The following is a 111,615-nucleotide window of genomic DNA, read 5'->3' as shown; positions in this document are numbered from 1 at the left end:
AGTGATCGTCCGGGATGTGGACGGTTGAATGAGACGGCGCGCGGAACGCGCAGGTCGGCGCGTCCACCTGCCGAGTCGTCGCACGGCGGAACGACGGCCGGCTCGCGGCCTTCGTCGGGTCGGTACCGAACCGCGCCGGGCCGTACCGGAGCCGAACCGAATCGAACCAAGAACCGAGCGGGCCATAGAGGAGCCGGGCCGGGCGGGTCAGGATCCGGACCGGCGCCGAGCCGCCCTCAGGCGCCGACCGTGGCGCGGCGGTGTCTGAGGGACGCGACGTGCTCGACCAGCGCGACGAGGAGGTCCTTGCCGTCCTGCCGCACCCGCGCGTCGCAGAGCAGCACCGGAACGTCCCGGTCGAGGTCGAGCGCCTCGCGGACCTCGTCCGGCGCGAACCGTTCGGTGCCCTCGAAGCAGTTCACCGCGACCAGGAACGGGATGCCGCGCTGCTCGAAGAAGTCCACCGACGGGAAGCAGTCGGCCAGCCGCCGGGTGTCCGCGAGCACCAGGGCGCCGAGCGCGCCGCGGGCCAACTCGTCCCAGACGAACCAGAACCGGTCCTGCCCGGGCGTGCCGAACAGGTAGAGCGCGAGCCCCGGCCGCAGGTCGATCCGGCCGAAGTCCATCGCCACGGTGGTGGTGCGCTTCGTCTCCACCCCCGAGGTGTCGTCCACCGGGCGGCCCAGCTCGCTGAGCTCCTCCTCGGTGCGCAGCGGCCGGATCTCGCTGACCGAGCCGACCAGGGTCGTCTTGCCGGCGCCGAAGCCGCCCGCGACGAGGATCTTCACCGCGACGGCCGGACCGCCGCGCCAGCGCGGGTCGTTGACGTTCGCCGGATGGGGAGCGGTGTCGTCCCGGTACGGCTCGGTGGCGACCGGCTGGGGGTGGGGGTCAGAGCGCACGGAGTCCATTGATCACGTCTCGCAGCAGGCGCTCGTCCGGCAGCTCGGCGAGCGGAACGGGTCGGGTGACGCTGATCAGTTCGGCGTCGTAGAGGTCGCCGAGCAGTACCCGCACCACACTGACCGGCAGGTCGGTGTAGGAGCCGAGCTCGGCGACGGAGAGCGGCTCGCGGCGGCACAGGGTGAGCAGCGTCTGGTGCTCCGGGTCGAGGACGTGCGCGGGCACGGCCCCCGCGACCGGCCCGGGATCGACGGCGGTGACCAGCGAGATCAGGTCGAACAGCCCCTCCTCGACCGGCCGGGTGCGGCCGCGGGTCATCGAGTAGAGCCGCACCACCGGGCCGGCCTCGTCGTCGAACCAGCGGTCGTCGACCGGGGTTCGCGGCCGGAACAGGTCGACGTCGGGCCCGTCCGGGTCCGCCTGCCCGTCCCCCGCCACGCCCTCCGGACCGCCAGGACCGGCCGGACCCCCCGAACCCCCCGAGCCGCCCGGATCGTCGGCACCGGCAGAACCGCCGACGCCGGACGGCCCGGCCGTGCCCACCGGCACCTGGGGGCCGTCCGGCGTCTCGGGGCCGTCCGGCACATCCGCGTTCGGATCCGCCATCGGACCGCTCATCTCACCGGCGGGGCGGTTTCGGTGCGCGGTTCGGCGGCCATGTGCTCGCCGACCCGCTTGACCAGCAGCGCCATCTCGTACGCGATCTGGCCGATGTCCGCCTCGGCCTCGCTCAGCACGGCCAGGCAGCTGCCGTCGCCGGCGGCCGTGATGAAGAGGAAGGCCTCGTCCAGCTCGATCATGGTCTGCCGGACGCCACCGACCTTGAAGTGCCCCCCGGCGCCCTTCGCCAGGCTGTGGAACCCGGCGGCGACGGCGGCCAGGTGCTCGGCGTCCTCGCGGCCGAGGTCGCGGGAGGCACCGGTGGCCAGGCCGTCGTTGGAGAGGATCACCGCGTGCCGCAGGGCCGCGACGCGCCCCACCAGGTCGTCCAGGAGCCAGTTGAGGTCCCCGGACGACTGCATCGACGTGGTCATGAATCAGTTCCTTCCGCTGGAGCGGGTGGTGCGTGTGGAGCGGGTTGAGCAGGTGGTGCGGGTTGAGCAGGTGGAGCGGGTGGTGCGGGTGGAGCAGGTACGACAGGTGGTTCGGGTACGGCGGGTGGCGCGGGCGCACCGGTGTCCGGGCTCCGGCGGACCGGCTGCCCGGGCGGCACCCGACGCGCGAGCGGCGCCCGGCCGGTGTCCTGGAGCGCGGGCAGCGCCGCCGGGGCGGGCGCCGGGCCGATCGCCCGCCGGGACCGGTCCGGCGGCTGCCGGACCGGAACGGCGGTGGACCGTCCCTCCGTCCGTCCGGGACGATCGTCGGGCGTGCCGGGACGATCCGTCAACGGAGCACCGGGGCGGTCCGTCGGCGCACCGGTGCGGCCCGTGGACGCGCCGGTGGACGCACCCGTGCGGTCCGCCGGAGCCGTCGTGCCCCGCCCCTTGGTGAAGCCGCGCTGGAACGAGGCGAAGGTGGCCCGGGCCTCCTCGGGCGAGCGCTCCCTGGCCTCGCGGGTCTCCCCACCGTCGGTTTCGGCCCCGTTGCGGAACCGTTCCTTCAGCTGTTCCGTGAGCTGGTCCCTGAGCTGCGGCGCCAGGTTCGCCTGCCGGACCCGCCGGGGCAGGCCACCCGCCGTCCGGAGCGGAGCGGCGTCCGCGACGGGAGCGGGAGCGGGAGCGGGAGCGTCGTCGGTCCGCCCGACGGGGCCGGTGGCCCCGTCGCCGTCCGCGTCCACCGCCGGACCGACCCCGGCCGCACCGGCCGCACCGGCAGCCCCGGCCGCACCGGCAGCACCGGCAGCCGCGACGGCCGCCTCGGCCGCGGCCACCACGACGTCCTCCCGCCGGTGACGCCCCGTCCCCGGTGCGTCCTCGGTGTCCGCCGCGAGGGCGGGGACCAGCACCGGCCCGCCCCTGCTCCGGGAGGCCCGGCGCGGCAGCCCGCCCGGCGTACGGCCCGCGTCGGGCGCGGAGGGCCTCGGCCCGCCCGTCGTCCCGCGGTGCTTGCCGGCCAGGCCATCCGCGCCGCCGTCGGCGCCGGCTCCCGTGCGGCCTCCGGCAGCCGTACCGGCCCCGGCACCGCCGGACCCGAGCGTGGCCGCCGACGGGGTGGTTCCCCCCGACCCCGGCACCGCGACCAGGTCCCGCTGCCCGCGCCGGCCGCCCGCCGCGGACCGCTGTCCGGCCGCACCCGGCTCCGGCATCCCGTCCGGAGCCTCCGCGAGCAGCTCGCGCGGGATCAGCACCACCGCCGTCGTCCCGCCGTACGGGGACGGCCGCAGGTGCACCCGGATGCCGTGCCGCCGGGCCAGCCGGCTGACCACGAACAGGCCCAGCCGGTCGGTGTCGGCGAGGTCGAACTCCTGCTCCACGGCGAGGCGTTCGTTGATCTCGGCGAGCAGCTGCTCGCTCAGCCCGAGGCCGCGGTCGTCGATCTCCAGCGCGAAGCCGTGCGCCACCACCTCGCCCTGGACGGTGACCTGGGTGCTCGGCGGGGAGAACACCGCGGCGTTCTCGACGAGTTCGGCGACCAGGTGGGTGACGTCCGCGACGGCGCTGCCGAGCAGGCCGGTGCCGGGGAACGGCCGGACGATCACCCGGGCGTAGTCCTCGACCTCGCCGACCGCCGCCCGGACCACGTCCACCATCCGGACCGGCTTGCGCCAGGCGCGCCCGGGCGAGCCGCCGGCGAGGATGATCAGGCCCTCGGCGTGCCGGCGCATGCGGGTGGTGAGGTGGTCGACCTTGAAGAGGTCCTCCAGCTCCGCCGGGTTCTCGGTGCGACGCTCCATGGTGTCGAGCAGGGTGAGCTGGCGGTGCAGCAGCACCTGGCTGCGCCGGGCCAGGTTGACGAACACCGCCGAGACCCCGCGCCGCAGTTCGGCCTGTTCGACGGCGGCCTCGACGGCGGCCCGCTGCACCGCGTTGAAGGCCTGGCCGACCTGGCCGATCTCGGAGTCCCCGAAGTGCAGCTCGGGGGCTTCGGTGGCCACGTCCACCGGCTCGCCGCGGCGCAGCCGCAGCATGACGGACGGCAGCCGGGTGCCGGCCAGCTCGTCGGCCGCGTTGCGCAGGCCGATCAGCTGCCGGGCCAGGCCCCGGCCGATCCGGAACGAGATCATGATCGACAGCACCACGGCGACCAGGCCGATGGCGCCGGCGATGCCGCCGCGCCACAGCAGTCCGATCGAGGCGGACCGCGCGCGCTCGTCCAGCCCGGCGGAGATCCGGCTGTTGATCGAGGCGAGGTCGCCGAGCGCCCGGTCGGCGGTCTCCCGCCAGGAGTCGCTGTTGAGCGCCTGCGCCACCCGGTCGGGGCCGCCGGCGCCGACGAAGTCCGCCTCGGCGCGGGCGAGCGCGCCCCAGGCCTCGCCGCCGCGCAGCGCGATGTAGTCGGACTGGTCGGCGGGGTCCAGCTCGGCGACGTAGACGGTGAACAGCGCCTGCTGGTTGTGCAGGGCGTCCAGGGCGGCCTGGTACTGCTCGGCGGTGGGCTTGGCGGCTCCGGTGCGCAGGCCCTCCATCGCCGCGTCCTCCTGCGACAGGTACTCGCGGGCGCGCACCAGCTCGATCAGGATGGTGCCCTGGCGGGGGAGCTGGCCGCTCTGCCGGGCGACGTAGGCGGACCGGAAGCCGAACACCGGCTTGACCAGGTCGCTGTACTGGCCCAGCGCGAACTCCCAGTTCAGCGCGGAGCGGCCGACCTGGGCGCGCAGCGGTCCGAGCTGGTCGGCGGCGGCGATGATCTGCACGAAGCGGCCGCGCTGGGGGGCGGAGAGCTTGCCCGCGGAGCCGTCCTTCTTCTGCCGCAGCACCGCCAGGCTGCGGTCGGTGGCGGCCTTGGCCTGTTCGTAGGCCTCCCTGGCGACCGGCGAGCGCGGGTCCGCCAGCCGCTGGACGGCGGCGCGGCGCTCGTTCTGCAGGTCGCCGGTGTACTGGTCGACCGGGCCCTCGAACTCCTTGTACGTACGGCTGATGCCGAGCTGGCTCCAGACGTCCCCGGTGGTGGCGATCGTCGCGTACGCCCACAGGGCGGCGAGCGCGATGATGGGCACCAGGAGCAGCGCGATGATCTTCGCGCGGATCGAGCTGCTGCGCAGACGCATGGAGTCCTCGGTCGGGGATGGCCAGGCGTGGACGGGGAGCGGTGGGGTGGTGTGGGGGCCGGGCCGGACCGCGGCGTGGGGCGGCATGGAGGTGCTGAGGGAAAGGTAGGAGGAGGGTTCCCGGCCACAGGTCTGCGAGACTCTACTACGCCGTCACCACTCCTTCGAGAGGCGGTGACGCCCTCCGGTGCCCGGACGGCGGGGTTGACAGCGGGCCCGTATCCTCCCCGGTTCCTCCCCCGTACCCTCCGCGATTCCTCCCCCGCTCCTCCCCGTGGACGGCACCACCCGGGGCGACCCGTGCCGATCTCGTCGCGTCACCGTCACAACCCTGGGCAGTGCCGGGACGATCCGATAGTTTCGGCCCACCCCGTACCACCGGCACCGAACTGGGGAGGACCGTGCGCGAGTTCACCACTCCCGCCCCGGCCGCGTCCGAGGCCACCGGAGGACTCGCCGACTCCCTCTACGACACCGCCGAGCGCACCCCCGACCTGGTCCAGCTGTCCCGGCGGGCCGAGGACGGCCAGTGGCAGGACGTCACCGCCCGGGAGTTCCGGGCTCAGGTGCTCGCCCTGGCCAAGGGCCTGCTCACCCATGGCGTGCGCTACGGCGACCGGGTCGCCCTGATGTCCCGCACCCGCTACGAGTGGACACTGTTCGACTACGCACTCTGGTCGATCGGCGCGATCACCGTCCCCGTCTACCCCACCGCCGCCGCCGAACAGGTGCGCTGGATCCTCGCCGAGACCCAGGCGGTGGCCTGCCTGGTCGAGGACGAGGACGCCGCGATGACGGTCGGCGCGGTCTGCGACGCGCTGCCCGACCTCACCGGAATCTGGCAGCTGGACCGCGACTGCGTCGCCGCGATCACCGAGGACGGCCGCGGCGTGCCCGACGCCCTGGTGCACCGCCAGCGCCTCGGCGTCGCCGCCGAGAACATCGCCACGGTCGTCTACACCTCGGGCACCACCGGCCGCCCCAAGGGCTGCCTGATCACCCACGCCAACCTGGCCGCCGAGGCCGACGCCCTGCTCGCCGGCTGGGGGGACGTGCTGCGCGACACCGGCGACGGCCGTCCCGCCACCCTGCTGTTCCTGCCGCTCGCGCACGTCTACGGACGGGCCGTGCAGATCGCGGCGATCCGCGGGGGCTTCCGGATCGGGCACGTCCCGGAGGTCTCCACCGACGCGCTGCTGCCCGCGCTGGAGACCTTCCGCCCGACCTTCCTGCACGCCGTCCCGTACGTCTTCGAGAAGATCTTCCGGCAGGCCCGGCGGGCCGCCGAGGACGCCGGACGCGGCGAACTCTTCGAACAGGCGCGGCAGGTGGCCGTCGACTGGGCCTCCGCTCGGGAGCAGAAGGCGTTCGGCCGCGGCCCCGGCCCGGGCGCGGCCCTGCGGCTGCGTCACCTCGCGTACGAGCGGACGGTCTACCCGAAACTGCGGGCGGTGCTCGGCGGCCGGGTGCGCAGCGTGATGTGCGGGGGCTCCACGCTCCGGCGCGAGCTGGGCCTGTTCTTCACCGGCGCCGGCCTCCAGCTGTACGAGGGCTACGGGCTGACCGAGACCACCGCCGCGATCACCGGCAACCCGGTCGACCGGCAGAAGCTCGGCACGGTCGGGCAGCCGGTGCCGGGCGCCTCGGTGGCGATCGCCGACGACGGCGAGGTGTGGGTGCGCGGCGGCTCGGTCTTCGGCGGCTACCTCAACCATCCGCGCTGTACGGCCGAGTCCCTGGTCGACGGCTGGTTCGCGACCGGCGACCTGGGCCGGCTGGACGAGGACGGCTATCTCAGCATCACCGGCCGCAAGAAGGACCTCATCGTCACCAGCAGTGGCAAGAACCTGGCCCCGGCGGCCCTGGAGGAGCGGGTCGAGGCGCACCCGCTGGTCTCCCAGTGCCTGGTGGTGGGCGACGACCGGCCGTACGTGGCGGCGCTGATCACGCTCGACCCGGCGGCGCTGGCGCACTGGCTGAAGAGGCGCGGGCGGGAGCAGCGGGACCCCTGGGCGGTGCTCGCGGACGAGGACCTGCACGGGGAGGTCCAGCGTGCGGTGGCGGCCGCGAACACGGCGGTCTCACGGGCCGAGTCGATCCGCGCGTTCCGGTTGCTGCCACGGGAGTTCAGCGAGGAGCAGGGGCTGCTGACCCCCTCGCTCAAGCTGCGGCGGGCGGCGATCGCCGAGTACTACGCGGCGGACATCGAGGAGCTGTATCTGTCCTGAACCGGCCTGCCCGCCCGAACCTGACGTGTCCGCAGGGTCTCTGACGTACCGTCTTGCCCCTTGTGTTACGGGCGTGGTGGCCGAACGGAGGTCACCGGGTTCATCCGCTGTTCCCTTGACGGCCCCATTGGTCTAGTCCATTGTTGCGACACGTTCCCGAGTTCCACGGTCCGATTCCGCTCACGCCCTCCCCACGGGCGTGCCCCCACCTGCTGGAGTCCCCACGTGTCGATGTCCATGCGCCTGTCCGCGCTGGCCGCCTCGGTCGCGCTGCTCACCGGCCTCACTGTGCCGGCGGCATCCGCCGGCGCTCCCCCGGCCGGCGGTCCGAGCACGCGGACCGCGCCGAGCGCGCAGACCACACAGGCCACACCGGCCACACAGGCCGCGCCGATCACACCGGCCACACAGACCGCACAGACCGCACAGAGCGTCAACCTCGCCACCAACCCCGGATTCGAGGCACCCTCCCCCGACCTCGCCGACTGGGGCAGCATCCCCGGCTGGACCTGTACCGGCGGACCGGCCGAGGCGACCGTCACCGCCACCGCCCCGCACACCGGTGCCTCGGCGCTGACCGTCACCCCGGCGAACGCCGACTCCACCGGCGAGTGCGCGCAGACCGTCGCGGTCCGGCCCGGCACCACGTACACCGCCTCCGCGTGGGTGCGCGGCGACTTCGTCCACCTGGGCGCCACCGGCACCGGCAAGGACGTCGCGCCCGCCTGGGCGGAGACCACCGGCGGCGGCTGGCAGCGGCTGAGCACCCGGTTCACCACCGGCCCGAACGCGCACAGCGTCCGGCTGTACGTGCACGGCTGGTACCAGCAGGGCCCCTTCTCGGTGGACGACGTCCGGGTGGACGGCCCCGCGCCCGCCCCGGCCGTCGCCGCGGGCTCCGTCCCCACCGACGACAAGGTCGTCTTCTTCACCGTGGACGACGGCTGGCAGCGCACGCCCGAGGCGGAGCGGTTCATCGCCGACCACCGGTTGCCGATCACCGCCTTCCCGCTGCCGATGCCGGCCGCCGCCGACCCGGCCTTCTTCCAGCGGGTCACCGCCGTGCCCGGCTCCTCGGTCCAGGACCACAGCGTCTCCCACGCCGACCTCAGCAAGCTCCCGCTGGAACAGCAGCAGGTGGAGATCTGCGACGCCCGGGACGCCATGACCCGCCTCTTCGGCACCGCGCCGACGTTCTTCCGCCCGCCGTTCTTCGCCTGGAACGCCGACACCCTCCAGGCCGCCGCCAACTGCGGCATCCGCACCGTGCTCACCGCCGACGCGGACTTCAGCTGGGGTGCTTCCAACATCTGGCACCCGGGCCTGCTGCAGCCGGGCGACGTCGTCCTGATGCACTGGACCGACACCCTCGCCGCCGACCTCCAGCGCGCCCTCGCCGCCGCCGACGCCGCCGGGCTCAAGCCGGCCGGCCTGGTCGACTACCTGCGCTGAGGGGCACCGCCGTGCCACCGCCTCCGCGGAGGCGGCGGCACGGCGGGTTCGGGGCCCAGCGGATGTACGGCCGCGGCGGATGTACGGCCGCAGCGGATGTACGGCCGCGGCGGCGTCGAGGTCCACGAGGCGTCCCACGGCGGTCCCGGTTTCCCTCTCGGGCGGTGATCGTGCGCTCGTTGACAGCGTGTCCGCGGCCTGGCTCTAATGGGGGCGTGCAGCGCGGCGTCGGCCAAAGAGCAGTGGGCCGGCCGACAGCCGAGCGGGCACCTTTCCCGAAGGGCCGATGCGCGATGAGCACTCTCTCCGCTTCCCTGATCTGACGCCAGGCGGCCACCGCGGTACCCGCGGGCGCGAACCGCATCCGGTGTTCCGCGACGTGTGTTCCGTGTTCCGTGTTCCGAGTCCTGTGCCCCGCGCCCTGGGTCCGATGTCCCACGACGGACGTCGCCGGTGGCGCGGCCGGCCGCGCCACCGGCTCGGGCACCGCACCGACACCGCGTGTGGCCGCACCCCCCTTTCCTCTCTGGAGATCCATCACACACGCATGCCCATGTCCTTCAATCTGAACGTCATCGAGGAGTTCCGCGCCAACGGCGGGCGGGTCGGCGGCCCGTTCGAGGGCGGCGACCTGTTGTTGCTGACCACCACCGGAGCCCGCTCCGGGCGGCCGCACACCGTGCCGCTCGGGTACGTCCGGGCGGAGGGACTGCTCCTGGTCGTCGCCTCGGCCGGCGGTGCTCCGGAACACCCCCAGTGGTACCGCAACCTCCTCGCCCACCCGGTGGTCCGGGTCGAAGTCGGCGCCGAGGCCTTCGACACCGTCGCCGTACCCGCCGAAGGCGACCGCCGGGAGCGGCTGTTCGCCGCCGTCGTCCGGAAGGCCCCGGGCTACGGGGACTACCAGGCGCGCACCGAGCGGGAGTTGCCGGTCGTCGTCCTGGAGCGCCCCGAACCGCCCGCCGACGAACCGACCCCGGCCGCCGCCCCGGCCGTGCGCAGCCTCGCCGACAAGCTGGTGGAAACGCACACCTGGCTGCGCGCGCAGCTGCGCCACGTACGGGAGGAGACGCACGCCCACGTCCCGGGCCGACCGGCCACGCTCGGGCTGCAGCTGCGCCGGCACTGCCTGGCCTTCTGCGACGGACTGACGCACCACCACACCGGCGAGGACGCGGCCGTCTTCCCCGCGCTCGCGCGCAGCCATCCGGAGCTGGGCGACGTCCTGGCGCGGCTCGGCGAACAGCACCGGGCCATCGGCGGGATCAAGGAGGAACTGGTGGCCCTGCTCACCGGGATCGCGGTCACCGAGCCGGAGCAGCTCCGGACGGAACTGGACCGGATCTCCGCCGAGTTGGAGGCCCACCTGGACTTCGAGGAGGCGGAACTGCTACCGGTCCTCTCCGGCATCCCCTTCCCGCCGCCCGCATCCGCGACGCGCGGACCGGCGCCCGGCCCAGTGTCCGGACCGGCGCCCGGCCCAGTACCCGGCCCGGCGCCTTCCGGCAGCTGAAACGGCGTTGCCGCCGCCCCCTCCCGAGTCGTGGGAGGGGACGGCGGCTCCGGTACGGCCCGCGCGCCGGGGCGGTCCGTTGCGGTGGTCCTTACAGCGCCGAGAAGACCGGCAGGTAGCCACCGGAGTGGCCGGACGCCTTCGGGTGGTAGCTCTCGTCGACCGGCAGGGTGGTGCTGTTCAGCCAGGTGGTCTGCGAGCCGCAGATCTCGTGCTCGGTGAAGATGCTGCGGACGTCACCGAACGCGAAGCCGGCGTTGGCGGCCCGCTTGGCGAGGACGCCGTCGAGGGTGTCGGCGGCACCGTTGATCGCGGCGCGCTTGGTGTCGCTGATGCCGAAGATGCAGCTGCCGCCGATCTTGTAGAAGTGCGGGTAGCCCATCACCACGACGTGGGCATTCGGGGACTTGGCCTTGATCGCCGAGTACACCTTGTCCAGCTGGGCGGGCAGGGTGTTGGTGGCGTAGCTCTTGGCCGTGTTGATGGCGCTGATGCAGTCGCTGTCCGAGCCGAGGACACAGGTCTGCATGGTGTCGGCGAAGCCGGCGTCGTTGCCGCCGACCGAGATGCTGACCAGCGTGGTGTTGGCGTCCAGGGCGGAGATCTGGTTGTTCAGGATGTCGCCGGTCTTGGCGCCCGAACAGGCCACGAACTTGAAGGAGGACGGCGCGTGCGCGTTCTTCCAGAGGTACGCGTACGCATTGGTGCTGCGCTTGCAGCTGCCACTCTCGGCCGTGTAGCTGCCGGCGCCGACACCGGAGGAGTACGAGTCGCCGAGGGCCACGTAGTTGGCGCCGGCGGCGTTCGCGGAGGACGCGGCGAACAGCGTCGTCATGGTGAGGCCTGCGGCTATGGCGGCGATGGACAGAGCACGGGCACGGCGGATCATCACGGCTCCAGTGGGGTGGGGTGGTGAGGGTCACAGAAGTGATACCAGGCGGTAGCCGAACCCGGAAGCGGTCATGCCAAGGATATTGACGGGACGTCTGATAGCTCGGAGATGAACTGCCGCCGACAATCCGTGACTTCACGCAGGTCAGCAGGGGTGCGCGGTAACGCGCGTAGCGCTGCGCGCGTAGACCGGCAACTTACGGAAATTTCTTGCACGGTGAGCCGGAGGGTTGCCGCCCGGACACCGCCGAGTCAGATTCGGAGCAGGTGTCAGCGAGCCCAGGGGGGGCTGATCAAACTCCCGAGGCGCGCCGAGAGGTGGGCCAAAGGGGCATCAACGGTACGGCCGGAATTCACCGTTGCGGCCGATCCGAGCCGTGCGACGGATGTTGACATCGGTCATGGCGGGGCGTCAGGGCGGCGAACCACACGTCAGGGCAGTGCACGGCGGCGACATGCCGGGATGCCGCCGCCGGAACGGTGGCGCCGAGACGCTGCCGCCGGGACACCGCTGCCGGGACACCGCCGACGGAACAGTGGTGTCGGGGCAGCACTACCGGGACGTCGTCCGGGAGTACGGCGCCGCGCGGTCAGCCCTGCACGCCGGGGCGGCCACCACCGTGGTGCACGGCCCCGGGGTACACGGTGCCCGGAGAGAGGGTGCAGCCCTCGACCGGCAGCTCCTCGATCGCCTCGTTCGCCACCGCGGGCACGTCGAGCCAGCGGGCGGCGGTGGCGACCGCCGTCCGGGCCTGGCGCAGCCCGGGCCCGCCCCAGCCGAGCAGCTCGACGGCGAGGCCCGGTGCGACCAGCAGCCGCCGGTAGTGCCGGCCCGAGGCCGGGTCGGCCGCGCTCGGGCCGACCGCCCGCAGCACCGCCGCCATCCGGACCCGCGCACACTCGTGCCCGCCGTTCGCCGAGCCGACCCGGTCGTAGAGGTAGCCGAGGTAGTACGGCCGGCCTATCAGGGCCTGTGCCTCCTCGGCCGCCTCCCGGGCCAGGGCGGCCGCCGGATCCCCGCCGTCCTCCGGCTCCAGTGAGCCGCCGGGCAGCGAGCAGATCCCGTCCCTGGGGTTCACCAGTGTCAGCACCCGCCCGTCGGGGGCGAACAGCCACCCCCAGGACTGCTTGACCGGCAGCCCCTCCGGCACCTGCTCGCCCGGTCGCCACGGCCAGCCCGCCGTGGGGCGCCGCCGCACCTTCCCGAGCAGCTCGGCGATCTCCGCGCTGTACTCGATCGGGCTCATGCTCTCGCCCCGCGGCGCTCGGCGGGGGCACCGGCCCGCGCCCACCTCCTGGTACCGAGCGCGCTCCGCTCGCTCATCCGTCCCCCTCTCGCTGTCGGGCTTCGCCGGACCGGCGGTGCACGGGGAGGACCTGCAGGGCACGGTACGGAGCGGAGCGGCCGGAGCGGCGGCGTGGGGCACCGCGCGCTCCTGCTGTTGATCTTCTCCGAATCTTCCCCGAACACGCGGTCGATGAACAGTCCCCAGCGCCGCATGGTGGATGCGGAGGTGGTGAACGCGGTGGACGCGGAGGCGGTGAACGCCCTGGTCACCCCAGCGGCCCACCCCCTTCCCCGGCGCCCCGGAAGACGGGCAGCGGGAACCCGGGCAGCGGATCCACCCCGGGCGGGAAGGGCAGCCCGCGCGCGGCGTCGTCGGCCAGCTCGTCGAACACCTCGTGCGCCGTCATCGTCCGCAGCCGGCCGTCGGTCAGCGCCCAGCCGCGGACCGGCGGCCGGAGCCGGGCGCCCGCCCCCTCTCGCTCCGCCCGGACGCCCGCCGACGGATCGCCGTGCAGCAGCAGCGCGCCCTCCCCGCCCAGGGCGACACCCGCCGCGAGCGTCACGCAGAACGCCTCGGCGTCCCGCCCGGCGGGGTACAACCGGCCCTCCTCCACACAGACGTCCACCGCGGAGGTGAGCCACTCGCCGTCCTCGGGGCCGTGGCAGCGCAGCGTCAGCAGGTGGCACCCCTCCCCCGCGCCCTCGGCCAGCGCCAGGTAGACCGAGGTCACGTACCGCATCACGGCCGCCATCCGGAGCTGCCCGGACGGGTCGTCGCCCACGGCGTCCAGCAGGGCCGCGCAGGCCACGGACATCCGCACCCGCGCCCGGTGGTCGTCCAGCAGCACCGGGAGCAGCTCGGCCAGCCGCTCCCCCGCGTAGACGAACGGCTCCCCGGCCAGCTCCGGATCGCCCGCGTAGGCGACCCGGGCGGCGGGCATCCGGGGATCGAGGCCGAGCGCCTCGCAGTAGTCCTCGAAGTCGCCCGCCTCCAGGACCCGCAGGTGCACCTCCAGCCCCTGCCGGTACAGGGCCGTCAGCTGCTCCTCCGCCTGCCGCAGATAGGCCGCGTGCCCGAGGCCGCCGAACAGCCCGTACCGCGCCAGCCCGGCGAAGTCCCCCGCGTCGACGGCCAGGGCCACCGCCACCGGCTGGGGCGGCGGCGCACCCCGGACCCGCCCGCCGCGCCCGGCCTCCCCCGCACCACGCCCGCCGGCCCGCGCCCCCGGCGGCCGGCCGCCTCCGGGTGGCACCGCCCCGCCGGGCCCACCGGCCGGGGCCCCGCCGGCACCCCCACCGGGCCTCCGCCCGGACAGCACCAGCACCCGCCGACGCCGCGGCGACGGCCGCCCCGCCGCGGCACCGCCCAGCACCTCGCACACCGACTCCCGCACAACAGCCATGGCTCCTCCTTCTCGTTCGCCCGCCCGACACCGGACAGTGCCGACCACCCGACTGGGAGTGGCCGACGCCGAGGAACATACACAGAGCCACTGACAATTCACCCCAGGTAATCGAACAGGCTCGGCGCGGCCCCAGGCCGCCGCCACGGGGCACCGGGGCCGCGCCGCCGGGGCGTCCGAACAGCACACGGCTGACAGATGACAGCGGACAGATTTCGAAATCTGTCCGCTGTCATCTGTCAGCCGTTATCTGTCATCTGTCAGCCGCCGTCCGCCGACTGCCGCCCGCCCCTCGCCCCCGCCGTTCCCCCTGGAGCCGCCGGGGTCCGTGGTTCCACAGGGGCGGGCGGGATTGTCAGTGCTGCGGGTTAGGGTCGGGGACCATGCGACTGCTGCATACCTCCGACTGGCATCTCGGGCGTTCGTTCCACCGGGAGAGCCTGCACGACGCCCAGCGCGCCTTCCTGGACCACCTGGTGGCAGTGGTCCGGTCCGAGGGCGTGGACGCCGTGCTGGTCGCGGGGGACGTGTACGACCGGGCACTGCCCGGGCTGGAAGCGGTCGCGATGTTCGACGACGTGCTGCACCGGCTCGCGGATCTCGGGGTGCCGACGGTCTTCATCAGCGGCAACCACGACTCGGCCCGCCGCCTCGGGGTCGGGGCGGGGCTGATCGGGCGGGCCGGCATCCACCTGCGGACCGACCCGGACGGGTGCGCCGAGCCCGTCCTGCTGGCGGACGAGCACGGCCCGGTCGCGGTGTACGGGCTGCCGTACCTGGAGCCGACGCTGGTGCGCGAGCGGTTCGGGCTCGCGAAGGGCGGGCACGCGGCGGTCCTCGGGGCGGCGATGGAGCGGGTCCGGGCGGACCTCGCGGCACGCCCGGCCGGCACCCGGGCGGTGGTGCTGGCGCACGCCTTCGTCACCGGCGGCGCGCCGAGCGACAGCGAGCGGGACATCGCGGTCGGCGGCGTCGCCTCCGTGCCCGCCTCGGTCTTCGACGGGGTGCACTACGCCGCCCTCGGCCACCTGCACGGCTGCCAGACGCTCGCCCCGCACCTGCGCTACAGCGGCTCCCCGCTCGCTTACTCCTTCTCCGAGGCCGACCAGCGCAAGACCATGTGGCTGGTCGACCTCGCCGCCGACGGCGCGGTGACGGCCGAGCGCGTCCCCTGCCCCGAGCCGCGCCGACTGGCGACCTTGCGCGGCACCCTCGACGAGCTGCTCACCGACGAGCGGTACGCCGAGCACGAGCAGTCCTGGGTGCAGGCCACGCTCACCGACGCGGCCCGGCCGAGCGAGCCGATGGAGCGGTTGCGCCGCCGCTTCCCGCACACCCTCCAGCTGCTGTTCGACCCCGAGCGCGGCGACGCCGAGCCCTCCCTGTCGTACGCGGCGCGGGTCAGCGGCCGCGGGGACCTCGAGGTCGCGGAGGGCTTCCTGCGGCACGTCCGCCCCGGTGCCGAGCCGGCGCCGGACGAGCTCGGCTGGCTGCGCGAGGGCTTCGAGCGCGTCCGGGAGACCACCGACCGGAAGGCGGATCTGCCCCGATGAGGCTGCACCGGCTCACCGTCACCGCCTTCGGCCCGTTCGCGGGCAGCGAGACGGTGGACTTCGACGCGCTCGCCGCCGGCGGGCTGTTCCTGCTGCGCGGCGCGACGGGCGCGGGCAAGACCAGCGTGCTGGACGCGGTCTGCTTCGCCCTGTACGGCGAGACGCCGGGCGCACGCCGGGCCAACCGGCTGCGCAGCGACCACGCCGATCCGAAGCGGCTGACCTCGGTGGAGCTGGAGCTGACCCTCGGCGGTCGGCGGCTGCAGATCACCCGGCTGCCGGAGCAGCGCCGGCCGAAGAAGGTCGGCACCGGCACCACCGTCGAGCGGGCGCAGACGCTGCTGCGCGAGTGGGTCGCCGACACGGGCGACGGCGCGCCCGGCTGGCGGGGGCTCAGCAAGTCGCACCAGGAGGCCGGGGAGGAGATCCACCGGCTGATCGGCATGAACCGGGAGCAGTTCTGCCAGGTGGTGCTGCTGCCGCAGGGCGACTTCGCCCGGTTCCTCAAGGCCGACTCGGAGGAGCGCGGCAAGCTGCTGCGGCGGCTGTTCGACACCGAGCGGTTCCAGCACGTGGAGGCCTGGCTGGCCGAGCAGCGGCGCGGTCAGGAGGCCACCGTCCAGGCCGGCCGGCGGCGGCTGCGGGACCTCGCCAGCAAGGCCGAGCAGGCGGCCGGTCCGGGCGCCGAGCCCGCCGCCGGCTGGGTGCCGGCCGAGGAGGACGACGCCGGTCTGGCCGCCGGGGTACTCGGCTGGGCGGCGGTCCTGCGCAGCGGCGCGGCCGAGCAGTTCGCCGTCGCCGAGGCCGCCCTCGCGGGCGCCGTCGCCGCCCAGCGCGCCGCCCAGGAGCACCGCGGGGCCGCGGAGGAGCTGGCCGGTCGCCAGCGCCGGCACCGGGAGGCGCTGGACCGGGCCGAGCGGCTGGCCGGCCTCGAGGCCGCCGCGGCCGCGGACCGGCGGCGGCTGGCCGCCGCTCAGGAGGCCGTCGGGGTGGAGTCGGCGCTGCGGCTGCGGGAGAGCGCGGCCGAGGCGCTCGGGCGCGCCCGCCTGGCGGAGCGCCGGCACCGCGAGGCGCTGGCCGGCTCCGGCGGCGAGGGCCGGGAGCTCGCCGGGGCGGACGCCGCCGGGCTCGCCGAGGCCGAGCTGCGGCTGCGGGCCGAGGTGGTCCGGCTGGAGGCGGCCCGGGCGGAGGAGCGGCGCTGCGCCGAACTCGCCCACGAGCAGCGCTCCTTGACGGGGGACCGGCGCGCCGCCGAGGAACGGGCCGAGGAGGCCGAGGACTGGCTGGCCGAGTTCGAGGACGAGCTGGGCCGCCTGGAGCAGCAGCACACCGAAGCCCAATCCGCGAGCTCAAGGGTCGAGCAACTGGACGGGCAGCGCACCGAGTTGACGGTCCGCCTGGGAGCGGCCAGGGAACGTGACGGTCTGCGCGCCGAGATCGCCGCCGCCGAGCCCCGGGTGGTCGCGCTGCGCACCGCCGCGCTGGACGCCCGCGAGCACAGTCTGGACCTGCGGGACCGCCGGCTGAGCGGCATGGCCGCCGAGCTGGCCGAGCAGCTGCGCACGGGCGAGGCCTGCCGGGTCTGCGGCTCGCCCGAGCACCCGGCGCCCGCCGAGGCCGCGCCCGGCGGCCGGGTCGGCGCCGAGGACGAGGAGCGGGCGAGCCGGGCACAGGCCGCCGCCGAGCGCGCCTGGTCGGACGCCGACCAGGCGCTCACCGCGCTGCGGGTGCGCGAGGCCACCGCCGCCGGCGCGGCCGGGCCGGACGGCGCGGAGGCGCTCGCGCGGGCCCTCGCCGGGCTGGAGCGCGAGCACCGCGAGGCCCGGCAGGCGGCGGAGACGCTCGGCCGGGTCGAGCAGGACATCGTCCGGCTGTCGCAGGACCGCGCCCGCCGGGTCGACGAACTGCGCGAGGCCAAGGAGCGCGCCGCCGTCCTCTCCGACCGTCTGCTGGCGCTCGGCACCGAGCAGCGGGCGCTGACGGCCCGGGTGGCGGCCGCCCGGGGCGAGGCGGCCTCGGTCGCGGACCGGGCCACGGCCCTGTCCCGGCTCACCGAGGCGGTCGCCGCCACGGCCACCGCCGCCGGAGCGCACGCGCAGGCGGAGGCCAGGCTCGGCGAGGCCGAGGACGAGCTGGGCAAGGCCGCCGCTGCGGCGGGTTTCCCGGACGCCGCGGACGCGCTGGCGGTGCTGCTGCCGCGCGAGGAACGCGAGCGGCTGGAGAAGCGGCTGGAGCGGCACCACGCGGAGACCGCCGCCGTCCGCCGCGAGCTGGCGCTGCCGGAACTGGCCGAGGCCGCGGGCCGCCCCCCGGTGGACCTGACCGCCGTCGCGGCCGCGCTCGGCGCGGCCACCGACCGGCTCGGCCGGGCGCACGCCGCCCACGCGGCGGCCCGCGAGCGCTGCGCGGCGCTGGCCGCGATCGGTCGGCAACTGGACGGGCTCGCCGCCGAGCTGGCTCCGGCGCTGGACCGGTACGGGCGGATCAACCGGCTCGCCGCACTCGCGGCCGGCACCTCGGCCGAGAACCGGCTGCGGATGCGCCTGGAGTCGTACGTCCTGGCGGCCCGGCTGGAGCAGGTCGCGGCGGCGGCCAGCGACCGGCTGGTCCGGATGTCCGGCGGGCGCTACACCCTGGTGCACAGCGACGACCGGGGCACCGGCACCAAGCGCTCGGGCCTGGCCCTGCGGGTGGTCGACGCCTGGACGGGCACCGAGCGGGACACCGCGACCCTCTCCGGCGGCGAGAGCTTCTTCGCCTCGCTCTCCCTCGCCCTGGGCCTGGCCGACGTGGTCACCGACGAGGCGGGCGGCATGCCGCTGGACACCCTCTTCATCGACGAGGGCTTCGGCACCCTCGACGAGCACGCCCTGGAGGAGGTCATGGACGTCCTGGACGGCCTGCGCGAGCGGGACCGCGCGGTCGGCATCGTCAGCCACGTCGCCGACCTGCGCAGCCGCATCCCCGCCCAACTGCTGGTCCGCAAGGGGCGGCACGGCTCGACCCTGGCACTGGCCGGGCGGGAGGACGCTTAGTGCTCCCGTAGTACTCCAGCCGTACACCGTGATCTTCGCGAGTGCCTCGCCCCGCCGATCCGGGGCTGAGGCCTCTGAGGGCCGTCGACCTGACGGGGGCTAGGCTGCCCCGATGACCGTGGCCTTCTCCGACGCCTTCCTGCACGCCGCCGAGTACCACGCGGCCTGGGGCGTGCAACAGCTGGACATGATCGCCCAGGCCTTCCCGACTGGGCCGTGGACGGCGGATCTGGACCAGTGCCGCTACGAGTCCGGCGGCCGAAGCCTTCGGGTGGGACTGCTGGGCACCTACGACCTGGCCGAGCAGACCTGGCTGTGGGGCTGGGCCAATCCGGGGCTGCGCGGCAGTGAAGTGGCCGCCGTCGGCGCGCGAATCCCCGAGTTCGGCCGCCGTCACGGCATCGTGGAGCTGCAGCAGGAGGGCGTGGAGCTGGCCGGTTTCGCCGACCCGCGCCGCGCCGCGGAGGCGCTGGCCTTCCTCGGCATGGCAGCGCTCGGCGCGCCCGGCTACATCGGCCAGGAGGCCGGTCCGGAGACCCGGGTCTACTTCGTGCCGCAAGATCCGCAACTCCGGCCCGCGCCGCTGGACCCGGTCGCCATGCCGCGCCATCTGCTCACTGGCGCACAGCTTTTCGCACGCTCGCCGCGGCTGGTGGTCAACGGCTGGTTCGCCCTGCACGGCATCCCGGTGCGGGAAGCCGCCGACCGGATCACCGCGCCTCTGCCCGGTGGGGGCGCCGTGGTGGTCTCCTTCGACTCCGTCGGCCGTATCTCGGGCATCAACGCAGGACCGGTTTCTGCCCAGTAGTGGACCGAACCCGGCGATCCGCCGTCCGCCCTGGCCGGAGGATCAGCGCCACGATGATGGCCGCGGACCGATAGCGGATCGTCAGTTCGTCGGGCCAGGCGCTCGGGGCTGGTCGCCTTGCTGCTTCGCGGTCGCGGCCCGAGGTCAGCCCGAGCAGGCGATTCGCTGTGCCTGCTGCCAGGCGCACACCGGGCAGAGGGTGCCGCCGGGGTGGTCGGCGGGCAGTTCGGTCGGCTCACCGCACAGGACGCAGTCGGCGCGAGGCCCGGTCGCGTCCGGGTCGTGCCGCAGCGCGGCCTCCGCTCCGTCCTCGGGTACGAGTTCGCAGACGACCGCTTCCTGGTTCGTACGGGTGTCGCTCATGCCGCCTTACTACTCCGCTCCCCGCTCAAGCGCAACAAGCTCGGTCCCGGCGGGCCCGTGGCCCCGGCGGACGGATGTCAGCGGACAGATTTCAGAGAACGTTCGCTGAAATCTGTCCGCTGAATCTCCGGCCAGCCGGCGGGGTTCCGCCCGTCCCCGTCCCGCCGCCCCGGCTTCCGGGGGTTGGGAACCGGGGCGGCGGGGGTCGGTGCTGGAGGCCGGGGGCGACTGTCACCCCCAGCGGTCGTCGCGCGGGCGGCTGGTCACCGTGCCTCCAGGGGGAGTTCGCCGACGCGGTCGACCGCGCCCTTGGTGAGGACGGCGGAGGTTCCGAGCACCGTCCCGGCCGGCCCCGCGTCGCCGGCCTCGCTGAGGACCGTGCGCTCGCCGAGGAAGGCGTACGTGGTCCGGTCGAAGATCCACTGCGTCTGCTGTCCGTGCGCCGTGCGGGCCACGGCGACGCCTTCGCGCCCGGCGGCGTCGCCGGCCGAGGGGACCACGGTGACTCCGGGGATCCGCTCGGCGGCCCGGTAGAGCGCGGCGCCGACCTGCGGCGGCGCCCAGGTCTCGGCCAGCAGGTCGCCGATCGCGGCGAAGGCCCGCTGGTCGGGGTCCTGGCCCGCATCGGCCTGGCCCGCGGTGCGGGTCTGTTCCCGGATCAGCTTCAGCAGGGCGTCCGGGTCGGTGGGCAGCGAGGCGACGTACGCGTGGGTCGGCTCGGCGATGGACGGGCCGGCCGGGCGTGCGGCGCGGGGCCGGGGCGTCGCGCCCGGCCGGTCGAGTTCGAAGACCGGTCCGTCCTCGTGGAGCGGGCTGTCCGGCCCGCCGTCCTCGCGCAGCAGACCGGGGCGACTGCCGTCGGCGGACAGCCAGACCTGCCGGGTGTGCGCCGGCGCCGTCGTCGCGGGACCGCCCGCGGCGCTCTGCCCGGCGAAGGCGACCCTGCTCTCGACGTAGACGAACTGGTCGGCGCGGACCGCCGGTTGCTCCGCCTCGGCGGCGGCGAGCGCGATGCGGCCGAGGAGCCGTCCCGCTTCGGAGGTCCCGGCGGCACTGCTCTCGACGACCGCGCGGTCGGGCTCGGCCGCACCCCCGAGGTCCAGCGCCACGACGCCGACGGCCGCCAGGCCGCAGGCGAGCGCCGGCACGGCGATCCGGAACCGGAGCGAACGCCGGGGCGGACGCCCGGACGGCGCCCGCCCAGCGGACACGGCAGACGCAGCGGACACGGCAGACGCAGCAGACGCAGCAGACGCGGCAGACGCGGTAGACGCGACGGACACGGCAGGCGGAGCAGCCTCGGCGGCGGCCCGGCGCAACACCTCCCGTCTCAGCAGCAGTCGACGCTCCTCGTCCAGACCGGGCACCGCCGGCGGCGGCAGCAGCTCGGCGAGTTCGCGGCGCTCGGTCTGCTCGGACGACGGGCACTGGGTACCGCGCCGTGGGGTGGCATTCATCCGTGGCTCTCCTGGGTCGACGGCCGGAGCACGGGGACACGGCCGGGTACGGGCAGGGTGGTGACGGCGGAGGGGGTCCTGCCCTCCGCCGCGGTGGGCTCTCGGGCGCCGACGGTCCGGTGCCGCCCGCGCACGGAGGCCCCGGCCGAAGCCTTGTCCGAAGCCCTGGCCGAAGCCCTGGCCGAAGCCCTGGCTTCCGCCGCGACTTCGGCCTCGGTGAGTTCGCGCAGCCGGGCACGGGCCCGGGACAGCCGCGAGCGGACGGTCCCGACCGGCGTGCCGAGCGCCTCGGCCGCGCTCGCGTAGTCCAGTCCGGCCCACACCACGAGGGTGAAGACCTCCCGGTCGCGGCGCCGGAGGCGGTCGAGCGCGCGGCGCGCGGCCCGCAGGTGTTCGACGTCGGCGAGGTTCGCGACCAGGTCGTCGGCGAAGTCAGGGACCGAGCCACGTTCCGGGATCCGGGCCAGCGCGATGTCACGGCGCCGACGGGCACGGGCGTTGCGGCGCATGATGTTGGTCGCGATCCCCAGCAGCCACGGGCGCAGCCCGTCGCCGTCGGGGCGCGGCCCGCCGCCGTCGAGGTGCGGTCCATCGCCGTCGAGGTGCGGTCCATCGCCGTCGAGGCGCGGCCCGTCGCCGTCGGGGCGCAGCCGCTCCCGGCCCCGCCACGCCTCCAGGAAGGTCGTCGAGACGACGTCCTCGGCCTCCGCCCAGTCGCCCGTCACGCGCAGGGCGTAGCGGTACAGCACCTGGGCGTGCTCGTCGTACAGCTCGCCCAGGGCATCGGGGTCGCCGCGGCGAAGACGCGTTCTCATGAGTGCTTCCACACCCTGCTCTGCCCGGTCGGCCGCCCGGGTTCCGGTGACGCGCGTCACAGTCACAGTCCTGCCCGGGATGTGACCCTGGTCACGGGAACTCCGGTGCCCGGCCGAGCAGTACAGGGCATGACCACGACTTCCCGTCCCCGCCGCAACGCCCTCCGCGCCCTGGCCGTCGCCGTCGCACTGGTCGGCGCCTCGACTCCCGCCTTCGGCAACGCGGCCTTCGCCGCCGAGCCGGAGACGTACACCCTCACGATCAAGCACCTGGACCGCGCCGGCCAGCCGGCCGGGAAGTACCGCACCCACGTCAGCGGGGTCTTCGAGGCCGGGGTCGAGGAGTTCCTCGAGCAGCAGGACGCCTCCGGTGTCTCGACCGTGCGGCTGCCCAAGGGCCGGTACCTGCTGGACAGCACCCTGCCCGACGGCCGGGGGGCGGGTGGCCCGGTCTGGACGGACTGGGTCGTCCAGCCGCGCCTCGACCTCGACCGGGACACCACCGTCACCGTCGACGCGCGGACCACCGCCCCCGTCGACGTCCGGCCCCCGGACGGCGCCGCGCGCTTCCTGCAGAGTTCGGTGTACGTCGAGGTCACGCACGAGGGTGTCACCAGGAGCGGCAACATCGGCAACCGGTCGACGAACCTGCGCATGGGTCACCTGGGGCCCGAGGCCGAGGCCGGGACGGTCAAGCAGTGGTACGACGCGCACTGGGCGACGGACACCGGCGGCTACCTGCTCGGCCAGACCTTCTCGGGCACCCGCGCCCTGACCGGGCTCACCCGGCAGTACGCCGCGCAGGAGCTGGCCACCCTGAACATCCGTGGCGCCGCCGGACCGGGCAGCAACGGAACCGCCCTGCTGAGCGTCCTGCCGAGCACCGGGACGGTCGTCGGCGCCCCCCGGGTCATGAAGACGCCGGGCACGGCCACCTTCCTCGTCGCGCCCGAGCGCGGCACCTGGGACATCGGTGTCACCGTCCCGGGCGCCGACGACGTGACGCGGAACCACTACGTCGCCGACCGGGTCGCCGTACGGGCCGGGACGACGACCACCCACACCTTCGACGGCCCGGTGTTCGGCCCGGCACTCACCGACCGTCCCGCCGTCTCGCGCGACGGCGACCGGATCACCGCCGACGTCGCGCTGCTCGCGGACGGCGACGGCCACGCGTCGTGGAGCCCGTCGTTCGACACCGCGTACACCGCGCTGTACCGCGACGGCGTGCTGGTCGGTACCGCGTCCGCCGCGCCCGGGCGCGGCGAGTTCACCGTGGCCCCGGGCCAGGGCTCGTACCGCCTGGCCACCACGGTGACCCGCAAGGCCGCGGCCGGCGCGACCACCCGTGTGAACGCGTCCTGGACCTTCGCCTCGGCCACCACGGCCGGGCCGACGGCGCTGCCGGTGAGCGTCGTGCGGTTCTCCCCCGATCTGGGCCTGACCGGCACCGCGACGGCCGGCAGCCCGCTCCGGATCCCCGTCACCGTCCAGGGCGCCGCCGCCGACGGCCGTACCCGTTCGCTGACCGTCTCGGCCTCCACCGACGGTGGCGCCTCGTGGACCCGTCTCCCGCTGGAGGCCGGCGCCGTCACCGTGCAGAACCCGCCGGCCGGTACCGCCGTCTCCCTGCGCGCCGAACTGACCGACACCGACGGCAACACCCTCGAGCAGACCATCGCCGACGCCTACCGCACCCGGTGACGACGGCGAACGTCTGAACCGGCGCCGGCCTCCTCGATCGAGGGGGCCGGCGCCGTCTTCTCTTCCGACGCCGTTCCCGGGTCTCGGCCCCTCGCCGCCGATGCCTCAACAGGGCTTTCACAGATCTGTGTTGACGACCCGTGGGCGGGTGGGCGACCGGCCGGGAGGAGGCTCCGTCAAGGCTGGCAATTACCCTAGGGGGGTATGGTATGTTCGAAGTGAAGCAGCCGCCCGGGCCGTCCGGTCGGCGCCGGGCACCATGACAGGAGCACACCCATGAGCGAGACCACCGTCACCGTCGAGTCCGCCGCCGTCGAGGCCTCCTCCTGCTGCGGTTCGTGCGGCACCAGCGCCGGTGCGGCGCCGGCCGCCGGGTCCGCCCGGACCTCGGTGTTCCAGGTGAAGGGCATGACCTGCGGCCACTGCGTCTCCTCGGTGACCGCCGAGCTGAAGAAGATCGACGGCGTCGAGGACGTCGCCGTGGACCTCGCGACCGGCCGGGTCACCGTCGGCAGCACCCTGCCGCTCGCCGACTCCGCCGTGGCCGCCGCCCTCGACGAGGCCGGATACGACCTGGTCGGCCGCGTCGAGGGCTGACCCGCCCACGTCGGCCCGGACGGGGCACCACCACGCCCGTTCGGGCCGACTCCCCGCCACCGTGCCGCCGGTAGAGTGAGGGCACGCCTCACCGCACAGGAACCGGAGACGGCCATGGCCAGCTACAGCTCCCACAAGGACGACTTCCTCAAGCGGCTGCGCCGCATCGAGGGCCAGATCCGCGGCCTCCAGCGCATGGTCGAGCAGGACACCTACTGCATCGACGTCCTCACCCAGGTCTCCGCCGCCAGCCGCGCCCTCCAGTCCTTCGCCCTCCAACTCCTGGACGAGCACATCGAATGCTGCGTCCGCGACGCCATCGCCGAGGGCGGCCAGGAGGCGGGCACCAAGATCCGCGAGGCCAACCAGGCCATCGCCCGCCTCGTCAGGTCCTGACCCGGCCCCGACCCGGCACCCGAGGCACCCGAGGCCCCCGAGGCCCCTGAGGGTGCGACCCCCGGCTCCCGGCAGCCCCCGCGCCGGGAGCTTGAGCCGTTACCGGGCGGGGGTATGCTCGACGGTCAACCGCCGTACCGGGCGGTCGAATCGGGGGTGATCAGCCGTGGAGTCGATCGAGTTCGTCCGCCGACTGGACGGCCTGGTCTACCGCTTCGACCCGGACGGCACCTTCAACGGCCGCCCGTCCTACCGACGGCGGGACCTGGACCTGTGGTGCCGATGGCTGCCGGACCGGGGCTGGTGCGTGGTCGACGCCGAGGGAGTGCCCAACTCCGGCCCCCTGCCGGCCGGGAGCCGAGATCAGGAGCTGCCGCCCAGCTGCCCGTGGCGCAGCTGGAAGGCGGGCAGGTCGTACCTCTACGACCTGCGCCGCGTCGACGGACAGTCACCGCGCTGACGCCGCCACCACGGCCGACCGCCGGGCCAGCGCCGCTCGGATCCGCTCGGGTCCACTCGGGTCCACTCGGGTCCACTCAGACCCGGTCAGACCCGTTCGAGCGGGCGGTGCGGGCCGTCCGGGAGCGTGACGGTGACGGAGTCGCCGGGGCGGACCGGGCCGCCGGTACGGACGGTGCCCATGATTCCGGCGCGGAGCACGATCGTGCCGTCCTCGGCGCGGCCGACGACCTGCTTGAGCAGCCCGGGGCGGTAGTCGTCGATCTGGGCGCAAGGGTTGCGCAGGCCGGTGATCTCCACCTCGGCCCGCGGGCCGATCCGCAGCACCGCGCCGACCGGCAGGCCGAGCAGGTCGACACCCTCGGTGGTGATGTTCTCGCCGAGCGCGCCCGGCCGCACATCGAAGCCCGACTCGCCGAGTTCGGTGAGCAGTTCACGGTGGATCAGGTGGACCTGGCGCAGGTTGGGCCGGGTCGGGTCCTGCGCCACCCGGGACCGGTGCTTGACCGTCACCCCGGCGTGCACGTCCCCCTCGACGCCCAGCCCGGCGAGCAGCGTGATGCCGTCGCGGTTCGGCTTGGTGAACGAGTACTCGGCATTGCTGCTGACCGCCACCACGGTGCCGCTCATGTTCGGGCCCTCCTTGCGGACGTATGTTCGATCGACCAGGAGCCTACTCCGCCCCGGTCGTCCGGTCAGCCCTCCGAGGGCGCCCGCAGCAGCGGCAGCACGACCTCGTCCAGGATCTCCTCCACGACCCGGTCCGGCGCCACCGTCCCGCCCGTCAGGAAGGCGTCCCGCAGCAGGTCGAGCGGGAGCGAGACGACCCGTGGGGTGATCCGGTCGGGGTTGATCTCGCCCCGGGCGGCGGCCCGGCGCAGCATCGTCTCCAGGGTGTTCACCGGGCCGTCGGAGGTCAGCGCGCCGGTGAAGCGGGCCCGGAGTTCCGGGTCGCGCAGCAGGTCGACCAGGAAGGCGTGCACGGCCTCGCCCGGCAGGTCGTCGAAGCGGTGCAGCAGGCCGCCCATGAAGAGCAACAGGTCGGCGCGCAACTCGCCGGTGTCCGGCGGTTCCTGGAAGTTCGGGGCGTTGCGGCCGAGGGCGGCGATGACCAGGGCGGGGCGGTTCGGCCAGCGGCGGTAGAGCACCGGTTTGCTGGTCCGGGCGCGGGCGGCGACGCCGTCCATGGTGAGCCGGTCGTAGCCGTGCTCGACGAGTTCGCCCCAGACGGCGTCCAGGATCGCGCGTTCCAGTTCGTCGCCGCGTCGGCGCACCGGTCTGCCGTGCTCCACGGGGTTCCGCACCCGCCCCTCGTAGATACGTTGCGTTTCTTGTGGGGGCGAGTCTACAGTCGAACACAGGAAACGCGCCGTATCTTATGGCCGGACGGCCAGGGGGAGATCCGCCATGCGCACTGGTCACAGCACCACTCACAACACCCTGAGCACACAGGGCACTCACACCGCCGGCACGACCGAGGTCCTGGTGGTAGGCGCCGGCCCGGTGGGCCTCGCGCTCGCCCTCGGCCTGGCCCGCGCCGGGGTCGCCTGCCGCGTCGTCGAACGGGAGCCGGGCTTCCGCGACCGCGGCGTCCGGGGCAAGGCGATCACCCCGCGCACCCTGGAGGTCTTCGACGACCTCGGCGTCGTGGACGCGATCCTCGACCGGGGCACGCTCAACCTCAAGGTCCGTACGTACGAGGGCGACCGGGTCGTCGGGGAGGTCGACCCGGCGCCCGCCAACCGCCCGACCCCCGACCGCCCGTACAGCGGCGCGCTGCTGCTCGCCCAGCACCACACCGAGGCCGTGCTGCGCGAGCGGCTCGCCGGGTACGGCGTCACCGTCGAGACCGGCACCGAGCTGGTCGGCCACACCCAGGACGCGGACGGCGTGCTCGCCACCCTCCGCCGCGGCGGGCACGACGGCGGCGACGGGCACGACGGGCACGACGGGCACGACGGGCACGAGGGACGCGACGGCCAGGACGGCCGCACCGAGCAGCTGACCGCCCGCTACCTGGTCGGCTGTGACGGCGGCCGCAGCACCGTCCGCAAGCTGGCCGGCATCCCGTTCCTCGGCGAGACCTGGGACGAGGAGCGGTTCCTGATGGCCACCATGGACGTGGACGGCCTGGAGACCGACCGCATGCACCTGTGGAACCACCCCCGGCTGGGGATCGGCGCCCTGGTGCTGGTCCCGATGCGCGAGGACGGCACCTGGGCGGCGCACGCCTCCGTCGAGCCGGACGGGCACGGCGAGCTGCCGGCCCCGACCCTGGAGACCTTCCGCCGACTGTTCGCCGAACGGGCCGGCCTGCCCGGGGTCCGGCTGCACGAGCCGACCTGGTCCACCGTCTGGCGGCCGACGGTCCGCATGGTCGAGCGCTACCGCGACGGCCGGGTGTTCCTCGCCGGGGACGCCGCGCACTGCCACTCGGCGGCGGGCGGCCAGGGCATGAACACCGGCATCCAGGACGCCCACAACCTGAGCTGGAAGCTGGCCGCCGTGCTGCGCGGCGGGCCCGAGGCGCTGCTGGACAGCTACCAGGCCGAGCGGCTGCCGGTCGCCGCCGCCGTGCTGGCCGCCACCTCCGCCCAGCACCGGAGGCTGTTCAGCGCCGACGGCGCCCGGGCGCTGACCGACCAGTTCGTCTCCATGTCCACCGCGGGCGGGGCCGACTTCACCGGGCTCTCGGTCGATTACCGGGGCGGGCCGCTCGGCCGCGACCTCGACGACACCACCGGCATCCGGGCGGGCGACCGCGCTCCCGACGCGCCCTGCACCACCGCGGACGGCACCCCGACCCGGCTCTTCGACCTGTTCCGCGGCCCGCACTTCACCCTGCTGACGGTCGGCGAGCACCCGGCTCCGGCCGACGTCCGCGACGACGCGGACCGCGCCGTCCCCGGCCTGCGCCGGGCCGCCGTGCTGGACCCCGAGGGCCATGTCGCCCGGGCGTACGGACTGCGCGGCGACGCCGTCGTACTGGTCCGCCCGGACGGCTACGTCGCGCTCACCGGCGCCGCCGCCGACCGGGCCGCCGTCGCCGCGCACCTGGCGGGCTACGCCCCGGTCGACTGAGCCCCGGCCTGCCGAGATCCGGTCGGCTACGCCCCGGTCGACTGAGCCCCGGCCTGCCGAGATCCGGTCGGCTACGCCCCGGTCGACTGAGCCCCGGTGGGCCGGACCCCGACCCGGCTCCCGCCGCGCGCCGCCCGCTCGTCCGCGTCGGCGAGCCACAAGTACACCGGCGCGAGACCGAGTTCGAGCGCCATCAGCACCAGCTGGAACCAGTGCGGCCGGCCGTCCAGCACGATGGACAACACCCGCGCGAGGCCGCCCAGCAGGAACACCGCCGCCAGCCACCGCACCGTCCGGGCGGGTACCGGCGCCTGCCGGGCCGCCTGGATCCAGGCGGCCCCGTACCCGGCGAAGACCGCTCCCATGAAGCGGCCGAAGCTGCCGGCCGTCGGTCCGGCGTCCGCGATGCCGGGCATCGCGGCGTTCCCCAGCAGGATGTGGACGAAACCGATCGCCACGCAGGCGACCCCCATCGTCCACGCGAGCACCCGTAACGCCTTGGCCATGACCCACCCACCCGTTCCAGAGGTCTGGTTGACACGTGTCCACTAAGCTGCGCCGACAAGTAGACACGTGTCAAGTAACCTGGCGCGCATGCCAGTCCACGAACGACGCCGGCGCCTCTCCCCCGCCGAGCGACGCGCCCAACTGATCTCCACCGGCGCCCGACTCTTCGCCGAACGGCCGTACGAGGACGTGCTGATGGAGGAGGTCGCCGAGAAGGCCGGGGTCTCCCGCGCGCTGCTCTACCGGCACTTCGCGAGCAAGCACGACCTCTTCGCCGCGGTCTACCGGGAGGCCGCCGACGGCCTGCTCACCAGGACCCGCTTCGACCCGGCCGACACCCTGGTCGAGCAGCTGGTCGAGGGCATGGACGCCCACCTGGACTACTTCATCGCCAACCGGCACGCCGTACTCGCGGCCAACCGCGTGCTGGCCGGTGACCAGGTGATCCAGACCATCATCGACGAGGAGCTCGACGCCCTGCGCGGCCGACTGCTCGGCGTCCTCCCGCTCGCGGACGAGCGGGCGCGCCGGGCGGTGTCGCAGGTCCTGCGCAGCTGGCTGGTGTTCGTCCGGGTGCTGGTCATCGACTGGCTGACCGAGGAGACCTGCACCCGCACCGAGCTGCGGGACGCCTGCATCGGCGCCGTGCTGGGCGCGCTCCGGCCGCTGCTGCCCACCGATCCTGCACCCGACTGGGGGCACCGAGGGCATACCATCGGGGCGTAACGGGGAGAAGCGCCACAAGCATCCAATTCCCTATGAACATACGACAATTGAATGCTCCAGCTCCCCTCGACCAGCCGGACCTCCGAACCCGCGAAGGGACCCATGGACTCCGTCACAGCCGCCTCCCGGACCACCCTCCCTCCACTCCACCGGCTCCCCACCACCCCCGCCCAGCCGCCCCACCCCACCACCCTCCCGGACGGCACCCCCGCGTGGCTGATCACCCGCTACCACGACGTCCGACAGGTCCTCGGCGACCCCCGGGTCACCCGGGCCGACCTGCATGACGTCGGCACCGCCGGTGCCACCGCCGACGTGGCCGCCAACCCGGCGTCCCTGTTCAACCAGGACGGGCCCGCCCACCGCCGGCTGCGCGGCACCGTCCAACGGGCCTTCACCCCGCGCGCCATCGCCGGCTGGCAACCGTGGGTCGCCGCCGCCGTCCAGCAGTCCGTGGACCGGCTGGTCGCCGCCGGGCCGCCGACCGACCTCGTCCCCGCGTTCGCCCGGCCGGTGCCGTTCGCCGTCACCACCCGGCTGATGGGGCTCGACGGGGACGGGCCGGACCACCTGGACGAGGAACGGCTGCACCGCTGGACCCTCGCCCTGCTCGCCCAGGGCGAGGAGCCGGGCGACGGGCCCGGCGACGGGCCCGGCGCGGGCCCGGGCGAGGGTCCGGAGCGGCAGGCGGGCGCCGACCACGGCGACACCCTCGCCGAATTCGGCGCCTTCATGGCCGAGTTGGTCGCCCGCCGGCGCCGCGAGCCCGGCGACGACCTGGTCAGCCGGCTGGTCCGGGCCGCCGACCAGAACGGCGGCGTCCCCGAGGACTCCCTCGTCTTCCTGGTCGCCGGACTCACCGCCAGCGGCAACGAGAGCGTCGCCGGGGCGCTCGCCAACGCCCTGGTGTACGTGCTCGGCGAACGTCCCGAACACTGGCCGCTCCTCGCCGACCCGGTCGTCGCCGAGCACACCGCCGAACGCCTGCTGCACTACATCCCGCTCGGCGACGACGAGGCCACCATCCGCCGCACCACCGCGCCGATCGAGGTCGGCGACGTCACCATCCCCGCCGACTCGGTCGTCGCCATCAGCCTCGGCAGCGCCAACCGCGACCCGGCCGTCTACCCCGAGGGCCTCGACACCGACCTCGGCCTCCCGCTGCCCGCCCCCACCCTGGCGTTCAGCTCCGGCCCGCACTACTGCATCGGCGCCTGGCGGGTCCGGCTGGAGATGCGCGAGTCCCTGCACCGCCTCGCCACCGCGCTGCCCGGCCTGCGTCTCACCACCCCGGTCGCGGAACTCGCCTGGCAGCTCGGCGGCACCACCCGCAGCCCGGCCCGCCTGCCGGTGGACTGGTGACCCACGACCAACCCACGACCAACCCGCAGCCAACCCCCGACCGACCGACGGCCAACCCGCGGCCAACCCGCGGCCAACCCGCGGCCAGGAGTGCCCTCGGCGCCCCGCTCGGCGTCAGCCGTCGAGCAGGGCGCCCAGCCAGCGCTCCCGGCGCCGCTCGATGTACTCGGCATCGCCGCGCCAGACCTCCCCGTGCCCCTGCGTCCAGAGCCTCGCCCAGGGCTCGACGCGACGGCCCGCCCGATCCCGCAGGAAGTCGTGCATGGCCAGGGCCCGCTGCCCCAACAGGGGTACCAGAGCGCGCCGTTCGGCCTCGTCCAGCCCGTAGGCGTCGACGAACACCCGCAGCCGGGCCGCCGCGTCGGCGTCGGCGAGCCGCCAGTCCGGCTGCGCCGACAGCGGCAGGAACCCGTGCAGCGCGTACGCGAGGTCCCACAGGCGGGTGCCGGGGGCGGCCGTGTCCCAGTCGATGAAGGACCACTGGTGCCCGGCGCCGACCACGAGGTTCCACGGGGCGAGGTCGTTGTGGGCGATGATGTCGGCCCCGTCGGGCGGCATCAGCACCTGCCAGTGGGCGTCCGGCGGGGGCGTGAAGTCCCGGACGGCGTCGTGGAACTCCCGGATCAGGCGGGCCACCCCGGCCAGCCTCTCGGACCGGTCCAGCAGGTGGAAGCGGTCCGGCCAGAGCACCCGGCCCGGCTGGTACGTCAGCACCTCGCGTCCCTGCGCGTCGAGGCCGAGCGGGCGCGGCGCCGCCCGGTACCCCACCGCGTGGAGGTGCTCCAGCAGCGCGTGCACCGCGGGCGTCCACGGCCCGGCCGGGCGCCGCACGGTGTCCCCGACCCGGACCACGCCGGCGCTCATGTTCCCGCCGGACAAAGGCCGTTCCTCACCCGGCGCGGGCGGCTCCTCACCGGGCGCGGGCGGCTCGTCGCCGGGCCACGGCGGCTCCTGGGCCGACGAGGGCGGCGGTCGCTCCCCCGCCCCGCTCATCCGAACAGCACCTCCCCCAGCGTCCCGCCCTCCGGCGCGCCCGGCAGCACGTAGGCCACCGCCGAGGCCGTGTGCTCGACGAAGGCGTTCAGGGCGTCGCGCGCGGCCAGCCGGTTCTGGACGCGGGTGAACTGGGCCGGGTCGCGCATGAAGGCGCAGAACAGCAGGCCGCGGTCACCCGGGCCGTCGTCGTAGTTGTAGCCCCGCCGCAGCATCCGGGCGCCGCCGTCCAGCCGGGGGCTGGAGAGGCGGACGTGCGCGGTGGCCGGGATGAGGTACGAGCCGTCCGGGTTCTTGGCGTAGATGTCCGGCTCGTCGTGTTCCGCCGTGCCGGTGAGCGGGGAGCCGTCGCCGGCCCGGCGGCCCATCACCTGTTCCTGGCGGTCACCGGGGAGGGCCGCGAAGGCCGCGGTGTCCATCCGGATCCGGCGGTAGACCAGCACCGTGCCGTGCTCGTGCGGCCCCGGCGGGCCCCAGACCCACTGTCCGCTCTGCTCGCCGTCCGGGTTCGCCGTGCCGTCCTTGAAGCCGAACAGGTTGCGCGGCGTGGCGCCGCCGGCCGTCCGGGCCAGGAAGCCGGACTGGGTCCACCGCACCGTCGCGCCCGCCGCCCTGGCCACGGCGTCCACCTGCTCGGCGACGACGGACAGCGGCCAGCGGTCCGCCGCGCAGAGCTGGAGCACCAGGTCGCCGCCGCCGCGCGCCGGGTCGAGCCGGTCGCCGGGGAAGGCGGGCAGCTCGGTCAGCAGCACCGGCGGAACGTTCAGCGCCAGCCGGGCGGCGAGCCCGGGCCCGACCCCGACCAGGCCGGTCAGCCGGGCCGGCGGGCCGTCGCGCAGCCGCGCGTCCGCCGGGCCGGCGCCCGACGCCTCGGCCAGCACCCGGGTCAACTCGCCGAGCAGGCCGCGCAGGGCGGCCCGTCCGTCCGAGGTCGCGGCGGGCGCCAGGTCGAGCGCGAGCAGCTGGGTGGCCGGCTGCTGCGCGGCCGTCACCCCGGCCTGCCGTTCGCCGTGGAAGGGCACCGGGGGCTGCTCCGGCGGCGCCTCCCGTCCGGGCCCGCCGCCGTGGAGGTCGCCGCCGTCCAGGGCCAGCGCCGTGACCCCGGCGCCGAGCCCGGCGGCCGCCAGCGCCCCGCCCGTGATCAGTGCCCTTCGCCCCACACCGGTCCCGGCGGTCGGTGGCTGGTCCTGCGCCTTTCCGGCTTCGGCATGCATGGGCGACATTGGAGACGATAGAACACGCCGTATGCAACTTTTGACCACACGTCACCCGGACCCGACCGCAACTCCCCCACGCGGGGCCCGTACCGCCAGGCGGCTGCCCGCCCTGTTCACCGCCGCCGTGCTCGCCCTCCTCCCCGTTCTCTCCGGCTGTTCCTCGGGCGGCTCGTCCTCCTCCGACGCCAAGCACCCGGACGGCACGGTCATCCGCGTCCCGCAGCACTTCCCGACCATCCAGCAGGCCGTGGACGTCGCCCGCGAAGGGGACACCGTGCTGGTCGACCAGGGCACCTACCGGGAGAGCGTCCGCCTCACCAAGCCCAAGATCGTGCTGCGCGGCACCGACCGCAACACCGTCGTCCTGGACGGCGGCCTGCGGCTGGTCAACGGCATCACGGCCTCCGGCCCCGGCTCGGTGGTGGAGAACCTCACCGTCCACGGCTACCTCGCCAACGGCGTGCTGTTCACCGGCGTCACCGACGAGAAGCTCCAGCAGCACGGCGCCGGCGGCTCCGCGTACAACCCGCTGGACACCGTCCGCTTCCCGGTCGTCCAGGGCTTCCGTGCCAGCAACGTCACCGCGTACAACAACGGCCTGTACGGCATCTACGCCTTCGACGCGCGCGGCGGCGTCATCGAGAACTCGTACGCCTCCGGGGGCGCGGACTCCGGCATCTACGTCGGCCAGTGCAAGCCCTGCGACACCCTGGTGCGGGGCAACACCGTCGAGCGCAACGCCGTCGGCATCGAGATCACCAACGCCTCCGACGGGCTCACCGTGGTCGGCAACCGGGTCACCGGCAACCGGGTCGGCGTCACCGTCAACTCCAACGACCTGGAGGCCCTCGCCCCGCAGCACGGCGCGGTGATCGTGGGCAACGTCGTCACCGACAACAACGCCACCGACACCCCCCAGCAGGCCGACGGCGCGTACGGCATCGGGATCGGGATCGGCGGCGGCACGGAGAACCAGGTGCAGCGCAACCTGGTCCAGGGCAACCGCGCGGCCGGCATCGTCGTCACCGACCCACCCGGGCACCCGGCGAGCGGCAACCGGATCGAGGGCAACCGGGCCGCCGGCAACGGCACCGACCTGGTGCTGGCCTCCGCCGACCCGGGCAACTGCTTCACCGGCAACCAGCCGGGCGTCCAGAGCCCGGACGGCCTGGAGGCGCTGGCGGGCTGCGCCGTCCAGGGCCGGACCGCCCCGCCGTTCGGCCGCACCAGCCCGGTCCAGTCACCGCCCGGCATCCCGTTCAGCCAGGTGCCGGCCCCGCCCGCCCAGCCCTCGCTGCCCGACCCGGGCGCGCCCGGCGTGCCGGCGACCGACCTGCCGGGCCCGGTCGACGCCGGCGCCTACCCGCTGCCGGAGTCCGCGGACGCCCTCCCGAAGCACTGACCCCCGCCCCGTCCGGGCTCGCGCTCGCGCGGGCCCGAGGGGGTGGGTGGGCGTGCGGGGGCCTGACGGCCGCGCCGCGCGGGACCGGCGGCGCCCTGGTCGCGGGCGCCGCCGGCGGCTTCGTGAACGCGGCCGCCGGGGTGGGCGGCCCGGCCGTCTCCCGGTACGCCGTCGGCACCGGCTGGACGGCCCGGGAGTTCCTGCCCGACGCCCGGCTCTGCGGGGCGGTGGTGAACGCCTTCTCGCTGGCCGGAAAAGGACTGCCCACGCTGTCCCGGCCGGCCCGGTGGCCGGTGGCCGCGGCACGCGCGGGCGGCACGGTGGTCGGCCGGCTGCTCGCCGCCCTGGTGCCCGAACACCGCGCCCGACGGGTGGTGCCGGGCCCGGCTCCGGCCGGCGGGGTGACGACGCTGGTCAAGGGCGTCTCGGGGCTCGGCCGAACGCCCGGCGGGAGCACCGCCGCCCGGGACCCGGCGGAAGCCGGAACCCACCGGACACTCCGGACACCCCCGGATGAGCCCGACACCCTTGCCGACACGGACAGTTCGGGACACCCCGGGCAGTTCAGAAACCACCCGAACAGTCCTCCGCGGACATGACATACTGCGTCGGTGACCTCAGCTGACCTGGCCGAAAAACCGTCCAAGACCCGCCCCCAACTGGGCCGGAAGTTCAATCTGCTGTGGTCCGCGTCGGCGATATCCTCGGTCGGCGACGGCATGCGGGACTCCGCCCTGCCGCTGCTGGCGGTGGCCGTCTCCGACTCCCCCAGCGCGGTCTCCGTGGTCTCCGTCGCCGCGTCGCTGCCCTTCCTGGTGATGTCGCTGTACGGCGGGGTGCTCGCCGACCGGGCCGACCGGCGGCGGCTGATGTGGACGATCGACGCCGCGCGCGCCGTCGTCGTCCTGGGCTTCGCCGGCTGGGTCTTCCTCGCCGACCCGCCCCTGGTCGCGCTCGCCGCGCTGGCCTTCGTGCTCGGCTGCGGCGAGACGGTCTTCTCCAACGCCGCCACCTCGGCCGTGCCCGAGCTGGTCCGACCCGACCAACTCGACGCCGCCAACGGCCGGATGCAGGCCAACATGCTGGTCGGCGGCAACCTGGTCGGCCCGCTGCTCGGCTCGGCGCTGTTCGCCGTGGCCGTCGCCTCCCCGTTCACGGTGGACGGCGTGTCCTTCGCCCTCGCCGCCGTCCTGGTCGCCGCCACCGGCCGCTCCACCGCCCCGCGCACCCGGGCCGACCGCCGACCGGTGCTCACCGAGATCCGCGAGGGCGTCGACTGGCTGTTCCACCACCGCGACGTGCGGATGCTCGCCGTGCTCTCCACCCTCGGCGCGCTGGCCTGCTTCATGGGCACCACCATGATGGTCCTGATGGTCACCAAGGTCATCCACGCACCGGCCGCCTCCTACGGCATCGTGCTCGCGGCCGGCGCCATCGGCGGCACCGCCGCCAGCACCCTGGCCGGCCGGCTCAGCCGGCTGCTCGGCCGGGGCACCCGGATCGCCCTCGCCTTCCTGCTGATGGGCGTCTCGCTGATCCTGATGGGCCTGAACACCTCGGTGGCCGAAGTGGCCGCGCTGTACGGCGTGATCGGCTTCGGGATCGTCACCTGGAACATCCAGGCGATCTCGCTGCGCCAGCAGGCCGTACCGAAGGAACTGCTCGGCCGGGTCAACAGCTGCTACATGCTGCTGAGCCGCCTCGGCATCATGACCGGCGCCGCCCTCAGCGGCTGGATCGCCTCCGTCGTCAGCATCCGCACCCCGCTCTTCGTCGGCGGCACCCTGCTGCTGGTCCTGCTGGTCGCGGTGCTGCTCCTGCTCCCCCGGATGACGGCGCTGGAGGCCGCTCCGGCCCAGGCCCCGGCCGAGGCTTCCGCCGCCGCGGACTCCGAGGAGTAGGGCGTGTCCGACGGTTCCCGTCGCCCGCCCGGCGCGAATTGTCGGACACGCCCCAGGGCCCACGGCGCCGACGGGGGGAACTTCGCGTCCTCCCGCTCAACACCCCCGGTCGGCCGGTATGGTGGCCAGGGGGTGCACCGGGAAGCCTGGTCGGCGAGCAGCTGCCGCCCGTCCTGAGGAGAGCCGTGAACGCCAACCGCCCCACCGCCGCAGGCCGGTCGACCGCCTCGGACGTGACCGCCACCGAAGCGCCCGCCACCGACGCGCCGGACGCCGAAACGCTCGACGCCGACACGCTCGACGCCGACGCGCCGCCGGTCGGTCTCGGCCCGCTGGTGCGGATCGACGGCGCCTGGTTCATCGGCGACCACGAGAGCAGGGCGTACCTCGCCGTCCTCCCCGAGGGGTTCGAGCACCGCGTCGCCGGACACGAACCGTTCCTGGTGCCGTGGAAGCGCCTGATGAGCCTGCAACTCGCCGTCACCAGCGGCCGGTTCCTCAGCACTCCGGTCGGCGGGCTGCTGGCGGGCGGCCACCGCTCCGCGATCGGCGCCCACGGCTCCTGCCTGCGCGCCATGGTCCGGCACCCCTACGACATGTGGAGCCCCCGGTTCGTCCACCACCGGCGGTGGTACCCGGCGCCCGAGATCACGGTGCTGCACCAACTGCTGGGCGACATCGTCGATCTCGGGCGCGTCGACCGGCTCGGTGACGACGCCTGGCTGTCCTCGGTCGTCGCGGAGCTGGCGGCGGACCCGTTCCTCCGCAGGTGGCGGACCAGCAAGGCCCTCGCGGAGGGCGTGAAGGAGCTGATCACACGCGGGGCGTGACCGGCGGGCGGCTGTCGGACGGGGTGGTGGCCCGGGTCCGGGCGGTGGCGAGGGACGCCAGGGCCGGGGTCGCGGCGAGGACGAGACACAGCGACAGCGGCAGGCGCTCGGCGAGCAGGCCGGCCAGCGCCGTTCCGCCTGAACTCCCCGCGTTGAAGCAGGCGTTGACCCAGGCGCCGGCCCGGGTGCGCCGGCCGGGCTCGGCGAGTTCGTCGGTGAGCAGATAGGCGGTGGTGAGGGTCGGGGCGACGGTCAGGCCCGCCAGGGCGGCTGCCGCCGTAAGGAGCGGGAACGTCGGGGCGACGGCGGTCAGGGCCAGTGCGCCGCCGAAGGCCGCGGAGAGGACGGCGAGCCGGACCCTGGCCGGAGCGCGCCAGTCGAGGGCGCCCAGGGCGAGACCGCCGACCGCGCTCCCGGCCGCCAGCGCGGCCTCCACCCAGGCGGCGTCGGCCGCCTGCCCGTGCCGCTGGGCGAAGACCACCGCCAGCAGACCGAAGGCGCCGAGTCCGGCCCCGGCACCGGCCGCGGCGGCGAGCGGCTGACGGATCCTGGACAGCAGTCGCCAGGGATGCGAACGGCCCGCTGCCGCACGGGAGTTCACGGGTACCTGATGCGGCCCGCCGCGCACCGAGGCGGCCAGGGCGAGGGTGCCGGAGAGGACAAGGACGGCACCCAGCACCAGCCCGAGCCCCGGGCGGGCCGTCCCGGCCGCGATCAGGCCGGCCGACAACGGGCCGGTGACGTACAGGAGTTCCTCGGCGACGGTGTCCAGACTGTAGGCCCGTCGGCGCAGTTCGGGATCGGACAGCAGGGCACTCCAGCACGCCCGGGTGACCGGCCCGAGGGGTGGCGCGAGCACGCCGGCCGCCACCGCGAGGGCGAGCAGGGCCGAGTACGGGACGCCGGGACGCCAGGTGGCGGCGGCCAGGGCGAGCAGCACCAGCGCGTACCCGGCCGCCATCGGCGGCAGCGCCCGGCGCGGGCCGTGGCGGTCGACCAGCCCGGCCCGGACGGGCGAGAGCAGCACGTTGGAGCCGGCGAACAGCGCCGTCAGCCAGCCGGCCCGGGCGTACGAGCCGGTCGCGCCGGTGACGGCCAGCAGGAGGGAGAGCGGGACGATGCCGTAGGAGAGGCGGCCGATCAGGGCCGCGCCGAAGAGCCGGACCGCGCCAGGGGTGCGCAGGACCGTCGCATAGGACGAAGACATGGAGGTGTTCCTCGAAGGATGGCGCGCACCGCGCGCCGGTGTACCGGGACGCCGAATGGCCGCACCACCGGGGTGCGGTCGCTGCCTGGGGCCCTAGTCACGAGAGAGGAACACGGGGCCATGCTAGGGCACTTCCGTGCGGATCTCGCACAGGAGGCCGGCGGGCTGACTCCCACCGACACCCCTTCTTCATGGACAGATCAACAAATCCCCGGTAGCATCTGCTGACAGGTCGACAGATTCGGACGCGCCGTGACGCTGCGTTCCCGGTCGACCCTCGCCGGGTGGCACCGCGAGGCCTCGCCCTCGCCTCCGAGCCGGGCGCCGGATCGCTCCCCCGTCGGTCCGGCGCCTCTCCCCGACGGCCGCGCGCCGGAGCCACACCACCCTCACGCCGCAGCCATGCCGGCCGGGTTCACTGGGCCAGGTCGACGGCCAGGCAGAGGCCAAGACCCGGCTCGACGAGGCCGGACGCGCCCTGCGCGAGGAGCAGCGCCTCTCCCTGGACCTGCCCGACACCCAGGTGCCCGCCGGGCGCGACCTCTTCCTCGGCGGGGGCCTGCAGGTCCGCCACGCCGGCCGGCCGGTGTTCGCCGACGGCGGCGTCGACCTCAGCGTCCGCGGCCCCGAGCGCATCGCGCCGACCGGGCCCAACGGCGCGGGCAAGAGCACCCTACTCAAGCTGGTCACCGGCGAACTCGTCCCGGACGGCGGGGAGATCACGCGCAACGACGGGCGGATCGCCTACCTCTCGCAGCGCCTGGACCTGCTGGACCTCGACCGCACCGTGGCGGAGACCGGCTGAGCCCACGACCCCGGCCACCCCGGCCACCACCGCTACCCCGGCCGCCCCGGCCGCCCGCACGACGAAGGCCGGTGCGAAGGGAGATTCGCACCGGCCTCTGCTCGGCGACCTGCTGGCGGAACTGCTGGGCCGGCACGAGGAGCCGTGCCTGGCGAAGGACCTGCGCGACGAGCTGATGGCGACGTACCCGAAGCGCAACGGGGCGCAGGACCGCGGAGAGCGAGAACTCGTCGTCGTCGCCGTGGGTCAGCGAGATCTCGGCGGTGATGCTGGTGCTGGTGAGTCACCAGGGTCGGCTGTGCAGCGCCATGTGCACGGTGTCGACGACCTGGATCAACGCGGCCCGGGCGGTGCCCGTCGGGCGGCTCGCACCGATCAGCAGGAAGCCGTGGAGTGCCCCCTGGTAACGCGTGGCCACCACCGGGACCCCGGCCGCCCGGAGCCTGGCCGCGTAGGCCTCGCCCTCGTCCCGCAACACATCGGCCTCCGCGGTGACCACCAGCGCCGGCGGCAACCCGGCGAGCTGCTCCAGCGACGCCCGCAACGGCGCGGCCGTCACCTCCATCCGCCGGTCCCGCTCGGGCAGGTAGTCGTCCCAGAACCGGCGCATGTGCTCACGGTGCAGGAAGTAACCGGTGGCGAACCGGCGATAAGAGGGCGTGTCGAAGTCCGTGTCGGTCACCGGACAGAGCAACACCTGATGGACCAGCGGAAGTTCACCACGCTCCCGGGCCAGCAGCGTCAAAGCCGCCACCAGGTTCGCCCCCGCCGAATCCCCGACGACCGCGATCCGCTCCCCCACCAACCCGATCTCATGCCCGTGCTCATGGATCCACCGAGCCGCCGCGTAACACTGCTCCACCGCCACCGGGTACCGCGCCGCCGGGGCCCGGGCGTAGTCCACGTACACGACGGCGGCGTCCGTGCCCAGCGCGAACTCCCGCACCAGCCGGGCGTAGCAGTCGGCATCACCGAGCGACCAGCCCAGGCCGGGCAGGAACAGCACCACCGGACTGGGCCGGGCGGCGCCGACGGGTCTGGTCACCTGGACGCGCACCCGCCCGGCCGCACCGCCGGGCAGGGCGAGCCACTCCGACTCGATGTCGCAAGGATCGTCCGGATCCTCGAACTCGCCGTCGCCCGGAAGATGCTCGGCGGTGAGGAAGGAGAGGTCCGGCAGCTCCGTGGCGGACCGGCCGGCCCGGCCGTCCAGGAACTCCTGGAACGCCCGGTCGAGTACGGGGCGCCGGTCGGGCTGGGGGGTGGGGTCGGACAACTCTTCGCTCCTGGCTTCGGTCGACGGGCACGGCGGTTCCGTGTGTGCCCCGGCCGTGGTGGCCTGTTCGTGCCCTGCGGCGGGCGGGTCGGCGGCGGGCGGGTCGGCGGCGCCTGCCTCAGCCGGCTTCGTCGTGCGGACGCGCCTCGTGCGGGCCTACGTCGTACGTCCGCACGTCGTCAGGGCGTGCCCGCCACTCGCGCGGCGAGACGCCGTACACGGCGTGGAAGCTGCGGCTGAAGTGCGCCGCGTTGACGAAGCCCCACCGCTGGGCGACGGCCGAGACCGTGGGCGCGGTCCGGCCGCGCCGGGCCAGCTCGCGGGCGCAGGCGTCCAGGCGCAGCTGCCGTACGAGGCCGCTCACCGTCACGCCCTCGCCCTCGAAGAGCCGGTGCAGGTGGCGCACGGACATGTGGTGGGCATGGGCGATCCTCTCCGGGGACAGCTGCGGGTCGCCCAGGTGACGGTCGATGTACTCCCGTACCCGCCGGACCGGGTGCGCGGTCCCGGCGCCCGGCTCGTCGGCGGCCCGGGGCGGCGCCAGCCGGGCGACGAGTGCGGTGACCAGGTCGGCGACGCTGCCGGCCAGCCGGTCGCCGACGGCGGCGGGGTAGGAGTGCGCGGAGGCGGCGAGGACGTCCAGGAACGGCAGGATCACCGGCCCGCACCCCTCCGTGGGGCCGACGGCCGTCGCCGAGGCGTGCCGCAGGTCGTGCTCCGGCACTCCCAGCAGCCGGCGCGGCAGGTGGAACAGGTGGGTGCGGAACCGCTCCGGGTAGTCCACCGCGTACGGGCGCGCCGTGTCGTACAGCACCAGCCCGCCCGGCGGCACCTCGGCGCGGCGCCCGTCCTGCTCCAGGACGGCCCGGCCGACCACCTGCACGCCGACCCCGACCTGCGGCTCGCTGCGCGGGGTCCGGGCGATCAGCGCCGCCGTGCGGGAGAGCCGGGCCGCGTCGGCCTCCAGGGTGGAGATCCGCACGTACCCGAGGCGGTGCGACTCCAGGAGCCCCTCGAACGGCCGCCCGGTCAGCGGGTGCACCTCCAGCGGCACCAGTGACCGGGAGAGCGCCCCGCTCCAGAAGGCCGCCTTGTCGCCGTCCGCGACCGAAGCCGTCGTCACTCGCACGCCCATCTGACCGCCCTTCCGCCGGAGTCCCGCGCACTCTCAGCGTGGCCCGCCGGTGCGGCGGGTCGGTAGGTCATCTGACTGACGTGTTCGGACGGCCCTGGGTGGAGTCCGGCGAGGCGGCCCCGCCGGCCCGGCCGGGCGGGCGTGCCCGCAGGTCAGATCCCGTCGAGGGCGTGGGCGAGGGCGGCCCGCGTGGTGATGCCGAGCTTCGGGAAGATCTTGTAGAGGTGGGCCCCGACGGTGCGGGGCGACAGCTGGAGCTGGCGGCCGATCTCCTTGTTGGTCAGCCCGGTCGCGGCCAGCCGGGCGATCCGCAGTTCCTGGCCGGTCAGCTCGGACGCCGCGGTGGCTGGTCCGGTCTGCGGCGGGACCGCCGAGTCCCCGGCGGCGCGGAGCTCCTCCTCGCACTGCGCCGCCCAGGGGGTGGCCCGCAGGCGGCGGAACGCGTGGTGGGCCGCGCGCAGCGCCTCCCTGGCGCCGGGCCGGTGGCGGCGGCGCAGCCACGCGCCGTGGGCGAGTCGCAGCCGGGCGAGGTCGAACACCCACTGTTCGGCGCCCGGGACGGCGAAGGCGGCCTCGTAGGCGGCGTCGGCCTCCTCGTCGTCCGCGGCCAGGGCGGTGGCGGCCGCGCACAGGAAGGCGTGGTGTCCGGAGATCTCGGCGGAGCGCGCCGCGGCTCCGGCCGCGAGGTGGGTCCGGGCCTCGTCGTGCCGTCCGGTGTGCACGGCGGCCGTCACCAGGTCGAGGACCAGCGTGTGGTGCCAGGGCCGGCCGCCGGACAGCCGCCCGGGCGGGGTGAGCTCGGAGAAGTGCCCGTACGCCTCCTCGTAGCGGCGGTGGGCGAGCGCGGCCAGGCCGCGCAGATGGGTCAGCCGGTCGAGGACGTACCGCATCCGGGCGCGGGTGGCGATCGGCCGGACGGTCCGCTCGACCTCCCGCAGGCCGGCCTCGTCGCCCCGGCCGGCGAGGAAGTGGGCGTGGTACTGACGGAACATCAGGGCGTTGGTGTGGTAGCCGAGTTCGTCCGCGATCTCGGCCTCGCGCAGGCAGACGGCCGCGCGGTCCCAGTGTCCGAGCAGGTAGTCCTGGTGGGCCCTGGCCTTGGCGACCGAGCCCTGGGTGGCGTAGCCGTGCAGGCCGGTGAAGCGCTGCCACAGGTCGCCGTCGGGCCAGTCCAGCGCGGAGGAGGTCCACAGCAGGAGCCAGGCCGCGCCGGCCTCCCGCTCCCCGGTCAGGCCCTCGGCCGTCGCCAGCAGGGCGGCGGCCGCGTCCGGGCCCGGGTCGGTCCAGGCGCGCAGGCAGAGCCGGCCCACCTCGGAGACGTTCTCCCGGTGCCGTTCCAGGGCGCGCCAGGCCCAGGGGTCGTCCGTGTAGGTGGCCGCGAGGAGGAGCTTGAAGTAGACCTGTTCGACCAGCCCGCCGAAGGTGTCGGCGCCCGGCGCGGTCAGGGCGTCGAGGGCGGCGGGCAGCAGTGCGGCGGAGGACTCGAAGTCGACGTGGTGGCTCTGGTCGGCGTAGACCACCGCGTAGGAGAACAGCGGGTCGATGTCCTGCGGGACGGTACCGCTCTTCAGTTCCTCGACCAGTGCCGCGGTGTGGCGCAGCTGCCCGCCGCGGGCGGCCATCACCGCGGCCCAGGTGAGCCTGCGGACGCGGTCACACCCGCTGGGGCTGAGGACGGCGGCGCGTTCGAGCAGCAGCGCGCCCTCCGCCTCGCCGCCCCGGGCGGCGAGGTCGCGGCCGGCCTCCTGGAGGCGGTGGGCGAGGTCCTCGTCGGGCAGCAGCGCGGCGGCGGCCTCGTGGACCAGCCGCCGGGGGTCCTCCGGCGCGAGGGCGTCGGACAGGGCGCGGTGCGCCTCCCGGCGCGCGGTGTCGGAGGCGGCGGAGACGACGGCGGTGCGGACCAGGGGGTGCCGGAAGACGAGCTGTCCGGCCGGGTCGAGGCGGGCCAGGCCCTCCTCTTCGATCCGTGCCAGGATCTCCCGCGCGTTCTCGTCGGCGAGGGCGCGCAGCCACTCGGCGCTGCCGGAGTCCGGGCCGGTGGCCAGGGCGCCGAGCAGGAGGAGGCGGCCGACCTCCGGGGTGACCGTCCCCAGGCGTTCGGCGAACATCCGCTCGAGCTTGCGCCCGAGCGGCAGCCGCTCGGGCAGCGGAGCGGCGCCCCGCTGCTGGGCGGCCGCCAGCTGGCGCGGCAGCTCCACCAGCGCCAGCGGGTTCCCGGCCGCCTCGGCGAGGACGCGCTCGCGCGCGGGCGGCGCGAGTTCGGGGTAGCGGGTGCCCAGCAGCAGGGCCGCGTCGGCCGGGGGCAGGGCCGGGACGTCGACGGCCTCGGCCGACCAGATCTGGGCGGCCGCGCTGTCCGGGCGGGTGGCTCCGACGATCGCCACCGGCAGCTCGGCGCACCGCCGGTGCAGGAAGGCGAAGACGGTCCCGCTCGACGAGTCGATCCAGTGCAGGTCGTCCAGGAGCAGCAGCACGGGGGCGGTCCGCACCGCCTCCTGCAGCAGGGCCAGCGCGGCGGCGCCGACGGCGAAGCCGCTCGGGGTTCCGGAGCGGACGCCGAACGCGCTCTCCAGGGCCTCCCGCTGGTGCGCGGACAGCGCGCCGGAACGCTGGAGCGGCGACCAGAAGGCCTGGTGGAGGGCGCCGAAGGCGAGGTCCGTCTCCACCTCCGCGCCGACCGCGCGCAGCACGGTGAACCCGCGCTCGCGCGCCATCCGCTCCACCCAGGCGATCAGCGTGCTCTTGCCGACACCGGCGTCGCCGCGCAGCAGGACGGTGGAGCCGCTCGCGCCGTCCTCGGCCTGGACCAGTGCCGCGGTCAGCAGCTCCGTCTGCCGCTGCCGACCGACCAGGACCGGAAACCGCCTGTCCTCCGTCACTGGTGCCTCTCCCTCGACCCGGCCGATCCGCTCACCGGGGACCCAAGGCTACCGCCCGCCGGAACCGCTCCCGAGGTCGCGGGCCGGGCGGCGGGAACGGCGCGGCGGGGCCGTCCCGCGGCTGCGGTCACTCCCGGTAGAGCAGGACGGTGAGACCGGACAGGACGGCGCTGGCGACCAGGGCCCAGGCGATCTGGCCGTGCAGGACGAGGACCGCGCCGGGGGCGGCGCCGGCGAGCATGGTGACGACGGAGAGGATCTTCCGGCGCTGGCGGGGGGCGGTGCCGCCGGCGAGGCGGGAGTCGGCGGCCAGGCCTGTCAGGGTGAGGGTCAGCACGGTGGTGGTGAGGTCGGGCACGCCGAGGCCGCGGACGGTGCCGTTGCGGATGCCCATCGCCAGGGCGAGCAGGGCGATCACCGGGTACTGCGCGGGCCCCTCGACGCTCCGGGCGAAGGCGACGGCCGCGGCGGCTCCGTACAGCCCGACCTCCAGGACGAAGGCGGTGCGCAGCCGTGCGGCGCGGGGGGATCCGGCGTGCCGGGTGGCGAGGCGGCCGGCCACGCCCGCGCCGAGCAGGAAGGCCGCGAGGGAGGTCAGGGAGCCGGTGACGGAGAAGCCGGGCGCTCCGGCGAGGGCGAAGGCGATGACGACGACGTTGCCGGTCATGTTCGCGGTGAAGACGTGGCCGAGGCCGAGGTAGCTGACGGCGTCGATCAGTCCGCTGACCAGGGTGAGGACGAACAGGGCCAGGGCCAGCGGGTGGCGGTCGTGGATCTGCGGTCCGGACGGCTGCGGCGGCGGGGGCGTGGTCACGACGGCTCCTCGTGGGGGGGGCGTGGGGAAGCGGGGAAGCGGGCGGGGCACCGCCTGGTCCAGGCGGTGCCCCGTGACGGAACCGGCGGGCTCGTCAGAAGAAGCAGGGGTCCATCGGCACCTGGGGCTGCCCGGGCAGGGCGAGGCCGCGCGCCTGGCGCCAGGCGTGCTGTTCGCCGGAGGCCGCCACGGCCTCCAGCACGCCCTCGGCCTGGCGGACGCCGGCGGCCAGGCTGGGGGCGGGGGTGGCGTGGTAGCCGCCGAACTCGGTGACCGGGCTCCAGGACGGCGAGATCTCCGGCAGCTCGGGCGCCAGGCCCTCGTGCTCCTGGGCGGCGTGGACGATGCGCCCGCCGACGACGGTCAGGACGGCCTCGATGTGCGGGATGTCGGCCTCGGGCACCGTGAAGTAGTCGGCGCTGAGCAGCGCGAGGTCCGCGTAACTGCCGACCGTCAGACGGCCCTTGATGTCCTCCTCGCCGGTGAGGCGGGCGCCGCCGAGGGTGTAGAGCTCCAGGGCCTGGGCGCGGTCGAGCCGGTTGTGCTCGGCCGCGAGGCGCCGGCCGGAGACGGCTCGGCCGGAGACCAGCCAGTGCAGGGCGACCCACGGGTTGTAGGAGGAGACCCGGGTGGCGTCGGTGCCCGCCGCGACGGTCAGGCCGCGGTCCAGCATGGCGCGCAGCGGCGGCGCCTCGGCGGCGGCGGGGGCGCCGTAGCGGTTGACGAAGGCCTCGCCCTGGAAGGAGAGGCGGTTCTGGACGGATACGGCGCCGCCGAGGGCGGCGATCCGGTCGAGGCTGTCCTTGCTGACGGTCTCGGCGTGGTCGAAGAGCCAGCGGTTGCCCTGGGGGAAGAGGCCCTCGGCGGCGAGCTTCTCGAAGACGGCGAGGTCGCGGCGGATGGTCTCGTCGTAGGTGGCGTGCAGGCGGAAGCCCCAGCCGTTCTCCATGAGCAGGCGGACGGCCTTCTCGAACTCGGTCTCGTAGGCGCCCAGTTGCGGCCTCGGCTCGGTGAAGTTCTCGAAGTCGGCGGCGGCCCAGGTGAGGTTCTCCCCCGCGCCGTTGAGGCGCAGCCACTCGTCACCCTCGCCGGGGCGGACGGTGTCGACCCAGCGCTTGAGGTCGTCGAGCTCCTGCCCGGCGGTCTGCGGGAAGAGGTGGTAGGCGATGCGCAGGCTCAGCTCGCCTCGGCGGGCGAGCTCCATGACGGTGCCGTAGTTCTCGGGGAAGGCCTGGAAGCCGCCGGCCGCGTCGATCGCGGAGGTGAGGCCGAAGCGGTTGAGCTCGCGCAGGAAGTGCCGGGTCGAGCCGATGCGGTCGGCCTCGTCCAGCATCGGCGCCTTGGCGAGGGTGGAGTAGAGCAGCAGGGCGCCGGGGGCGGCGATCAGCAGGCCGGTGGGCTCGCCGTCGTTGCCGCGCACGATCTGGCCGCCGACCGGGTCGGGGGTGTCGCGGGTGAAGCCGGCGGCGCGCAGGGCGGCCTTGTTGAGCAGGGCCGACTGGTAGAGGTGCAGCACGAAGACGGGGGTGTCGGGGGCCGCGGCGTTGAGTTCGGCCAGGGTGGGCAGGCGCCGTTCGGCGAACTGGTCGGCCGACCAGCCGCCGACCACCCGCACCCACTGGCCGGGCGGAGTGCGCTCGGCCTGCCGGCGGAGCATGGTCAGGGCCTCGCGCAGCGTGGGGACGCCGTCCCAGCGCAGCTCCATCACGTAGTTGAGGCCGCCGCGGATGACGTGCAGGTGCGCGTCGTTGAGGCCGGGGACGGCCCGGCGGCCGAGCGCGTCGACCACCCGGGTGCCGGGGCCGACCAGCGGGACGACGTCCGCGTCGTCGCCCACGGCCTGGATCCGTCCGTCCCGGATGGCCACGGCGGTGGCCTGCGGGCGGCGCGGGTCGTTGGTGAACACCTTGGCGTTGCGCACGACCAGGTCGGCGGGCTCGTCGGGAGTGCCGGGGCGGACGCCGGCGACAGGCATGGTGGACAAGGGGAGCCCCTTCGTTGGGTGGGTGATTCGGCGCGAGGCCACCCGGCGAACGTAGGCAGGCGGCGGTGGGGCGAGGTTCTTCGCAGCGCATGGCCGGTTGCCCGGCAGCGCACTGACGCGGGCCGGCCGGGCGGGTGCGGCCGGTGGTGCGTTGTCGGAACAGTCCCGGGCGCAGAGCGAGCAGAACCTCCCGCCGATCGCGGGCTAGTGTCGTTGACGCGAAGCCCCGCCGATCCGGCCGGGGCCAAGCCTGACGTGGTGTCAATTCCCCGCGTCTTTCCCCTCGTTCACGAGAAAGAGAAGACCCATGGTCGACTTCGCCAACGTCCACGCCGCCCCGAGCCCGGACCTGCTCACCCCGGACAACGCGATGATGCTGTTCGTGGACCACCAGCCGCAGATGTTCTTCGGCACCGGCAGCGGCGACCGCACCGCCATCATCAACGCCACCGAGGGACTGGCCAAGGCCGCGAAGGTCTTCGGCGTGCCGACCGTCCTGTCGACCGTCGCCGCCGAGTCCTTCTCCGGCCCGATCCTGCCGCAGCTGAAGGCCGTCTTCCCCGACCAGGAGATCATCGACCGCACCACGATGAACGCCTGGGAGGACGAGGCCCTGGTCGAGGCCGTCAAGGCCACCGGCCGCAAGAAGATCATCCTCTCCGGCCTGTGGACCGAGGTCTGCCTCGTCCTGCCGGCGCTCTCGGCGCTGGACCAGGGCTACGAGGTCTACGTCGTCGCCGACGCCTCCGGCGGCGTCACCCCGTCCGCCCACGAGCACGCCCTGCAGCGGATGACCGCCGCCGGCGCCGTCCCCGTCACCTGGATCCAGGTCCTCCTGGAGCTCCAGCGCGACTGGGCCCGCACCGAGACCTACGTCGCGGTCACCGAGCTCGTCAAGGAGCACGGCGGCGCCTACGGCATGGGCCTGGTCTACGCCCAGTCCATGATCAACCCGCACGCCGCCGGCTGACGGACCCATCGATCCGACGGAGTCCGACATGAACACGGGTCTACTCCTGCTGCGCCTGGTCGTCGGCCTGCTCATCGCGGGCCACGGCGTCCAGAAGGTCAGCTTCCACCTCGGTGGCGGCGGACTCGACGGCGGTAGCGCCGAGTTCCGGGGCGACGGCTTCCGCGGTGGCAAGCTCACCGCGGTGACCGCCGGCGGCACCCAGATCGGCGCCGGGCTGATGCTCGCCGCCGGTCTGCTCACCCCGCTGGCGGGCGCGGGCGTCATGGGGGTGATGACCGTCGCCCTGACGGTCAAGTGGCCGCACGGCCTGTGGGTCCAGCACGACGGGTACGAGTTCCCGTTCGTCCTGATCACCACCGGCGCGGCACTCACCGCCACCGGCCCCGGACAGTGGTCCGTCGACGGGGCGCTCGGCCTCGCCGACTGGCCCCTGTGGTGCCTGCCCGCCGCCGTCGTCGCCGGCGTGGGCGGCGGACTGGCGACCCGGCTCGCCCTGCACCGCGACTGACCCCGGTCGGCACCGCGGTCAGGCAGCCGACACCGAACGGGCTCGGGCCCCGGGTGGGAAGACCACCCGGAGCCCGAGCCCGTCGGCATACACGCGAAGTACCCGAAGTACCCGAAGTACGCGAAGTACCAAGAGCAGGGAGCGAGATGATGACGACAACGACGGCGGAAGAGACGCGCGTACGCGAGCCGGGCCCGACGGAGGCCGGGAGCGGGGCGCCCACGGGCGCGGAGCGGGCGGCGGGCCCCGGCCACGAGCCGGACCTGCACGCCATGACACGGCTCACCCTGCGGCCCATCGCCTCGCCGATGCCCCTGGGCTTCTTCACGGTGGCCATCTCCTCCACCGTGGCCAGCAGCCTGCAGCTCGGCCTGGTCGACGGCGCGTACCGGCAGGCCGTGGCGCTCACGCTGTTCTCCGCGTTCGTCCTCCAACTGCTGGTCAGCATCCTCGCGTTCGGCGCCCGCGACGTCATCGCGGCGACGCTGATGGGCGGGTTCGCCGGGGCCTGGCTGGCCAACGGCCTGGTCACGGCGTCGGATGCCCCCGGCGGTGCCCGGGTACTGGGCGTGATGAACCTGGTGTTCACCGTCTTCGCGGCCCTGATGGCCTCGGTGGCGAGGCCGAAGAGGGTGCTGTGGGTGCTCCTGATGATCGCCGTGCCGCGCTACCTCGTCGCCGGCCTCTACGGCGTCTCGGGCGAGGCCTGGCTGGGGCACCTCGCCGGCGCGCTCGGCATGCTCCTCGCGGCGGTCGCGATGTACGCGGCCTACGCCCTGATGCTGGAGGAGCTGCGGGGCCGGGAGGTCCTGTGGATCGGGCGCAGCGGCCCCGTGCGGGACGCCATGCACGCGGGGCTGACCGGCCAGCTGAACCGGCTGGAGCAGCAGGCCGGCGTGCGCCGGACCCTGTAGCGGGCGCCCCGCGCGGCTTCCGGGCTCCGGAGTCCGGAGTCCGGTGACGGAACGCGAATCGGCTGTGCCCGTACCGGAAATCCGGTACGGGCACAGCCGATTCGCGCATGTCGGTCGACAGTTCGTGGGAACCGTGCCCGGGGCCGGCTCAGCGGCCACCGGCCAGCCTGCCCAGTTCGGCGTCCCAGTCGATCAGTTCGGCCTCGCCGCCGCGCGGCACGAGGGCGAAGCTCCGCTCGCGGAGCCAGCTGTGCACCGGCTCGACCGGGACGTCGATCGAGGCGGTGCCGTCGTCCCCCCTGAGCGTGATCCGCAGCAGCCGGCGGCCGTGGCAGCGGCACGGCGGGGCGAACCGCACGTCGCCCATCCCGGCCGGCCGGTGCAGGCCCTTCCACAGCAGGTCGCGGGCGAACTCCCACGTCCCGACCGCCGGGTCGGAGCCGGGGAACTCCATGACCACGGAGAACGGCGCCCGCGCGCGGTACACGAAACGCACCGGCAGGTCGATGAACCTCCCGTCCCCGATGTTGAGTTGCGCGTTCAGGACGGGCGTGGCGCAGTCCCCGGCCGCAGCGGGGCCGTGACCGGTGAACGGATGGCGGCCGGGCACGGGTACCTCCGAGGACGATGGGCGGAAACGAGAAAAGTGCCGGGCCCGCCGACGAACGGGCCCGGCACTGAGCGGAGCCGGGCCTGCCGACGAACAGGCCCGGCCCGCGGTCACTCCCCGGTACCGGGAGCGACGACCAGGTGCTCGGCGAGGAACCAGACCTGGGTCTCGCCGGTGCGGATGATCTGGGAGACCAGGAGGTCCTGGGTGCCGTCGTCGCCGAGCTCCGCGGTGCGGGTGGCGGCGTCGCGGACGTCGGCGAGGATGGTCTCGTGGGCGTCGAGCAGGCGGGAGAGCATCGAGTGCACGCCCTCGATGCCGTCCGGCGGGCGCGGCACGCCCGTGATCTCGGCGGCGTGCCGGGGGTCGCCCACGGCGACGCCGCCGAGGCTCTGCACCCGCTCGGCGAGCGCGTCGACCAGCTCCAGCTGCTCCTGGGCGTGCTTGTCGAACAGCAGGTGCAGCTGGTAGGCCGTCGGTCCGCGCATGCCCCAGTGGTACTTCTTGTACAGCCCGTACAGGAACTGGGTGTCCGCGAGGACCCGGTTGAGCCGCTGGCACGAGTACTGCCGGGCGTCGTGGGAGAGCGCGATCGGCAGCTGGGTGACGGTGCCGAACTCCTGGATCTCGGGACCGTGCTGGTGGAGGCGCGGCTGCTGGTTGGTCATGGTGCTCCTGGGTTCTGTGTGTGCGGGGGTGGTCAGTCGGCCACGGACCGGACGGCCTCGCGGATCACGTCGGCGACGCACCCGGGGTGGGAGAGCATCACCAGGTGCGAGGAGTCCACCTCGACGGTGGTCGCGCCGGCCCGCTGGTAGCCGAACCGCTGGACCTCGGGGTTGAGGGTCCGGTCGGCGCCGGCGACGATGCCCCAGGACGGCTTGTCCCGCCACGCGGCGGTGGGCGCCGGCTCGCTGAACGCCGCCGCGGCGAGCGGACGTTGGGTGACGGCGAGGACCCGGCCGAGCGCGGGGTCGACGTCGGCCGCGAAGATCTCCGGAAGACGGTCGACCTCCACCGAGACGTCGGTGCCCTCGTCCCCGTCCGCCAGCGGGAAGGGGGTGTACACCAGGGCGGTGGCGAGCTCGGACTCGGGGAAGCCGCCCTGCAGCCTGCCCAGGCTCTCGCCCTCCTCCAGCGCGTAACCCGCCAGGTACACCAGGCCCTTGACGTTCTCCTCGGCGCCCGCCACGGTGATCACCGCGCCGCCGTAGGAGTGGCCGACCAGCACGACCGGCCCGGGAATCCGCCGGACCACCGACGCGATGTAGGCGGAGTCCCCGATCAGGCTGCGGTTGGGCACCGCCGGCGCCACGACCTTCAGTCCGTCGCCCAGCAGCTCCGGGATCACCCGGGCGAAGCTGGAGGCGTCGGCGAAGGCCCCGTGCACCAGCACGACGGTGGGCATGTCGTTCCTCGTCATGTATGTCCTCACTGAGGCCTCACCGAGGCCCTCGTGTCACGTGTTTTCCGTGCTCCTCAGGCTAGGAACGCGGCTGCCGCGGCCTGTTCCGACGGCGCACTGACTGCGGTCGGTCCGTGCACCGAACGGAAGTCGGGCCGTCTGCCGTCAACTCCCGCCCCGGCTCGGCGCTCTGGGACGACTCGGGGTGCTCTCACAGGCAACCGGGCGGATCCGCCGGCGCCTAGCGTGGTCCCGTTGCAGCCCCCCCGCTGCGTTAGGAAAGGGAAACCCCATGCCGTACATCACCGTTGGCCAGGAGAACTCCACCTCCATCGACGTCTACTACGAGGACCACGGCACCGGCCAGCCGGTCGTGCTGATCCACGGCTTCCCGCTGAACGGTGACTCCTGGGAGCGTCAGAGCGCGGCCCTGCTGGACGCCGGCTACCGGGTCATCACCTACGACCGCCGCGGTTTCGGCCGGTCCTCGCACCCGACCACCGGCTACGACTACGACACCTTCGCCGCGGACCTGAACACCGTGCTGGAGACCCTCGACGTCCGCGACGCCGTCCTGGTCGGCTTCTCCATGGGCACCGGCGAGGTCGCCCGCTACGTGTCCGAGTACGGCTCGGCCCGCGTCGCCAAGGTCGCCTTCCTGGCCTCCCTGGAGCCGTTCCTGCTGAAGACCGACGACAACCCGGACGGCGCCGCCCCGAAGGAGTTCTTCGACGGCATCGTCGCCGCGGTGAAGGCCGACCGCTTCGCCTTCTACACCGACTTCTTCAACGACTTCTACAACCTGGACGACAACCTCGGCACCCGGATCAGCGAGGAGGCCGTCCGCAACAGCTGGAACGTCGCCACCTCGGGCGGCGCCTTCGCCGCCTCGGCCGCGCCGACCACCTGGTACACCGACTTCCGCGCCGACGTCGCCCGCATCGACGTGCCCGCCCTCATCCTGCACGGCACCGGCGACCGCACCCTGCCGATCGACAACACCGCGCGCGTCTTCCACAAGGCCCTGCCGGCCGCCGACTACGTCGAGATCGAGGGCGCCCCGCACGGCCTGCTCTGGACCCACGCCGAAGAGGTCAACGCCGCGCTGCTCGCCTTCCTCGCCAAGTAGCCCGGACGGCCGACCGCCCCGACCGCGGCCGGCCGCACAGACGTCGGTACCGCCGTCGCCGCTCCAGGCCCAGTGGTGACGGCGGTACCGGCCGCCACACACCCGCGCCCGGTGTCCGTTCGAACGGGCACCGGGCGCGCTCCACGACAGGAGGTTTCCCGTGAAGCTTCGTTCGGCCCGCCGCATCGTTCCGCTGGTGGCGGCGCTCGCCGCCGTCACGGCCGCCCCCGCCGTCTCGGCGGCCCAGGGCGCGCCCCAGAGCACGTCCCAGAGCACCGCGGCGAGCGCGTCGGGCGGGCAGCACCGCCAGTTCGCCGTCGGCCCGCAGTACGACACCACCCACGTCTACGTCGAGCCCGGCACCGAGCAGGCCTTCGTGACCAGCTGGACGTCCACCTTCGGCGGCACCACGATCGGACCGGTCTCCACCCAGGTGACCCCGGCGCCGAGCCGGACGCTGTCCGAGCTGGTGGTCTCCCCGGTCGGCACGCTGTCGGTGTTCGACTACACCACGCCCATCCCGTACCCCTTCGGCACGGAGCGCACCGGCTGGCTGGTGACCGACCTCGACCAGGCGGTCAAGGCCGCCCGCGCCGACGGCGCGACCGTCACCGTGGCGCCGTTCGCCGACCCGATCGGCCGGGACGCCGTCGTCCAGTTCCCCGGCGGGATCAGCGCCCAGCTCTACGTGCACACCGGCCCGACGTCGTACCCGCCGCTGGCCAGCGTGCCGGAGAACCGGCTCTACCTGTCGCCGGACGCCGTCGGCGACTTCCTGCACAGCTATCTCGCCTTCACCCAGGGCCGGATCGTCTCCGACGACCGGAAGGCCGACGGCGCCGCCCTCGGTCTGCCCGGCACGACGTACCGGCTCATCCGGCTCACCTCCGGCTTCGGCACCACCACGGTCGCGGTGACCGACGGCCACCTGCCCTACCCGTTCGGCAAGGAGCTGACCGGCTACGGGGTGTCGGACCTCGGCGCCACCCTGGACAAGGCGAGGGCCGCCGGCGCCACGGTGCTGTCCGGACCGGTCCACGCGGGCGGCCGGGACAGCGCGATGGTGCGGTTCCCCGGTGGCTACGTCGCGGAGATCCACACCGAGCGCTGACCGGCAGGACGCGCTCACCGACGGGCGGCCGGGCACCTCGTCGCCCGGCCGCCCGTCGGCACAGGCGCATCGGCGCATCGACGCATCGGCACATCCGGCTCCGCGAACCGCCGCCGCCGCCGCTACCGCTACCGCGGGGAGGCCGCCGCCGGCCGTACGGAAGCCGACCCGGCCGCCTCGTGGATGAACTCCGCGACCGCGCTCGGCCGGGAGACCGCCACGGCGTGGGAGGCGTCGGGCAGTTCGAGGACGGTGGCGCCGGCGCGTTCGGCCGTGAAGCGCTGGACGGCCGGCGCGAGCGCCTGGTCGGCGCCCGTCACCAGGGCCCACGAGGGCTTCGCGCGCCAGGCCGCCACCGTCGGCGCGTCGGTCACCACCCGCTCGGCGACGGGGCGTTGGATCGCGGCCAGCACCTGCGCCACCTCCGCGTCGAGGTCGGCGGCGACCAGCGGCCGGAAGCAGTCCGCGGGCACGGAGAGCTCCGTCGCCCGCTCGGTGCCGCCGCTGGTGAACCCGGTGCGCCGCAGCCGGGGGATCAGCGGCGCGGGGGCGAAGCGGCCGGCGAGCGTTTCGTGGCTCTCCCCCACGTCGGGGAGGTAGGCGGCCACGTAGACCAGCGCGAGGACGTTGGGGGCGGCCCCGGCCTCGGTGATCACGGCGCCCCCGTAGGAGTGGCCGACCAGGACGACGGGACCGTCGATGCCCGCGACGACGTCGGCCAGGTAGGCGGCGTCATGGGCGAGGCCCCGCAGCGGGTTCGCGACGGCGAGCACCGTCAGTGCGCGGCAGTGGAGTTCGGCGACGACGCCGAACCAGGTGGTGGCGTCGGAGCAGCCGCCGTGGACGAGCACGACGGTGGGCCGGGTGGAGGGCATGGCGGCCTTTCGGCGGGTGGCGGAGGAGTCGTGGCGCAGGGGGTCAGGAGGCCGGAGTGCGACTTTCGTTCTGGGCGTAGGCCTGCCACTCACGCGGCGAGACCCCGTAGGCGTCGCGGAACGTCCGGCTGAAGTGGGAGTGGCTGACGAAACCCCACCGGTGCGCCACCGCGGAGACACTGCTCTGCCGGCGCAACGGCCGCTCCAACTCCCGGCGACAGGCGTCCAGTCGACGCTGCCGCACGAACTGGCCCACCGTCGTCCCGTCCTGCTGGAACAGCTTGTGCAGATAGCGCACCGAGATGTGCTGCGAGCGGGCGATCGACTCCGGCGCCAGGTCCGGATCCGCGAGGTTCTCCTCGATGTGGGCCCGGATCCGTGCCAGCAGTTCGGCGGCACCGCCCGGCTGCTCCGGCGCCTCCCGCTCCAGCAGCTCCGCCACCAGGACCGCCACGATGTCACAGACACTGCGCGCCAGGTGGTTGCCCGGCCGGGCCCGGTGCGCCCGGGACTGGACGACCAGCGTCCGCAGCAGCTGCGAGGCGAGCGAGCCGACCCCCTCGCTCCCCCGCGCCACCAGCCCACCCACGCGCCGGACATCGGCCTGCCGCACGCCCAGATAGAAGCACGGGACACGGAAACGCACCATCAGGCTCTGCGCGTCCTGCAGCAGACCCACCGGGTGCACGGCGGTGCCGATCAGCAGGTCCCCGGGCGCGAGCACCGTGCTGACGCCGTGGCGCCGTACGGTGGCCGCGCCCCGCACATGCAGGAGGACGTACAGGCAGTCCTCGGGATCGGCCCCCGGCGGCGGGGACAGGACGTCGACGCAGTCGCCGCCGCTGTCGAGGGCGGCCTGGACGAACTGCTGGGCCCGGCTTTCGGGTGTGGGGCTTTCGGGCGTGGGGCTTTCGCCTGCGGGGGTTTCGGGCATGGGCGAGGGACCCGACGGGATCACGGGAGGCTCCGACCGGTTGCGAGGGTTCAGTACGGGTGCTGGGGCTCGCCGCGCCGCACGGTGAGGGGCACGGCGGCCGGGGAATGAGCGGCAGCTCGTGGTGACGATTCTGGCCGCGCACCGGACCCGTTGACCACCGACCGACGTAGGGATTGCCCGACGAAGCTTCATCGCTCTGTAGCAACGGCCCACCCCGGCCGGCGGCTACCGGCCGGCAGCCTCCGGGGCGGACTGGAGCAGGTCCAGGAGCTGGAGCCCCATGTGCAGCACCAGGCGGTGCGCGCCGTCGTCCAGGTCCAGGCCCGTGATCTCCTGGATCCGGCGCAGCCGGTAGTACAGCGAGGTGCGGTGCAGTTCCAGCACCTCCGCGGTCCTGGGTACGGAGCCGGCGTTCTCCAGGAAGCAGCGCAGGGTCTCCTCCAGCCGGGCGCCGGCGCTGTCGTCCAGCAGACGCCGCAGCGGATTCGGCAGGAGGGACTCGTCGAGCGCGCTGTCGGGCAGCTGGAGGAACACGGCGTACTCCCCGAGCCGCTCCCAGTCGCCGACGCCCTCCAGCCGGGGCAGTCGACGGGCCGCGCGCACCGCGACCCGGGCCTGGTCGTGGGAGATCCAGGCGTCGGCGAGCGCCGTCCGGCGTCCGCCGACACCCACCGCCACAGACGGCCCCGGGCCCAGGAAGGTCGTCAGGGAGCGGACGACGGCACGGCTCTGCTGTTCCAGGTCCTCCTCCGTCGGCTCCCGGTCGAAGACCTGCACCAGGACCGCCCGGTCCTGTTCGACCGCCGGCAGCCCGCGGGCGGCGCGGGTCTGCCGGAACGGCTCCAGGGCGCCGCGCAGCGCCACCGCGACCCGGCCGGAGGGCCCGCGCTGCCCGGTGACGGCCACGCTGGTCACCACGACATGGGGGCCGGCCGGAAGGAGTCCGTCGTCGACCAGGCGCTGGTGCGCCGCGCAGCGCAGCGCCGAGTCCGATCCGACCAGCCCGCCCACCAGCCCGCGGGTGTGCTCCTCGTCGTCGTCCGAGGCGAGGCGCTCGGCGTACATCTCGACCGCCACGGCCCGGGCGACCCGGTCGATGGCCTCGGTCTCGGCCCCGGTGAGGGGCTCCCCCGCCGCCACGATCATCAGGATGCCCAGTAGGTGGCCGCGCTCACGGATCGGGACGCAGTAGCGCGGCCGCAGCCCCAGGTCGTCGCGGCCCGGCAGGACGCCCGGGCGGGTCCACTCGGTGACGCCCTGGGCCAGCACGTAGCGGATGGCCTCCTCGTCCGCGATGCCCTGCAGCAGCGTGCGCACCCGCACCCGGTCCTCGTCCCCGAAGTGCCGGCTGGTGCAGATCATCCGCACCAGCGGGTCGTCGAGGGCGACGGAGCGCCCCAGTTCCTCGGCCAGGCCGTCCACCAGCGCCTGCAGCACTTCGCCTCCCGAGCGTGCGCGCCGGGTCCACGTCGTCATGGTCAGTTGCCTCCCGGCGCATTCATACAAGGAGCGGAACGGGAGGGACAACCATTCGACAAAACGAGGAAACGGCGGCTCCCCGCGGGCCGGACGGCCTCTCCCCCCGGGCCGCTTCCGCGCCTGGAGGAGCCTCCGCGCGCGAGGTCGGAGCACGACCGCCGCCAGTGAACTTGCTTGCCGCACAGCCGAGTTGAGCCGACGCGGGATCGGACGGCGACCGCCGCTGCGGCCACCGGCCGCGCCGTCCCACAACTGTCGTACGGAGTGGGCATGATGGCGGGGAGCCCGCGCCCGGCCCCGTCCACCGCGCGAAAGGTGCGCGGATCGTCACCCCGCGGTGCACGGGCGGAACATCCACGCCCGCCGCCGCCCCCTAACCTGAGGACCGGTACCGCCTCCCCCTGCTCCTCGGCAGCTCCCAGGGCTCGAGGCAGGAGCGTCGCGCCGTCCCCGGCGCCGACGCCCCGATCGTCCGGTGTGCCCCGTCCCGATCGGACACCGCACCCGCCGGCCCCACACCGGCCCCGGACGGCCCCTCTCGGCCTCGCGCCGGCCCCACCCCGACACCGCCCAGGAGACCCTCGTGCCCACGCACCAGCCGCTGCCCAGCCCCCAGCCCGGCCCGGACGCCGCCACCAGCACCGACATCACCCTCGACGCCCGGCTGGCCCTCGGCGAGCACGAGTCCGTCGACGTCCCGGTGCGCCTCGGCTACCGCAGGGACGACCCGCTCGCCGTCGCCCTCGAGTTCCTCGGCCCCGCGGCGGAAGCGGGCACCTGGCGCTTCTCCCGCGACCTCCTCTGGGAGGGCCTGCAGAGACCCGCCGGCCTCGGCGACGTCCGCATCTGGCCGCCCTGCACCTGCCACGGCCGCGCCTCCCTGCGCATCATGCTCCGCGGCTGCGACAACGTCGTCCTCATCGACCTGCCCTCCCGCCAGATCCGCCGCTGGCTCCGCCGGGACTGCTTCACCCTGGTGCCCCAGGGCTCCGAGGCCGGCCTGATCGACTGGGCCGCCGAACTCGACGGCCTCGCCGCCTGACGCCGCGGCGGCGGGCCGGCCGCGTCAGAAGGCCGCCCCCGCTGCCGCGGAATTCCCGACAGTCTTCTCCCCGGGAGGGTGCGTGCTGCTGCTCGACCTCGACACGGTGTCGCCTCGTGAGCGCGTGGACGCGTTCCACCACGCGTTGACCGATTCGCAGGTGCCCAACGACGTCGCCCACGAGGAGCCGGCGACCGGTATCCACGCGCGCATGGAGATGTGGCGCGTCGGCGGACTGGACCTCTTCTCCACCCGGAACTCGGGCTTCCGGGTACGGCGGACGGACCGGCACGTACGCCACCACCGGGAGCACCCCATCGTCTCGGTCTCGATCCAGCCCCTGGGTGTCCACCGGGCCGAGGTCGCGGGCCGGCAGACGCTCCTGGGCTCCGACGACATCTGCGTCTTCCACGAGTTGTCGCCCCGCGTGTACGGCTGGTCCGGCGACGGCGCGTCCCAGGTCGTCATGTTCGACATGAACCGCCTCGGCGTGCCGGTGGACACCGTGGTGAGGGCCTCCCAACGGTTGCGCGCCAGCCCGCTCCACGGCCTGGTGCTGCAGCACCTGCGGGGTGTGTGGAGCGACCCCGGCCGGCTGGAGGCCGACGCCGGCTCGGAGGCCCTGGCGTCCGCCACGACGGAACTCGTCCGCGCCCTGCTCCTGTCGGCGGCGCACGCCGAGGAGGCCGTCGAGGTCAGGTCGACGATGGACGAGACGCTGGTCACCCGGATCACGGCCTACGTGCGCTCCCACCTGGCCGACCGTCACCTGACGCCGGAGCGCATCGCGGCGGAGCACGCCGTCTCCGTCCGCCGTCTCTACGCCCTGCTCAGCGGGGCGGGGATCAGCCTGGAGCAGTGGGTCATCGCGGAGCGGCTCGGGAAGGCGCGACGCATGCTCGCCTCCCCGCGCTACGACCGGCTGACCATCGCCGCGGTCTCCGCCCGGTGCGGGTTCAGCAGCCCCAGCCACTTCAGCCGCCGCTTCCAGGCGGCCTGCGGGGTGTCCCCGAGCGAGTACCGGCGGCTCGGTGGCGCCGTCCCGGTGGGCGGCTTCGAGTGAGTCGGCGGCTTCCGGTGGCCTGACGCGCAGCCCTCACCGCGATCGCTCCGGGGCGGTTCCGCACCGGACGCACGACGGCCCGGCATTCCCCGCAGCCACGGACAAGAGCCGTGCACAGTGGGGCATCGCGGCGGTGTCAGCGTTTCTCCAGGACGTACGGAACCGGCGAAAACCGGGTCCGGAGCCAGGGCGGGAAGACATGTCCCCCGGCCCCGGGCCGGCCGGTCCCTCGTCGCGGAGAGACGAGCACCGATGAGGACTGCCCATGACCGAACAGTGGCGGCGAACCCCCACCGACAGTGCCGCGCTTCAGGACCTGATCGACGAACTCGCGGGGGAGCTCCGTCGGTCCGTGGCCCTGGCCGACTCCTCGATCGGGCGCATCCGCTCCAGCCGGCACTTCGACGACGCGGACCCGGCACGCGTCCACAGCCTCCTGCACGGGCGGGCGAGCGGCGAAGTCGTCCGCCACGTCCTCGACCAGGGCGTCGCCCAGTGGTCCGGGCCGGGTTTCACCGAGGGCCTCGAGGAGTCGGGGCTGCTTCCCCGCTACTGCGTGCCGCTGCGTGAACGCGGCCACTTCCTCGGCCTGTTGACGGTCATCGCGCCGGGCGCTTCGCTGCCGCCGGAGGCGGTCGAGGCCATCGCCCGGGCGACGCCCGCCATCGCCGGCCGGCTGTACGCGGACCGCGTCCTGGCCCGCGCCGAGCGGAGCGGGGAGCAGCGCCTCCTGCTGTCCCTGCTGGACCCGAGCCCCGCCACCCGGGCCGAGTCCCGGATGCGGCTCCTGGACGGCGGGCTGCTCCCGGACGCGCCCCACGCGGTGGTCAGCGTCGTGCAGCTGGGCTGCTCCCGGGTGCCTGCGGGACGGGTGGCGACCGCACTGCGCGGGGCGCTGGAGGGGCTGCGCCGCACCCGGTCGGCGCACGGCGCCTTCGCGGTCACCCCGAACCGGGCCGTCCTGCTCCAGCTCTCCGATCGGCCGTTGGACCAGGAGGTGCTCCGGGAGCAGTCCGCCCGCATCATGGCGGCCCTGGGCACGGATCCCGCCGCCTCGACCGCTCCCGTCATCGGCATCGGCGGCCGGCAGGAGGGCCTCGCCGACGCGCGGGCCTCCTACGAGCAGGCGCTCGTCGCGGTGCGCGCGGCGCGCCGGCTGCCGGAGCTGAAGGGCATCGGCTCCTGGGAGGACCTCGGTGAGTTCGCCGTGATCCTGCAACTGCCGGACCACGCCCTGAACGAGTCACTGCTCCCGAAACCGCTGCGCGCCCTGCTCGAGTCCGGCTGCGGACAGCGGCTGGAGACGACCCTGCGGTGCTTCCTCGACCAGGCCGGATCGGTCCCCAGGACCGCCGAGGCGCTCCGGATCCACCGCACCTCGCTGTACTACCGGCTGCGACAGATCCAGGAGATCACCGGGCTCGACCTGGACAACGGGGCGGACCGCATCACCCTGCACCTGGGCCTGCGCATCCGCGAACTCCTGCTGTCCCTCGGCACGTCGGGCGACGACGCCGGGCGCCGACAGCAGTCCGCCGCAGCGGGCGACGCTCCCGTCGACCGGACGCCAGGCGCCGATCCGCGGGGCCTGCGCGGCACGAAGGCCCGCCCGGGACGGCGGGTCCCGCCGCAGCGGACGTACGCCCGACGCGATCGGGCCGAACGCGTCCGGGGCGAGGCCGCCTAGGACCTGGGACCGGCAGGGCGGGTCACGGCCTCTCCCCCGCCGCTCGGCGGGCACGCTCGTTCGCCAGCCAGTCCGTCGGTGACAGGCCGTAGGCACCGCGGAAGGCGCGGCTCAGCTGCCCGGGGCTCGTGAAACCCCACCTCCGGGCGATGAGCCCGACGCTGAGCGAGTCCGCCGGGGCCGCGAGCAGCGCCCGGCGGCACCCCTCCAGGCGCTGTTCCCGGATCCACTGGCACAGCGTCCGGCCTTCGCCCTCGAAGAGCCGGTGCAGGTGCCGCGCGGAGATGCCCTGGGCCCGGGCGATGCCCTCGGGGCTGAGCCCGGGGTCGGACAGGTGCCGGCGTACGAACTGCCGCACGCGGAACAGCACGGCGTCGTTCACGCCGGGCAGCCCGTCCGCCGGCCGGGCTGTCAGCAGGCGGGCGTACGGTGCCGGGGCCGCGGAGCGACCGCCGTCCTCCGTGTGTGGGGGGATTCGAGCTGCCATGGTGCCAGCATGCCGGTGCCGCGGGGCCGGGCGCATGAGTCAGGTGACTGGTCCGCGCGGGCGGCGCCGGCCCCGCTCAGGCCAGGTGCGCCCGCAGGAAGCCGCCGCCCTGCCGCAGCGCCGCGCGGGAGGGCGGGCTGTCACGCAGCGCGTTCAGCGACACGAAGTCGTGCACGGTGCCGAGGAACCGTACGGCCGACGCCCGGACTCCGGCCGCGCGCAGCCGGGCCGCGTACTCCTCGGCCTCGTCCCGGCTGACGTCCGCCTCGGCGGTGACGACCAGGGCCGGCGGCAGCCCGGCGAGCAGGGCGGGGTCGGCGGACAGCGGGCTGGCGGTCGGCTGTTCCCGGTTCCCGGACGGGCCGAGGTACTCCCGCCAGTACCGCCGCAGGGCCTCCCGGCCGAGCAGGTAGCCGGACCCGAAGCGGTGCTGCGACTCGGTGTCGCAGACGGGGTCGACGAGCGGGTAGTAGAGGAGCTGCGCCCGGATGGAGGGGCCGCCCCGGGTCTTGGCGAGCATGGTGACGCCGATGGCGAGGGTGGCGCCGGCGCAGTCGCCGGCCACCGCGATGCGGTCCGGCGCGACTCCCAGCGACCGCGCGTGCGCGGCGATCCAGCCGAGCAGGGCGTAGCACTCCTCCAGCGCCACGGGGTAGCGGGCCTCGGGTGTCCGGCTGTACTCGGGGACGACGGCCACCGCACCGGCCGCCTTGACGAGGTCGGTGATCAGGCGCGCGTGGGTGTGGGCGTCGCCGAGCATCCAGCGCCCTCCGTGGACGTAGAGCAGGGTGGGCAGCGGGCCCTCGGCACCGATCGGGCGGAAGGTCCAGAATCCGACGAGCCCGCGGGGCCCCACCGGCGCCACCCGGAACCGGGTCTCGACCTCGCAGTCCTCGACCAGGTCGCCCTGGACCTCCCGCAGGGCCTGGCGCCCGGTGTCCGGGCCGAGGTCGTCGAGCCCGGGCGGCGTGGCCGAAGCCGCGACCAGCCGTGCCACGACCGGGTCCAGGGTGACCGGGGAAGGCGGGACCGGGCCCTGCCCGGGCCGGGCGTCATGCTCCACGACGGCTCGTCTCCACGCGATCGGGGTCGACGGTCTACCGGCTCTGCAGCAGGTCGCGGAGCTGGTGCCGGCTGCTGACGCCGAGTTTGGGATAGACGTTGTACAGGTGCGAGCCCACCGTGCGGGGCGACACGAAGAGCTGTTCACCGATCTCACGGTTCGACAGGCCCTGCGCGGCCAGGCGGACGATCTGCTGCTGCTGGGCGGTCAACCCGTCCAGGGAGGCGGCGGATTCGACGGCCGAGTCGGCGTTGTTCGCCACGCCGCTGGCGCGCAGCTCCTGGCGGATCGCGGCGGCGAAGGGCTGGAACCCGAGGACGTCGGCGGTGTCCAGCGCCGCGACGAGTTGCTGCCGGGCCTCGGAGGGGCGCCTGGCGCGGCGCAGCCAGATCGCGTAGCTGAACCGGGCCTGCGCCCGCTCGACCGGCCACTGCTCGCCCTCGGCGTTCACCAGCGCGAGGCGGAAGTGGTGCTCGGGGTCGGGGCCGGGGTCCAGCAGGGCCGTGGCGTGGTGCAGCAGGAGCGTCATCCGGACCGTCGGCCGCTCCCCGTGCACCGACCGCACCCGCGCCAGGACCTCCGCCGCGTCCTCGCTGGTGCCGGCCCGCTGGGCGGCCAGCGCGAGTTCCGCGACGCAGCGCGAGGAGAGGAACGGGTGCACCGGAGTGCCGTCCTCGGCGAACAGCCTCCGGAGCCAGCGGTAGGCGTCGGCCCACTCCGTGTGGGACATCGCGACCAGGGCGACGGCCCGCACCAGCCGGGCCCGGGTGGCGGCGTTCTCGTACCCGTCGAACGGGACCTCCGGCCAGGTGATCAGGTTCGCGGGGGCGGTCCCGCGCAGTGCGCGCAGGGACAGGTCGAAGGCCGCCAGGTCGGCCTGGGGGCGGGTCAGGCGCAGCACCGCCGCCTGGTCCGTCGCCTCCTCCACCCGGGCGGACACCTCCGACCACTGGCCGGTCGCCAGGAGGGTGTCCAGCAGCGGGGCCAGGTGCCAGGCCCGCAGGCCGAAGGCCCGCCGCCCGCGCAGGTAGGTGTCGGCGGCGCGGTAGTGCTCCAGGGTGACGCCCGGCTCGTCGGAGAGGTAGCCGACCGAGGCGATGGCGAGGCGCCTGGTCAGCTGGTCCCGTCCGTCCAGCGGGCCGCTGCCCATGAGGGCGTCGGGGCCTTCGACGGCTCGCGACGCGCTCCTGGGCCGGGTCTCCGTGCCCCGCACGAAGCCCGCGAGCACGCCGGTCGGGCCGGGCCCGGACGCACGGGCACCCTCCGGGCCCGGCCCGGCGTCGCGGAGGCCGGACTCCCGGAGGCTGGCGTCGCGGAGGCCGGCGTCGCGGAGGCCGGCGACCAGCTCCGAGAGCCGGGCGCGGTGCTCCGGCAGGCCGGACTGCTCGGCGATCGCCGACGCCAGCGTCACCGACCTCGCGTCGATGGCGGCACCGGCCGAAGGGTGCCGGTCCGCGCTGTCCAGCAGGAGGGCGAACGCCTCCTTCTGCCGGGAGGAGTGGGACAGGGCGGTCGCCACGGCCAGGTCGGCCTCCCGGGTGAGCCGGGGGTCGCTGTTGACGCTCAGGAAGCGCGCGTGGAGGCTGCGGACCCAGTCCAGGTCCCCGACGGCGACGGCCGCGTCCAGGGCCCCGGCGAGGAACCGGGCCCGCTCGCCCGCGCTGGTGCTGAACCGGGCGGCGTCCTCCAGGGCCCGGGCGAGCGTGAAGTCGTCCGCCGAGTGCCTGGCCGCCGCCCGCAGGTCCTCGGTGAGCGAGGCGTCCGGGACCACCGCGGCGGCCACCAGGTGCCGCGCCCGGTCGAGCGGCCGCCCGCCGGCCCGTTCGGCGAGGTCCCGGTGGGCACGGGTCAGCACCGCGGCGGACTGCCCGGCGGACGCGGCGACCCTGGCCAGCGGGTGCCGGAAGACGATGTGACCGTCGATCAGGGCGACGATCCCGGCCTCCTCGGCGGGGGTCCAGATTCCCAGGTCCGAGGTGTCCAGTGCGGCCATCACGGCAGCCGCGTCGTCGCCGGGCAGAGCCACGGCGGCGTAGAGGAGGGCCGTGCGCGTCCGGGCGGGCAGCGGAGCGATCAGGGTGTCGAACCTGGTCCGGAGGTTCCGCAGGCGAGGGGTGCGCTCACGGGCCAGGGCCGGATCGGCGGAAGCCCGTCGACGGCACAGCTCCAGCAGGGCGGACGGATTGCCCTCGGCCCCCTCCAGCACCTCCAGGCGGGTGCGCCCGACGGGGGCGCCGGGCACCGAGTCCAGCAGGGCGGCGGAGAAGCGCGGCGACAGCGGCGCGACGTGCAGCAGCTCGACGTCGGCGGGCAGGTCCAGCAGGGCCTCGTCGTCGCGCGAGGCGAGCAGGAGCGACACCCGGCTCCCCTCCGCGCGGCGGACGAGCGACCCCAGCAGCTCCAGGGTGGGGCGGTCGCAGGCGTGGGCGTCGTCGACCGCGATGAGGACCAGGCCCGGGGCGCAGCCGTGGCCGGGGCCGCCCGACCGCTCCAGCAGCGCCGCGGTGCCGGCCGCCACGTCCGCCGCGGACGGCGCGAAGGGCGCGGACGGCGCGGACGGCGCGGACTGCGCGGACGGCACGGACGGCGCCGTGGCATCGGGCCCGATGGCGAGCGCGGCGCGCAGGGCCTGTCGATGAGGCCCGCCCAGCGCCGGCACCCGGTCCGTCAACGGGGCGAGCAGGTGGCGGAGCAGCCCGTACGGAACCCCGCTCTCCGGGGCCCAGCCCTGAGCCGTCAGCACCACCGCTCCGGCTCCGGCCGCCTGCTCACAGGCCGTCCGCAGGAGCCGCGACTTCCCGATGCCCTCCGAGCCGACGAGCACCAGAGCCCCCGAGGTCCCGGGCTCCCGCCGGACATGGCGACGCAGTCGCTCCAGTTCGGCGCCACGCCCGAACAGCGTGCCGGTGCCGTGGGCGGAGGCCGGTCGCGCCCCGTGGTCCTCCGGTTCGTCCCGGACCGTGTCCATGATCGTCATCGTCGCACTCCACACTGCCCGCCGCGACCACCGCGGCACCTCTCCACATTGTCGATCTCGCTCGGGGCCGGGCCCGTCCTCGTACCGCACCGGCCCCGCTCTCCGTTTCCCCGGGACAGGCCCTACCGGAGCAGGAGCTGTGCACTGAGGCGCAAGTACCGGCGGTGGCGGCTCCCTAGGGTGACCGTGTCGCGGATCGTGGCCTCCGGGCCTCGGGTTCGAAAACAGGCCCGAGTTCCGCCCCCGCCGCCGTGCCCGAGGGTCCGGTGGCGGGGGTCACCGGTCGACGGGCGCCACCGCGGCGGTGTCGGAGGCGACGGACCACCTGGGGCACGTCGCCCGGCCTCACCAGGCCCGGCGGTGCAGCGCCATGTGCACGGTGTCGACGACCTGGATCAGCGCGGCCCGGGTGGTGCCCGTGGGATGGAGACCGCCGACGAGCAGGAAGCCGTGCATCACCCCCTGGTAGCGCGTGGCCACCACCGGGACCCCGGCCGCCCGGAGCCTGGCCGCGTAGGCCTCCCCCTCGTCCCGCAACACATCGGCCTCCGCGGTGACCACCAGCGCCGGCGGCAACCCGGCGAGCTGCTCCAGCGACGCCCGCAACGGCGCGGCCGTCACCTCCATCCGCCGGTCCCGCTCGGGCAGGTAGTCGTCCCAGAACCGGCGCATGTGCTCACGGTGCAGGAAGTAACCGGTGGCGAACCGGCGATAAGAGGGCGTGTCGAAGTCCGTGTCGGTCACCGGACAGAGCAACACCTGATGGACCAGCGGGAGTTCACCACGCTCCCGGGCCAGCAGCGTCAAAGCCGCCACCAGGTTCGCCCCCGCGGAATCCCCGACGACGGCGATCCGCTCCCCCACCAACCCGATCTCATGCCCATGCTCATGGATCCACCGGGCCACCGCGTAACACTGCTCCACCGCCACCGGGTACCGCGCCTGCGGCACCCTGGCGTAGTCCACATACACCACCGCCGCATCCGTACCCAGCGCGAACTCCCGCACCAGCCGGGCATAGCAGTCGGCATCACCGAGCGACCAGCCGACGCCGGGCAGGAACAGCACCACCGGACTGGGCCGGGCGGTGTCGAGGGGTCTGGTCACCTGGACGCGCACCCGCCCGGCCGGCCCGCAGGGCAGGGCGAGCCACTCCGAGGTGACGCCGCTGGGGTCCTCCTCGTCCTCGTCCTCGTCCTCGTACCCGTCGCCGGCCGGTGCCTCGCCGGATCCGCCGTCCGGTACGCCGTCGGGGGTGAGGAAGGAGAGGTCCGGCAGCCCGGTCGCGGACCGGCCGGCCCGGTCGTCCAGGAACTCCTGGAACGCCCGGTCGAGCACCGGACGGCGGTCGGGCAGCGGGGTGGGATCGGACAACTCATCGCTCCTGGCCTGGTCGGATCGGCGCGGCAACGCGAAGCCCGCCCTGGTGCGGGCCCGGTCCGCGCCCGAAGGCCGGCCTTCCGGCACCTCGCACACGCCACCCGACGGTACTGTCGGGGACCCGGCCCCGGTGGCCTGATCGTGCACGTATTTCCCTTCGAAGGCACGGGCGTCCAGCCGATGCCGGGAGTTCGGTCGGGGCAGGACGGTGGGAGCGGGTTCAGGAGGAATGACGGCCGTCGGCCCGGGCGGCGTAGGCCTGCCACTCACGCGGCGAGAGCCCGTAGGCGTCGCGGAACGTCCGGCTGAAGTGGGAGTGGCTGACGAAACCCCACCGGTGCGCCACCGCGGAGACGCTGCTCTGCCGGCGCGACGGCCGCTCCAACTCCCGGCGGCAGGCGTCCAGTCGACGCTGCCGCACGAACTGGCCCACCGTCGTCCCGTCCTGCTGGAACAGCTTGTGCAGATAGCGCACCGAGATGTGCTGCGAGCGGGCGATCGACTCCGGCGCCAGGTCCGGATCGGCGAGGTTCTCCTCGATGTGGGCCCGGATCCGTGCCAGCAGTTCGGCGGCACCGCCCGGCTGCTCCGGCGCCTCCCGCTCCAGCAGCTCCGCCACCAGGACCGCCACGATGTCGCAGACACTGCGCGCCAGGTGGTTGCCCGGCCGGGCCCGGTGCGCCCGGGACTGGACGACCAGCGTCCGCAGCAGCTGCGAGGCGAGCGAGCCGACCCCCTCGCTCCCCCGCGCCACCAGCCCACCCACGCGCCGGACGTCGGCCTGCCGCACGCCCAGATAGAAGCACGGGATCCGGAACTCGACCATCCGGCACTCGGAGTCCCGCAACAGGACCGCCGGGTGGCGGGTGGCGCCGATCAGCAGGTCCCCGGGCGCCAGCACCGTGCTGACGCCGTGGCGGCGGACCAGGGCGGTGCCGCCGACGTGCAGGAGGACGTACAGGCAGTCCTCGGGGTCGGCCCCCGGCGGTGGGGACAGGACGTCGACGCAGCCGCTGCCGCCGTCACGGACGGCCTGGACGGGCTGCTGGACTCGGCTTTCGCCTGCGGGGGTTTCGGGCATGGGCGAGGGACCCGACGGGATCACGAGAGACTCCTGACCGGTTGCGATGGTTCGGTACGGGTGCTGGTGACGATCGCCGCGCCGCTTCATAACGGGCGCGGCGATCGGGGGGATCAGGGCGATCAGGAGAGGAACTTCTCCACGACGGCGTTGAACGCGCCGGGGTTCTCCAGGAACGGAAAGTGCGAACTCGCCACGCTCTTCGGGAACACGTGGAGGCCGGCGCCGGGGATCCGCTCGGCGATGAAGCGCTGGGACGCCGGGTCCACGTGGCTCCCCTCGCAGCCGATCACCAGGGTGGGCACGTCGATGCAGTCGAGGACGTCGCGCCAGTCCTGGGCGCAGTGGTCGAAGAGCAGCGGGACGCCCGCGTACGCCGGGGTCGAGCGGATCTGCTCGGTCACGAAGGCGAGCAGCTCCGGGTCGGTGTCGCCGCTGAACATGGAGCGGACGAAGTCCTCGCGGACCTTCTCCCCGTCCGGGCCGGCCAGCGCGTCGCCCAGTTCGAGGAGCCCGGCGACGTCGAAGATGGCGCCGCACTCGCGCTGCTCCGTCTCCGTCATCCAGGGCACCGCCGCCACCGCGGCCGGCTGGTCGACCAGGACGAGCCGGCGGATCCGGCCGGTGCCGTACTGGTCGACGAAGCTCCACCACACCGAGGCGCCCATCGACCAGCCCAGCGCGTCGAAGCGGTCCAGGCCCAGGTGGTCGACCAGGTCGAGGACGTCACGCGCCAGGCGCGCGATGCGGTAGCCGTGGCGCGGCTTGCCGGACCGGCCGTGGCCGCGGAAGTCCACCGTCACGACGCGCCGGCCCGGCGCCAGCCCCTCGAGCTGGTGGCGGAACATCTCCTGCGTCTGCCCCCAGCCGTGGAGCAGCACCAGCGGGACGCCGTCGCCGCCGCTGTCGCGGTAGGCCAGGCGCACGCCGTCGTTCGTGATCAGTTCGTGCATGGTGCTCGTTCTCGTCCGTTCTTCTCGGCTCGTGGATTCGGGATGTGGGGTCGGCGGGCCGCCGGGGCGGGGCGGTGGCTGCGGCCCCGGGCCTGTCATGCCGGCGCGGGGCCGCCCGGGGGCCCGCCCGTCCGGGGGGCCGGGAGCAGGTCCAGGAGCTGGAGCCCCATGTGCAGCACCAGGCGGTGCGCTCCGTCGTCCAGGTCCAGGCCCGTGATCTCCTGGATCCGGCGCAGCCGGTAGTACAGCGAGGTGCGGTGCAGTGCCAGGACCTCCGCGGTCCTGGGTACGGAGCCGGCGTTCTCCAGGAAGCAGCGCAGGGTCTCCTCCAGCCGGGCGCCCGCGCTGTCGTCCAGCAGACGCCGCAGCTGTTTGGGGACGAGGGACTCGTTGAGCGCGCCGTCGGGCAGCTGGAGGAACATCGTGTACTCCCCGAGCCGCTCCCAGTCGCCGACGCCCTCCAGCCGGGGCAGCCGCCGGGCCGCGCGCACCGCGACCAGAGCCTGCTCGTGGGAGATCCACGCGTCGGCGAGCACGGCCCGCCGGCCGCCCACACCCACCACGGCGTCCGCTCCGGGGCCCAGGTAGGTCCGCAGGGAGCGGACGATGCCGCGGCCCTGCAGGTCCAGGTCCGCGTCCGACGGCTCCTTCTCGAAGACCTGCACCAGGACCGCCCGGTCCCGCTCGATCATCAGCAGACCGTGGGTCGTGCGGGCGTGCCGGAACGGTTCCAGCGCGCCGCGCAGCGCCACCGCGACCCGGCCGGAGGGCCCGCGCTGCCCGGTGACGGCCACGCTGGTCACCACGACGTGGGGGCCGGCCGGAAGGAGTCCGTCGTCGACCAGGCGCTGGTGCGCCGCGCAGCGCAGCGCGGAGTCCGATCCGACCAGCCAGCCGACGAGTTGACGGGTGCGCTCCTCGTCCACCTCCGAGGCGAGGCGCTCGGCGTACATCTCGGCCGCCACCGTGCCGGCGACCCGCTCGATGGCCTCGGTCTCGGCCCCGGTGAGGGGTTCGTCGGCCGCCACGACCATGAGGATGCCCAGCAGGTGGCCGCGCTCGCGGATCGGGACGCAGTAGCGCGGCCGCAGCCCCAGGTCGTCGCGGCCCGGCAGGACGCCCGGGCGGGTCCACTCGGTGACGCCCTGGGCCAGCACGTAGCGGACGGCCTCGTCGTCCGCCACGCCCTGCAGCAGCGTGCGCACCCGCACCCGGTCCTCGTCCCCGAAGTGCCGGCTGGCGCAGATCATCCGCACCAGCGGGTCGTCGAGGGCGACGGAGCGCCCCAGTTCCTCGGCCAGGCCGTCCACCAGCGCCTGCAGCACTTCGCCGCCCGCACGGGCGCGCCGGATCCACATCGTCATGATCAACTCCTTCCTGGCATGCCATTCATACAAGGAGCGAACCGGAAGGACAACGTTCAACAAATCGAGGATCCGCCGGCTCCACCCGACCGGGACGGACGGTCACCCGGGGCGGCGCCGACCCCCCGGAGGGAGCCGCACGGGGACTCCCCGGGCGAGCCCGAGAAGAGCCAAAAGGCTTTCATGGCCGTGGAGTTCACCCCCGATGGCGGCCCGTCCGGGTGAGCCTCCGGACGGGCCGCCCCCCGGCCGCCGGACCGGGCCGGCAGAACGGGAACGGGGCCGTGGAGCGCCCGCGCACCCCGCGAACGGTGCGCAGAGTGTCGTATCCCGGTGCACCGCCAGCACATCACCGCATGTCCGGACATCGGCCGGCCGGCCCTGGTAACGCGCCCGGGCCGCCACCCCGAGCCGTCGGCCACCGCGCCGCCGCGGGCCGTCAGCCCCGGATCGCGCCCGTCGCCAGGCCCGCGGCGATCCGGCGCTGGACGAGGAGGAAGGCGACGACCACCGGCAGCGCGGTGAGGGTCGCGCCGGCCATCAGGCCGCCGTAGTCCGTGCCGAAGCTGGTCTGGAAGGAGACCAGCCAGATGGGGAGCGTCCGCTTGTCGTTGCTGGAGAGCAGGACGTACGCCAGGACGTACTCGTTCCAGGCCTGCACCAGGGCGAAGATCGAGGTGGCCACCAGGCCGGGGGCGAGCAGGGGCAGGGTGACGTGCCGGAAGGCGCCCAGGCGGCCGCAGCCGTCGACCATGGCGGCCTCCTCCAGCTCCGGGGGGATGGCGACGATGAACCCGCGCAGCATCCACACGGTGAACGGGAGGGCGAAGGCGAGGTAGGTGAGGACCACGCCGGTCAGGGTGTCGGTGAGGGCGAGGTCGTTGAGCAGCAGGTAGACGGGGATGACGAGGGCGATGAGGGGGATGGTCTGGACGCACAGCAGGGCCAGGACCAGCGCCCTGCGTCCGGCGAAGGAGAAGCGGGCGACGGCGAAGGCCGCGAGCGTGCCGATGACCAGGGAGACCAGCACCGTCCCCGCCCCGATCAGGACGCTCGACCGCACGTTGGCCCAGAAGGACTCCGAGCCCACCGCCCGGCGGAAGTTGTCCAGGGTGAACGGCCCGGGCCAGAACGTCGGCGGCAGCCGCAGGATCCGGCTGGCCGGCCGGAACGCGGTCAGGACCATCCAGTACACCGGGAAGGCCATGACGGCGGCGCCGAGCAGTCCGACGGCGTTCGCGATCCGGCGGCTTCGGCGCCGCCGCCTGTCACCGGTCATTCGACCTCTCCCGTCCGCAGCACCTGGCGCAGGTAGACCGCGGACCCGCCGAGCAGCAGGACGACGGTGACCAGCGCGATGGCCGCTCCCGCGCTGTAGCGGTTGACGGCGAACGACTCGATGAAGGAGTAGACCCCGAGCAGGTAGTAGTCCCGCTCCGGCTGTCCGCCGCGCATCAGCCAGATCTGGCTGAACGCCCCGAAGTCCCAGATCGCCGACAACGCCGCGACCACCGTGAACAGCGGCCTGATCACCGGGAACGTCACGTGGCGGAAGAGCACCAGTCCCTTCGCGCCGTCGACCCGCGCGGCCTCCTCCAGTTCGGCGGGGACCTGGGTGAGCGCCGCGTGCAAGGTGATGGCGGCGAACGGGATCGCCCCCCACACCACCACGGCGACGATCACGGCGAAGCCCTGCCACGGGTCGGCGAACCAGTTGTGCCCCCGGAAGTCCGCACCGGTGAGGCCGCCGAGCAGCCAGTTGACCACTCCGTAGTCGGCGTCGGACAGCCAGCGGAAGACCGACGCGGCGACCATGAACGGCATCGCCCACACCGCGACCAGGACCCCGACCATCACCACCCGCACCCAGGGCGAGACCAGGCGCAGCAACAGCGCGAAGGCCAGGCCGAACAGCATGGTCAGCCCGGCGCAGACGACGGCGAACGCCACGGTGCGGGCGACGACGGTCCAGAAGAACCCGTCGGAGAGGACCTCGCGGTACTGGTCCAGCCCGACCCAGGGCGGGGCCGTGCCGGCGAACAGCTGCTTGCGGGTCATGTCCTCGAAGGACAGCAGGACCATGTCGACCAGCGGGTAGCCGAGCACCAGGAGGAGGGTGCCGACCATGGGCGCGATCAGCAGGTACGGGGTGGCGCGGCGTCCCCTGCGCCCTGTGGTCGGCCCGCGCCCGCCGCTGCGGCGGCGCGTGGACGTGGCGTTCTTCACGGCGTGCCCCCGGAGGATCGCCGCGCCTCAGTTCTTGTCGATGACCGCATCGATCCTGCCGTCCGCCGTCTTCGCGGCCTCCTCCACCGTGTGCTTGCCGGTGGCGATGTCCTCGAGCATCTCCTGCAGGATGTTGGCCTTCTCGACCGCCGCCCAGCCGGGGGCCGGCGGGGTGACCCAGCCCCGGGTGGCGGCCTTCGCCGCGGAGCCGTTGACGCCGGCGGGGTCCACCTCGGCGAGCTGAGCGGTGTTGTTGGGCAGGGTGTTGGCCTTGATCAGCCGCTGCTGGGAGGTCCGGTCGGTGAAGAGCCGGATCCAGTCCTGGGCGAGCTGCCCGTTCTTCGACTTCGCCGGGACGGCGAGTTCGGAGCCGCCCAGGAAGGGTGGCAGCGGCCCGCCCGAGGGGCCGGGGAAGGGGAAGGTGGCGAACCGGCCGCGCAGCGCCGGGTCCCCTCCGGACTGCGGGTCGGCGGCGGCCTCCGCCTCCCAGGTGTTGCCGTAGAACACCGCGACCTTGCCCTGGCCGACCACGGCCGGCTCGTCGCCGTTGTCCTTGGACCGGTCCCCCACGTAGTAGGCGTCCAGCAGGCCCTTCCAGGCCTTCAGCCCGGCCACGGACTCGGGGCTGGACAGGGCGCTCCGCCAGTGGCCGTCCGTCTTGACGGCGATCTCGCCGCCGGTGTCCTTCACGAAGGCCATCGCGGCGTACCAGTAGCGGCCGGGCATGTAGAGCGCGGAGAACGCGTGGTCCTGGGCACCGAACTTCGCCTTCAGCGCGTCGAGGTCCGCGATCAGCTCCGGGTAGCTCTCGGGCGCCTTCGTCAGACCTGCCTGCTGGAACAGGTCCGTGCGGTAGATGCCGACCCGGGCACCGACGTAGTAGGGCACGCAGTAGGTACGGCCGTTGGACTCGCAGGGCTCCCGGAGGGCGCCGAGCCACTGGGCCGACTGGTCGAAGGCCGAGGGCTCGACCGCCGTGAAGGCGTCGTTGACGATGTAGTTCACGACCTCGCTGTTGCCCATCTCCACGACGTCCGGCACGTCGCGGCCCGCCAGGGCGGCGTCCAGCTTCAGGTTCTTGGTGGTCCACTGCTGGTACTCGACCGCGACGGACACCCCGGGATGCTGCTGCGCGAACCGGGCATTGGTGGACTCCACCAGGTCCGGCCAGCTCTCCTGCGCGTCGACGGTCAGCCACACGGTGAGGCGCTGTGAGCCCTTCGCCGATCCGCTTCCACCGCTCTCGCAACCCGCCACGCCCGCCAGCACCGCGACGGCCGACGCGATCGCGACCATCCCGCGCAACCCTCTCGCCATGCCCCCTCCTCATCCGCCGATCTGCCGGTCGCCACTACCCAGGAATTTGTCAACTCACGCTACACAAACCGACTTTCGGCCATCGCCGCGCGGCGGGAATCCTGATGGAGCGTCAGATCGAGGGGGCCGGCACGTGGGCGGATCCCCTCGGGGGCACGGACGGCCGACCGCGCCGTCGGCCTCGACGATGGCGCAAAGCGGACGGAGGTCGGCGCGGAGGTCGACGGCGTGCGCCATCGCGGCGAGGTGAAACGGGATATGACGTACCGTCAGTTCTCGGCGGCGTGGACCGCTCCGCCCGCCGGCCCCCGACGCCTCACCCGCGCGTCGCGCCGCTCAGACACCGCTCAGGCACCGCTCAGGCACCGCTCAGGCACCGCTCCCCGGCGCCTCGGGTCCACGGCCGAACGCCTTGAGGAAGGTGTCCACCGCGGCCCGGGCGATGACGTTCAGCTCGGCGTCCGGGACCTGCCGGGTGCCGCAGCGGGAACGGGTCTCCATCGGGCCGGCGAGCAGTGCCATGAACTGTTCGGCGGCGCGGACCGGGTCGGTGGCCTTCAGCCGCCCGGAGAGGGTCAGCCGGGCCAGCCGGTCGGCCATCGCCTCGGTGACCCGGTCGACACCCCGGCCCTGGACGGTGTCCAGCAGGTCGGGGAAGCGGGCGACCTCCGAGTAGAGCAGCCGGCGCAGGGCCCAGGACTGTTCGCTGCGGTAGCAGAGCAGCAGGGCCCCGGCGACGGACACGAGCGCGTCGCGAAGGTCGTCGCAGGACAGGGGCAGGCCCTCGACGGCGGCCAGGTTCCGGGCCGTCGCCTCGTCGGCGGCGATGAGGACGGCCTGGCGGAAGAGGTTCGCCTTGTCGTTCAGGTGGTTGTAGACGGTCGGCTTGGCGACACCGGCCTCGGCCGCGATCTCCTGCACGCACGCGTCGGTGTAGCCCCGGCGGGCGAACACCGTGAACGCGGCGCTCAGGATGGCCTGCCTCTTGTCGATGCGGCCGCGCGGAGCCCCGCGTCCGGCCTCGACTGTCGCACGTGCTTCGGTCACCCGGTCATCGTACTCGCGGCGAACTCGACTTGGACTCACGGGTTCAAAATTGTGGACTTGTTGGTTGCGAACCTGACTGAGTGGCCGTTAGATTCGGCTCGTTGATCCACAAGCTTTGAGTCCGGCGCAACCCCACGCACTCGACCGGAGAAGCAGCCATGTCCCGAGACCGGGCCGATCGGCTCGCACCCCCACACCTGCTCGACGTCATGAGCGCGGCCGTCTCTCCCGGCGTCCGCCGGATCGTCCTGGACGCCGACGGCGCGGCCCTGTCCGCGCTGCTCTGCGAGCCCGAGCACGGCCCCGCCCGGGCCGTGGTCGTCGCCCTGCACGGCGGCGGCACCAGCGCGTCGTACTTCGACGGCCAGGCCGACCCGGACCAGTCGCTGCTGACCCTCGGCGCACGCCTCGGCTACACCGTCCTCGCCGTCGACCGTCCCGGCTACCGCGGGTCCGCCGGGCAGTTCCCGGACGGGCAGCGGCTCGCCGACCAGGCCGGCACCGTCCGCGCGGCCCTGCGGGACTTCACCGCCCGGCACGCCCCCGGCGCGGGCCTGTTCCTGCTGGGGCACTCGCTCGGCGGCAAGCTCGCCCTCGGCCTCGCCGCCGACCCGGACGGGCTCGACCTCGTCGGCCTCGACGTCTCCGGCTGCGGCCACGAGTACGCCGTCGACCCGCGCGACATCGTCGCGCCCGGCGGCAAACTGTGGCGGCACCACTGGGGTCCGGTGCGGCTGTACCCGCCCGACACCTTCCGCACCAGCGGCCAGGTGGTCGCCCCGATGCCCGACCACGAGAAGGCGGACGCCATCGCCTGGGCCGAGGACTTCGCCGCGCTCGCCCCGCGGGTGCGGGTGCCGCTCCGGCTGACCTTCGCCGAGTACGAGGCCTGGTGGCGCCACGACGACCCGGCGCTGAGCGACCTCGCCGCCCGCTTCACCACCGCCCCCCGGGTGCTGGTGGACCGTCAGCCGGACGCCGGTCACAACATCAGCCTCGGCTGGGCCGCCCGCCCCTACCACCTGCGGGCGCTCGCCTTCCTGGCGGACTGCCTGGCCGCACGCGCCGCGGCCGGCCCCGCGCGGACGGCCGCCTGACCCGGTCCGCCGCCGTACGGCAGTGGACCCCCGAAGCTCCGGTGCGCGAGCCGCGCGGACCGGCCGCCGGACTTCCGGCGAACCCACCCACCCACCCCCTGGAGGGGCACCATGAGCACTGTCACCGCCGAGCTCGAGTTCGACCTGGACCTCGACCTGGAGATCGTCGTGGAGGAAGGCGCCGTCGCCGGCGCGAAGTCCTTCACCGGGACCGGCACCTGCCTGTCCTGCCCGATCACCTCCTGGCTCTGCTGACCCGGTGACCGGTGCCGGGCGGTGCGCGCGGAGTGCGCGCACCGCCCGGCACCGAACCGCGCGGCCACGGGCCGCGCGGGACGACGGACGGACGGGACGGACGAGCGGAACGGGGATGGACGGGATGCGGACGGACAGCGGGACCGGCTTCGAATCGGCGGGAGTGGCGCTGCTCCGCGCGGCCGTCCTGCCACTGCCCGCGGACGGCGGCGGGACGCCCTCTCCCGGTTCCGGTGACCCCGACCACCTGCGGGCCGAAGTCGAACACCTGGCCTCCGAGCCGGAGTTCATGGCCGCGGTGGACCTGGCGAGCCCCGCCCTGGCGGCGGAGGCCCGGCGGGTGCTCGCCGGGGAGCCGCTGAAACCCCGCCGCTTGCGCCGCCTCGCCGTCTCGCTCCTCAAGTACCGGCTGCGGATGACCCACCGCGCGACGCCCTTCGGCCTGTTCGCCGGCGTCGCCGTCGCCGGCTTCGGAGCCTCGCCCGCCGCGGACCTGGGCACCGGGCACCGGCCGGTCAGCCGTCCGGACGCCGGATGGCTGGACGAAGTGCTCGGCGCCCTGCTCGCCGACCCCGCGGTGCTCCGCGGCGGCCGGCTCGTCGCCAACGCCCTGCGGGTCGAGCGTGAGGGGCGCCTGGTGCTGCTCGACGTCTACCAGGCCGACGGCGGAAGCCAGTTGCACCACTCGGTCGGGCTGAGCCCGGCCGTGCGGTACCTGCTGGAGTGCGCGGCCGAGCCGGTCGGCTGGTCGGAGCTGCTGGCCCGGACGGCCGAGCGCTTCCCCCAGGCGGAGGGCGCCGCCGTCGACCGCGCCATCACCCAACTCGTCCGCACCCGCTTCCTGTTGAGCGACCTCGTCCCGCCGCCCGAGTGCGCGGACCCGCTCCGGCACGTCCTGGACCGGCTGGACGGGCTCGACCACCCGGCGGCCGCGGCCCTGCGCGGCGTCCGGGCCTGCCTCGCCGCGCTGGACGCCGCCGCCCCGGGCGACCGGGGACGCGCGCTCACCGCGGCGCGCGAGCGGATGGCCGCGCTGCACCCGGCCGAGCACCCGATCCAGACCGACCTCACCCTGGACGCCCGCGTCGTCCTGCCGGAAGAGGTCGCCCGCGAGGCCGAACGGGCGGCGGACACCCTGTGGCGCCTCTCCCTGATCCGGCCCGGCAGTCCGCACCTGCGCGAGTACCACGAGGCCTTCCTGGAACGGTACGGCACCGACCGGGCCGTACCGGTACTCGAACTGCTCGACGAGGGACGTGGGTTGGGACTTCCCGCGACCTACCGTGCGGCAGCCGAACGCCCGTCCCCGCATCCGGGGGCGCAGGCCCGTGACCAGGTGCTCGGTGAACTCCTCCTCGCCGCCGTCCGGCGGGCGGCCGACGGCTCGGTACCGGAAGTCCGGCTCGACGAAGGGGCGTTGGACAGCCTCGCCGGGCCGGAGTCGCGACGACGCCCCGGCTCCCTCGAACTCGGCGCCGAACTCCTCGCCGACAGCTGGGAATCCTTGTGCGCGGGAGACTTCCGGCTCGTCCTGGGCGGCAACCCGGGCTCCCCGCTGGCCGGTGCCACCTTCGGCCGGTTCGCCCACCTCCTGGGCGAACGGGCCGACGACGTCGCCGCGTTCGTACGGCGGGCCGGGGGCGGCGCCGAGCCCGGGGAACGCGCCGCGACCGTCGCCTACCGGCCCCGCGCGATCCGCTCGGGCAACGTCGCCGTCGTCCCGCAGTGGCTCCCGGACCGGATCCCGCTGGGCGTCGGCCCCGCCGCGACGGAGGGCACCCGGGACCTGCCGGTCGGGCAGCTGGCCGTCCACGCCGACCTCGACGGCCTCCGGCTCACCGACACCCGCAGCGGGGAGCCCGTCCGCCCGGTCTCGTACTCGATGCTCAACCCGGCCGGCGGCCACCTCCCGCACGTCGCCCGGTTCCTCCTGGAGCTCGGGCAGGAGGGCCAGGACTGGTGTCTGCCCTGGAACTGGGGCTCGTGGTCGACGGCCCCCGTCCAGCCCCGGGTCAGCCACGGCCGCACCGTCCTCGCCCCCGCGCGCTGGCTGCCCGACCGCGAGCTGACCGCCGGCGTCGCGGGGCCCGACCGGGAAGCGGCGGTGGCGCGCTGGCGCGAGCGCTGGAGCGTGCCCCGGCACGTCCTGCTGACCCGCGCGGACCACCGCATCGCCGTCGACCTCGACCAGCCCCCGCACCGGACGGTCCTCGCCGAGGAACTCGCCCGCCCCGGGCTCGCCGTCGTGGAACGCCTCGGCGCCGACCACCCCGGCACCTGGCTGACCGGCCCGGACGGCCCGCACGCCACCGAGCTCGTCCTCCCCCTGCTCGCCGCCCGCGAGCCGGCGAACCGCACCGCGCCGCGCCGACCCGCCCCCCGCCCCCTGCCGGACCGGGCATCCGCCACCCACCTGCCCGGCGGGGAGTGGCTGTACGCCAAGGTCTACGTCCCGCAGGCACGCCAGGACGGGCTCCTCGCCCGGCACTCGGCGCTGGTCACGGACCCCGCCCTGCTCGCCGAGGCCGGTGTGGACGACTGGTTCTTCCTGCGCTACGCCGATCCGGATCCGCACCTGCGGCTGCGCTTCCACGGCAAGCCCGCCGGCCTCTGGACGGCCCTCCTGCCCCGCCTGCACGGCTGGGCCGAGGAGCTGCGTGCCGCCGGACTGGGCGGGCGACTCGTCCTGGACACCTACGACCCCGAGACCGAACGCTACGGCGGGCCCGCCCCGCACGACTCCGCCACCCGGGTCTTCCATGCCGACAGCCGACTGGTGATCGCCCAACTCGCCGCCGGGAAAGAGGTGTTCGGCCTGTCGGGCACGGCACTCGCGGCCCTCGGCGTGCTCGACCTCGTCACCGCCCTCGGCACCCCCGAGGAGGCCCTCGCCTGGCTGAGCGGCGGGCCCGTCCGCGCCCGCATCGGGGACGTCGACCGGGACGGCAAGAAGACGATGGCCGCACTGCTCGACGAGAACTGCCGGCCCGGGCCCGGGCTGACACCGGAGACGGCCGGGCCGTGGGCCGCACGGGCGGACGCCCTCGCCGGCCTGCGCACCGCCATGACCGCCGCCGCGACCGATCCGATCCGCCGGGCGTCCATCGCGACGAGCCTCGCCCACATGCACTGCAACCGCCTCCTCGGCCCCCGCCCCGACGACGAGGCCCTGGCCCACGCGATCGCCCGCGAGGCCCTGTCCCTGCGCATCGACCGGAAGCGGCACGGCCGATGAGCGCCCACAAGACCCACCGCACCGGGACGGCCCGGCCCGCCGCGCACCAGGAACGACCGAGCGGCGCGGAGCGGACCGCGCGCACGGCCCGGGCCGTCGCCCACCAGGTCGGCGAGCGCCTCCGCGACCCGCAGCACGTCGCCGAGACCGCCGGGCGGGCGTTCGCCACCGCCCCGGCCGACCTGCTGCTGCCCGGCTGGCAACCCGCCTCCGCCCTGCTCGGGCACGCCGGGATCGCCCTGCTGCACGTCGTCCGGGCGCGGCACGAGCCCGACTGGTCGTCCGTCGCGCACGCGCACCTGGCCGCAGCCGTCCGATCCGCCCCCGCGGCCGGCCCGGCCGGGGCGGGCGATCTGATCCTCCCGGCCCTGCTGCACGCCCGCCTGACCGGCGGATACGCCAAACTGCTCGCCCGCAGCACCGAGTTGGCCACCGCCCACACGGCGGCCTTGGTCGCCGCGCTCGACGCCCGGCTGACCGAACAGGGGCCGGGCCTCTCCTACCTGGACTACGACACCGTCGCGGGTCTCGCGGGCCGGGGCCGCGCCCTGCTGGCCGCCGCGGGCTCCGGAGACGAGCGCGTCACGGCGGTCCTGTCCGACCTGCTGCGCCTGCTGGTCCGGCTGACCCGACCCACCCGGGTGCGGGGCCGCGAGGTGCCCGGCTGGTGGTGCGCCCCGGAGCGCTACGTCGTCGACCGCGACCGGCTGGCGTACCCGTCCGGCGACTTCAACCTCGGTGCCGCACACGGGATCTGCGGCCCGCTCTCGCTCCTCGCCCTCGCCCACCGCGCGGGAGTCGTGGTACCCGGCGGGCCGGAGGCGATCCGCTCCGTCACCGACTGGCTCCTGGCCAGGGAACTGACGGACGCGGCGGGCGCCTACTGGCCCGCGCGGATCCCGTACGAGGAGGAGACCGGCCAGGCCGTCGGCACCGGTGCCGCCACCCCCAGGGCGGGCTGGTGCTACGGCGCGTCCGGCATCGCGTGGTCCCTCCACCTCGCCGGTCACGCCCTCGCCGATCCGGCGGTCGGGGCCCGCGCCCGGGACGCCATGCGCGCCGCCGTCGCCCGGCCGCTCCCGAGCACGATGGCGGACGACACCGGCCTGTGCCACGGCCGCGCCGGCGTGCTGCACACCGCCGTGCGGATGGCGGCCGCGACCGGCGACCCGGTGCTGTGGGCGGCCGCGGACCGTGCCGCCGCCGAACTCGCCGCCGCCTTCGACGAGTCCGCGCCGTTCGGATACCGCCAGTACGTCCCCACCGGCACCGGCCCCCGGTACCTGGACAGCCCGGCCCTGATCGACGGCGCCACCGGAGCGGCCCTGGCCCTGGCCGGCTACGCCGACGCGCAGGCCGACCCCGGCGGGGCGGACGGACCCGACTGGGACGCGGCCCTGCTGCTGACCTGAGACCGCCGGCGCCGCCCCGAGGTCACGCGGGAGCGCGGACCGACAGCGCCCCCGTCGGCGCGGCCTCGGCGCGCCTTCACCCGGCTTCTGCGCGGCGTCGCGCGGCGGGGCGCGCGGCGGATCCCGTCGCCGCGCTCCCGCCAGGGTGAGCCCCCGGGTCAGCGCTCGCGCCTCCGGGCCTTCAGCGGGACGGCGGGCAGCTCCGGGGCGGGCAGCCGGTCGCCGGCGCAGCCGTGGACCTCGCCGAAGCGGTCGCCGGCCGTCTCGGCATCAGCCGGGACGGAGATCGACCGCGATCGGCGGCCATCGGTCTCACAACACCGTGTGATGGATCGCGGTGATCGTCGCCGTGGCGTCGAAGCCGAGTACCGGATCGGGCCGGTCGGAGAGCAGGCTGGCGTAGAGCGGGCGGTAGTGGGCGACCTTTCGCCCCGTCCGGCCGTCGGTACCGAAGGAAGCCAGCAACTCGCCTTCCCGGGCGGCGAACCCGGTCATGGCGGTGTGGTCGATCCAGACCTCGACACCGGAACGGCCGAGCACCAGGTTGCTCTCCTTGCTGCTGGAGCCGGTGAGCCAGCTGCTGCGCAGCCGGGCCGAGCCGATCTCACCCCGGGACCGGAATCCCACGGTGCACCACGCGCTCGCGCCGCCGTCCGTCTGCCGGGCGGAGGTGAGTCCGGTGAGCTCCACGAAGCGGGTGAGCATGCTGAGCTGGTTCACCCCGGAGTCCATCCAGCTGGAGACGTACGTGGCGAAGGCTTCCGCTCGTCGCAGGACATAGGGGTCGTAGAAGGCGGAGGTGATGGTCGTGACCGGCCCCCACTCGGGGTGCGCGGCGATCAGCTCCGCCGCCCAGTCGACCTCCGGGGAGAAGGCGAAGTGGTGAGCGGTGAACACGCGGCCGCACACGTCGGCCTTGCCGTCCAGGTCACGCAACGCCGCGAGGGATCCGCGATCATGCACGAGCGGCTTCTCCACCAGGATCCGGCCCGTGGAGCGGAGCAGGGTCAGCTCGGTCAGCTCGGCGTGCGTCTCCGTCGGGGTGGCGATCACCACCAGGTCCGGCCGGTGCTCGTCCAGCGCGCGGGCGAGGTCGCCGTGGTGGGGCGGCCTCCGGCCTCGGAACTCCACGGCCGCCGCGGGTCGGGGATCGACGGTGAACTCCAGCTGCACGTCCGGCCGTTCGGCCAGGACGGCGAGGTGGGTCTCGGCGATGACGCCGACCCCGACGAAGCCGACGCGTACCGGCTCGATGCGTACCGGGTTGGCCATGAGCACTCTTCCCCTCGTCCGGTCCGGCCCTGCGCCTCAGGGCTCCGGCGCCTCGTCGTCGCGCGGCCACCCGCGCCAGCCGGCCCAACGATACGGCCGGGCCGGCGGGGCGGCGCGACCCGGTCGTCGCCGGGGTCCTCGATCACGACGGTGTCCGGATGGGTGGTGACGTCCGGGTTCGGGTACGCCGGATCGCCGGTCTCGTAGCGGAGGTGGGCGGTCACGGTGTCCCGGTTGACCGCGCCGCCGGTGCCGGGGCGCACTGCTGGAATTCACCCGGGACGTACCGGCCCTCGGGAGCCGACCTTCAGCAGCGCTCGGCGGTGAAGCCGTCGGCCACCTGCCGAACGCCCTCCCACAAGCCACGTTTCCGCAGGTCAGCGCACCCGTCCGCGCGACTTCAACGGGATCGACGGCAGCGCCGGGGCGGGCAGCCGCGCACCGTCGTAGCCGTGCACCTCACCGAACCGGGCGCCCTCCTCCCAGTCCCTCCGTGCCTGGAGGATCTCCTCGCCGGTGCGCCCGACGAAGTTCCACCACATGACGATCTTCTCGTCGAAGGGCTCGCCGCCGAGGAGGAGGACGGCCGCGTCGGCGTCGGCCCGAAGAGGGAGGTCGGGGCGGCCGCAGCCGAGGTAGAGCATGGAGCCGGGCTCGACCGGGACGCCGTCGACGTCGACCCGTCCCGACATGGCGAGGACGGCGTACTCGAAGTCGGGGACGAGCGGGAGGCGGAGGTCCGCACCCCCGGCGAGGGCGAGGTCGGCGCCGACCAGCGGGGTGTGGGTGGTGCCCGGTGAGGTGGCGGTGTCGAGGGTGCCGAGGATGACGGTGGCGCGCAGGCCCGGGGCGGTGACCACGGGCAGGTCGGGGTGGTGCTCGAAGGCGGGGGCGACGTGCCGGCCGGTCTCCGGGAGGGCGACCCAGAGCTGGGCGCCGTGCAGGAAGCGGGCGTGCGGGCGGGGGGACTCCTCGGAGTGCGAGATCGCCCGGCCGGAGGTCATCAGGCCCAGTTCGTACGGCCGGACGGTCTGGAGGCTGCCGAGGCTGTCACGGTGCAGCACCTCGCCCTGATGGAGCCAGCTGACCGTCTGGAGGCCCATGTGGGGGTGCGGCGGGACCTGCATGCCGGGCTCGTCGGCGATGTCGTCGGGGCCGTAGTGGTCGACGAAGCACCAGGCCCCGACCATCCGCCGGCCGAGGTTGGGCAGCAGCCGGCGGACCATCGTGCTTCCGCCGAGCGGGACCTGACGGGGCGTCAGCAGATCCTTCACCGGTCCGGCGCCGGCCTCGCGGCCGCAGGCGATCGGGGTGGGCTGGAGGTCGAGGTTGCTCATCGCGGTTCCACCACCGTACGAGGAGGGCCGGGCGGAGAGGAGTGCGTCGTCACCGATCATGCGTCACGGTGCGACGTTCCTCCACCCGTGCCCGGCCATCCGGCGGCTCCCCGCCCGCGAGGGCCGCGGGCCTCAGTGCCCGCAGGCCCACCAGGCGTCGGCCGACGCCTTGTCGGCGCGCTCCCGCAGGTTGCGCACCGCCGCGGCCGGGTCCTCGGCCCCGTACACCGCCGAGCCGGCCACGAACACGTCCGCGCCGGCCTCCGCGCAGCGCTCGATCGTGCTCGCCGCGACGCCGCCGTCCACCTGGAGCCACAGCTCAAGGTCGTGCTTGGCGATCAGCTCCCGGGTGCGGCGGATCTTCGGCAGCATGATGTCCAGGAACGCCTGGCCGCCGAAGCCGGGCTCGACGGTCATGATCAGCACCATGTCGAGCTCGGGCAGCAGGTCCTCGTACGGCTCGATCGGGGTGCCCGGCTTGAGCGCCATCGAGGCGCGGGCGCCCTTGGCGCGGATCTCGCGGGCGAGCCGGACGGGCGCGGCGGCGGCCTCGACGTGGAAGGTGACCGAGCCGGCACCGGCCTCGACGTACTGCGGGGCCCAGCGGTCCGGGTCCTCGATCATCAGGTGGAGGTCGAGCGGGATGTCGGTGGCGCGGGCGAGGGACTCGACCACCGGGACGCCGAGGGTGAGGTTGGGCACGAAGTGGTTGTCCATGACGTCCACGTGCAGCCAGTCGGAACCCCGGACGGCCTCGGCCTCGTCGGCGAGCCGGGCGAAGTCCGCGGACAGGATGCTGGGGTTGATCTGGGCCATGACCGACTACCTTCGTACGAGGGCTTGCGAGGGCTGGGCACCCCCCGGAGCGGGCACCTCGTCCCATCATCCCGCGCCGCACCGCCCCGATCGCACACGGCGACCTCCGCGTGACCGTCATCACACCCCTCGCGGGGTTAACGGGGCCGCCGCCGTGGTCATCAGCCCTGGAACGGGCCACGACCCGCCGCGGCTCCCGCCGGGCCGTCCCGACCAGCCGAGCGCCCCGGCCCACCCGGGGGCTCCGTCCGAGGAAGGTCCCCCGATGACCGATCTCGTCCACCCCGCCCGCGCGCTGTGGTGGCTCTTCGAGCCGGTGCACGCCGTCACCTACTTCCTGCCCGAGGGCCGCACCGCCTTCGAGGAGGCCGGTCTGCACGGCCGCCTGCACGGCTACTTCGGCACCCGCGCGGCCCCGCTCGGCGCGGTGGACGCCCCTCCGGTGACCGCCGCGTTCTTCAACTTCGCCCCGGCGATGGTGGAACGCGCCCTGCCGGAGGTGTGGGAGCACGCGAGCCCGGAGGAGGCGCTCACCGCCCGGCTGAAGGCCTCGGCGGCGATCCTGGACCGACTGCTGGAGCGCGTGGACCGGGAGCAGGTCGAGCTGGTCGCCGAGACCCTGGAGCAGGCCGCCGCCCGGCTGGACTGCGCCGGCCGGGTGCTGGCCGCCGCCAACGCCGCGCTCCCCCGCCCGAGCGGCCTGTACGAGCGGCTCTGGCAGGCCGCCACCGTGATGCGCGAGCACCGCGGCGACGGCCACGTGGCCGCGCTGGTGACGGCCGGACTGGACGGCTGCGAGGCCCTGGTGATCCGCTGCGCGATGGACATGCGGCGCGAGATGATCCAGCCGCTGCGCGGATGGACCGACACCGAGTGGGAGGCGGCCGCCGAGCGCCTGGTCGAGCGCGGCTGGCTGACCGCCGAGGGGGCGGTCACCGAACTCGGCCGGACCCGCCACCAGTCCCTGGAGGCCGCCACCGACCTGGCCGCCGCCCGGGTCTGGAACGACTACCCGCGCGCCGAACTCGACCGGCTGGCAGCGGCGTTGAAGCCGATCTCGGCGCTCTGTCGCGGCGAGCTGCCGATCAACCCGATGGGGCTTCCGGACAACCAGTGACGACCGGTCCGCGCGATCAGGGCGCGGTCGACGCCTGGAGCGGGTTCTGGAGCCGGTCCTGGAGCCGGCCCTGGGGCGAGGCCCCGGGCGGGCCGAGCACGATCCCCCGCCCGGCGTAGAACCGGCCGAACGACCGCCACGGCACGCGCGCGAAGGCCTGCGACTCCCCCGGGAACCCGGAGGGGTTGTGGATCAGCAGCGCCGTGTCCGTGGCGCCCACCGCCAGCACCAGGTGCCCGCCGCGCCGCACCGGCTCGGGCCCGTACGGCTCCCGGATCGACGGGTGCACCGAGACCATCACCAGCCCGCCGCCGGCCACCTCGGCCGACACCTCCCCGGGCGTCAACTCCCTCGCCTGCGCGGCCAGTCCCCAGCGCTGCCGGACGTACGCGGCGAACGGCGCGTGGATCAGCCCGCGCAGACTCTCGCCGTCCCGCAGGTACGCGCCGGCCGCCAGGCACTCGTCCGCGAGCGCCACCGCCGCCGGGGCCATGCCCCACCAGTGCGCCAGCGCCATCCGCAGGCAGGCCACCCCGCACAGCCGCCAGGACCACCACGCGTACTCCGCCGCGGTGGCCGCGCCGGACTGCCCCCAGCGCGGGTCGGCGGACGCGTCCAGCCGCCCGTCGACGATCTCCCGCACCAGCTCCGCCGACTCCCACTGCGCGTGGTACGGCACCTCGTGCACCACCCGCACCGACCGCCCCGGCGCCTGCGGCCGCGCGTCGCCCCGATCCACCATCCCCCGACGCTCTCACGGCCCGGCGGCCGGGCGACCCACGACACTCCCGGGGCGCAGGACTCAGGCCCCGGGCTCAGAACCCGGAACGGGCACCGGCTGCGACTCCGACTCCGGCACCAGCTGCGACTCCGGCTGCGGCTGTGCGTCCGGCTCCGGCTCCGGCACCGGCTCCCGGTAGGCCAGCCGCTGCGCCGCGTGCCGCCCGCGCGCTTCCACCGGCAGCGAGCCGGTGGCGCCGGCCAGGCCGAACAGCGGCATGTCGAGGTAGATCGACTCGTACCCGCCCGGCGGCGCGATGTACGTCTCGTGCCAGATCCCGACGTGCCCGCGCACCTTGCCGTCCCGCAGCTTGCGGTTGGCGACGCCCCACACGGTGTGGTGGAAGCCGTCCGGCGCGTGCGCGTAGCCGTACAGCTTCTCCTTCGACTCCCAGTACTGGACGACGTAGTAGGTGCGCGGCGAGGCGGTCAGCAGGACGCGGCCGCGCAGGCCGCGTTCGGGGGCGCGGCGCAGCTCGTACAGCATCCGGAGCATCGCGAACATCACCGGGCCCCAGTGGTGCACGGCCCAGAACCGGTTGATCCGCATGCCGATCAGCAGCACCACGGTGTCGCCGGTGGCGGCCGCGGTGGTGATGCCCCGCTGTGGTTTGGCGAACAAGGCCAACTGTTCCTCCCCCATCCCCTTGTCCATGTAAGCGGTGACTACATCAGCGCCGGAGGCCCCGGTCAAGGCTCGCCACCCTCACAATTCGGCTACCACGCTGGGCAGTTGACACTCCGCGCCGCCGATGGTGCCGAGCCCGGGCCGGCCCCCGCGGACGCACCGGGGCCCCGGCCCCCGCGAAGGGCCGGGGCCGGGGCCGGGGCCGGGCCTGGTGCGGCGGCCTACCAGGCGTAGTCCTCCGGGGCGGGCTTGTGGCCCGGGAAGAGTTCGTCGAGGCGGTCGAGGGTCTTCCGGTCGAGCTCGAGGTCGAGCGCGCCGATGGCGGCGTCGAGGTGGGCCGGGGTGCGGGGGCCGATGATCGGGGCGGTGACGGCGGGGCGGGAGAGGAGCCAGGCGAGGGCAAGGTCGGCGGGGTCGGTGCCGAGTTCGTCGGCGAAGTCCTCGTAGGCCTGGATGCGGTCGCGGTGCCTGGCGAGGAGTTCGCCGGCGTAGGCCATGGCACTGCGGTTACGGGTGCCCTCGCGCTCCTTGCGCAGGACGCCGCCGAGCAGGCCGCTGCGCAGCGGGGACCACGGGATCAGCCCGAGGCCGTAGTGCTGCAGGGCGGGGATGACCTCGAGCTCGATCGCCCGGTCGAGCAGGTTGTAGAGGGACTGCTCGCTGACCAGGCCGAGGAAGTTCCGGGAGCGGGCGGCCCCCTGGGCCTGGGCGATGTGCCAGCCGGCGAAGTTGCTGGAGCCGACGTAGATGATCTTGCCCTGGGCGACCAGGACCTCCATCGCCTGCCAGATCTCCTCCCAGGGCGTGGCCCGGTCGATGTGGTGCATCTGGTACAGGTCGATGTGGTCGGTCTGGAGGCGGCGCAGGCTGGCCTCGACGGCCTTGCGGATGGCGAGCGCGGAGAGCTTGCCCTCGTTGGGCCAGTCGCTCATGTCGGCGTAGGCCTTGGTGGCGAGGACGGTGCGCTCGCGGCGGCCGCCGCCCCTGGCGAACCAGCGGCCGATGATCTCCTCCGTTCGGCCCTGCAGCCGGCCCTCGCTGTCGCGGCCGTAACTGTTGGCGGTGTCGAAGAAGTTGATGCCGCGCTCGTGGGCGGTGTCCATGAGGCGGTGGGCCTCGGCCTCCTCGGTGTGGGGGCCGAAGTTCATGGTGCCGAGGCAGAGGCGGGAGACGGTCAGGCCGGTGCGGCCGAGGTGGGTGTACTCCATGGCGCCCACCTTCCGTCGCACCGGCCCCGGTGTCCAGCACATTTCACCGGACGCGGCGGATCACCGCCCGTGGGTGGATCACCGCCCGTGGGTGGCGAACTTCCTTACGGCGAGCGGCATGCAGGCCGCGAGCAGCACGGCGCTCCAGAGCAGCGCGGCGAGGACGGCGTGCTGCGTCGGCCAGGCGGTGCCGGCCGCCGAGGGGTTGCCGAACAGCTCGCGGCAGGCCTGGACGACGGAGCTGACCGGGTTCCAGTCGGCGAGGAACCGCAGCCAGTCGGGCATGCCGCCGGTGGGCACGTAGGCGTTGGTGACCATCGCCAGTGGGAAGACCGCGACGGACAGCTGGCCGGCCGCCTCCTCCTTGCCGACGGCCAGTCCGAGCAGTGTGCCGGCCCAGGTCATCACGAAGCGGAAGAGCAGCAGCAGGGCGAACGCCCCCGACGCGTCGGCGAGTCCGTTCCGGGCGCGCCAGCCGGCGGCGAGCCCGACCCCGGCCAGCAGCGCCAGGACGACCACGCTGACCAGCAGGTCGGCGAGGGTCTGCCCGAGCAGCAGTCCGGTGCGGGAGACGGGCATGGAGCGCAGCCGGTCGGTGACCCCGCGCCCGACGTCGCGGGCGGCGCCGACCATGGTGGGCATGATGCCGTTGGTGGCCACCATGGCGAACAGGCCTGGCATCAGGAACTCCCGGTAGTCGCCGCCCCCGGGCACCTGCATGGCGCTGCCGAAGACGTACCCGAAGACCACCACCATCACCACCGGAACACCCAGCGAGGCGGCCAACAGCCCCGGCGAGTGGCGGTAGTTGAGCAGGACGCGGAGCATCGAGGTCCAGGTGCCGGAGGCGAGCCGGCCGAGGGCGGACGGCCGCGCCGCGGCGGCGTACACGGCGGCCATCAGGCGGCCCTCCCGGCGTCCCCGGACTCCCGGGCGTCCGCGGACTCCCGGGCGTCCGCGGACTCCTGGGTGAGCGCGAGGAACACGTCGTCCAGTGAGGGCGTCCGCACCGCGACGTCCTCGGCGACGACCCCGGCGCCGTCCAACTCCCGTACCAGCGAGGGCAGCAGGACGGACACTCCGGGCATCGTCAGCACGGTGACGGTCCGCTCGGCGACGTCCACCCGCGCGTCGCCGCCGGTCATCGAGGACAACACCACGGCGGTGGCGGCGAGTTGCGCCGGGTCGGCCAGGGTGACGGCGACCTGGCTGCCGATCGCGGCCTTGAGCCGGTCCGGCGGGCCGGTGGCGATGGCGGCGCCGTGGTCGACCACCACGATGTCGTCGGCGAGCCGGTCGGCTTCCTCCAGGTACTGGGTGGTGAGCAGCACGGTGGTGCCGCCGTCCGCCAGCTCCTTGACGGTGTCCCAGATCGCCTGCCGGCTGCGCGGGTCGAGTCCGGTGGTGGGCTCGTCCAGGAAGAGCACGGACGGGCTGGTGACCAGGCTGGCGACGAGGTCGAGGCGTCGGCGCATGCCGCCGGAGTAGGTGCGCACGAGCCGGTCGGCGGCGTCGGCGAGGTCGAAGCGGGTGAGCAGTTCGTCGGCGCGCTCCCGGGCCCGGCGGGCGCCGAGGTGGTGCAGCCGGCCGAACAGCCGGAGGTTGTCGCGGCCGGTGACGCCCTCGTCGACGGCGGCGTGCTGCCCGGCGAGGCCGATGACGCGCCGGACCTCCTCGGCGGCGCGGACGACGTCGTGTCCGGCGACCCTGGCGGTGCCGCGGTCGGGGGCGACCAGCGTGGCGAGAACGCGCACGGCGGTGGTCTTGCCGGCGCCGTTGGGGCCGAGCAGACCGCAGACGGTGCCGGCCGGGACGGCGAGGTCGAGGCCGCACAGGGCCTCGGTGGCGCCGAAGCGTTTCGTCACGCCCGTCATCTCGATGGCGGGTCGGGTGGTGTCGGACATGGCTCTGCCCTTCTCTAGGTACAGCGTACGTAGAAGTGCGCGCGAGCGCCATCGTACTACGTACGCCGTACGTATCTAAGATGGGGAACCGAGGTGATCTTCCAGTGCCGTCCAGCGAGTCCACGCCGTCGAGCAGCGCAGCGCGATCGAGCAGGCCCACGCCGTCCAGCAGCCCCGCGCCGTCGAACAGGCCCACGCCCCCCGAGGCCCCCGAGGTGATCTGGCTGCGCCCCGAGCGCACCGGCCGCGGCCCGCGCCCGGCCCACAGCCGGGCCTCGATCGCCGCCGCGGCCATCGGGATCGCCGACGCCGAGGGCCTGGACGCGGTCTCCATGCGACGGGTCGCGGCGGCGCTCGGCGCGGGCACCATGTCGCTCTACAACTACGTGCCGAAGAAGGAGCACCTGCTCGACCTGATGCTCGACGCGGTCGCCGCCGAGTACCGCTTCCCACCGGCGCCGAGCGGCGACGTCCGGGCCGACCTCGCCGACCTCGCCCACCAGCAGCTCGACATCTGCCGCCGCCACCCGTGGCTGCCCGCCCTGGTGCTGGCCCGCCCGGGCATCGGCCCCAACGCCCTGCGCTACACCGACCGCTTCCTCGCCATCACCGCCCCCACCGGCCTCGACGGGGGCTCCCGGCTGGAGGCGATGGCCCTGTTCAACGGCTTCATCGGCCAGTTCGCACAGTACGAGCGGACGGCGGCCGCCGGCGCCAAGTGGCAGGCCGAGCTGGCCGGTTACCTCGGCCAGGCGGCGGCGAGCGGCGAGTACCCGCACCTGGCACAGGCCTTCGCCGCCGCGGGCCCACCGGCCGACCCGGACCGGGCGTTCGAGCGCGCCCTGGCCCGGGTGATCCCCGCCATCCTGACGCCGACGGACGGCAGCTGACGCTCCGTCATCCGGCGGGGCCCCCGGCGATCAGCCGCGCCGTCCCGGCACTCCGTCAGCCCGCGAGGTCCTCCCTGGAGAGCAGCCCCGCCACCCGGCCGTCCACCAGCACCAGCACCGCCGGCCGGCCGGCCGTCAGCGCCGCCCGCGCCTCGGCCGCCGACTGCCCGACGCCGACCGTCGGCAGCGCCGGGCCGAGCAGCGCGCCCAGCGGGTCGCCCGGCTTGGCCGCACCGTCCGCGAGCGCCGCCGTCAGCACCTCCCGGGACACCGAGCCGACCACCTCGGTCGCGCTCACCCCGAACGGGCGCTCCGCCCGCGCCAGCACCGCCGGGGCGACGCCGCCCGGCGCCTCCCGCAGCGCCTCCACCGCCTCGCCGACGGTCGCGTCGGCGTCGACCGTCACCAGCGGGCGGGCGGCCTCCAGCAGCGGCCGCAGCCCGTCCGCGTCCTCCAGGAAGCCCCACTCCCGCATCCAGGCGTCGCTGTGCACCTTGGACAGGTAGGAGCGCCCCGAGTCCGGCAGCAGCACGACCACCAGGTCGTCCGGGCCCAGCTCCCGCGCCACCCGCAGCGCGGCCGCCACCGCCGTCCCGGAGGACGGCCCGGCCAGGAGGCCCTCCTCGCGCGCGAGCCGGCGCGCCGTCAGCAGGGACTCGCGGTCCGGGATCCGCTCGTAGGAGTCGACCACCTCCGACCGGTAGGCCTGCGGCCAGCGGTCCTCGACGGTCTCGGGGTGCAGGTAGTGCCCGATGCTCTCGACGTACCACGGGCTGCCGTCCCCGCCCCCGTACGAGGAGGACTCCGGGTCCGCGCCGACCACCGTCACCGAGCCGCCGGACACCTCCTTCAGGTGGGCGCCCGTACCCGTGATGGTGCCGCCGGTGCCGACGCCCGCGACGAAGTGGGTCACCCGGCCGCCGGTCTGCTCCCAGATCTCGGGACCGGTGGTCCGGACATGGGCGTCAGGGTTGGCCAGGTTGTCGTACTGGTTGGCGAGCCAGGCCCCGGGGATCTCCTCGGTCAGCCGCTCCATCACCTTGAACAGGTGCCTCGGGTCCTCCTGCGGCACCGCCGTCGGGGCGAGCACCACCTCCGCGCCGTACGCCCGAAGGATGTCCGCCTTCTCGGGCGCCGACTTGTCCGCCACCCCGGCGATCACCCGGTACCCGCGCTGCCTGCCGACGATCGCCAGGCCGATGCCGGTGTTCCCGGAGGTCGCCTCGATGATCGTCCCACCCGGCTTCAGCAGACCGTCCCGCTCGGCGGCCAGGATCATGGACAGCGCGGCGCGGTCCTTGACGCTGCCGCCGATGTTGAGGAACTCGGCCTTGGCGTAGATCGGCGCGGCGATCCCGGCGCCGAGCCGGGTGAGGCGGAACAGCGGCGTCCCGCCGATCGCGTCGAGAACGGATTCGTGCACTGCGGTCATCTCTGTCTCCTTCGCAAACACTGCCTCCGCCGAGCCTGCCCAGGCCAGGGGCTCGGTAGACGGCAGTGACACCGCTCCTCATTCGATCGAAACAATGCCCGCTGGTCGCGCATGGACACGGGCCGACACCGGCGGGCGCGGACCGAGGCGGCCGCGCCCGCCGCCCAACCGGGGGCGCGAAGCGGGGCGTGCGGTGACCAGTCCACACCCTCCGGTTCTGCCGCACTCCAGATCGCGCACCAGCGCCGCACACGGCCGCCCCCTCGGGCCGGCCGTGTGCGGAGAGTAACGGATGGTCAGATCAGCGGCCCGAAGCAGCCGCGCTCCCAGTGCCCGAGCCAGGAGGCCGTGGTGGATGGCAGCCGCTCGTCCTCCGTGGACTCGCCGTACGGGAGGAGGGCGGTCGGCGCGAACCAGCCCTCCCCCGGGTCGACACGGAGGCGCAGCACGCTGATCGGGTGGTGCAGGGAGAGGAACTTCCACAGGTCGTTCGTGTGCGGGTGGTGGGTCTCGTAACGGTCGCGCACGGTACGGCAGATGGACAGGATGGTGGAGGTCGCGAGCAGCAGGTGCCGGCTGCCCGGGCCGAGGTTGACGCAGAGCCGGCGCCGCGAATCCTCCCGGGAGGAGTACGGCAGGTTCTCGTGGTTGTCGACGTGCAGGCCTGGGTGCAGGCCGCTCTCGGGCAGGCGGTGGGTGACGGGCTCGCCCGGCGGGTCCTCGGTCAGGCCGAGGGAGACGGGGTGGGGGTCGCCGAGCTCGCCGACGAGGGCGGCCAGGCCGCTCGGGTCGGTGACGGTGGCGGGGAGGCGGAAGAACTCGACCAGACCGCCGTCCCGGGTGAAGACGTTCGGCGCGTACCACGCGGGGCGGTCCACGGGGAGCGGGGACCAGTCCCCGGCGGGCAGGACGGCGCCGTTCACGTAGTCGGCGTCGCCGTGGACGCGCCGGACGCCGCCGATGTCGCAGCGGTCGAGCAGGGCCACCGGGTCGCGGTGGGCGATCGCGGCGGGGTGCATGGTGGTCATGGGGGGTGGTGTCCTTGGGATCAATCGTCGTCGTCGGTGGGTTCGTTGCCGCCGTGGCGGCGAATGCCGGTCATCAGGGCGGCGGCCAGGGTGGTCCACCAGACGACGTCGGCGGCGGCCGGCTCACGCGGGGAGATGAGGTTCGAGGCGAAGCAGGCGAGGGCGATGCTGGCGACGAGGACCGTCGCCGTGCTGGTGAGCTTGATGGGGGTCAACTCCCGGACGAGGGAAGGCTGTCGGCCGGATCGCGGAGAACGCGGACCCAGACCCGCTTGCCCGCGCCGCAGCGGCCGGTGACGCCGAAGTCGAACGCGAGCTGACGGACGAGTTCGACCCCCCGGCCCCCTTCGCCGAAGCGCTGCGGGCGGGGCCGGCGGACGGAGAGGTCGCCGCGCGGGTCCCAGACTTCGAGGCGGCAGTCGCCGTCGAACTCCTGGAGGTAGAGGCGGATTTCGTCGTCACCCCGACAGGCGTGGACGACGGCGTTGGTGACGAGCTCGCTGACGATGAGGGCGAGGTCGTCGACGGGTTCACCGCTCCAGCCCCAGGAGGCGAGCTGCTCGCAGATCAGGCGGCGGGCGGCACGGACCGAGGTCGAGTGCTCGGTGAGGACGGTCTCCCAGGTTCGGAGGACCGGGTTACGCAAGGTGGACATGAGTCACCCCACACCTTCAGTGGCGTGTTCGTGCGGTCACAGTGAGTGTGGAGCAAGCGAAATCGAATTTGCAACCCAAACTGGCACAAGCAAAAAATAAATTAGTTGATCTTGCGGCTGGCTTGAGCCCTCGCGGCACAGCCAGCGAGACTGGGGCGGACCAAGGGAGGAACGTGTTGAGCGAGGACCCGTCAGCGATCAGGCAGATCCGCCTCGGAGACGAGCTCCGGGCGTGGCGGATCGAGAACAACAAGACGCTCGCCGAGGTGACTGCCGGCCTGAAGGGCTGGAACCCCGCCCGGCTCAGCAAGATCGAACGAGCGCGCATGCCAGTGACGGCAGCCGACTTGGCCGTGTACCTGGATCATTGCGGGATCGCAGGTCCCGAGCGAGCCGAGATCGAGGGCTTCGCCACCGACACCCCTTCCAGGCACTGGTGGCAGGACCACGAGTTCGCCGACACGATCAGCTCAGCGTTCGCCGAGTTCCTCAGCCTCGAAGCTGATGCCACGCAGATGCTTGAGTACTACTTGTCAGGCTTCCCTGGCTTGCTACAGACCGAGGACTACGCACGCGAGATAATCGCCGCTGGCCTCGACGGCCTCAGTGAAGATCAGAGCGAGGCTGCTGCCGAGATCCGGGTTCTGCGCCAACGCAGGCTCACCGAGGAACCGCTCCTCAGGCTCGACGCCTACTTCGGCGAAATGGCCCTCCTGGTTGGCGGGGACGAGGAGGTCCTCGCCGGTCAGATCCGCCATGTCCTCATGGTCGCCCGGTACCCAAACGTCACCGTTCGCATGGTCCCGTTCAGCGCTGGACGACCTGGAGTCCTGGCATCTGGACTCACACTCCTCCGCTTCCCCGGGGAACCGGGTGAGGGCTTCTCATTCGTAGAAGCAGTCGGCGGTATGCTCCCGCGTAAGTCGGGGCGCGACGTCCGTCGAGCTGATCGAGCCTTCGCCCGACTGAAGCGATGCGCTCTTTCGCAAGACGCAACCATCGCCGTCCTCGAACGCAAGTTGGAAGAGATCACGTGACCGAGAAGCATGATCCCTACGCTCACAACCCCACCGACGCCGAGTGGGTCAAGTCCCCCTTCTCCGCTGAATCCAATGGCAGCTGCGTGGTCGTCGCCCGGTTCGACAACGGCGATGTCTGGGTCGGTGACGACAAGAACCCCAACCGCCCCCACCTCGCCTTCGACAAGGCCGAGTGGACCGCTTTCGTCCAGGCCATCGAAGCCCGAGACCCCCGCTTCACCGTCTGACCACCGCCGGTCCCGGAGTGGGAAGTCGGCCACGTCGACTTCCCACTCCCCCGCCGGACCGCACCGGGCTCACACGCCCCTTCGCCGCCCCAGCCACGCGGTCAGAGCGGCCCAGAGGCCCCGGCGCTGCGGCGGCTCCGGAGCCGCCTCGGCAGCCGGCTCGGCCGGCGGCCGGAGCGCCGCACCCTGGGGCGCGATGCCCTGGGCCCGAGCTGCCGCGAGCCAGACCGGAACCTCCGCGAGCAGCAGGTCGTACAGGTCCCGGTCGGAGACCTTCCGGGGATCACGCCCCAGGTGGACGAAGCCCGCGTTGTCGATGGGGCGCATCTCCGGAACCGCGAGCCCGGTGAGCTTGCGCAGGAAGTCGAACTGCCGGCTGCCCGGGTCACCGAAGCCGACGAACTGCCAGAAGATCGGCAGCTTCGCCGCCTCGCACAGGCCCACCTCCGCCGCCCTCTTGTTGATCGGCCCGCCGTCCGTCTGGAACAGGACGAGGGCCGGCGCCGTGGAGCCGCTCGCGCGGTAGTGCCGGACCACCGCCTCCATCGCCAGGTGGTAACTGGTCTTGCCCATGTGGCCGAGGCTCGCGACGATCCGGTCGATCCAGCCCTCGTGGTCGGCCAGGGCTATCTCGGCCTGGGCGTCGACCTCGGTGGAGAAGAAGACGACCGGCACGGTCCCGTCGTCGTCCAGGTGGGCGGACAGGCCCAGGACCCGGTCGGCGAGCGCCTGGACGCTGCCGTCCTTGTAGTAGGGCCGCATCGAGCCGGAGTAGTCGATCACCAGGTACACCGCGAGGCTCTGACCGCTCAGCCCGCGCCGTTCCACCGAGGCGCCGGCCGTCTTGTAGAGGCTCACCAACGCGGGCGCGCTCTGCTCGACCTTGCTCAGACTGACGGCCATGGGCTCGCTCCCTCGCTCACTGCGGCAGCCGGACTGCCGGGGCGCGTGATCGTCGACGCGCTCCGGACACCTTAGAGTCCCGGCATGACCCGTTTGAAGATCGAGATCGCCGTCCCGGAGAGCCACCTCGACCAGGTCCTCGACGCCCTCCACACGGCCGGCGCCGGCCGGGTCGGCGAGTACGCCCGGTGCACCAGCGTCTGGCGGACCACCGGCAGTTGGCTGCCCTCACCCGACGCCCAGCCCTACCTGGGCACGGCAGGCACCGTCCAGACCGCCCCGGAGATCCGCGTGGAGTCCGTCTGCGACCAGGACCAAGCCGCCGCCGTGCTGCGGGCCGTTCGCGCCGCCCATCCCTACGAGGAGGCGGTGATCAACTTCCTCCCGCTCTTCGATCCCGTCCTCGACTGAGCCACCGTCGGCCGAGCCCACGGCAGCACCGCGAGCGCCGCTCACCAACCGCCGGGGTGCCGCGAGAGCCAGTCGGCATGCCGCTCCTTCAGCCGGTCACGCTCCTCCGCCGTGGTCAGGTAGACGTCCGCGCCGCCGTCGTACGGGTGGTAGAGCCGCCGCATGCCGGTGTCGGTGACGATCACCCCGGCCTCCCGCTCGTCGGCGACCCGGCGCAGCAGCCGGTCCAGCTCGCCGCGCCGCCACCGGCGTCGCTCCACGAACACGTGGCAGTAGGTGCGGAACTCCGGCGCCGGGTCGTCCGCCTGGAGCCACGTGCGCCAGTGCTTCGCGTCCCGGCGCATCCGGGGCACGCTCGGCCGGCCGCTCCACCGCGGTGTGAGGACGTACACCTCGCAACCGGCGAACAGCTCGTCCAGCACGGTGTTGTGGCGCTCCAGGACGATCGCGTACTCGCGCTCGTCGTCGGGGTACCGCTTGGACTGCGGCAGGCTGTGGAAGCGCACCCAGACGTCCCGCGTCCGGCTGCCGATCTCGTACCCGACGGGCTCCACGCCGGGCCACCGCCGCTCCCAGAGCGCCGTCAGTTCCTCGCGGTCCACCCGGTCCCCGCCCCGTTTCACCGGGCGAGTGTGCCACATCCGCCCCAGCAGTCCCGGCCTGGTGAAATCCCCTCGTCACGGCCGCCCGGCTCCCGTAGCGTGGTTCGGTCGATCTTGAGGGCAGAACGGGGCACCACACCATGCAGCAGCACCAGGGCTGGGCCGACGAGCGCTTCGGCGCCGTCGCGGACGTCTTCGCCGCAAACTTCGCCGAGTTCCCCGAACTGGGCGCCGCCGTCACCGTGTTCGCCGGTGGCCGGAAGGTGGTCGAGCTGTGGGGCGGCACGGCCGACGACCGCACCGGCCGGGCCTGGGCGCAGGACACCGTCGTCCCGGTGTTCTCCTGCGCCAAGGGCCCGGTGAGCATCTGCGCGCACCTGCTCGCCCAGCAGGGCCGGCTCGACCTGGACGCGCCGGTCGCCCGCTACTGGCCGGAGTTCGCGCGCCACGGCAAGGAGGCCGTCACCACCCGGATGCTCCTCGGCCACCGCGCCGGCCTCCCGGCGCTGGACGCGGTGCTCTCCTTCGAGGAGGTCGCCGCCTGGGATCCGGTGATCCGGGCGATCGAGGCGCAGCAGCCGCTCTGGGAGCCGGGCACGACCCACGAGTACCACGGCCACGTGTTCGGCTTCGCGGTCGGCGAGGTGATCCGCCGGATCACCGGGCTGACGCCGGGCGCTTTCCTGCGCAAGGAGATCGCCGAGCCGCTCGGCCTGCCGGTCTGGATCGGCCTGCCGGAGAGCGAACTCCCGCGCCTGGCCCGGCTGGTGGAGGCCGACGGCCGCCGCCCGATGCCCGGCCCGGAGCACCTGCTCACCCGGATCGTCACCATGAACGGCGCGCTGGTCTTCCCCGGCCTGGACGTGCCGCACGGCTGGAACGACCCGGCCCTGCACGCGATCGAGCTGCCCGGCGCGGGCGCCGTCGCCTCCGCCACCGGCCTGGCGGGCCTCTACGCGGCGGCGGCCACCGGCCTGGACGGCTCGCCCCGCCTGCTCTCGCACGACACCGTGACCGACGCGGTGCGCGAAGTCTCCGCCGGTGCCGGCTTCCTGGGCTTCGACATGGGTGCCCGCTGGGGCTCCGGCCTGCTGCTCGACTCCCCCGCCTTCCGCCCTCTGCTCGGCGCGCGCAGCTTCGGCAACGACGGCGCCGGCGGCCAGTTCGCCTTCGGGGACGACGAGTTCGGCGTCGGCTTCGGCTACGTCGCCAACCGGATGATCGGCCACGGCGACGCCCGGGCGAACCGCCTGATCGAGGCGGTGCGCGGGTGCCTGGGCTGACCGGCTTCCTCCCGCTCGTCACCGGCCTGGCCACCACCGGCGGCCTCGGCGAGCTGCGCTACGGCGCCTCGCTGCCCGAACTCGCCGCCCGCTACGGCGATCCGTGGGACGGCGGCGGCATCCACCGCGGCGACCGCTGGCCGCACGCCTTCGGCTGGGGCGACGTCCACGCGGTGTTCTGCCGCTGCCGCCGGCTCCGCTCGCTGTCCCTGCCGATCTGGCACGGCGAGCTCGACCTCCCGCTGCCGGGCGGCGGTTCGGCGACGCTCGACACCCACGTCCGCGAGAGCGACCTGATGACCGCGCTGACCGCCACCGGCCACGGCTGGCGGACGGTGACGTACGAGAACCTCCCGGGCCAGCGGAACCTGGAGTTCTCGCCGGCCGAGGAGGTCCGGGTGGAGCTGGTGCTCACCGACCGCGACGGCTACGACCAGCCGCCGCTTCCGGAGTGGGTGCTGTACAAGGCGGTGCTGTGGGGCTTCGAGCACGTCGACTGCCCCGAGCCGGACCGTTCGCTCCCCGACGACGGCTGGGGCGCCGCCGGACGGTAGGGCCGGTCCTCGAACTGGCGGCGGGCCGCACTTCGGGCTCGCCGCGGCGGGCCGTTCCGCCCCCTGTGCGGAACGGCCCGCCGTCCGGGTGCCCGCTACTTCAGCAGGAAGTCGTACACCGCCTGCCGTCCGGCCGGGTTCGCCGCCCGGTTCTGCACGGAGTGCGCCGCCCCCGGGACGATCACGATCTGCGGGTCGTGCGTCAGCTCCGCCTGCTGGTAGAGCCACTCGTTGGGCGTGGAGAGGTCCCGGTCGCCGCCGAGCAGCAGCACCGGCACGTTCGGCAGCTTGCGGTGCGCCGGCGGGGTCGGCGGTACGGGCTCGCGCGGCCAGTCCAGGCAGACCAGTTGGCTGCCGAGCCCGGTCGCGGTCGCCGGGTCGTACGGCCAGGTCTGCTCGGCCGTCAGCCGCTGCCGGGTGCGCTCCAGCGCGGCCGCCCGCCCCTCGACCGGGGTGTCCGTGGTGCCCCACGGGAAGTGCGAGTCGGCGCAGAGGGTGGCGGCGTGCAGGCCCTGGCTGAGCGCCTCGGCCGGGGCGGCGTCGCCCTGGTGGGCGGCCTCGACGAAGGCCTGGAGCTTGGCCGGCTGCCCGGCGGCGGCCTCGTGCAGCACCTCGGGGACCCCGCCGTAATTCGGGTCGGTGAACTCGTAGCTGGTGAGGGCGTCCAGGATCTGCGCCCCGTCGCCGTACCGCCGCACGACGGTGGCGAGGTCGGCGGCCGGGTCGGTGCCGCAGCCGGTGGCCTGGCAGGCGGCCCGCAGGACCCGGGCGGTGGCGGGCAGCGCGGCCAGGTCGAGGGGGTCGTCCCCCTGCTGCGGCACCACCGAGTCGAGCACCAGCCGGGCCACGTGCGAGGGGTGGGCGAGCGCGTACCGCTCGGCGACGAAGGTGCCGTACGAGACGCCGTCCAGGGTGAGGCGCTGGTCACCGAGGGCGCGGCGCAGCAGGTCGATGTCGGCGACGGTGTCCGCGGTGCTGTAGAACCGGGCGGCGGGACCGAGGGCGGCGGCGCAGTCGGCGATCGACTGCCCGCGCGGCACGGCGAGGTCGGAGGAGCCCATGTCCTCCTGGAGGCCAGGGCACTGGAGCGCGTGGGCGCCGGTGCCGCGCTGGTCGTACATCACCAGGCGGTAGTCCTTGAGGACGGGCTCCAGCTTGCCGGCGATCCGCTTCATCAGCGGGACGCCGGGCTGGCCGGGGCCGCCGGTGAGGAACAGCAGGTCGCCCTTGGGCGCCGCGGTGTTGCCGGCGACGGCCACCGCGAGGTCGAGGCTGCCGGGGGTGGCGCCGCTGTGGTCGAGCGGGACGGTGAGGGTCCCGCAGGTGAACTCGGGGGCGTTCGGGCAGGGGGCCTGTCCGGCGATGCCGCCGCCGGGACGGGCCTGGTCCGCCGTGGCGGCGAGGCCGACCGCGGGGGTGGCCAGGGTGGTGCCGGCGACCACCGCGACGGCGCCCAGCAGGGCGGCGACGCGGGCGCGCGTGCTCGTCATGTTCGTCCTTCCGCTCGCACCGCGTCCGGGCTGACGCGGTCATGGAAGCAGCCTGCGCCCCGGGCGACTTCGAACGCGAGCGGTTATCGGTGGATTCGCCCGGGAGCGGATCCCCGGAGCGGGAACGCACACCGATGGAGGACGGGACGGGGCCTCCTCAGCTCAGCGCCCGCGGCAGCACCACCCGCACCCACTCCTCCGGCTGCGCCAGGTGCGGGGCGTGCCCGGCGCCCTCGTACAGATGGCGTTCCGCCTTGGGCAGGGTGAGGTCGATCAGGTCGAGCACCTCGCCGAACATCGGTGGGCTGTCGTCGCTCTGGGTCAGCAGCGCCGGTTCGCCGAACCGGGAGAGCCCGGTGAGGTCGAGGTCCAGCGCGTCCGGGTCGCGCAGCTCGTCGAGGTAGGTGGGCGCGTTGCGGATGTACGTGTGCCGCACCGGCGCGGGCAGCTGCTCCCAGGCGCCGGGGCCGAAGGCGAGGCTGTCCACGTACAGTTCGGCGGCGGCGGCCGACTCCGCCTGCTCCAGTAGCTCCCGGACGGCGGCGATCCGGCCGGAGTAGTCGGTGCCGATCGGTCGCAGGTCCGGGTCGGCGAGCAGGATGCCGGTGCCCGGCGGCTCGTGCGCGGCGATCCCGCGCAGCAGGTCGGGCCGGGCCGCGGCGAGCCGCAGGGTGACCAGTGCGCCGTAGGAGTCGCCGTAGACGAAGGCCGGCGCGAGGCCCAACCCCTGGATCAGCCCGGCCAGGTCGGCCGCGTCCTCGTGCACCGACCCCTGGGTGAGCAGGTCCTCGCTGCGGCTGTGCCCCCGGCGGTCGTAGGCGACCGCGGTGGTGGACTCGGCCAGGCCCGGCAGCACCCGCGCCCAGGAGTCCGCGTCGCTCCAGGAACCGTGCACCAGGACGACGCCGGGGCCCGCGCCGTGGGCCTCGTAGTGCAGCGCCACCCCGTTCACCCTGATCTCGGCCATCACGAGCCTCCCGGTCTCGGCGGTGCTCCCCCACCAGCCTGACACAACCGTCCGGAAGGCTCCGGTCCTGCGGCCGTCGCGGTCACCCGGCGTCACCGGCCACCCGGTGCGGCTCCGTACGGCCCTGTACGGCCGTACGGCCCTGTACGGCTCCGGGTGCTGCTCCGGTACGGTGACCACCCGTTGCGTGGACCCGTCAGCTCATCGCCCGCACCGGCGGCTCGTCCCGCGTCCCGTCCTCCGCGACCACCGTGAACCGCTCAGGGCCGGACACCGACAGGTCCACCGGGTAGAGCGACGCGGTGTCGTTGACGTCCAGCACGGCGCTCTGCCGCCCGGTCGCCGCCTCCACCCTGGTCATCCGGCCCCGGGTCATCGCCCACACCGAGCCGCCGTCCACCACCAGGCCGGTCACCTGGTCGTCCAGCCCGGCCGTCCACCGCCTGCCGCCGTCCGTGAGCGAGTACGCCAGCAGCCGTCCGGTGGCGGTCCGGCTCGGGTGCGGGCCGCCGCTGATGCCGATGTCGCCGGGCTTCTCACCCGGCACGACGAACAGGTCCCCCACCACCACCCCGCCGAACAGCGGGCGGGCGCTGAACTCGTCGAAGGCGTGCAGTCCGCCCAGCATCACGTCCAGGTCGTACTCGTCCCCGGCGACCGGTATCGCCGCCCGCTGTCGGCCGGTCCGGTCGTAGCCGAGCACCGCGTGGGTTCCGCGCTCGGCCTGGGCGTCCACCCAGACCGCGAGCGGGTCGACCGACACCACGGCGAGGTTCTTCAGCCCGCCCGCCGCGGGCAGCGCGATGCGCTGCTGCTCCCGGCCGTCCGCCGGGGCCAGCGAGCGCAGCACGGGCGCGGCGTCGCCACACCGCGCGACGGTGACGGCGTCCGCGGGACCGCCCGCGACCTGCAGCGGGGTGCAGCCGGGGTCGGCGCTGCCGCGCCAGAGGTCCCGGCCGTCCGCCAGCCGTACGGCGCGCCAGCCGGTCTTCTCCTGGAGGAGGGCCTGCTGCCCGGCCACCGCGAGCACGTCCGGCGCCGCGTCGTCCCCGTCGCGGGCGGGCGCGTCCACGGCGGCGGTCCAGCCCTGCCGGCCGTCGGCGAGGTCGAGGGCGGTGACGGCGGAGCACGGCTTGTCGTGCGTCGCGTGGCCGATCAGGCCGAGGGCGCCGCCGCGGCCGGTCCCGTCGGGCCCGGTGCCCCGGCTCATCGCGCACACCGTGTCCTCCCCGGGCGGGGCCCAGCGCCAGGCGACGGCCCCGGTGGCGCGGCGGTACGCCACCACCAGGTCCGGCCGGACCCGCACCACCAGGTCCCCGCTGGTCCAGCTGCCCACCGCGCGGATCGTGGACGGCCGGTCGAGCGGCGCCTTCCAGGAGTCGTTGAGGCCGTCCCCGGCGAAGCCGACGAAGATCGAGATCCCCAGCAGCGCCCCGACGGCGGCCGAGGGGAACCCGGCCCTGGGGTGGATCAGCGCCCAGACGAAGCCCGCGCCGCAGGGCATCAGCCCGAGGATGCTGATGATCCCCATGTACGCGAGGCTGTCGCCGCCGAACCCGTTCGCCGGGCCGAACAGCACCGCCAGGCCCATGCTCGCGAACATCGCCCCCAGTACCCCGCCGGAGACCACCATCCAGGTCTCCTTGTCCCAGGCGAACCTGGCTCTCCACCTCGCCCGGACGACACTGTCCTCGGGCCGAACGGCCATGCCGGTCTCTCCCCTGCGACGCGCCGCCCACCGCGTCGGGGCGACGATCATCGGATCGTCGCAGAGCGCGCCATGATCCTGAACAAAGAGCAGGGAAAACCCAGGTTATGACCGGCACATACCAGGCCCGATCGCCGGGATCGCGACGAATCCCCGGGGCCGCACCCCACGGAGCGCGGCCCGGAGCCCGCGGCGGGGCGCGGGCCAATATTGGCCCCTCGGCCCCGGCCTCTCAGCCCCGGTCCGGCGGTCCCGGCCCCTCAGCCCCGGTCCGGCGGTCCCGGCCCCTCAGCCCCGGTCCGGCGATCCCGGGCGGCGGAGGACCACCCGGTCCTCCGCCACGCGCCGCGTTCCGGTCGTGGACGTCCACCATCGGGTACCGGGCACGGACCGGCTCGCACCGGTGGCCGGGTACGCCGCACTGAACACCACTCCTGGGCACCCCCGGCCCGGATCGGGGCACCGGCCGCTCGAACATCACGCGGCAGCAGCCGGGTTCGGCGACCGCCCGGTCCCGGCCCGCGCGGCCGAGCCCGGTGAGGTACGCCGACAGGTCACCCCCGAGCGGAACCTGCAACGGGCCGAACGGGCGGACGGGCGCGCCAGCCGTCCGCCACGGCACACCAACCCTTCGCCATGGAGCGACAGTTGGCCCGGGCGGCCGAAGCACCCGAGCTCCGCGCCGGGCTGAGCCGACCGGGTAGACCTCGGCCCCGGACAGTACGCGCACGCCCGGTCGGCTCGTTCTGCTGTACATGCCTCCCTCATTCCCGACGCCATCGCCCTTGCCCGTGTTCGACACCATCCGGAGGTTCCCGTGGCAATGATCGGCCGCGCGACGGCCACCGTGGTCGCGCTGGGCATCCTGCTCGTCCCGGCGGCCGTCACGGCGGGCGCCGACCCGCCACCCGAGCCCGGAACGGGCTGGTGGGAGGTGTCGGCCACCGCCGCCAACGTCCGGGTCGACCACTTCGGCGAGGAGACCGTCGTCGGACTCGCCCGTTCGGGTGACCGGGTCGAGGTGGTGGACACCTGGACCTCGCCGCTCGGCGCCCGCTGGGCGAAGGTCATGGTGGTGCGCAGCCGGATCTCCGGCTGGGTCCTGTGGTCCTTACTGGCGCACAGTGACCCGTCCTCGGAACCGTAGAATCCGCCTGTACACATCAGGAGGGATTTCGCGTGTTCCGAGCGCAGCGTCCGCGCACCGCAGAGCTGACCCCGTGGCAGGGAGAGGGGCCGGTCAACGGCGTCGCCCTGCTGCTGCCCGGCGGATTCATCCGCAGTCGGCGCGCACCACTGAAGGTCGCCGAGCTCGGCCTGCGGGACCTCGCCGCGGAGCTCACCGACCGCGGCCGGGCGCACGGACTCGCGGTGCACCTGCTGCGCTACCGCCACGGCGGCTGGAACGGCGCCGACGCCGACACCGCCGTCGACACCCGCTGGGCGCTCGACGAACTCGCCCGGCTGTACCCGGGCGCACCCGTCGTGCTGATCGGCAACTCGCTGGGCGGGCGGGCCGCGTTCTGGTGCGCCGGGCACCCGTCGGTGGTCGGCGTCGCCGGGATCGCGCCCTGGCTGCCCAGCGGCGACCCGGTCGACCAGCTGGCCGGGCGGCGGGTGCTGATCGTCCACGGCACCGGGGACCACAGCTCCGCCGGCGCCACCCACTCCCTGGAGTACGCCCTGCGCGCCCGGCCGGTCGTGCCGGACCTCGCACGGTACGAGGCCCCGGGCGCCAACCACCTCCTGATCCGCGAGTCCCGCGACATCAGCGCCCTGACCACCGCCTTCACCCTCGCCACCCTGGGCGCCGAGCCCGCCCCCCTGATGGCGGGGGCGGTCTGCACCCGGCTCCCGGCGCGGGTGTAGCCCCTCTCCCCCCACTTCCCGGGCCTCCCCTGCCGATCGGCAGGGGAGGCCCGGCCGTCTTCCGGCAGGATTCAGCCGATCGGCACATGCGCGAACCGGGCCCCGACGATCAGTCTTGGAGGCACCACGACGGCGGCCACCCGGGCCACCGCGCAAGGAGGCCCCTCCGTGTTCCGCGAGCGCACTCTCCACCTCCACGCCGCCGAGGCGCACTTGAACAGCCGTCGACTCCGGTTTCTCCAGCGCGAGCCGGCCCGCCCCACAGCCACCCCGACGGCGCCGAAGGACACCCGCCCCGGCCCCGGCCCGCAACGGCCCTCCGTCCCGATCGCGAAAGGAGCCGACTCCGACAGCACCGAGAGCCCGTTCACCGCCCCGCCTCCGGCTGCGCCCGCCCCGGCACCCGAAATCGCGTTGGCGGTCGGCGGCCCGTGGTGCCTATGGTCGGGGGATGACCACTCGAACCTTCCGCATCATGGTGCGCGGCGTCTTCGACGGCCTCACCGACGAACAGCGCGCCGAACTGCTCGCCGCCGCCCCCGAGCACGACGTGCTGCGGGCCGCCTTCACCCGCGAGGGCCACCTGAGCTACGACCTCTCCGCGCGGGCCGCCTTCACCTTCCGCTTCCTCGACGAGGGCGAGGCCGAGGAGGACATCCTGGAGGCCACCGAGCGGGCCGAGCAGTCGGCGCGGCTCTGGCTCGACGAACGCGGCTACGGCTACAAGAACCTCCGCTCCCAGGCCGAGGACCTCTCCCAGGCGCCGCTCGGCAAGCGTCAGCGCCGCGCCGCCGGCACCGCGCACTGACCTGACCCCCTCCCCTTCCGCCACCTCCTTGACGGCTCCCCCTCGGGATATGCTTGAGCAGTCAAGGAGGTGGCAATGACAGACCACTCGGACCGGACCGAGCAGACCGAGACCGCCCGCACCACACCGGCCCCCGGCCCCGACCCGCTGGACACCGCCCTGCGGCTGGTCCGCGCCCAGACGGCCGTGGTCAAGCGCTTCGACGCGAGCCTCAGCGGCCTGCACGGCGTCAGCCTGGCCGACTTCACCATGCTGCTCCACCTCTCCCAGGCCCCCGGCGGCCGGATGCGCCGGGTCGACCTCGCCGAAGCCCTCGGGCTCACCGCCTCCGGCGTGACCCGTGGCCTCGCGCCGCTGGAGCGGATCGGCCTGGTCAGCCGCGAGGCCGCCGCCCGTGACGCCCGGGTCGCCTACGCCGCGCTCACCCCGACCGGCCGTGAGCGGCTCGCCGAGATGCTGCACACCGCCCGCCAGGTGGCCGCCGACCACTTCGCGGCCGAGCCGTGGAGCGCCGAGGACCTCGGCCTGTTGTCCGCCCTGCTCACCCGCCTCGGCGGCACCGCGCCCGGCCAGCGCCTCGGCTGACCCGCCGATCCGCCGATCCGCCCGCCCCACCGGGGCCCCGACCGCGGGCCCGCACCCCAGGCCCGCACCGGCGACCCCCGCCCCACCCGCCGCGCACCCCCACGTCCTAGGCTGGTCCCGCACCACCCGCGCCAGCGGCACCGGTGGCACCACCCGTACCACCCCACCCCGCGAAGGGCGGCACCATGACCGACACCCCCGGCACCGGGCCCGGCCTGGAGCACGGCCTCGCCGAGGCCCAACGCGCCCACTGGCAGCGGACCTACACCGCCAACCCGGGGATGTACGGCGAGCAGCCCTCCGCCCCCGCCGAGTACGCGGCCGAGGTGTTCACCGCCGCCGGAGCGCGGGACGTGCTGGAACTCGGTGCCGGCCACGGACGCGACGCACTGCACTTCGCCCGGGCCGGCTTCCGCGTCATGGCCGCCGACTTCAGCCCCACCGGCCTGCGGCAACTGCGCTCCGCCGCGGCGGAGCAGGGCCTGGCCGACCGGCTCTCGGTCCTCAACCACGACGTCCGCGACCCGCTGCCCCTCCCCGACGCCTCCGTCGACGGGGTCTTCGCCCACATGCTGCTCTGCATGGCCCTCTCCACCGAGGAGATCGAGGCGCTCGTCGCCGAGGTCCGCCGGGTCCTGCGCCCGGGCGGTACCTTCGTCTACACCGTCCGCCACACCGGCGACGCCCACTACGGCGCCGGCACCGGCCACGGGGACGACATCTGGGAGCACGGCGGCTTCGCCGTCCACTTCTTCCCCCGCGAGCTGGTCGACTCGCTCGCCGCCGAGGGCTGGAGCCTGACCGAGGTCCACCCCTTCGAGGAGGGCGACCTGCCCCGCCGCCTCTGGCGCGTCACCCAGGAGACCTCTCGATGAGCGCACCCGACACCGCCGCCCCCGACCTCACCGTCGACGGCACCGGCCTGCTCTGCGTCCAGCTCCTGCTGCGGCTACGCGACCGGATCGCGCATCTCCCCGCGGGCGCGGTGGTCCACATCCACACCACCGACCCCGCCGCCCCGCTCGACCTCCCCGCCTGGTGCCACCTGACCGGCCACGAGTACCTCGGCCGGATCCCGTACGAGGCCACCGACCGCGAGGTGTACGCGCTGCGCCTCACCTCCGCCCCGGTCCGGACCCGCCCCGACCGCCCCTGGCATCCGGCCCCCGCAGCCGACTGACCGGTCTCCCCGGCGCCAGGCCTCACCGCCCGAGCCCGTCCCCGCCGGCGGGCCTCACCGTTCGACCCCGTCGCCCGGAAAACCCCGAGCGCCCGACGCCGGCACCGGGACAGACTGCGCCCATGCCCGCAGCCGGCCCCGCACCCGTGTCTCCACCCCCACCCCCCTCCGCCAACCACCTCCTCGGCCACCCTCCCGAAGCCCGTCTCCTGCTGCTCAACTGCGACGACCTCGGCCTGGACGAGTCCGTCAACCTCGCCGTGATCGACGCCGTCCGGAACGGCATCGCCGCCTCGTGCAGCCTGATGACGCCCTGCGCCGCCGCGCCGCACGCGCTCGGGCTGCTGCGCCGGCACCCGGAGGTCCCGTTCGGCGTCCACCTCACGCTGGTCTGCGAGTCCCCGGACCGCCGCTGGGGGCCGCTCGCCGCCCGCGACCGGGTGCCCTCCCTCCTCGACGCCTCCGGCGAGTTCTTCGCCCCCACCCCCGCCGGACGCGCCGCACTGCTCGCCCGGGCCCGGATCGACGACGTGGAGCGCGAGTTCCGCGCCCAGGTCGACGCGGTGGCGGCGGCCGGCCTCGCCCCGACCCACCTCGACTTCCACTGCCTGGCCGACGGTGGCCGCGAGGACGTCCTCGACCTCGCCCTCTCCCTCGGCGCCGAGTACGGCCTGGCGGTCCGGGTCTGGCTGCCGCCCGCACTGACCCGGATGCGCGAGCGCGGGCTGCCGGTGGTGGACCACGGTTTCCTCGACAGCTTCACCGTCCCCCTGGACGACAAGCCCGCCCACTACGCCCGCCTGCTCGCCGCCCTCCCACCGGGCCTCACCGAGTGGGCCCTGCACCCCGCCCTGCACCCCGACCTACACCCCGCACCGCACCCCGCACCGCACCCCGCACCGCACCCCGCCCTGCGCCCCGCACCGGACGACGGTCGGCGCGTCCGGCACACCGACCACGCGTTCCTCGTCTCCCCCGAGGCGCGCCGGCTGCTCACCGAACACGGCGTCACCGTCCTCGGCTACCGCACGCTCCAGGATGCCTGGCAGCGAGCCCGGGAACGACTCACGGCCGAGCCCCCCGGGCCGCCCGGTGTGCCACGATGAGGAGGCACGAACACCCCAGCGCCACAGGGAGGTTGACCGCCGTGGACCCGATCATCAGCTGCCACTGGCAGGACCGGAACGGCGAGTGGGCCCTGACCGTCGGCCACAACGGCGACGGCTGGGAACTGCTCGCCTCGGCCCCCTACTGGTCGGAGTCGATCCCCTTCGCGAACCCGGAGGAGGTCCGCCGGCTCGCCCAGGCCCTGCTGGACCTGCCCGCCGAGCCCGAGCCGTACGAGTTCGAGTGGCAGCTCTCCCGCCCCGCTCCGAGCGCCGCCCGGGGCGAGCAGCAGCCCCACTTCGCGACCTTCGCCGTCGGCCTCGACCCCACCGACGACCACCGCCCGTACCTCGCCTACCAGTCCTACTACGACCTGGGCCGGGCCACCGGACTCGGCCTGGAGGTGATCTGCGAGGACCCGCCGATCGACCACCTCCGCGCCCAGGCCCACGCCTTCCTGACCACCTACCCGGGCCCCACCCACCGGTAGGCGGCACCGCCACTGCCGCCCCCCGGCAGCCCCACGGCCGCGCACACCCCCGCGCACCGGCTCACGCCACGGCGCGCACCGCCCAGTCCACCTCAGCCGCCCAACTATCCGGCGCAGCCCAACCGTTGACGATCGCCAGCAGCTCCAGGTACCGCTCCCGCCGAGGATCGGCCATCGCCGTCAGCCGCTCCGCCAACCGGTCGCGCACCGCCCCGGCGTCCCCCGGCACCGCCCCCGCACACCACTGCCCGTACCGCTCCACCAGCGCCGCGACGACCGCCGCCGCCTCTGCCGACCCCGGCTCCACCCCGGCCGCGACCGCCGCTGCGGCCGACTCCCGCACCGCCACCGCCAGCCCCGGCTTCGGCAGCCCCGTAGCGCCCGCCGCCTCCCCGGAAGCCGCATCCGCGAAAGCCGCCTCCGCAGCCTCCGCCTCGGCAAGCCCCCGCAGCAGCGCCCGGAACCCCGCGTCCCCCGCCATCCGGGCCAACTCCACCCAGGCCTCGACCTGTTCGAGCGACGGGTCCTCCGGCAGCTCCGGCGTCAACGAGCGCGCCGCAGCGGCGAACCGCCCACCACGGCCCACCCCTCCACCATCGCCCCGTCCGCCGCCGGCCCGCCCGCCGTCGCCCCCTCCGTCGTCGATCCCGTCGAACACCGCCGCCAGGAACTCCCCGATCAGGCGCCCCCGTTCGTCCTCCGTGAGCCGGGCCAACCGGTGCACGAGCGTCAACTCCTCAGGTGTCGACCCGAGCCTGGCCACCACCCCGAGCACCGCCCGCCGCAGCCGCAGCACCCGGATCTGGAGATCGATCGCCTCCGCCTGCACGGCGGCGGCGTCGGCCGGCGTCAGTTCGCGCTCCACCACCCGCCGGATCGCGGGCAGTCCGAGCCCGAGCTCCCGCAGGGTACGGACCAGTTCCAGGCGCGCGACGGCGTCGGTGCCGTACCGCCGGTGGCCGGCCGGGTTGCGGCCGGTCGGCGACACGATCCCCCGGTCCGAGTAGAAGCGGACGGTCTTGACCGTCAGCCCCGTCCGCCGGGCCAACTCACCGATGGTGTACGCCGTGTCGCCGTTCATGGCCACCACCCTGCTACCTCCCCCTACGGGAGGTGCAAGCCCCGGCCGGAGGCGGCCCCGGCCGGGACGGCAACACCCGAACGACCTCAGGCAGTACGCCGCAGCAGCGCCAGGTACATCGCGTCCGTCCCGTGGAGGTGCGGCCACAGCTGCACGTCCGGCCCCTCGCCGAGCGCCGGGACGCCGGGCAGCAGCGGGCGCGCGTCGATCCACTCGACCCGGCCGCCCTCGCCCCGCAGCACGTCGTCCACGACCGCGCGGGTCTCCGCCAGGTGCGGCGAGCAGGTCGCGTAGCCGACCACGCCGCCGATCCGGGTGGCCTCGATCGCCGAGCGCAGCAGGTCCCGCTGGAGCGGGCCGAAGGCGGCGACGTCGGCCGGCCGGCGCCGCCAGCGCGCCTCCGGGCGGCGGCGCAGCGCACCGAGGCCGGAGCACGGCACGTCGACCAGCACCCGGTCGAAGCCGCCGGACCGCCAGGCCGGGCGCGTCCCGTCCGCCGCGATCACGGTGTACGGGCCGGGGTTGCCGTCCAGGGCCCGCGCCACCAGCCGGGCGCGGTGCGGCTGCTTCTCGCTCGCCACCAGCGCCGCACCCCGCTCGGCGGCCATCGCGCCGAGCAGCGCGGCCTTGCCGCCGGGGCCGGCGCAGCCGTCCAGCCAGAGCCGGTCCGGCCCCTCCAGCGGCGCGGTGGCCAGGGCCAGCGCGACCAGCTGGCTGCCCTCGTCCTGCACGCCCGCCCGGTTCTCCCGCACCGCCGCGACCGCGCCCGGGTCGCCGCCCTCGGCGAGCCGCAGCGCGAACGGGGACCAGCGGCCCGGCTGGGCCTCCGGCAGCGCGTCGGCCAGCTCGCCGACGGTGGCCCGGCCGGGGCGGGCCACCAGGGTGACCTCGGGTCGCTCGTTGTCGGCCCGCAGCAGGTCCTCCATCGCGGCGCGCCCGGAGGCGTCCGGCTGCCAGCGGCCGAGCGAGTCCCAGAGCGCGGAGACCACCCAGCGCGGGTGCGAGTGCACGACCGCCAGGTGGTCCTCGGCGTCCTTGTCGTACGGCGGGGCGACCTGCTCGATCCAGGTGTCCAGGTCGTGGGCGCTGATCCGGCGCAGCACGGCGTTGACGAACTTGGCCTTGCCGTCGCCGAGCACCACCCGGGCCAGCTCGACGGTCGCCGAGACGGCCGCGTGGCTGGGGATGCGGGTGGTGAGCAGCTGGTGCGCGCCGAGCGAGAGCACGTCCAGCACCGGCGGGTCGACCTTGCCGAGCGGCCGGTCGATGCAGGCGGCGATGATCGCGTCGTAGGTGCCCTGCAGACGCAGGGTGCCGTAGACCAGTTCGGTGGCGAGGGCGGCGTCGCGCCGGTCCATGCCCTTCTGCTCGGCCTCGCGGAGCAGCGAGGGCAGGATCAGGTTGGCGTACGCGTCGCGCTCGTCGACGGCGCGCAGCGCGCGGAACGCGACGATCCGGGCCGGGTCCTTCTTCGGACGGCGGTGC

General features: G+C 74.5%; 101 protein-coding genes and 3 pseudogenes (1 of these 104 running past the window's edge). 45 read left to right on the top strand and 59 right to left on the bottom strand.

The genetic code is table 11. The features are described from left to right. Window positions 1-236: 236 nt before the first annotated feature. The 4 genes from ACIQ87_RS16935 to ACIQ87_RS16920 all read right to left on the bottom strand — a co-directional run bounded on the left by ACIQ87_RS16935 (window position 237) and on the right by ACIQ87_RS16920 (window position 5,050). Window positions 237-788, bottom strand: a complete 552-nt coding sequence (locus ACIQ87_RS16935; protein ID WP_402406957.1) for a GTP-binding protein — start codon at window positions 786-788, stop codon at window positions 237-239. Window positions 789-891: 103 nt separating this feature from the next. Next, window positions 892-1,509, bottom strand: a complete 618-nt coding sequence (locus ACIQ87_RS16930) for a DUF742 domain-containing protein (protein ID WP_402406853.1) — start codon at window positions 1,507-1,509, stop codon at window positions 892-894. A gap of 8 nt (window positions 1,510-1,517) precedes the next feature. Next, on the bottom strand, window positions 1,518-1,937 hold the full coding sequence (locus ACIQ87_RS16925) for a roadblock/LC7 domain-containing protein (protein WP_402406851.1): 420 nt from the start codon (window positions 1,935-1,937) through the stop codon (window positions 1,518-1,520). Beyond that, entirely contained in the window at window positions 1,934-5,050 is a 3,117-nt protein-coding gene (locus tag ACIQ87_RS16920) for a nitrate- and nitrite sensing domain-containing protein (RefSeq protein WP_402406849.1), read from the bottom strand. Before ACIQ87_RS16920 ends, ACIQ87_RS16925 begins: the two co-directional genes overlap by 4 nt. A gap of 401 nt (window positions 5,051-5,451) precedes the next feature. Here ACIQ87_RS16920 and ACIQ87_RS16915 point away from each other — a divergent pair, with 401 nt between their 5' ends. The 3 genes from ACIQ87_RS16915 (at window position 5,452) to ACIQ87_RS16905 (ending at window position 10,243) form a co-directional block, all read left to right on the top strand. Further along, window positions 5,452-7,278, top strand: coding sequence for an AMP-dependent synthetase/ligase (locus tag ACIQ87_RS16915; RefSeq protein ID WP_402406846.1), 1,827 nt, complete (start codon window positions 5,452-5,454; stop codon window positions 7,276-7,278). 231 nt (window positions 7,279-7,509) lie between these two features. After that, window positions 7,510-8,730 (top strand): polysaccharide deacetylase family protein, encoded by a 1,221-nt coding sequence (locus ACIQ87_RS16910; protein WP_402406955.1) that lies wholly within the window; start codon window positions 7,510-7,512, stop codon window positions 8,728-8,730. Window positions 8,731-9,277: 547 nt separating this feature from the next. Further along, the gene (locus ACIQ87_RS16905; RefSeq protein WP_402406843.1) at window positions 9,278-10,243 is read left to right on the top strand and encodes a nitroreductase/quinone reductase family protein; all 966 of its coding nucleotides are present in this window, start codon (window positions 9,278-9,280) and stop codon (window positions 10,241-10,243) included. Between the two features lie 91 nt (window positions 10,244-10,334). Here ACIQ87_RS16905 and ACIQ87_RS16900 read toward each other — a convergent pair whose 3' ends face one another. From ACIQ87_RS16900 to ACIQ87_RS16890, 3 genes are all read right to left on the bottom strand, one after another. Then, window positions 10,335-11,132 (bottom strand): SGNH/GDSL hydrolase family protein, encoded by a 798-nt coding sequence (locus ACIQ87_RS16900; RefSeq protein WP_402406840.1) that lies wholly within the window; start codon window positions 11,130-11,132, stop codon window positions 10,335-10,337. Between the two features lie 592 nt (window positions 11,133-11,724). Next, entirely contained in the window at window positions 11,725-12,381 is a 657-nt protein-coding gene (locus ACIQ87_RS16895) for a hypothetical protein (RefSeq protein WP_402406837.1), read from the bottom strand. Between the two features lie 307 nt (window positions 12,382-12,688). Continuing rightward, on the bottom strand, window positions 12,689-13,825 hold the full coding sequence (locus tag ACIQ87_RS16890) for a hypothetical protein (RefSeq protein WP_402406835.1): 1,137 nt from the start codon (window positions 13,823-13,825) through the stop codon (window positions 12,689-12,691). A 383-nt stretch (window positions 13,826-14,208) separates the two neighbouring features. Between ACIQ87_RS16890 and ACIQ87_RS16885 the strand changes: the two genes are divergently transcribed. The 3 genes from ACIQ87_RS16885 (at window position 14,209) to ACIQ87_RS16875 (ending at window position 19,221) form a co-directional block, all read left to right on the top strand. After that, complete coding sequence (locus tag ACIQ87_RS16885) at window positions 14,209-15,378, top strand: exonuclease SbcCD subunit D (RefSeq protein WP_402406832.1); 1,170 nt, start codon at window positions 14,209-14,211, stop codon at window positions 15,376-15,378. Continuing rightward, window positions 15,375-18,413 carry an AAA family ATPase gene (locus tag ACIQ87_RS16880; RefSeq protein WP_402406829.1) on the top strand — a complete coding sequence of 1,013 codons (3,039 nt, stop codon included), beginning with the start codon at window positions 15,375-15,377 and terminating at the stop codon, window positions 18,411-18,413. Before ACIQ87_RS16885 ends, ACIQ87_RS16880 begins: the two co-directional genes overlap by 4 nt. A 112-nt stretch (window positions 18,414-18,525) precedes the next feature. Continuing rightward, window positions 18,526-19,221 carry a DUF6882 domain-containing protein gene (locus ACIQ87_RS16875; RefSeq protein WP_402406828.1) on the top strand — a complete coding sequence of 232 codons (696 nt, stop codon included), beginning with the start codon at window positions 18,526-18,528 and terminating at the stop codon, window positions 19,219-19,221. Between the two features lie 144 nt (window positions 19,222-19,365). On the opposite strand, the gene ACIQ87_RS16870 is transcribed toward ACIQ87_RS16875, so the two are convergent. The 3 genes from ACIQ87_RS16870 to ACIQ87_RS16860 form a co-directional block, all read right to left on the bottom strand. After that, a complete protein-coding gene (locus ACIQ87_RS16870; protein WP_402406825.1) occupies window positions 19,366-19,584 on the bottom strand; it encodes a hypothetical protein in 219 nt (72 codons plus the stop codon). Window positions 19,585-19,847: 263 nt separating this feature from the next. Further along, window positions 19,848-20,732 (bottom strand): CU044_5270 family protein, encoded by an 885-nt coding sequence (locus ACIQ87_RS16865; protein WP_402406823.1) that lies wholly within the window; start codon window positions 20,730-20,732, stop codon window positions 19,848-19,850. Window positions 20,733-21,037: 305 nt separating this feature from the next. After that, on the bottom strand, window positions 21,038-21,856 hold the full coding sequence (locus tag ACIQ87_RS16860) for an RNA polymerase sigma factor (RefSeq protein WP_402406820.1): 819 nt from the start codon (window positions 21,854-21,856) through the stop codon (window positions 21,038-21,040). Between the two features lie 129 nt (window positions 21,857-21,985). On the opposite strand from ACIQ87_RS16860, the gene ACIQ87_RS16855 reads away from it, so the two are divergent. From ACIQ87_RS16855 to ACIQ87_RS16840, 4 genes are all read left to right on the top strand, one after another. Then, on the top strand, window positions 21,986-23,560 hold the full coding sequence (locus ACIQ87_RS16855) for a serine protease (RefSeq protein ID WP_402406818.1): 1,575 nt from the start codon (window positions 21,986-21,988) through the stop codon (window positions 23,558-23,560). A gap of 276 nt (window positions 23,561-23,836) precedes the next feature. Then, on the top strand, window positions 23,837-24,157 hold the full coding sequence (locus tag ACIQ87_RS16850) for a heavy-metal-associated domain-containing protein (RefSeq protein WP_402406815.1): 321 nt from the start codon (window positions 23,837-23,839) through the stop codon (window positions 24,155-24,157). Window positions 24,158-24,271: 114 nt separating this feature from the next. Further along, window positions 24,272-24,553 (top strand): metal-sensitive transcriptional regulator, encoded by a 282-nt coding sequence (locus tag ACIQ87_RS16845; RefSeq protein WP_380355567.1) that lies wholly within the window; start codon window positions 24,272-24,274, stop codon window positions 24,551-24,553. Window positions 24,554-24,719: 166 nt separating this feature from the next. Further along, a complete protein-coding gene (locus ACIQ87_RS16840; protein ID WP_402406812.1) occupies window positions 24,720-25,013 on the top strand; it encodes a hypothetical protein in 294 nt (97 codons plus the stop codon). Window positions 25,014-25,099: 86 nt separating this feature from the next. On the opposite strand, the gene ACIQ87_RS16835 is transcribed toward ACIQ87_RS16840, so the two are convergent. After that, window positions 25,100-25,642 (bottom strand): MOSC domain-containing protein, encoded by a 543-nt coding sequence (locus tag ACIQ87_RS16835; protein WP_402406809.1) that lies wholly within the window; start codon window positions 25,640-25,642, stop codon window positions 25,100-25,102. A 65-nt stretch (window positions 25,643-25,707) separates the two neighbouring features. Beyond that, window positions 25,708-26,316, bottom strand: a complete 609-nt coding sequence (locus ACIQ87_RS16830; protein WP_402406807.1) for a TetR/AcrR family transcriptional regulator — start codon at window positions 26,314-26,316, stop codon at window positions 25,708-25,710. Window positions 26,317-26,419: 103 nt separating this feature from the next. Between ACIQ87_RS16830 and ACIQ87_RS16825 the strand changes: the two genes are divergently transcribed. After that, entirely contained in the window at window positions 26,420-28,093 is a 1,674-nt protein-coding gene (locus ACIQ87_RS16825; RefSeq protein WP_402406804.1) for an FAD-dependent monooxygenase, read from the top strand. A 71-nt stretch (window positions 28,094-28,164) separates the two neighbouring features. Here ACIQ87_RS16825 and ACIQ87_RS16820 read toward each other — a convergent pair whose 3' ends face one another. Continuing rightward, window positions 28,165-28,599 carry a DUF4345 domain-containing protein gene (locus tag ACIQ87_RS16820; protein WP_402406802.1) on the bottom strand — a complete coding sequence of 145 codons (435 nt, stop codon included), beginning with the start codon at window positions 28,597-28,599 and terminating at the stop codon, window positions 28,165-28,167. A gap of 88 nt (window positions 28,600-28,687) precedes the next feature. Between ACIQ87_RS16820 and ACIQ87_RS16815 the strand changes: the two genes are divergently transcribed. Together ACIQ87_RS16815 and ACIQ87_RS16810 are read left to right on the top strand one after the other, a co-directional pair. Further along, window positions 28,688-29,326 carry a TetR/AcrR family transcriptional regulator gene (locus tag ACIQ87_RS16815; protein ID WP_402406799.1) on the top strand — a complete coding sequence of 213 codons (639 nt, stop codon included), beginning with the start codon at window positions 28,688-28,690 and terminating at the stop codon, window positions 29,324-29,326. Window positions 29,327-29,428: 102 nt separating this feature from the next. Further along, window positions 29,429-30,688 carry a cytochrome P450 gene (locus ACIQ87_RS16810; protein WP_402406797.1) on the top strand — a complete coding sequence of 420 codons (1,260 nt, stop codon included), beginning with the start codon at window positions 29,429-29,431 and terminating at the stop codon, window positions 30,686-30,688. Between the two features lie 114 nt (window positions 30,689-30,802). On the opposite strand, the gene ACIQ87_RS16805 is transcribed toward ACIQ87_RS16810, so the two are convergent. After that, window positions 30,803-31,567, bottom strand: coding sequence for a phosphotransferase enzyme family protein (locus tag ACIQ87_RS16805; RefSeq protein ID WP_402406794.1), 765 nt, complete (start codon window positions 31,565-31,567; stop codon window positions 30,803-30,805). 110 nt (window positions 31,568-31,677) lie between these two features. Continuing rightward, window positions 31,678-32,895, bottom strand: coding sequence for a Dyp-type peroxidase (locus ACIQ87_RS16800; protein ID WP_402406791.1), 1,218 nt, complete (start codon window positions 32,893-32,895; stop codon window positions 31,678-31,680). Between the two features lie 40 nt (window positions 32,896-32,935). Between ACIQ87_RS16800 and ACIQ87_RS16795 the strand changes: the two genes are divergently transcribed. From ACIQ87_RS16795 to ACIQ87_RS16780, 4 genes are all read left to right on the top strand, one after another. Continuing rightward, window positions 32,936-34,300, top strand: coding sequence for a right-handed parallel beta-helix repeat-containing protein (locus ACIQ87_RS16795; protein ID WP_402406788.1), 1,365 nt, complete (start codon window positions 32,936-32,938; stop codon window positions 34,298-34,300). Window positions 34,301-34,422: 122 nt separating this feature from the next. Then, window positions 34,423-34,899: a hypothetical protein gene (locus ACIQ87_RS16790; RefSeq protein WP_402406785.1), complete on the top strand. Its 477-nt coding sequence runs from the start codon at window positions 34,423-34,425 to the stop codon at window positions 34,897-34,899. A gap of 12 nt (window positions 34,900-34,911) precedes the next feature. Continuing rightward, window positions 34,912-36,201 (top strand): MFS transporter, encoded by a 1,290-nt coding sequence (locus tag ACIQ87_RS16785; RefSeq protein ID WP_402406783.1) that lies wholly within the window; start codon window positions 34,912-34,914, stop codon window positions 36,199-36,201. A 185-nt stretch (window positions 36,202-36,386) separates the two neighbouring features. Then, window positions 36,387-37,031, top strand: a complete 645-nt coding sequence (locus ACIQ87_RS16780; RefSeq protein WP_402406781.1) for a hypothetical protein — start codon at window positions 36,387-36,389, stop codon at window positions 37,029-37,031. Here the strand turns inward: ACIQ87_RS16780 and ACIQ87_RS16775 are convergent. Further along, complete coding sequence (locus ACIQ87_RS16775) at window positions 37,015-38,238, bottom strand: MFS transporter (RefSeq protein WP_402406778.1); 1,224 nt, start codon at window positions 38,236-38,238, stop codon at window positions 37,015-37,017. The two genes, ACIQ87_RS16780 and ACIQ87_RS16775, sit on opposite strands and share 17 nt — an antisense overlap. 439 nt (window positions 38,239-38,677) lie before the next feature. On the opposite strand from ACIQ87_RS16775, the pseudogene ACIQ87_RS16770 reads away from it, so the two are divergent. Then, window positions 38,678-39,034: pseudogene (locus ACIQ87_RS16770) on the top strand (ATP-binding cassette domain-containing protein); the annotation flags it as partial. A 292-nt stretch (window positions 39,035-39,326) separates the two neighbouring features. Here ACIQ87_RS16770 and ACIQ87_RS16765 read toward each other — a convergent pair. The 5 genes from ACIQ87_RS16765 to ACIQ87_RS16745 form a co-directional block, all read right to left on the bottom strand. Then, window positions 39,327-40,319, bottom strand: a complete 993-nt coding sequence (locus tag ACIQ87_RS16765; protein WP_402406777.1) for an alpha/beta hydrolase — start codon at window positions 40,317-40,319, stop codon at window positions 39,327-39,329. Between the two features lie 118 nt (window positions 40,320-40,437). Further along, on the bottom strand, window positions 40,438-41,454 hold the full coding sequence (locus tag ACIQ87_RS16760; RefSeq protein WP_402406775.1) for a helix-turn-helix domain-containing protein: 1,017 nt from the start codon (window positions 41,452-41,454) through the stop codon (window positions 40,438-40,440). Between the two features lie 152 nt (window positions 41,455-41,606). Beyond that, a complete protein-coding gene (locus tag ACIQ87_RS16755) occupies window positions 41,607-44,333 on the bottom strand; it encodes an AAA family ATPase (protein WP_402406772.1) in 2,727 nt (908 codons plus the stop codon). A 127-nt stretch (window positions 44,334-44,460) separates the two neighbouring features. After that, window positions 44,461-45,147: a YoaK family protein gene (locus tag ACIQ87_RS16750; protein WP_402406769.1), complete on the bottom strand. Its 687-nt coding sequence runs from the start codon at window positions 45,145-45,147 to the stop codon at window positions 44,461-44,463. 94 nt (window positions 45,148-45,241) lie between these two features. Beyond that, on the bottom strand, window positions 45,242-47,122 hold the full coding sequence (locus ACIQ87_RS16745) for an amidohydrolase (RefSeq protein ID WP_402406952.1): 1,881 nt from the start codon (window positions 47,120-47,122) through the stop codon (window positions 45,242-45,244). Between the two features lie 316 nt (window positions 47,123-47,438). Between ACIQ87_RS16745 and ACIQ87_RS16740 the strand changes: the two genes are divergently transcribed. The 3 genes from ACIQ87_RS16740 (at window position 47,439) to ACIQ87_RS16730 (ending at window position 49,526) form a co-directional block, all read left to right on the top strand. After that, entirely contained in the window at window positions 47,439-48,101 is a 663-nt protein-coding gene (locus ACIQ87_RS16740; protein ID WP_402406766.1) for a hydrolase, read from the top strand. 28 nt (window positions 48,102-48,129) lie between these two features. Next, on the top strand, window positions 48,130-48,612 hold the full coding sequence (locus tag ACIQ87_RS16735) for a DoxX family protein (RefSeq protein ID WP_402406764.1): 483 nt from the start codon (window positions 48,130-48,132) through the stop codon (window positions 48,610-48,612). 149 nt (window positions 48,613-48,761) lie between these two features. Then, entirely contained in the window at window positions 48,762-49,526 is a 765-nt protein-coding gene (locus ACIQ87_RS16730) for a hypothetical protein (protein WP_402406761.1), read from the top strand. Between the two features lie 148 nt (window positions 49,527-49,674). Here the strand turns inward: ACIQ87_RS16730 and ACIQ87_RS16725 are convergent, their stop codons facing one another. The 3 genes from ACIQ87_RS16725 to ACIQ87_RS16715 form a co-directional block, all read right to left on the bottom strand. After that, the gene (locus ACIQ87_RS16725) at window positions 49,675-50,136 is read right to left on the bottom strand and encodes an SsgA family sporulation/cell division regulator (protein ID WP_402406758.1); all 462 of its coding nucleotides are present in this window, start codon (window positions 50,134-50,136) and stop codon (window positions 49,675-49,677) included. 110 nt (window positions 50,137-50,246) lie between these two features. Next, entirely contained in the window at window positions 50,247-50,804 is a 558-nt protein-coding gene (locus ACIQ87_RS16720) for a Dps family protein (protein WP_402406756.1), read from the bottom strand. Window positions 50,805-50,836: 32 nt separating this feature from the next. Further along, entirely contained in the window at window positions 50,837-51,559 is a 723-nt protein-coding gene (locus ACIQ87_RS16715) for an alpha/beta fold hydrolase (protein ID WP_402406753.1), read from the bottom strand. Window positions 51,560-51,833: 274 nt separating this feature from the next. Here ACIQ87_RS16715 and ACIQ87_RS16710 point away from each other — a divergent pair, with 274 nt between their 5' ends. Next, the gene (locus tag ACIQ87_RS16710; protein WP_402406750.1) at window positions 51,834-52,670 is read left to right on the top strand and encodes an alpha/beta fold hydrolase; all 837 of its coding nucleotides are present in this window, start codon (window positions 51,834-51,836) and stop codon (window positions 52,668-52,670) included. A gap of 160 nt (window positions 52,671-52,830) precedes the next feature. After that, window positions 52,831-53,781 (top strand): VOC family protein, encoded by a 951-nt coding sequence (locus tag ACIQ87_RS16705; RefSeq protein ID WP_402406749.1) that lies wholly within the window; start codon window positions 52,831-52,833, stop codon window positions 53,779-53,781. A 128-nt stretch (window positions 53,782-53,909) separates the two neighbouring features. Here ACIQ87_RS16705 and ACIQ87_RS16700 read toward each other — a convergent pair whose 3' ends face one another. The 3 genes from ACIQ87_RS16700 to ACIQ87_RS16690 form a co-directional block, all read right to left on the bottom strand. Beyond that, a complete protein-coding gene (locus tag ACIQ87_RS16700) occupies window positions 53,910-54,656 on the bottom strand; it encodes an alpha/beta fold hydrolase (protein ID WP_402406746.1) in 747 nt (248 codons plus the stop codon). Between the two features lie 43 nt (window positions 54,657-54,699). Next, a complete protein-coding gene (locus tag ACIQ87_RS16695) occupies window positions 54,700-55,590 on the bottom strand; it encodes a helix-turn-helix domain-containing protein (RefSeq protein WP_402406744.1) in 891 nt (296 codons plus the stop codon). A 228-nt stretch (window positions 55,591-55,818) separates the two neighbouring features. Then, window positions 55,819-57,069: a PucR family transcriptional regulator gene (locus tag ACIQ87_RS16690; RefSeq protein WP_402406741.1), complete on the bottom strand. Its 1,251-nt coding sequence runs from the start codon at window positions 57,067-57,069 to the stop codon at window positions 55,819-55,821. 586 nt (window positions 57,070-57,655) lie between these two features. Here ACIQ87_RS16690 and ACIQ87_RS16685 point away from each other — a divergent pair. The 3 genes from ACIQ87_RS16685 (at window position 57,656) to ACIQ87_RS16675 (ending at window position 60,864) form a co-directional block, all read left to right on the top strand. Next, window positions 57,656-58,114 (top strand): SsgA family sporulation/cell division regulator, encoded by a 459-nt coding sequence (locus tag ACIQ87_RS16685; protein WP_402406738.1) that lies wholly within the window; start codon window positions 57,656-57,658, stop codon window positions 58,112-58,114. Window positions 58,115-58,196: 82 nt separating this feature from the next. After that, the gene (locus tag ACIQ87_RS16680; RefSeq protein WP_402406736.1) at window positions 58,197-59,177 is read left to right on the top strand and encodes a helix-turn-helix domain-containing protein; all 981 of its coding nucleotides are present in this window, start codon (window positions 58,197-58,199) and stop codon (window positions 59,175-59,177) included. 265 nt (window positions 59,178-59,442) lie between these two features. Next, a complete protein-coding gene (locus ACIQ87_RS16675; RefSeq protein WP_402406733.1) occupies window positions 59,443-60,864 on the top strand; it encodes a PucR family transcriptional regulator in 1,422 nt (473 codons plus the stop codon). Window positions 60,865-60,886: 22 nt separating this feature from the next. Here the strand turns inward: ACIQ87_RS16675 and ACIQ87_RS16670 are convergent, their stop codons facing one another. The 11 genes from ACIQ87_RS16670 to ACIQ87_RS16620 form a co-directional block, all read right to left on the bottom strand. Then, the gene (locus tag ACIQ87_RS16670) at window positions 60,887-61,351 is read right to left on the bottom strand and encodes a helix-turn-helix domain-containing protein (RefSeq protein WP_402406730.1); all 465 of its coding nucleotides are present in this window, start codon (window positions 61,349-61,351) and stop codon (window positions 60,887-60,889) included. A gap of 76 nt (window positions 61,352-61,427) precedes the next feature. After that, window positions 61,428-62,414 carry an alpha/beta hydrolase gene (locus ACIQ87_RS16665; RefSeq protein WP_402406728.1) on the bottom strand — a complete coding sequence of 329 codons (987 nt, stop codon included), beginning with the start codon at window positions 62,412-62,414 and terminating at the stop codon, window positions 61,428-61,430. A gap of 34 nt (window positions 62,415-62,448) precedes the next feature. Further along, on the bottom strand, window positions 62,449-65,391 hold the full coding sequence (locus tag ACIQ87_RS16660) for an AAA family ATPase (protein ID WP_402406725.1): 2,943 nt from the start codon (window positions 65,389-65,391) through the stop codon (window positions 62,449-62,451). A 345-nt stretch (window positions 65,392-65,736) separates the two neighbouring features. After that, a complete protein-coding gene (locus tag ACIQ87_RS16655; protein ID WP_402406722.1) occupies window positions 65,737-66,765 on the bottom strand; it encodes an alpha/beta hydrolase in 1,029 nt (342 codons plus the stop codon). Between the two features lie 226 nt (window positions 66,766-66,991). After that, a complete protein-coding gene (locus ACIQ87_RS16650; RefSeq protein ID WP_402406720.1) occupies window positions 66,992-67,852 on the bottom strand; it encodes a helix-turn-helix domain-containing protein in 861 nt (286 codons plus the stop codon). Between the two features lie 122 nt (window positions 67,853-67,974). Further along, entirely contained in the window at window positions 67,975-68,805 is an 831-nt protein-coding gene (locus ACIQ87_RS16645; protein ID WP_402406717.1) for an alpha/beta fold hydrolase, read from the bottom strand. Window positions 68,806-68,900: 95 nt separating this feature from the next. After that, the gene (locus ACIQ87_RS16640; protein WP_402406714.1) at window positions 68,901-70,169 is read right to left on the bottom strand and encodes a PucR family transcriptional regulator; all 1,269 of its coding nucleotides are present in this window, start codon (window positions 70,167-70,169) and stop codon (window positions 68,901-68,903) included. A gap of 439 nt (window positions 70,170-70,608) precedes the next feature. Beyond that, a complete protein-coding gene (locus ACIQ87_RS16635; RefSeq protein WP_402406711.1) occupies window positions 70,609-71,448 on the bottom strand; it encodes a carbohydrate ABC transporter permease in 840 nt (279 codons plus the stop codon). Then, window positions 71,445-72,395: a carbohydrate ABC transporter permease gene (locus tag ACIQ87_RS16630; protein ID WP_402406709.1), complete on the bottom strand. Its 951-nt coding sequence runs from the start codon at window positions 72,393-72,395 to the stop codon at window positions 71,445-71,447. Before ACIQ87_RS16630 ends, ACIQ87_RS16635 begins: the two co-directional genes overlap by 4 nt. Before the next feature lie 27 nt (window positions 72,396-72,422). Beyond that, window positions 72,423-73,712: an extracellular solute-binding protein gene (locus tag ACIQ87_RS16625; RefSeq protein ID WP_402406706.1), complete on the bottom strand. Its 1,290-nt coding sequence runs from the start codon at window positions 73,710-73,712 to the stop codon at window positions 72,423-72,425. A 369-nt stretch (window positions 73,713-74,081) separates the two neighbouring features. Further along, a complete protein-coding gene (locus ACIQ87_RS16620; protein ID WP_402406704.1) occupies window positions 74,082-74,759 on the bottom strand; it encodes a TetR/AcrR family transcriptional regulator in 678 nt (225 codons plus the stop codon). 209 nt (window positions 74,760-74,968) lie between these two features. Here ACIQ87_RS16620 and ACIQ87_RS16615 point away from each other — a divergent pair, with 209 nt between their 5' ends. From ACIQ87_RS16615 to ACIQ87_RS16600, 4 genes are all read left to right on the top strand, one after another. Then, complete coding sequence (locus ACIQ87_RS16615; protein ID WP_402406949.1) at window positions 74,969-75,856, top strand: alpha/beta hydrolase; 888 nt, start codon at window positions 74,969-74,971, stop codon at window positions 75,854-75,856. A 111-nt stretch (window positions 75,857-75,967) separates the two neighbouring features. Next, window positions 75,968-76,111: a hypothetical protein gene (locus ACIQ87_RS16610; protein WP_402406701.1), complete on the top strand. Its 144-nt coding sequence runs from the start codon at window positions 75,968-75,970 to the stop codon at window positions 76,109-76,111. Window positions 76,112-76,235: 124 nt separating this feature from the next. Beyond that, on the top strand, window positions 76,236-79,346 hold the full coding sequence (locus tag ACIQ87_RS16605; RefSeq protein ID WP_402406699.1) for a lantibiotic dehydratase: 3,111 nt from the start codon (window positions 76,236-76,238) through the stop codon (window positions 79,344-79,346). Continuing rightward, complete coding sequence (locus ACIQ87_RS16600; protein ID WP_402406697.1) at window positions 79,343-80,758, top strand: lanthionine synthetase LanC family protein; 1,416 nt, start codon at window positions 79,343-79,345, stop codon at window positions 80,756-80,758. Before ACIQ87_RS16605 ends, ACIQ87_RS16600 begins: the two co-directional genes overlap by 4 nt. Window positions 80,759-80,916: 158 nt before the next feature. On the opposite strand, the pseudogene ACIQ87_RS16595 reads toward ACIQ87_RS16600, so the two are convergent. The 5 genes and pseudogenes from ACIQ87_RS16595 to rpe all read right to left on the bottom strand — a co-directional run. After that, window positions 80,917-81,015, bottom strand: a pseudogene (locus tag ACIQ87_RS16595) (pirin family protein); the annotation flags it as partial. A 55-nt stretch (window positions 81,016-81,070) separates the two neighbouring features. Beyond that, entirely contained in the window at window positions 81,071-82,030 is a 960-nt protein-coding gene (locus tag ACIQ87_RS16590) for a Gfo/Idh/MocA family oxidoreductase (RefSeq protein ID WP_402406694.1), read from the bottom strand. A 125-nt stretch (window positions 82,031-82,155) separates the two neighbouring features. Continuing rightward, window positions 82,156-82,293 (bottom strand): annotated as a pseudogene (locus tag ACIQ87_RS16585) (acyclic terpene utilization AtuA family protein); the annotation flags it as partial. A 114-nt stretch (window positions 82,294-82,407) separates the two neighbouring features. Then, entirely contained in the window at window positions 82,408-83,367 is a 960-nt protein-coding gene (locus tag ACIQ87_RS16580) for a pirin family protein (RefSeq protein WP_402406947.1), read from the bottom strand. A gap of 132 nt (window positions 83,368-83,499) precedes the next feature. Continuing rightward, window positions 83,500-84,183 (bottom strand): ribulose-phosphate 3-epimerase, encoded by a 684-nt coding sequence (gene rpe, locus ACIQ87_RS16575; RefSeq protein ID WP_402406691.1) that lies wholly within the window; start codon window positions 84,181-84,183, stop codon window positions 83,500-83,502. 265 nt (window positions 84,184-84,448) lie between these two features. Here rpe and ACIQ87_RS16570 point away from each other — a divergent pair, with 265 nt between their 5' ends. Then, on the top strand, window positions 84,449-85,300 hold the full coding sequence (locus tag ACIQ87_RS16570; protein ID WP_402406689.1) for a hypothetical protein: 852 nt from the start codon (window positions 84,449-84,451) through the stop codon (window positions 85,298-85,300). Between the two features lie 16 nt (window positions 85,301-85,316). On the opposite strand, the gene ACIQ87_RS16565 is transcribed toward ACIQ87_RS16570, so the two are convergent. From ACIQ87_RS16565 to ACIQ87_RS16545, 5 genes are all read right to left on the bottom strand, one after another. Beyond that, window positions 85,317-86,042: a C39 family peptidase gene (locus ACIQ87_RS16565; RefSeq protein WP_402406687.1), complete on the bottom strand. Its 726-nt coding sequence runs from the start codon at window positions 86,040-86,042 to the stop codon at window positions 85,317-85,319. A 60-nt stretch (window positions 86,043-86,102) separates the two neighbouring features. After that, entirely contained in the window at window positions 86,103-86,723 is a 621-nt protein-coding gene (locus tag ACIQ87_RS16560) for a monooxygenase family protein (protein WP_402406945.1), read from the bottom strand. Window positions 86,724-86,929: 206 nt separating this feature from the next. Further along, on the bottom strand, window positions 86,930-87,916 hold the full coding sequence (locus ACIQ87_RS16555) for an aldo/keto reductase (protein WP_402406685.1): 987 nt from the start codon (window positions 87,914-87,916) through the stop codon (window positions 86,930-86,932). A gap of 78 nt (window positions 87,917-87,994) precedes the next feature. Then, window positions 87,995-88,816 (bottom strand): ABC transporter permease, encoded by an 822-nt coding sequence (locus ACIQ87_RS16550; protein WP_402406682.1) that lies wholly within the window; start codon window positions 88,814-88,816, stop codon window positions 87,995-87,997. Further along, window positions 88,816-89,820: an ATP-binding cassette domain-containing protein gene (locus ACIQ87_RS16545; RefSeq protein WP_402406680.1), complete on the bottom strand. Its 1,005-nt coding sequence runs from the start codon at window positions 89,818-89,820 to the stop codon at window positions 88,816-88,818. The genes ACIQ87_RS16550 and ACIQ87_RS16545 overlap by 1 nt, the downstream gene beginning before the upstream one ends. Window positions 89,821-90,035: 215 nt before the next feature. Here ACIQ87_RS16545 and ACIQ87_RS16540 point away from each other — a divergent pair, with 215 nt between their 5' ends. Then, on the top strand, window positions 90,036-90,710 hold the full coding sequence (locus ACIQ87_RS16540; protein ID WP_402406677.1) for a TetR/AcrR family transcriptional regulator C-terminal domain-containing protein: 675 nt from the start codon (window positions 90,036-90,038) through the stop codon (window positions 90,708-90,710). 55 nt (window positions 90,711-90,765) lie between these two features. Here ACIQ87_RS16540 and ACIQ87_RS16535 read toward each other — a convergent pair whose 3' ends face one another. The 4 genes from ACIQ87_RS16535 to ACIQ87_RS16520 form a co-directional block, all read right to left on the bottom strand. Beyond that, the gene (locus ACIQ87_RS16535) at window positions 90,766-92,142 is read right to left on the bottom strand and encodes a pyridoxal-phosphate dependent enzyme (RefSeq protein ID WP_402406675.1); all 1,377 of its coding nucleotides are present in this window, start codon (window positions 92,140-92,142) and stop codon (window positions 90,766-90,768) included. 296 nt (window positions 92,143-92,438) lie between these two features. Further along, window positions 92,439-93,170 carry a hypothetical protein gene (locus tag ACIQ87_RS16530; RefSeq protein WP_402406672.1) on the bottom strand — a complete coding sequence of 244 codons (732 nt, stop codon included), beginning with the start codon at window positions 93,168-93,170 and terminating at the stop codon, window positions 92,439-92,441. Between the two features lie 20 nt (window positions 93,171-93,190). Continuing rightward, entirely contained in the window at window positions 93,191-93,385 is a 195-nt protein-coding gene (locus ACIQ87_RS16525; protein WP_402406669.1) for a hypothetical protein, read from the bottom strand. Further along, a complete protein-coding gene (locus ACIQ87_RS16520) occupies window positions 93,382-93,825 on the bottom strand; it encodes an ATP-binding protein (protein WP_402406666.1) in 444 nt (147 codons plus the stop codon). Before ACIQ87_RS16520 ends, ACIQ87_RS16525 begins: the two co-directional genes overlap by 4 nt. 176 nt (window positions 93,826-94,001) lie before the next feature. On the opposite strand from ACIQ87_RS16520, the gene ACIQ87_RS16515 reads away from it, so the two are divergent. Continuing rightward, the gene (locus tag ACIQ87_RS16515) at window positions 94,002-94,862 is read left to right on the top strand and encodes a helix-turn-helix domain-containing protein (RefSeq protein WP_402406663.1); all 861 of its coding nucleotides are present in this window, start codon (window positions 94,002-94,004) and stop codon (window positions 94,860-94,862) included. Continuing rightward, complete coding sequence (locus tag ACIQ87_RS16510; RefSeq protein ID WP_402406661.1) at window positions 94,859-95,092, top strand: DUF397 domain-containing protein; 234 nt, start codon at window positions 94,859-94,861, stop codon at window positions 95,090-95,092. Before ACIQ87_RS16515 ends, ACIQ87_RS16510 begins: the two co-directional genes overlap by 4 nt. A 69-nt stretch (window positions 95,093-95,161) precedes the next feature. On the opposite strand, the gene ACIQ87_RS16505 is transcribed toward ACIQ87_RS16510, so the two are convergent. Then, the gene (locus ACIQ87_RS16505; RefSeq protein WP_402406658.1) at window positions 95,162-95,995 is read right to left on the bottom strand and encodes a VWA domain-containing protein; all 834 of its coding nucleotides are present in this window, start codon (window positions 95,993-95,995) and stop codon (window positions 95,162-95,164) included. Window positions 95,996-96,079: 84 nt separating this feature from the next. Here ACIQ87_RS16505 and ACIQ87_RS16500 point away from each other — a divergent pair, with 84 nt between their 5' ends. After that, window positions 96,080-96,406, top strand: a complete 327-nt coding sequence (locus ACIQ87_RS16500) for a hypothetical protein (protein ID WP_402406655.1) — start codon at window positions 96,080-96,082, stop codon at window positions 96,404-96,406. 41 nt (window positions 96,407-96,447) lie between these two features. Here ACIQ87_RS16500 and ACIQ87_RS16495 read toward each other — a convergent pair whose 3' ends face one another. Next, the gene (locus ACIQ87_RS16495) at window positions 96,448-97,029 is read right to left on the bottom strand and encodes a hypothetical protein (RefSeq protein WP_402406653.1); all 582 of its coding nucleotides are present in this window, start codon (window positions 97,027-97,029) and stop codon (window positions 96,448-96,450) included. A 119-nt stretch (window positions 97,030-97,148) separates the two neighbouring features. On the opposite strand from ACIQ87_RS16495, the gene ACIQ87_RS16490 reads away from it, so the two are divergent. Together ACIQ87_RS16490 and ACIQ87_RS16485 are read left to right on the top strand one after the other, a co-directional pair. Next, window positions 97,149-98,291 carry a serine hydrolase domain-containing protein gene (locus tag ACIQ87_RS16490; protein ID WP_402406651.1) on the top strand — a complete coding sequence of 381 codons (1,143 nt, stop codon included), beginning with the start codon at window positions 97,149-97,151 and terminating at the stop codon, window positions 98,289-98,291. Then, a complete protein-coding gene (locus ACIQ87_RS16485; RefSeq protein WP_402406649.1) occupies window positions 98,279-98,845 on the top strand; it encodes a hypothetical protein in 567 nt (188 codons plus the stop codon). Before ACIQ87_RS16490 ends, ACIQ87_RS16485 begins: the two co-directional genes overlap by 13 nt. Window positions 98,846-98,940: 95 nt before the next feature. Here the strand turns inward: ACIQ87_RS16485 and ACIQ87_RS16480 are convergent, their stop codons facing one another. The 3 genes from ACIQ87_RS16480 to ACIQ87_RS16470 form a co-directional block, all read right to left on the bottom strand. After that, the gene (locus tag ACIQ87_RS16480; protein ID WP_402406646.1) at window positions 98,941-100,335 is read right to left on the bottom strand and encodes an alpha/beta fold hydrolase; all 1,395 of its coding nucleotides are present in this window, start codon (window positions 100,333-100,335) and stop codon (window positions 98,941-98,943) included. Between the two features lie 157 nt (window positions 100,336-100,492). Further along, a complete protein-coding gene (locus tag ACIQ87_RS16475) occupies window positions 100,493-101,302 on the bottom strand; it encodes an alpha/beta fold hydrolase (protein ID WP_402406643.1) in 810 nt (269 codons plus the stop codon). A 196-nt stretch (window positions 101,303-101,498) separates the two neighbouring features. Next, complete coding sequence (locus ACIQ87_RS16470) at window positions 101,499-103,010, bottom strand: PQQ-binding-like beta-propeller repeat protein (RefSeq protein WP_402406641.1); 1,512 nt, start codon at window positions 103,008-103,010, stop codon at window positions 101,499-101,501. A gap of 817 nt (window positions 103,011-103,827) precedes the next feature. Between ACIQ87_RS16470 and ACIQ87_RS16465 the strand changes: the two genes are divergently transcribed. The 8 genes from ACIQ87_RS16465 to ACIQ87_RS16430 all read left to right on the top strand — a co-directional run bounded on the left by ACIQ87_RS16465 (window position 103,828) and on the right by ACIQ87_RS16430 (window position 109,049). Further along, window positions 103,828-104,157 (top strand): hypothetical protein, encoded by a 330-nt coding sequence (locus tag ACIQ87_RS16465; protein WP_402406638.1) that lies wholly within the window; start codon window positions 103,828-103,830, stop codon window positions 104,155-104,157. Window positions 104,158-104,189: 32 nt separating this feature from the next. Continuing rightward, window positions 104,190-104,879, top strand: a complete 690-nt coding sequence (locus ACIQ87_RS16460) for an alpha/beta hydrolase (RefSeq protein ID WP_402406635.1) — start codon at window positions 104,190-104,192, stop codon at window positions 104,877-104,879. A gap of 451 nt (window positions 104,880-105,330) precedes the next feature. Then, a complete protein-coding gene (locus ACIQ87_RS16455; protein WP_402406633.1) occupies window positions 105,331-105,687 on the top strand; it encodes a DUF6204 family protein in 357 nt (118 codons plus the stop codon). A gap of 75 nt (window positions 105,688-105,762) precedes the next feature. Beyond that, window positions 105,763-106,272, top strand: coding sequence for a MarR family winged helix-turn-helix transcriptional regulator (locus tag ACIQ87_RS16450; RefSeq protein WP_402406630.1), 510 nt, complete (start codon window positions 105,763-105,765; stop codon window positions 106,270-106,272). Between the two features lie 185 nt (window positions 106,273-106,457). After that, window positions 106,458-107,147, top strand: a complete 690-nt coding sequence (locus ACIQ87_RS16445) for a class I SAM-dependent methyltransferase (RefSeq protein ID WP_402406627.1) — start codon at window positions 106,458-106,460, stop codon at window positions 107,145-107,147. Beyond that, a complete protein-coding gene (locus tag ACIQ87_RS16440) occupies window positions 107,144-107,452 on the top strand; it encodes a sulfurtransferase TusA family protein (protein WP_402406625.1) in 309 nt (102 codons plus the stop codon). Before ACIQ87_RS16445 ends, ACIQ87_RS16440 begins: the two co-directional genes overlap by 4 nt. 122 nt (window positions 107,453-107,574) lie before the next feature. Then, window positions 107,575-108,558 carry a ChbG/HpnK family deacetylase gene (locus tag ACIQ87_RS16435; RefSeq protein WP_402406623.1) on the top strand — a complete coding sequence of 328 codons (984 nt, stop codon included), beginning with the start codon at window positions 107,575-107,577 and terminating at the stop codon, window positions 108,556-108,558. Window positions 108,559-108,599: 41 nt separating this feature from the next. Then, window positions 108,600-109,049 (top strand): hypothetical protein, encoded by a 450-nt coding sequence (locus tag ACIQ87_RS16430; protein ID WP_402406620.1) that lies wholly within the window; start codon window positions 108,600-108,602, stop codon window positions 109,047-109,049. Between the two features lie 61 nt (window positions 109,050-109,110). On the opposite strand, the gene ACIQ87_RS16425 is transcribed toward ACIQ87_RS16430, so the two are convergent. Further along, window positions 109,111-110,130 carry a MerR family transcriptional regulator gene (locus ACIQ87_RS16425; RefSeq protein ID WP_402406617.1) on the bottom strand — a complete coding sequence of 340 codons (1,020 nt, stop codon included), beginning with the start codon at window positions 110,128-110,130 and terminating at the stop codon, window positions 109,111-109,113. 86 nt (window positions 110,131-110,216) lie between these two features. Then, window positions 110,217-111,615 carry the 3' portion of an RsmB/NOP family class I SAM-dependent RNA methyltransferase gene (locus tag ACIQ87_RS16420; protein WP_402406614.1) on the bottom strand. The gene runs 35 nt beyond the window's last position, so 1,399 of the gene's 1,434 nt are visible here — the last part of the coding sequence; its start codon lies beyond the right edge, outside the window — the gene reads right to left on this strand; its stop codon occupies window positions 110,217-110,219.

The sequence above is a fragment of the Kitasatospora sp. NPDC096204 genome (assembly GCF_044763205.1).
Classification (GTDB): domain Bacteria; phylum Actinomycetota; class Actinomycetes; order Streptomycetales; family Streptomycetaceae; genus Kitasatospora.
This window is presented reverse-complemented; position numbering and strand designations above follow the sequence as displayed.

Excerpts from the sequence above, each read along its gene's own strand:
- ACIQ87_RS16610 (WP_402406701.1), top strand. The coding sequence starts at position 75,968 with ATGAGCACTGTCACCGCCGAGCTCGAGTTCGACCTGGACCTCGACCTG.
- ACIQ87_RS16890 (WP_402406835.1), bottom strand. The coding sequence starts at position 13,825 with ATGGCTGTTGTGCGGGAGTCGGTGTGCGAGGTGCTGGGCGGTGCCGCG.
- ACIQ87_RS16810 (WP_402406797.1), top strand. The coding sequence starts at position 29,429 with ATGGACTCCGTCACAGCCGCCTCCCGGACCACCCTCCCTCCACTCCAC.
- ACIQ87_RS16550 (WP_402406682.1), bottom strand. The coding sequence starts at position 88,816 with ATGGCCGCCGTGTACGCCGCCGCGGCGCGGCCGTCCGCCCTCGGCCGG.
- ACIQ87_RS16860 (WP_402406820.1), bottom strand. The coding sequence starts at position 21,856 with ATGAGAACGCGTCTTCGCCGCGGCGACCCCGATGCCCTGGGCGAGCTG.
- ACIQ87_RS16720 (WP_402406756.1), bottom strand. The coding sequence starts at position 50,804 with ATGACCAACCAGCAGCCGCGCCTCCACCAGCACGGTCCCGAGATCCAG.
- ACIQ87_RS16555 (WP_402406685.1), bottom strand. The coding sequence starts at position 87,916 with ATGGAGTACACCCACCTCGGCCGCACCGGCCTGACCGTCTCCCGCCTC.
- ACIQ87_RS16425 (WP_402406617.1), bottom strand. The coding sequence starts at position 110,130 with ATGAACGGCGACACGGCGTACACCATCGGTGAGTTGGCCCGGCGGACG.
- ACIQ87_RS16690 (WP_402406741.1), bottom strand. The coding sequence starts at position 57,069 with ATGACGACGTGGACCCGGCGCGCACGCTCGGGAGGCGAAGTGCTGCAG.
- ACIQ87_RS16490 (WP_402406651.1), top strand. The coding sequence starts at position 97,149 with ATGCAGCAGCACCAGGGCTGGGCCGACGAGCGCTTCGGCGCCGTCGCG.
- ACIQ87_RS16670 (WP_402406730.1), bottom strand. The coding sequence starts at position 61,351 with ATGGCAGCTCGAATCCCCCCACACACGGAGGACGGCGGTCGCTCCGCG.
- ACIQ87_RS16470 (WP_402406641.1), bottom strand. The coding sequence starts at position 103,010 with ATGGCCGTTCGGCCCGAGGACAGTGTCGTCCGGGCGAGGTGGAGAGCC.
- ACIQ87_RS16605 (WP_402406699.1), top strand. The coding sequence starts at position 76,236 with ATGCGGACGGACAGCGGGACCGGCTTCGAATCGGCGGGAGTGGCGCTG.
- ACIQ87_RS16520 (WP_402406666.1), bottom strand. The coding sequence starts at position 93,825 with ATGTCCACCTTGCGTAACCCGGTCCTCCGAACCTGGGAGACCGTCCTC.
- ACIQ87_RS16845 (WP_380355567.1), top strand. The coding sequence starts at position 24,272 with ATGGCCAGCTACAGCTCCCACAAGGACGACTTCCTCAAGCGGCTGCGC.
- ACIQ87_RS16675 (WP_402406733.1), top strand. The coding sequence starts at position 59,443 with ATGACCGAACAGTGGCGGCGAACCCCCACCGACAGTGCCGCGCTTCAG.
- ACIQ87_RS16880 (WP_402406829.1), top strand. The coding sequence starts at position 15,375 with ATGAGGCTGCACCGGCTCACCGTCACCGCCTTCGGCCCGTTCGCGGGC.
- ACIQ87_RS16760 (WP_402406775.1), bottom strand. The coding sequence starts at position 41,454 with ATGGGCGTGCGAGTGACGACGGCTTCGGTCGCGGACGGCGACAAGGCG.
- ACIQ87_RS16815 (WP_402406799.1), top strand. The coding sequence starts at position 28,688 with ATGCCAGTCCACGAACGACGCCGGCGCCTCTCCCCCGCCGAGCGACGC.
- ACIQ87_RS16730 (WP_402406761.1), top strand. The coding sequence starts at position 48,762 with ATGACGACAACGACGGCGGAAGAGACGCGCGTACGCGAGCCGGGCCCG.
- ACIQ87_RS16835 (WP_402406809.1), bottom strand. The coding sequence starts at position 25,642 with ATGAGCGGCACCGTGGTGGCGGTCAGCAGCAATGCCGAGTACTCGTTC.
- ACIQ87_RS16480 (WP_402406646.1), bottom strand. The coding sequence starts at position 100,335 with ATGACGAGCACGCGCGCCCGCGTCGCCGCCCTGCTGGGCGCCGTCGCG.
- ACIQ87_RS16440 (WP_402406625.1), top strand. The coding sequence starts at position 107,144 with ATGAGCGCACCCGACACCGCCGCCCCCGACCTCACCGTCGACGGCACC.
- ACIQ87_RS16870 (WP_402406825.1), bottom strand. The coding sequence starts at position 19,584 with ATGAGCGACACCCGTACGAACCAGGAAGCGGTCGTCTGCGAACTCGTA.
- ACIQ87_RS16455 (WP_402406633.1), top strand. The coding sequence starts at position 105,331 with ATGACCACTCGAACCTTCCGCATCATGGTGCGCGGCGTCTTCGACGGC.
- ACIQ87_RS16905 (WP_402406843.1), top strand. The coding sequence starts at position 9,278 with ATGCCCATGTCCTTCAATCTGAACGTCATCGAGGAGTTCCGCGCCAAC.
- ACIQ87_RS16435 (WP_402406623.1), top strand. The coding sequence starts at position 107,575 with ATGCCCGCAGCCGGCCCCGCACCCGTGTCTCCACCCCCACCCCCCTCC.
- ACIQ87_RS16715 (WP_402406753.1), bottom strand. The coding sequence starts at position 51,559 with ATGACGAGGAACGACATGCCCACCGTCGTGCTGGTGCACGGGGCCTTC.
- ACIQ87_RS16800 (WP_402406791.1), bottom strand. The coding sequence starts at position 32,895 with ATGCATGCCGAAGCCGGAAAGGCGCAGGACCAGCCACCGACCGCCGGG.
- ACIQ87_RS16535 (WP_402406675.1), bottom strand. The coding sequence starts at position 92,142 with ATGACCGCAGTGCACGAATCCGTTCTCGACGCGATCGGCGGGACGCCG.
- ACIQ87_RS16545 (WP_402406680.1), bottom strand. The coding sequence starts at position 89,820 with ATGTCCGACACCACCCGACCCGCCATCGAGATGACGGGCGTGACGAAA.
- ACIQ87_RS16660 (WP_402406725.1), bottom strand. The coding sequence starts at position 65,391 with ATGACGATCATGGACACGGTCCGGGACGAACCGGAGGACCACGGGGCG.
- ACIQ87_RS16885 (WP_402406832.1), top strand. The coding sequence starts at position 14,209 with ATGCGACTGCTGCATACCTCCGACTGGCATCTCGGGCGTTCGTTCCAC.
- ACIQ87_RS16695 (WP_402406744.1), bottom strand. The coding sequence starts at position 55,590 with ATGCCCGAAACCCCCGCAGGCGAAAGCCCCACGCCCGAAAGCCCCACA.
- ACIQ87_RS16560 (WP_402406945.1), bottom strand. The coding sequence starts at position 86,723 with ATGGGGGAGGAACAGTTGGCCTTGTTCGCCAAACCACAGCGGGGCATC.
- ACIQ87_RS16570 (WP_402406689.1), top strand. The coding sequence starts at position 84,449 with ATGACCGATCTCGTCCACCCCGCCCGCGCGCTGTGGTGGCTCTTCGAG.
- ACIQ87_RS16580 (WP_402406947.1), bottom strand. The coding sequence starts at position 83,367 with ATGAGCAACCTCGACCTCCAGCCCACCCCGATCGCCTGCGGCCGCGAG.
- ACIQ87_RS16590 (WP_402406694.1), bottom strand. The coding sequence starts at position 82,030 with ATGGCCAACCCGGTACGCATCGAGCCGGTACGCGTCGGCTTCGTCGGG.
- ACIQ87_RS16745 (WP_402406952.1), bottom strand. The coding sequence starts at position 47,122 with ATGCCTGTCGCCGGCGTCCGCCCCGGCACTCCCGACGAGCCCGCCGAC.
- ACIQ87_RS16710 (WP_402406750.1), top strand. The coding sequence starts at position 51,834 with ATGCCGTACATCACCGTTGGCCAGGAGAACTCCACCTCCATCGACGTC.
- ACIQ87_RS16500 (WP_402406655.1), top strand. The coding sequence starts at position 96,080 with ATGACCCGTTTGAAGATCGAGATCGCCGTCCCGGAGAGCCACCTCGAC.
- ACIQ87_RS16740 (WP_402406766.1), top strand. The coding sequence starts at position 47,439 with ATGGTCGACTTCGCCAACGTCCACGCCGCCCCGAGCCCGGACCTGCTC.
- ACIQ87_RS16775 (WP_402406778.1), bottom strand. The coding sequence starts at position 38,238 with ATGTCTTCGTCCTATGCGACGGTCCTGCGCACCCCTGGCGCGGTCCGG.
- ACIQ87_RS16700 (WP_402406746.1), bottom strand. The coding sequence starts at position 54,656 with ATGCCCTCCACCCGGCCCACCGTCGTGCTCGTCCACGGCGGCTGCTCC.
- ACIQ87_RS16855 (WP_402406818.1), top strand. The coding sequence starts at position 21,986 with ATGACCACGACTTCCCGTCCCCGCCGCAACGCCCTCCGCGCCCTGGCC.
- ACIQ87_RS16505 (WP_402406658.1), bottom strand. The coding sequence starts at position 95,995 with ATGGCCGTCAGTCTGAGCAAGGTCGAGCAGAGCGCGCCCGCGTTGGTG.
- ACIQ87_RS16850 (WP_402406815.1), top strand. The coding sequence starts at position 23,837 with ATGAGCGAGACCACCGTCACCGTCGAGTCCGCCGCCGTCGAGGCCTCC.
- ACIQ87_RS16600 (WP_402406697.1), top strand. The coding sequence starts at position 79,343 with ATGAGCGCCCACAAGACCCACCGCACCGGGACGGCCCGGCCCGCCGCG.
- ACIQ87_RS16615 (WP_402406949.1), top strand. The coding sequence starts at position 74,969 with ATGAGCGCGGCCGTCTCTCCCGGCGTCCGCCGGATCGTCCTGGACGCC.
- ACIQ87_RS16910 (WP_402406955.1), top strand. The coding sequence starts at position 7,510 with ATGTCCATGCGCCTGTCCGCGCTGGCCGCCTCGGTCGCGCTGCTCACC.
- ACIQ87_RS16565 (WP_402406687.1), bottom strand. The coding sequence starts at position 86,042 with ATGGTGGATCGGGGCGACGCGCGGCCGCAGGCGCCGGGGCGGTCGGTG.
- ACIQ87_RS16635 (WP_402406711.1), bottom strand. The coding sequence starts at position 71,448 with ATGACCGGTGACAGGCGGCGGCGCCGAAGCCGCCGGATCGCGAACGCC.
- ACIQ87_RS16450 (WP_402406630.1), top strand. The coding sequence starts at position 105,763 with ATGACAGACCACTCGGACCGGACCGAGCAGACCGAGACCGCCCGCACC.
- ACIQ87_RS16895 (WP_402406837.1), bottom strand. The coding sequence starts at position 12,381 with ATGAGCCCGATCGAGTACAGCGCGGAGATCGCCGAGCTGCTCGGGAAG.
- ACIQ87_RS16445 (WP_402406627.1), top strand. The coding sequence starts at position 106,458 with ATGACCGACACCCCCGGCACCGGGCCCGGCCTGGAGCACGGCCTCGCC.
- ACIQ87_RS16475 (WP_402406643.1), bottom strand. The coding sequence starts at position 101,302 with ATGGCCGAGATCAGGGTGAACGGGGTGGCGCTGCACTACGAGGCCCAC.
- ACIQ87_RS16920 (WP_402406849.1), bottom strand. The coding sequence starts at position 5,050 with ATGCGTCTGCGCAGCAGCTCGATCCGCGCGAAGATCATCGCGCTGCTC.
- rpe (WP_402406691.1), bottom strand. The coding sequence starts at position 84,183 with ATGGCCCAGATCAACCCCAGCATCCTGTCCGCGGACTTCGCCCGGCTC.
- ACIQ87_RS16645 (WP_402406717.1), bottom strand. The coding sequence starts at position 68,805 with ATGCACGAACTGATCACGAACGACGGCGTGCGCCTGGCCTACCGCGAC.
- ACIQ87_RS16900 (WP_402406840.1), bottom strand. The coding sequence starts at position 11,132 with ATGATCCGCCGTGCCCGTGCTCTGTCCATCGCCGCCATAGCCGCAGGC.
- ACIQ87_RS16640 (WP_402406714.1), bottom strand. The coding sequence starts at position 70,169 with ATGACGATGTGGATCCGGCGCGCCCGTGCGGGCGGCGAAGTGCTGCAG.
- ACIQ87_RS16735 (WP_402406764.1), top strand. The coding sequence starts at position 48,130 with ATGAACACGGGTCTACTCCTGCTGCGCCTGGTCGTCGGCCTGCTCATC.
- ACIQ87_RS16820 (WP_402406802.1), bottom strand. The coding sequence starts at position 28,599 with ATGGCCAAGGCGTTACGGGTGCTCGCGTGGACGATGGGGGTCGCCTGC.
- ACIQ87_RS16875 (WP_402406828.1), top strand. The coding sequence starts at position 18,526 with ATGACCGTGGCCTTCTCCGACGCCTTCCTGCACGCCGCCGAGTACCAC.
- ACIQ87_RS16530 (WP_402406672.1), bottom strand. The coding sequence starts at position 93,170 with ATGACCACCATGCACCCCGCCGCGATCGCCCACCGCGACCCGGTGGCC.
- ACIQ87_RS16650 (WP_402406720.1), bottom strand. The coding sequence starts at position 67,852 with ATGCCCGAAACCCCCGCAGGCGAAAGCCGAGTCCAGCAGCCCGTCCAG.
- ACIQ87_RS16930 (WP_402406853.1), bottom strand. The coding sequence starts at position 1,509 with ATGGCGGATCCGAACGCGGATGTGCCGGACGGCCCCGAGACGCCGGAC.
- ACIQ87_RS16925 (WP_402406851.1), bottom strand. The coding sequence starts at position 1,937 with ATGACCACGTCGATGCAGTCGTCCGGGGACCTCAACTGGCTCCTGGAC.
- ACIQ87_RS16825 (WP_402406804.1), top strand. The coding sequence starts at position 26,420 with ATGCGCACTGGTCACAGCACCACTCACAACACCCTGAGCACACAGGGC.
- ACIQ87_RS16625 (WP_402406706.1), bottom strand. The coding sequence starts at position 73,712 with ATGGCGAGAGGGTTGCGCGGGATGGTCGCGATCGCGTCGGCCGTCGCG.